Origin of the sequence: Vibrio sp. RM-69-4 (assembly GCF_024743775.1) — a bacterium.
In the GTDB taxonomy this organism is placed as follows: domain Bacteria; phylum Pseudomonadota; class Gammaproteobacteria; order Enterobacterales; family Vibrionaceae; genus Vibrio; species Vibrio anguillarum.
This window is the reverse complement of the sequence record NZ_JAMQXI010000036.1, coordinates 1-115,343: the sequence shown is the minus strand read 5'-3', so window position 1 is coordinate 115,343 and position 115,343 is coordinate 1. Positions and strand designations below refer to the sequence as shown.

General features: G+C 44.8%; 98 protein-coding genes, 1 tRNA gene, 1 other RNA gene, 3 pseudogenes and 1 riboswitch (1 of these 104 running past the window's edge). Of the genes and pseudogenes, 39 read left to right on the top strand and 64 right to left on the bottom strand.

The annotated features are described in order from the left end of the window. Nucleotides 1-926 carry the 3' portion of an S-(hydroxymethyl)glutathione dehydrogenase/class III alcohol dehydrogenase gene (locus tag NB504_RS04825; protein WP_013857421.1) on the top strand. It extends 208 nt beyond the left edge of the window, so only the last 926 of its 1,134 coding nucleotides appear in the window; its start codon lies off the left edge, out of view; its stop codon occupies nucleotides 924-926. Between the two features lie 51 nt (nucleotides 927-977). Further along, on the top strand, nucleotides 978-1,820 hold the full coding sequence (gene fghA, locus NB504_RS04820) for an S-formylglutathione hydrolase (RefSeq protein WP_258428401.1): 843 nt from the start codon (nucleotides 978-980) through the stop codon (nucleotides 1,818-1,820). 63 nt (nucleotides 1,821-1,883) lie between these two features. Here fghA and NB504_RS04815 read toward each other — a convergent pair whose 3' ends face one another. From NB504_RS04815 to NB504_RS04795, 5 genes are all read right to left on the bottom strand, one after another. Further along, complete coding sequence (locus NB504_RS04815) at nucleotides 1,884-3,443, bottom strand: AbgT family transporter (protein ID WP_017045592.1); 1,560 nt, start codon at nucleotides 3,441-3,443, stop codon at nucleotides 1,884-1,886. A 256-nt stretch (nucleotides 3,444-3,699) separates the two neighbouring features. Next, nucleotides 3,700-4,113: a prepilin-type N-terminal cleavage/methylation domain-containing protein gene (locus tag NB504_RS04810; RefSeq protein WP_017045593.1), complete on the bottom strand. Its 414-nt coding sequence runs from the start codon at nucleotides 4,111-4,113 to the stop codon at nucleotides 3,700-3,702. Continuing rightward, the gene (locus tag NB504_RS04805) at nucleotides 4,103-5,410 is read right to left on the bottom strand and encodes a hypothetical protein (RefSeq protein WP_013857426.1); all 1,308 of its coding nucleotides are present in this window, start codon (nucleotides 5,408-5,410) and stop codon (nucleotides 4,103-4,105) included. Before NB504_RS04805 ends, NB504_RS04810 begins: the two co-directional genes overlap by 11 nt. Continuing rightward, on the bottom strand, nucleotides 5,401-6,069 hold the full coding sequence (locus tag NB504_RS04800; protein WP_258428399.1) for a PilW family protein: 669 nt from the start codon (nucleotides 6,067-6,069) through the stop codon (nucleotides 5,401-5,403). The genes NB504_RS04805 and NB504_RS04800 overlap by 10 nt, the downstream gene beginning before the upstream one ends. Beyond that, nucleotides 6,047-6,547 (bottom strand): GspH/FimT family pseudopilin, encoded by a 501-nt coding sequence (locus NB504_RS04795; RefSeq protein ID WP_017043370.1) that lies wholly within the window; start codon nucleotides 6,545-6,547, stop codon nucleotides 6,047-6,049. The genes NB504_RS04800 and NB504_RS04795 overlap by 23 nt, the downstream gene beginning before the upstream one ends. Before the next feature lie 102 nt (nucleotides 6,548-6,649). Here NB504_RS04795 and NB504_RS04790 point away from each other — a divergent pair, with 102 nt between their 5' ends. Continuing rightward, nucleotides 6,650-7,081 (top strand): type IV pilin protein, encoded by a 432-nt coding sequence (locus tag NB504_RS04790; RefSeq protein ID WP_258428398.1) that lies wholly within the window; start codon nucleotides 6,650-6,652, stop codon nucleotides 7,079-7,081. A gap of 109 nt (nucleotides 7,082-7,190) precedes the next feature. On the opposite strand, the gene dnaJ is transcribed toward NB504_RS04790, so the two are convergent. From dnaJ to grpE, 3 genes are all read right to left on the bottom strand, one after another. Then, nucleotides 7,191-8,333, bottom strand: coding sequence for a molecular chaperone DnaJ (dnaJ, locus tag NB504_RS04785; protein ID WP_026027474.1), 1,143 nt, complete (start codon nucleotides 8,331-8,333; stop codon nucleotides 7,191-7,193). 286 nt (nucleotides 8,334-8,619) lie between these two features. Then, nucleotides 8,620-10,527 (bottom strand): molecular chaperone DnaK, encoded by a 1,908-nt coding sequence (dnaK, locus tag NB504_RS04780; protein ID WP_013857431.1) that lies wholly within the window; start codon nucleotides 10,525-10,527, stop codon nucleotides 8,620-8,622. 344 nt (nucleotides 10,528-10,871) lie between these two features. After that, nucleotides 10,872-11,489 carry a nucleotide exchange factor GrpE gene (grpE, locus tag NB504_RS04775; protein ID WP_258428397.1) on the bottom strand — a complete coding sequence of 206 codons (618 nt, stop codon included), beginning with the start codon at nucleotides 11,487-11,489 and terminating at the stop codon, nucleotides 10,872-10,874. A 142-nt stretch (nucleotides 11,490-11,631) separates the two neighbouring features. Between grpE and nadK the strand changes: the two genes are divergently transcribed. From nadK to bamE, 4 genes are all read left to right on the top strand, one after another. Then, nucleotides 11,632-12,516, top strand: coding sequence for an NAD(+) kinase (nadK, locus tag NB504_RS04770; RefSeq protein ID WP_013857433.1), 885 nt, complete (start codon nucleotides 11,632-11,634; stop codon nucleotides 12,514-12,516). Nucleotides 12,517-13,151: 635 nt separating this feature from the next. After that, nucleotides 13,152-14,570, top strand: coding sequence for a tryptophanase (tnaA, locus tag NB504_RS04765; protein WP_017043367.1), 1,419 nt, complete (start codon nucleotides 13,152-13,154; stop codon nucleotides 14,568-14,570). Nucleotides 14,571-14,899: 329 nt separating this feature from the next. Beyond that, on the top strand, nucleotides 14,900-16,564 hold the full coding sequence (gene recN / locus NB504_RS04760) for a DNA repair protein RecN (RefSeq protein ID WP_029388392.1): 1,665 nt from the start codon (nucleotides 14,900-14,902) through the stop codon (nucleotides 16,562-16,564). Nucleotides 16,565-16,708: 144 nt separating this feature from the next. After that, the gene (bamE, locus tag NB504_RS04755; RefSeq protein ID WP_026027472.1) at nucleotides 16,709-17,068 is read left to right on the top strand and encodes an outer membrane protein assembly factor BamE; all 360 of its coding nucleotides are present in this window, start codon (nucleotides 16,709-16,711) and stop codon (nucleotides 17,066-17,068) included. A 111-nt stretch (nucleotides 17,069-17,179) separates the two neighbouring features. On the opposite strand, the gene NB504_RS04750 is transcribed toward bamE, so the two are convergent. After that, nucleotides 17,180-17,482 carry an RnfH family protein gene (locus NB504_RS04750; RefSeq protein ID WP_010319507.1) on the bottom strand — a complete coding sequence of 101 codons (303 nt, stop codon included), beginning with the start codon at nucleotides 17,480-17,482 and terminating at the stop codon, nucleotides 17,180-17,182. Then, nucleotides 17,482-17,913, bottom strand: coding sequence for an SRPBCC family protein (locus tag NB504_RS04745; RefSeq protein ID WP_013857438.1), 432 nt, complete (start codon nucleotides 17,911-17,913; stop codon nucleotides 17,482-17,484). The genes NB504_RS04750 and NB504_RS04745 overlap by 1 nt, the downstream gene beginning before the upstream one ends. A gap of 116 nt (nucleotides 17,914-18,029) precedes the next feature. Between NB504_RS04745 and smpB the strand changes: the two genes are divergently transcribed. From smpB to NB504_RS04725, 4 genes are all read left to right on the top strand, one after another. Next, nucleotides 18,030-18,515, top strand: coding sequence for an SsrA-binding protein SmpB (gene smpB, locus NB504_RS04740; RefSeq protein ID WP_013857439.1), 486 nt, complete (start codon nucleotides 18,030-18,032; stop codon nucleotides 18,513-18,515). 67 nt (nucleotides 18,516-18,582) lie between these two features. Beyond that, nucleotides 18,583-18,949: a transfer-messenger RNA gene (gene ssrA, locus NB504_RS04735) on the top strand. Nucleotides 18,950-19,114: 165 nt separating this feature from the next. Then, nucleotides 19,115-20,359 (top strand): integrase domain-containing protein, encoded by a 1,245-nt coding sequence (locus NB504_RS04730; RefSeq protein ID WP_176313179.1) that lies wholly within the window; start codon nucleotides 19,115-19,117, stop codon nucleotides 20,357-20,359. Nucleotides 20,360-20,361: 2 nt separating this feature from the next. After that, a complete protein-coding gene (locus NB504_RS04725) occupies nucleotides 20,362-20,664 on the top strand; it encodes a hypothetical protein (RefSeq protein ID WP_176313180.1) in 303 nt (100 codons plus the stop codon). A 72-nt stretch (nucleotides 20,665-20,736) separates the two neighbouring features. On the opposite strand, the gene NB504_RS04720 is transcribed toward NB504_RS04725, so the two are convergent. From NB504_RS04720 to NB504_RS04685, 8 genes are all read right to left on the bottom strand, one after another. Then, entirely contained in the window at nucleotides 20,737-24,342 is a 3,606-nt protein-coding gene (locus NB504_RS04720; protein ID WP_258428395.1) for a DEAD/DEAH box helicase family protein, read from the bottom strand. 341 nt (nucleotides 24,343-24,683) lie between these two features. Next, on the bottom strand, nucleotides 24,684-27,860 hold the full coding sequence (locus tag NB504_RS04715) for a DNA methyltransferase (protein ID WP_258428394.1): 3,177 nt from the start codon (nucleotides 27,858-27,860) through the stop codon (nucleotides 24,684-24,686). Nucleotides 27,861-28,033: 173 nt separating this feature from the next. After that, nucleotides 28,034-30,925, bottom strand: a complete 2,892-nt coding sequence (locus NB504_RS04710) for an SNF2-related protein (protein WP_258428393.1) — start codon at nucleotides 30,923-30,925, stop codon at nucleotides 28,034-28,036. Then, the gene (locus NB504_RS04705) at nucleotides 30,918-31,091 is read right to left on the bottom strand and encodes a methylation-associated defense system helix-turn-helix domain-containing protein MAD1 (RefSeq protein WP_031777608.1); all 174 of its coding nucleotides are present in this window, start codon (nucleotides 31,089-31,091) and stop codon (nucleotides 30,918-30,920) included. Before NB504_RS04705 ends, NB504_RS04710 begins: the two co-directional genes overlap by 8 nt. 152 nt (nucleotides 31,092-31,243) lie before the next feature. Next, entirely contained in the window at nucleotides 31,244-32,128 is an 885-nt protein-coding gene (locus tag NB504_RS04700; RefSeq protein ID WP_258428391.1) for a Wadjet anti-phage system protein JetD domain-containing protein, read from the bottom strand. Continuing rightward, the gene (locus NB504_RS04695; protein WP_258428390.1) at nucleotides 32,125-34,917 is read right to left on the bottom strand and encodes a hypothetical protein; all 2,793 of its coding nucleotides are present in this window, start codon (nucleotides 34,915-34,917) and stop codon (nucleotides 32,125-32,127) included. Before NB504_RS04695 ends, NB504_RS04700 begins: the two co-directional genes overlap by 4 nt. Continuing rightward, nucleotides 34,911-35,480, bottom strand: coding sequence for a DUF4194 domain-containing protein (locus tag NB504_RS04690; RefSeq protein ID WP_258428389.1), 570 nt, complete (start codon nucleotides 35,478-35,480; stop codon nucleotides 34,911-34,913). The genes NB504_RS04695 and NB504_RS04690 overlap by 7 nt, the downstream gene beginning before the upstream one ends. After that, nucleotides 35,470-36,747, bottom strand: coding sequence for a hypothetical protein (locus tag NB504_RS04685; RefSeq protein ID WP_208891653.1), 1,278 nt, complete (start codon nucleotides 36,745-36,747; stop codon nucleotides 35,470-35,472). Before NB504_RS04685 ends, NB504_RS04690 begins: the two co-directional genes overlap by 11 nt. A gap of 143 nt (nucleotides 36,748-36,890) precedes the next feature. Here NB504_RS04685 and NB504_RS04680 point away from each other — a divergent pair. The 4 genes and pseudogenes from NB504_RS04680 to NB504_RS04665 form a co-directional block, all read left to right on the top strand. After that, nucleotides 36,891-37,286 (top strand): annotated as a pseudogene (locus tag NB504_RS04680) (WYL domain-containing protein); the annotation flags it as partial. Next, nucleotides 37,250-37,745, top strand: a pseudogene (locus NB504_RS04675) (hypothetical protein); the annotation flags it as partial. The pseudogenes NB504_RS04680 and NB504_RS04675, both read left to right, overlap by 37 nt. Beyond that, nucleotides 37,730-38,212, top strand: a complete 483-nt coding sequence (locus NB504_RS04670; protein WP_258428388.1) for a helix-turn-helix transcriptional regulator — start codon at nucleotides 37,730-37,732, stop codon at nucleotides 38,210-38,212. The pseudogene NB504_RS04675 and the gene NB504_RS04670, both read left to right, overlap by 16 nt. Before the next feature lie 114 nt (nucleotides 38,213-38,326). After that, nucleotides 38,327-38,449: pseudogene (locus tag NB504_RS04665) on the top strand (integrase); the annotation flags it as partial. A 16-nt stretch (nucleotides 38,450-38,465) separates the two neighbouring features. Here NB504_RS04665 and NB504_RS04660 read toward each other — a convergent pair. The 3 genes from NB504_RS04660 to NB504_RS04650 form a co-directional block, all read right to left on the bottom strand. Continuing rightward, nucleotides 38,466-39,023 carry a hypothetical protein gene (locus NB504_RS04660; protein WP_258428387.1) on the bottom strand — a complete coding sequence of 186 codons (558 nt, stop codon included), beginning with the start codon at nucleotides 39,021-39,023 and terminating at the stop codon, nucleotides 38,466-38,468. A gap of 288 nt (nucleotides 39,024-39,311) precedes the next feature. Further along, complete coding sequence (locus NB504_RS04655) at nucleotides 39,312-39,464, bottom strand: hypothetical protein (protein WP_013857464.1); 153 nt, start codon at nucleotides 39,462-39,464, stop codon at nucleotides 39,312-39,314. A 99-nt stretch (nucleotides 39,465-39,563) separates the two neighbouring features. Beyond that, complete coding sequence (locus tag NB504_RS04650) at nucleotides 39,564-39,959, bottom strand: ACT domain-containing protein (RefSeq protein WP_094124952.1); 396 nt, start codon at nucleotides 39,957-39,959, stop codon at nucleotides 39,564-39,566. Nucleotides 39,960-40,210: 251 nt separating this feature from the next. Between NB504_RS04650 and NB504_RS04645 the strand changes: the two genes are divergently transcribed. The 11 genes from NB504_RS04645 to NB504_RS04595 all read left to right on the top strand — a co-directional run bounded on the left by NB504_RS04645 (nucleotide 40,211) and on the right by NB504_RS04595 (nucleotide 51,556). Continuing rightward, nucleotides 40,211-40,798 (top strand): bifunctional 2-polyprenyl-6-hydroxyphenol methylase/3-demethylubiquinol 3-O-methyltransferase UbiG, encoded by a 588-nt coding sequence (locus NB504_RS04645; RefSeq protein ID WP_088728669.1) that lies wholly within the window; start codon nucleotides 40,211-40,213, stop codon nucleotides 40,796-40,798. After that, on the top strand, nucleotides 40,795-43,722 hold the full coding sequence (locus NB504_RS04640; protein ID WP_258428386.1) for a DEAD/DEAH box helicase family protein: 2,928 nt from the start codon (nucleotides 40,795-40,797) through the stop codon (nucleotides 43,720-43,722). Before NB504_RS04645 ends, NB504_RS04640 begins: the two co-directional genes overlap by 4 nt. 294 nt (nucleotides 43,723-44,016) lie before the next feature. Beyond that, a complete protein-coding gene (locus NB504_RS04635; RefSeq protein ID WP_228209387.1) occupies nucleotides 44,017-44,379 on the top strand; it encodes a transcriptional regulator in 363 nt (120 codons plus the stop codon). After that, entirely contained in the window at nucleotides 44,370-44,738 is a 369-nt protein-coding gene (locus NB504_RS04630) for an SFCGS family glycine-rich protein (protein ID WP_017042958.1), read from the top strand. The genes NB504_RS04635 and NB504_RS04630 overlap by 10 nt, the downstream gene beginning before the upstream one ends. Then, the gene (locus NB504_RS04625) at nucleotides 44,735-45,028 is read left to right on the top strand and encodes a DUF4312 family protein (RefSeq protein ID WP_017047947.1); all 294 of its coding nucleotides are present in this window, start codon (nucleotides 44,735-44,737) and stop codon (nucleotides 45,026-45,028) included. Before NB504_RS04630 ends, NB504_RS04625 begins: the two co-directional genes overlap by 4 nt. A gap of 24 nt (nucleotides 45,029-45,052) precedes the next feature. Further along, on the top strand, nucleotides 45,053-45,829 hold the full coding sequence (locus NB504_RS04620) for a DUF4311 domain-containing protein (protein WP_017045612.1): 777 nt from the start codon (nucleotides 45,053-45,055) through the stop codon (nucleotides 45,827-45,829). A gap of 10 nt (nucleotides 45,830-45,839) precedes the next feature. Next, a complete protein-coding gene (locus NB504_RS04615; protein ID WP_017045613.1) occupies nucleotides 45,840-46,487 on the top strand; it encodes a DUF4310 family protein in 648 nt (215 codons plus the stop codon). A gap of 45 nt (nucleotides 46,488-46,532) precedes the next feature. After that, complete coding sequence (locus tag NB504_RS04610; RefSeq protein WP_309303438.1) at nucleotides 46,533-47,696, top strand: amidohydrolase/deacetylase family metallohydrolase; 1,164 nt, start codon at nucleotides 46,533-46,535, stop codon at nucleotides 47,694-47,696. Further along, nucleotides 47,680-48,804: a DgaE family pyridoxal phosphate-dependent ammonia lyase gene (locus tag NB504_RS04605; protein WP_258428384.1), complete on the top strand. Its 1,125-nt coding sequence runs from the start codon at nucleotides 47,680-47,682 to the stop codon at nucleotides 48,802-48,804. The genes NB504_RS04610 and NB504_RS04605 overlap by 17 nt, the downstream gene beginning before the upstream one ends. Next, nucleotides 48,795-49,541, top strand: coding sequence for a 2-dehydro-3-deoxy-phosphogluconate aldolase (locus NB504_RS04600; RefSeq protein WP_170899422.1), 747 nt, complete (start codon nucleotides 48,795-48,797; stop codon nucleotides 49,539-49,541). The genes NB504_RS04605 and NB504_RS04600 overlap by 10 nt, the downstream gene beginning before the upstream one ends. Before the next feature lie 89 nt (nucleotides 49,542-49,630). Next, nucleotides 49,631-51,556, top strand: a complete 1,926-nt coding sequence (locus NB504_RS04595; RefSeq protein WP_258428383.1) for a transcription antiterminator — start codon at nucleotides 49,631-49,633, stop codon at nucleotides 51,554-51,556. Nucleotides 51,557-51,733: 177 nt separating this feature from the next. Here NB504_RS04595 and katG read toward each other — a convergent pair whose 3' ends face one another. Both katG and NB504_RS04585 read right to left on the bottom strand, forming a co-directional pair. Beyond that, complete coding sequence (katG, locus tag NB504_RS04590; RefSeq protein WP_017047941.1) at nucleotides 51,734-53,908, bottom strand: catalase/peroxidase HPI; 2,175 nt, start codon at nucleotides 53,906-53,908, stop codon at nucleotides 51,734-51,736. A 305-nt stretch (nucleotides 53,909-54,213) separates the two neighbouring features. Then, nucleotides 54,214-54,534: a DOPA 4,5-dioxygenase family protein gene (locus tag NB504_RS04585; RefSeq protein WP_064624564.1), complete on the bottom strand. Its 321-nt coding sequence runs from the start codon at nucleotides 54,532-54,534 to the stop codon at nucleotides 54,214-54,216. A 216-nt stretch (nucleotides 54,535-54,750) separates the two neighbouring features. Here NB504_RS04585 and NB504_RS04580 point away from each other — a divergent pair, with 216 nt between their 5' ends. From NB504_RS04580 to NB504_RS04570, 3 genes are all read left to right on the top strand, one after another. Then, nucleotides 54,751-55,356 (top strand): DedA family protein, encoded by a 606-nt coding sequence (locus NB504_RS04580; protein WP_170889406.1) that lies wholly within the window; start codon nucleotides 54,751-54,753, stop codon nucleotides 55,354-55,356. Nucleotides 55,357-55,534: 178 nt separating this feature from the next. Continuing rightward, entirely contained in the window at nucleotides 55,535-56,794 is a 1,260-nt protein-coding gene (locus NB504_RS04575; protein ID WP_258428382.1) for a D-amino acid dehydrogenase, read from the top strand. A 298-nt stretch (nucleotides 56,795-57,092) separates the two neighbouring features. Further along, nucleotides 57,093-58,637, top strand: coding sequence for a sodium:alanine symporter family protein (locus NB504_RS04570; protein ID WP_017043180.1), 1,545 nt, complete (start codon nucleotides 57,093-57,095; stop codon nucleotides 58,635-58,637). A 92-nt stretch (nucleotides 58,638-58,729) separates the two neighbouring features. On the opposite strand, the gene NB504_RS04565 is transcribed toward NB504_RS04570, so the two are convergent. The 5 genes from NB504_RS04565 to guaB all read right to left on the bottom strand — a co-directional run bounded on the left by NB504_RS04565 (nucleotide 58,730) and on the right by guaB (nucleotide 65,703). Beyond that, entirely contained in the window at nucleotides 58,730-59,338 is a 609-nt protein-coding gene (locus tag NB504_RS04565; protein WP_010320388.1) for an acetate uptake transporter, read from the bottom strand. 179 nt (nucleotides 59,339-59,517) lie between these two features. Further along, nucleotides 59,518-61,206 carry a chitinase gene (locus NB504_RS04560; RefSeq protein ID WP_258428381.1) on the bottom strand — a complete coding sequence of 563 codons (1,689 nt, stop codon included), beginning with the start codon at nucleotides 61,204-61,206 and terminating at the stop codon, nucleotides 59,518-59,520. A 280-nt stretch (nucleotides 61,207-61,486) separates the two neighbouring features. Further along, nucleotides 61,487-62,344 carry a bifunctional hydroxymethylpyrimidine kinase/phosphomethylpyrimidine kinase gene (thiD, locus tag NB504_RS04555; protein ID WP_258428380.1) on the bottom strand — a complete coding sequence of 286 codons (858 nt, stop codon included), beginning with the start codon at nucleotides 62,342-62,344 and terminating at the stop codon, nucleotides 61,487-61,489. Between the two features lie 100 nt (nucleotides 62,345-62,444). After that, a riboswitch (TPP riboswitch) is annotated at nucleotides 62,445-62,555 on the bottom strand. A gap of 49 nt (nucleotides 62,556-62,604) precedes the next feature. Then, nucleotides 62,605-64,158: a glutamine-hydrolyzing GMP synthase gene (guaA, locus tag NB504_RS04550; RefSeq protein ID WP_258428379.1), complete on the bottom strand. Its 1,554-nt coding sequence runs from the start codon at nucleotides 64,156-64,158 to the stop codon at nucleotides 62,605-62,607. 81 nt (nucleotides 64,159-64,239) lie between these two features. Continuing rightward, a complete protein-coding gene (gene guaB, locus NB504_RS04545; RefSeq protein WP_026028100.1) occupies nucleotides 64,240-65,703 on the bottom strand; it encodes an IMP dehydrogenase in 1,464 nt (487 codons plus the stop codon). A gap of 230 nt (nucleotides 65,704-65,933) precedes the next feature. Between guaB and xseA the strand changes: the two genes are divergently transcribed. Further along, a complete protein-coding gene (gene xseA / locus NB504_RS04540; RefSeq protein ID WP_258428377.1) occupies nucleotides 65,934-67,265 on the top strand; it encodes an exodeoxyribonuclease VII large subunit in 1,332 nt (443 codons plus the stop codon). Nucleotides 67,266-67,269: 4 nt separating this feature from the next. Here the strand turns inward: xseA and NB504_RS04535 are convergent, their stop codons facing one another. The 19 genes from NB504_RS04535 to trmJ all read right to left on the bottom strand — a co-directional run bounded on the left by NB504_RS04535 (nucleotide 67,270) and on the right by trmJ (nucleotide 85,032). Then, nucleotides 67,270-67,524, bottom strand: coding sequence for a zinc ribbon domain-containing protein (locus tag NB504_RS04535; RefSeq protein WP_017047933.1), 255 nt, complete (start codon nucleotides 67,522-67,524; stop codon nucleotides 67,270-67,272). Nucleotides 67,525-68,100: 576 nt separating this feature from the next. Further along, nucleotides 68,101-69,588 carry a ribosome biogenesis GTPase Der gene (gene der / locus NB504_RS04530; protein ID WP_258428376.1) on the bottom strand — a complete coding sequence of 496 codons (1,488 nt, stop codon included), beginning with the start codon at nucleotides 69,586-69,588 and terminating at the stop codon, nucleotides 68,101-68,103. 149 nt (nucleotides 69,589-69,737) lie between these two features. Beyond that, nucleotides 69,738-70,898, bottom strand: a complete 1,161-nt coding sequence (gene bamB, locus NB504_RS04525) for an outer membrane protein assembly factor BamB (RefSeq protein ID WP_064624552.1) — start codon at nucleotides 70,896-70,898, stop codon at nucleotides 69,738-69,740. A 12-nt stretch (nucleotides 70,899-70,910) separates the two neighbouring features. Then, nucleotides 70,911-71,525 (bottom strand): YfgM family protein, encoded by a 615-nt coding sequence (locus tag NB504_RS04520; RefSeq protein ID WP_013857490.1) that lies wholly within the window; start codon nucleotides 71,523-71,525, stop codon nucleotides 70,911-70,913. Nucleotides 71,526-71,563: 38 nt separating this feature from the next. Beyond that, nucleotides 71,564-72,832 carry a histidine--tRNA ligase gene (hisS, locus tag NB504_RS04515; RefSeq protein ID WP_017044251.1) on the bottom strand — a complete coding sequence of 423 codons (1,269 nt, stop codon included), beginning with the start codon at nucleotides 72,830-72,832 and terminating at the stop codon, nucleotides 71,564-71,566. Nucleotides 72,833-72,857: 25 nt separating this feature from the next. Then, nucleotides 72,858-73,982 carry a flavodoxin-dependent (E)-4-hydroxy-3-methylbut-2-enyl-diphosphate synthase gene (gene ispG, locus NB504_RS04510; RefSeq protein ID WP_010320399.1) on the bottom strand — a complete coding sequence of 375 codons (1,125 nt, stop codon included), beginning with the start codon at nucleotides 73,980-73,982 and terminating at the stop codon, nucleotides 72,858-72,860. Nucleotides 73,983-73,990: 8 nt separating this feature from the next. After that, a complete protein-coding gene (locus NB504_RS04505) occupies nucleotides 73,991-74,935 on the bottom strand; it encodes a RodZ domain-containing protein (protein WP_094128344.1) in 945 nt (314 codons plus the stop codon). Between the two features lie 303 nt (nucleotides 74,936-75,238). Beyond that, the gene (locus tag NB504_RS04500; RefSeq protein ID WP_026028096.1) at nucleotides 75,239-76,360 is read right to left on the bottom strand and encodes a bifunctional tRNA (adenosine(37)-C2)-methyltransferase TrmG/ribosomal RNA large subunit methyltransferase RlmN; all 1,122 of its coding nucleotides are present in this window, start codon (nucleotides 76,358-76,360) and stop codon (nucleotides 75,239-75,241) included. Nucleotides 76,361-76,569: 209 nt separating this feature from the next. Beyond that, entirely contained in the window at nucleotides 76,570-76,995 is a 426-nt protein-coding gene (gene ndk, locus NB504_RS04495) for a nucleoside-diphosphate kinase (RefSeq protein WP_013857494.1), read from the bottom strand. A gap of 72 nt (nucleotides 76,996-77,067) precedes the next feature. After that, nucleotides 77,068-78,363: an aminopeptidase PepB gene (gene pepB, locus NB504_RS04490; protein WP_026028095.1), complete on the bottom strand. Its 1,296-nt coding sequence runs from the start codon at nucleotides 78,361-78,363 to the stop codon at nucleotides 77,068-77,070. 184 nt (nucleotides 78,364-78,547) lie between these two features. Beyond that, the gene (gene iscX, locus NB504_RS04485; RefSeq protein WP_258428375.1) at nucleotides 78,548-78,742 is read right to left on the bottom strand and encodes a Fe-S cluster assembly protein IscX; all 195 of its coding nucleotides are present in this window, start codon (nucleotides 78,740-78,742) and stop codon (nucleotides 78,548-78,550) included. A gap of 50 nt (nucleotides 78,743-78,792) precedes the next feature. Next, nucleotides 78,793-79,131, bottom strand: a complete 339-nt coding sequence (gene fdx / locus NB504_RS04480; protein WP_010320405.1) for an ISC system 2Fe-2S type ferredoxin — start codon at nucleotides 79,129-79,131, stop codon at nucleotides 78,793-78,795. A gap of 11 nt (nucleotides 79,132-79,142) precedes the next feature. Beyond that, entirely contained in the window at nucleotides 79,143-80,996 is a 1,854-nt protein-coding gene (hscA, locus tag NB504_RS04475; RefSeq protein ID WP_199867582.1) for a Fe-S protein assembly chaperone HscA, read from the bottom strand. Nucleotides 80,997-81,017: 21 nt separating this feature from the next. After that, nucleotides 81,018-81,533 (bottom strand): co-chaperone HscB, encoded by a 516-nt coding sequence (gene hscB, locus NB504_RS04470; protein WP_094132407.1) that lies wholly within the window; start codon nucleotides 81,531-81,533, stop codon nucleotides 81,018-81,020. Nucleotides 81,534-81,599: 66 nt separating this feature from the next. Next, complete coding sequence (iscA, locus tag NB504_RS04465; protein ID WP_010320408.1) at nucleotides 81,600-81,923, bottom strand: iron-sulfur cluster assembly protein IscA; 324 nt, start codon at nucleotides 81,921-81,923, stop codon at nucleotides 81,600-81,602. A gap of 62 nt (nucleotides 81,924-81,985) precedes the next feature. Then, entirely contained in the window at nucleotides 81,986-82,369 is a 384-nt protein-coding gene (gene iscU, locus NB504_RS04460; RefSeq protein WP_010320409.1) for a Fe-S cluster assembly scaffold IscU, read from the bottom strand. A 56-nt stretch (nucleotides 82,370-82,425) separates the two neighbouring features. After that, nucleotides 82,426-83,640: an IscS subfamily cysteine desulfurase gene (locus NB504_RS04455; RefSeq protein WP_013857499.1), complete on the bottom strand. Its 1,215-nt coding sequence runs from the start codon at nucleotides 83,638-83,640 to the stop codon at nucleotides 82,426-82,428. 26 nt (nucleotides 83,641-83,666) lie between these two features. Beyond that, nucleotides 83,667-84,188: a Fe-S cluster assembly transcriptional regulator IscR gene (gene iscR / locus NB504_RS04450; protein WP_026027698.1), complete on the bottom strand. Its 522-nt coding sequence runs from the start codon at nucleotides 84,186-84,188 to the stop codon at nucleotides 83,667-83,669. Nucleotides 84,189-84,303: 115 nt separating this feature from the next. After that, nucleotides 84,304-85,032: a tRNA (cytosine(32)/uridine(32)-2'-O)-methyltransferase TrmJ gene (trmJ, locus tag NB504_RS04445; protein ID WP_258428374.1), complete on the bottom strand. Its 729-nt coding sequence runs from the start codon at nucleotides 85,030-85,032 to the stop codon at nucleotides 84,304-84,306. 177 nt (nucleotides 85,033-85,209) lie between these two features. Between trmJ and suhB the strand changes: the two genes are divergently transcribed. After that, nucleotides 85,210-86,013: an inositol-1-monophosphatase gene (gene suhB / locus NB504_RS04440; protein ID WP_013857502.1), complete on the top strand. Its 804-nt coding sequence runs from the start codon at nucleotides 85,210-85,212 to the stop codon at nucleotides 86,011-86,013. Nucleotides 86,014-86,190: 177 nt separating this feature from the next. Here the strand turns inward: suhB and secF are convergent, their stop codons facing one another. The 5 genes from secF to queA all read right to left on the bottom strand — a co-directional run bounded on the left by secF (nucleotide 86,191) and on the right by queA (nucleotide 91,780). Beyond that, entirely contained in the window at nucleotides 86,191-87,138 is a 948-nt protein-coding gene (secF, locus tag NB504_RS04435; protein ID WP_258428373.1) for a protein translocase subunit SecF, read from the bottom strand. Nucleotides 87,139-87,152: 14 nt separating this feature from the next. Beyond that, the gene (gene secD, locus NB504_RS04430) at nucleotides 87,153-89,009 is read right to left on the bottom strand and encodes a protein translocase subunit SecD (RefSeq protein WP_017047928.1); all 1,857 of its coding nucleotides are present in this window, start codon (nucleotides 89,007-89,009) and stop codon (nucleotides 87,153-87,155) included. 19 nt (nucleotides 89,010-89,028) lie between these two features. Beyond that, nucleotides 89,029-89,361 (bottom strand): preprotein translocase subunit YajC, encoded by a 333-nt coding sequence (gene yajC / locus NB504_RS04425; RefSeq protein ID WP_013857505.1) that lies wholly within the window; start codon nucleotides 89,359-89,361, stop codon nucleotides 89,029-89,031. A gap of 107 nt (nucleotides 89,362-89,468) precedes the next feature. Beyond that, on the bottom strand, nucleotides 89,469-90,599 hold the full coding sequence (gene tgt, locus NB504_RS04420; protein WP_026027700.1) for a tRNA guanosine(34) transglycosylase Tgt: 1,131 nt from the start codon (nucleotides 90,597-90,599) through the stop codon (nucleotides 89,469-89,471). A gap of 128 nt (nucleotides 90,600-90,727) precedes the next feature. Next, nucleotides 90,728-91,780: a tRNA preQ1(34) S-adenosylmethionine ribosyltransferase-isomerase QueA gene (gene queA / locus NB504_RS04415; RefSeq protein WP_026027701.1), complete on the bottom strand. Its 1,053-nt coding sequence runs from the start codon at nucleotides 91,778-91,780 to the stop codon at nucleotides 90,728-90,730. 228 nt (nucleotides 91,781-92,008) lie between these two features. On the opposite strand from queA, the gene NB504_RS04410 reads away from it, so the two are divergent. Next, nucleotides 92,009-92,455 carry a CBS domain-containing protein gene (locus NB504_RS04410; RefSeq protein ID WP_038171482.1) on the top strand — a complete coding sequence of 149 codons (447 nt, stop codon included), beginning with the start codon at nucleotides 92,009-92,011 and terminating at the stop codon, nucleotides 92,453-92,455. Nucleotides 92,456-92,548: 93 nt separating this feature from the next. Here the strand turns inward: NB504_RS04410 and aceA are convergent, their stop codons facing one another. The 3 genes from aceA to NB504_RS04395 all read right to left on the bottom strand — a co-directional run bounded on the left by aceA (nucleotide 92,549) and on the right by NB504_RS04395 (nucleotide 97,124). Beyond that, on the bottom strand, nucleotides 92,549-93,859 hold the full coding sequence (gene aceA, locus NB504_RS04405) for an isocitrate lyase (RefSeq protein WP_013857509.1): 1,311 nt from the start codon (nucleotides 93,857-93,859) through the stop codon (nucleotides 92,549-92,551). Between the two features lie 135 nt (nucleotides 93,860-93,994). Then, nucleotides 93,995-95,629, bottom strand: coding sequence for a malate synthase A (gene aceB / locus NB504_RS04400; RefSeq protein ID WP_026028092.1), 1,635 nt, complete (start codon nucleotides 95,627-95,629; stop codon nucleotides 93,995-93,997). A gap of 592 nt (nucleotides 95,630-96,221) precedes the next feature. Beyond that, nucleotides 96,222-97,124, bottom strand: a complete 903-nt coding sequence (locus tag NB504_RS04395) for a hydrogen peroxide-inducible genes activator (RefSeq protein ID WP_013857512.1) — start codon at nucleotides 97,122-97,124, stop codon at nucleotides 96,222-96,224. 196 nt (nucleotides 97,125-97,320) lie between these two features. On the opposite strand from NB504_RS04395, the gene NB504_RS04390 reads away from it, so the two are divergent. Together NB504_RS04390 and NB504_RS04385 are read left to right on the top strand one after the other, a co-directional pair. After that, nucleotides 97,321-97,932: a peroxiredoxin C gene (locus NB504_RS04390; RefSeq protein WP_010320425.1), complete on the top strand. Its 612-nt coding sequence runs from the start codon at nucleotides 97,321-97,323 to the stop codon at nucleotides 97,930-97,932. A gap of 157 nt (nucleotides 97,933-98,089) precedes the next feature. After that, the gene (locus NB504_RS04385) at nucleotides 98,090-98,926 is read left to right on the top strand and encodes a copper homeostasis protein CutC (protein ID WP_096036110.1); all 837 of its coding nucleotides are present in this window, start codon (nucleotides 98,090-98,092) and stop codon (nucleotides 98,924-98,926) included. 66 nt (nucleotides 98,927-98,992) lie between these two features. Here the strand turns inward: NB504_RS04385 and phoU are convergent, their stop codons facing one another. The 4 genes from phoU to NB504_RS04365 are packed head-to-tail and all read right to left on the bottom strand — an operon-like array spanning nucleotide 98,993 to nucleotide 104,436. Then, entirely contained in the window at nucleotides 98,993-99,691 is a 699-nt protein-coding gene (gene phoU / locus NB504_RS04380) for a phosphate signaling complex protein PhoU (protein WP_010320427.1), read from the bottom strand. Nucleotides 99,692-99,727: 36 nt separating this feature from the next. Then, complete coding sequence (gene pstB / locus NB504_RS04375; protein ID WP_010320428.1) at nucleotides 99,728-100,546, bottom strand: phosphate ABC transporter ATP-binding protein PstB; 819 nt, start codon at nucleotides 100,544-100,546, stop codon at nucleotides 99,728-99,730. Between the two features lie 2 nt (nucleotides 100,547-100,548). Next, complete coding sequence (pstA, locus tag NB504_RS04370) at nucleotides 100,549-102,195, bottom strand: phosphate ABC transporter permease PstA (RefSeq protein ID WP_258428372.1); 1,647 nt, start codon at nucleotides 102,193-102,195, stop codon at nucleotides 100,549-100,551. A gap of 39 nt (nucleotides 102,196-102,234) precedes the next feature. Continuing rightward, nucleotides 102,235-104,436: an ABC transporter permease subunit gene (locus tag NB504_RS04365; RefSeq protein WP_258428371.1), complete on the bottom strand. Its 2,202-nt coding sequence runs from the start codon at nucleotides 104,434-104,436 to the stop codon at nucleotides 102,235-102,237. A gap of 249 nt (nucleotides 104,437-104,685) precedes the next feature. Here NB504_RS04365 and ppk1 point away from each other — a divergent pair, with 249 nt between their 5' ends. Both ppk1 and ppx read left to right on the top strand, forming a co-directional pair. After that, nucleotides 104,686-106,785 (top strand): polyphosphate kinase 1, encoded by a 2,100-nt coding sequence (gene ppk1, locus NB504_RS04360; protein WP_013857518.1) that lies wholly within the window; start codon nucleotides 104,686-104,688, stop codon nucleotides 106,783-106,785. After that, nucleotides 106,766-108,271, top strand: coding sequence for an exopolyphosphatase (gene ppx / locus NB504_RS04355; RefSeq protein WP_258428370.1), 1,506 nt, complete (start codon nucleotides 106,766-106,768; stop codon nucleotides 108,269-108,271). Before ppk1 ends, ppx begins: the two co-directional genes overlap by 20 nt. Nucleotides 108,272-108,314: 43 nt before the next feature. Here the strand turns inward: ppx and NB504_RS04350 are convergent, their stop codons facing one another. The 3 genes from NB504_RS04350 to phoB are packed head-to-tail and all read right to left on the bottom strand — an operon-like array spanning nucleotide 108,315 to nucleotide 111,282. Further along, nucleotides 108,315-109,274 carry a PstS family phosphate ABC transporter substrate-binding protein gene (locus NB504_RS04350; RefSeq protein ID WP_115339563.1) on the bottom strand — a complete coding sequence of 320 codons (960 nt, stop codon included), beginning with the start codon at nucleotides 109,272-109,274 and terminating at the stop codon, nucleotides 108,315-108,317. Then, the gene (phoR, locus tag NB504_RS04345; RefSeq protein ID WP_013857521.1) at nucleotides 109,271-110,572 is read right to left on the bottom strand and encodes a phosphate regulon sensor histidine kinase PhoR; all 1,302 of its coding nucleotides are present in this window, start codon (nucleotides 110,570-110,572) and stop codon (nucleotides 109,271-109,273) included. Before phoR ends, NB504_RS04350 begins: the two co-directional genes overlap by 4 nt. Before the next feature lie 20 nt (nucleotides 110,573-110,592). Then, nucleotides 110,593-111,282: a phosphate regulon transcriptional regulator PhoB gene (gene phoB / locus NB504_RS04340; protein ID WP_013857522.1), complete on the bottom strand. Its 690-nt coding sequence runs from the start codon at nucleotides 111,280-111,282 to the stop codon at nucleotides 110,593-110,595. Between the two features lie 190 nt (nucleotides 111,283-111,472). Here phoB and rdgC point away from each other — a divergent pair, with 190 nt between their 5' ends. The 3 genes from rdgC (at nucleotide 111,473) to NB504_RS04325 (ending at nucleotide 114,207) form a co-directional block, all read left to right on the top strand. Further along, nucleotides 111,473-112,387 (top strand): recombination-associated protein RdgC, encoded by a 915-nt coding sequence (gene rdgC, locus NB504_RS04335; RefSeq protein ID WP_010320437.1) that lies wholly within the window; start codon nucleotides 111,473-111,475, stop codon nucleotides 112,385-112,387. 162 nt (nucleotides 112,388-112,549) lie between these two features. Then, a complete protein-coding gene (gene yegQ / locus NB504_RS04330) occupies nucleotides 112,550-113,950 on the top strand; it encodes a tRNA 5-hydroxyuridine modification protein YegQ (RefSeq protein ID WP_017042130.1) in 1,401 nt (466 codons plus the stop codon). Nucleotides 113,951-113,952: 2 nt separating this feature from the next. Beyond that, entirely contained in the window at nucleotides 113,953-114,207 is a 255-nt protein-coding gene (locus NB504_RS04325; protein WP_013857525.1) for a YfhL family 4Fe-4S dicluster ferredoxin, read from the top strand. A gap of 40 nt (nucleotides 114,208-114,247) precedes the next feature. Here the strand turns inward: NB504_RS04325 and nfsA are convergent, their stop codons facing one another. Further along, on the bottom strand, nucleotides 114,248-114,970 hold the full coding sequence (gene nfsA / locus NB504_RS04320; RefSeq protein ID WP_258428369.1) for an oxygen-insensitive NADPH nitroreductase: 723 nt from the start codon (nucleotides 114,968-114,970) through the stop codon (nucleotides 114,248-114,250). Nucleotides 114,971-115,217: 247 nt separating this feature from the next. Next, a tRNA-Trp gene (locus NB504_RS04315) sits at nucleotides 115,218-115,294 on the bottom strand. Nucleotides 115,295-115,343 lie beyond the last annotated feature (49 nt).

Sequence of the window (115,343 nt, the reverse complement as noted above, 5' to 3'; positions counted from 1 at the left end):
GCGGCGGTATCGTTGAGAGGATTGGTGAAGGGGTAACCAGCGTCGAGGTAGGAGATCATGTCATTCCCTTGTACACCGCAGAGTGTGGTGAATGCAAATTCTGTAAATCAGGTAAAACCAACCTGTGCCAAGCAGTACGTGAAACGCAAGGAAAAGGATTAATGCCGGATGGCACTACACGTTTCTATAAAGACGGCCAACCCATTTTCCATTATATGGGTTGCTCCACCTTTTCTGAGTATACCGTATTGCCAGAAATTTCCTTGGCTAAGGTCAATAAAGCGGCGCCATTAGAAGAGGTCTGCTTGCTCGGTTGTGGTGTCACAACGGGCATGGGCGCGGTGCTCAATACGGCCAAAGTTAAACAAGGTGATACTGTGGCCATCTTTGGCCTAGGCGGCATCGGGCTTTCCGCCATTATTGGCGCAAGAATGGCCGGTGCCAGCCGTATTATTGGCATTGATATCAATGAGAATAAGTTTGAGCTTGCTACTCAGCTTGGTGCAACGGACTGCCTGAACCCGAAAACTCTGACTAAGCCAATCCAAGAAGTGATTATTGAGATGACTGATGGCGGTGTTGATTTTTCTTTTGAGTGCATCGGTAACGTCAATGTAATGCGCCAAGCGTTAGAATGCTGCCATAAAGGCTGGGGAGAATCGGTCATTATTGGTGTGGCTGGCGCGGGCCAAGAAATATCAACTCGCCCTTTCCAATTAGTGACGGGCCGAGTATGGCGTGGTAGTGCATTTGGCGGCGTAAAAGGCCGCTCGGAACTGCCACACATTGTCGAGCGCTATCTGGCGGGCGAATTTGGTTTGCAAGAGTTTATTACCCATACCATGGGTTTAGAGGATATAAACCAAGCCTTTGATTTAATGCATAAAGGCGAAAGTATTCGTTCTGTGATTCATTTTGACCAATAAGCCTTAATAGTCAGCCCTTTTTTCTTAAAGGGCAGGGTGGGGAAACTTGCTATGCACATTGAAAACATTAGCCAAGCCAAAGTATTTGAAGGCTGGCATAAACAGTACACGCACTCATCACAAGTACTAGGGTGCAGTATGCGTTTTGCTATTTATCTTCCACCTCAAGCGGCCTACCAATCGGTTCCGGTGTTGTATTGGTTATCCGGCTTAACATGCAGCGATGAAAACTTCATGCAAAAAGCTGGCGCATTTCAAAGCGCGGCTAAGCTCGGTATCGCGATTGTTGCCGCCGATACCAGCCCAAGAGGTGAAGGTGTTCCTGACGACCCGCAAGGAGCGTATGATTTTGGCCTTGGCGCAGGATTTTACCTCAACGCAACTCAAGCGCCTTGGGATAAGCACTACCAAATGTACAGCTACATTGTGCAAGAACTTCCAGCCTTAATAGAGCAACATTTTCCCGTAAACCAACAGCGAGCGATTGCAGGACACAGTATGGGTGGCCATGGTGCGTTAACCATCGGATTGAAAAACCCTCAACGCTATCGCTCGATTTCAGCCTTTAGCCCGATAAGCAACCCAATACACTGCCCTTGGGGGCAAAAAGCATTTCGCCACTACCTTGGTAATAACCTGCAAGATTGGAAACAATACGATGCGGTTGAATTGCTCACCATTCACTCATCATCCTTACCCATTTTGGTTGACCAAGGAGAGGAAGACCCATTTTTACACGAACAGCTTAAACCTGAACGCTTACTCGCCGCTGCACAAGCGAGCAATAGCCCACTCTCGTTAAGAATGCATAAAGGTTATGATCACAGTTATTTTTTCATTCAAAGTTTCATTGATGATCACTTAACATTTCACGCGCAACATCTGTACAAATAAGATTGAAAAAGCCCGCGATAGACTCGCGGGCTTTTAATTCAGACTCGATAAATAACGTTAACGCTACAAGCTGTATGTGTAAGGCGCTTGCACCCCTAGCGGAATACCAAAAGCCCAGTAAGCAAGCAGGAACAGCGTCCAACCAATCAGCATCGCAATGGAGAAAGGCATCATCATTGAAGCCAAGGTGCCAATGCCCGTCGATTTTACATAACGTTGGCAATACACCACGACTAATGGGAAGAAGACCATCAGTGGAGAGATAATGTTAGAAACCGAATCGCCCACGCGGTAAGCCGCTTGCGATAGCTCGGGAGAAATCCCTACCGCCATCAGCATAGGTACCAGAATTGGACCAATCAATGCCCATTTTGCCGAGGCCGAACCCACCAGCAAATTAACGCTAGCCGTGAGTAAAATCATCCCCACAATCGTTGCTTGGCCGGGTAAGTCCATCGCTTTTAGGCCTTCGGCGCCATACAATGCCAACATAGTACCAATATTAGACTGACCAAACGCTGATAAGAACTGAGCACAGAAGAACGACATCACTATGTATGCGCCCATCGTAGCCATGGTGCCAGACATCGCTTTTATCACGTCATTACTGTTTTTAAAGGTGCCAGCCACTCGGCCATACACAATTCCCGGAATAATAAACAAGATAAAAATCAAAGGAACGATCGACTTCATCACTGGCGCAGAAAAGGCCGTTAGCTCACCATCAGGCGAACGCAGTGCTGAGTTTTCTGGGATCAAAGCCGCTACTAGTAATGCAATACCTACCACCATTGCCCAGCCAGCAAAACGAAATGCTCTCGATTCAGTTGCGCTGAATGTTCCTAGATCAGGCGCTATTTCCGCATCTTCATCGACAGGCATATTCGCTAGACGAGGTTCAATAATTTTCTCAGTCACATACCAACCAATCGCGACGATGATCACCGAAGATAAACCCGTGAAGAAAATGTTCGCCAGCGGATTCACTATGTATTGAGGATCCAAAATTTGTGCGGCGGTTTGTGTAAAACCAGCGAGCAAAGGATCAATACCAGAAGGGATAAAGTTCGCTGAAAAGCCACCAGAAACACCAGCAAATGCGGCTGCAATACCGGCCAGTGGATGACGCCCTGCCGCATGGAAAATAATCCCACCCAGAGGAATAACCAATACATAACCAGCATCAGCAGCCGTATGCGACACTATCGCCACCAAAATCAGCATCGGTGTTAGTAGTTTCGCTGGCGTGAAATTTAGCATTTTCTTAAGGCCTGTAGTGATAAACCCTGAAGAATCAGCCACTCCCACACCGAGCATGGCAACCAGCACGATACCTAGCGGCGCAAAGCTGGTGAATGTGGTCACCATATTGGCTAGAAAACTCGCGAGCGCTTTACCTGTCAGTAGGTTATTCACTTGCAATGCTTCACCCGTTCGAGGGTTGGTCAAATCAAATGTCACATTAGATAACAGTGCCGATGAAACCCAAACAATAATCAGTGCCCAGAAGAACAAAATCGCAGGGTCAGGAATTTTATTTCCTGCACGTTCAATAAAATTTAAAAAGCGATCCATACCGCTCGGCTTCGGAAATGGTGCTTGTTTTACGACTTGATTACTCATTCGTAACTCCATATGTGATGTTGCTGCTGTAGGCCTATATCAATTTATTTAGCCGACCTATTAATCGTCGGTTATTCTATAAAAAAGCCTCAACCAAAGCACAAGCTTCTACAGTTTTTTACAAAAACGGGGACATATTTTGCAAAAACAGCATTCCGCCACAACAATCCAAACACATTCTTATGCTCTTTTTTCCTACAAATCAGTAACCAATTTGCAAAATCAAATATTTCATTTTTATATAAGCATCGAGACGCTAATCAAACTCACTGAACTGCGAAATCATGGTTTTCAGCTCAACTGACTGCTTATTTCCCTGACGATCATGCCAATAGGACTCGATATAAATGGTTTTCAGTGAGCCCGATAAAGAGACCGTTGGTACTGACCAACTGAGTGTATAAAAGGGATGTGAGTGATCTTGTCCGTTGACAATATCACTATCAAAATTCGCTGGCGTGAGAGTAGAAATCGCGGCAGAAGCGCCACGGCTACGAAACCATTCCAACTTTTGTTCGGCCAAATGTAGTGCTTCGATACTATGAACGGCAAAATCCGCCTTTTGCTCAACCAACACTTGTAATTTGACCAAACCCAGTGCCCCAACACCAATTAGAACAAACGATATCATTACTTCTATTAGGCTAAATCCTTGCTGTTTAGAGATCATTCCATGAACCTTTTTGCCATCTAGGTGGAACCGAAAAGGAAAAGCTGTTTTCAATATCACTGTTATATTGCAAACGTAGCGAGTTATAAAATAGTGCTATCTGACCTTGGGTATCAAAGGCCATTCCTCCGGTAAATTGAAAAGATCCCGACTGTAAGTAGGTAGCGTGCTTTGGCGTCAAGGTGGTAGCGCTGCCGTACAATGTTTTTATCGGTGCATCAAAATTAGCATTGAGATCCGCGATGAGTTCAGTATCAAATCCATTCCAATTTGCCGTATCAGCGGCAAATCCACTGTTAAAATGAAAGAGCACCCCTTGAATGCTGCCACTCCCTCGAATCCCTAACACGCCATTATGCACCAGCAAAAAAAGGTAAGTCCCAGGATGAGCATTTTGTATGGTTGACATTGTATCAATCGATGCTTGGTTCAGTTGACAACTGCCATCAATCCATACTTGATTCGGCTGACCAAGAACCAAAGCACCTTTAAATTTCGAAACACAATCAACATCACCACTAGTCATTGTGTAACTCAAGAACTTAAATTCAGTATCGTCGCGTGCTTTTTCCCATTCTCCCCGTTCGTAACCAAAGAGATCTTTAAATGGGTTTAGCGTTTCATCTCGGTAAATATCATTTTTGACATCGACTGCTTCATAAAGACCGCTACTATTTTTCCAAATACCGCTTTGTGAACTACTGTTCGTTTTATGCGTCGGCGCGCAATCGGCACTATTGTCAAAAACAGCGCTTGGTTTTTGAATAGCACTCCCAACACCATTATTTGTCACTCCCGCCGTAGCAATAACATATTTAGCAACGGCGATAGCCGCGCATTCATATTTCCCATCACTATTTTTAGGTCCGGGATCTGGTGGAGAAATAAGTGTAGAGCCAAACACTATTAAGTCTGAAGTAGAACGAATGGCTCCTGGACTTCTCCCACGTTGAAACAGAATGTTCTTTTTCAACGTCGTCATTTGATACTGGGACATAAGTGTACTGGCGTTAGTAGGGTCTGCAGAGAGGTACGTTAACTCTAAATCGACACACAAGGTATTGAGGTTATTTGGAATTGAACTATTTTTATTGTTCACAATATGGCTATAACCACACTCAAGCCCCCCTTCTGCTCGCCAATGCTGTTGCCTCGCTTGCACCTCATTTTGTGCTCGTTTGATCTGAAAAAAGAGCGAACGGTAGGAGCCTAATGCCACCACTAAAGCGAGCACCAACAAAAGCGTGGTGATCAATAACGTTACAGCGCCTTGCTGAGCTTGCTTCATTACTGCCAATTCCTTTGTTTTATTGCCACTCCAAATGATGTTGATACACGGCTATCCCCCACCAACTCTGCTGCCATAGAGATCGTCATGTAGGCTGAGCTCACACCATTCGCCGCTAATGATGCTCGCTGGACTTGAAAATGAGTCACATTAATCTGGTTAGTATCAAAAATAGCAGAGCAACCAGCCGTCGCTTGGGAAACGGTTTTGGCCCCAGAAATCACAGACGTCGGCCTGTCACAGACACCCAACGCGCCAGAAGTCATGACAAACCCAACATTTCTGATCTGTTTCGTTGCCCCCGTATCATCAAGGTAGGCATACGCGAGCGTTGATTGGTCGGCCGAAACAAAAACGATATCATCGTTATCCAATAACGTGAGTGAGTTACCATGACCGCCATCATAACCTGCACGTTGAATATCTTGTTTGAGGTATTGCAGCGCGCCCGTCACTTGTTGCAGTAGCAGTAGCTCCTTGCCTCTTTCGGTCGCTACCTTCTGCCCAGTGATGAATACAGAGCCGATAATGGCTATCGCAATCAAGCCAAGCATGGATGCCACCATGAACTCAATTAACGTTGCCCCCATCTGCTTGGTTTCAGCGATATGAGCTTTATAGGTATGCTTTTTTGCTCTCGGTATGTTAGCTGCACTGCTTAAAACCAAAATAGTCTCCTCCATTACCACATAGGCGCATTCGTCCTGAAGGTCTATAGGTCGTGAATTTGAGTGCACCTTGGTGTGTTGAAAAATCAAGGCTCCCATTTACAGCTCGGCCATTAATGGCTTCAAAATGGATCTGATTTGACGGGTAATTCACCCCCAATTCAATATTGCGATAAGGTTGCCCCGATAGCGATGAAATCACTTGCCCCCCGGGATAGGTTCCTGAATTAGTCAGCACGATTTGCCATTCACCTTGGCTATTAACCGAACCCGACATGACAATATGCGCCCATAGCGGCTGCTTTCTCATTACTGCTTCCGAACGGGCGCTCATCATCAAGCCATTAATCTCACCCGCTAAACGTTGCATCTTTTGCGTATCACTGACTTGTTTGAAATTGGGAGCCGCTATCGTAAGTAAAATAGACAAAACGGAAACCGTGATAAGCAGCTCAAGTAAAGTAAACCCGCGAGCCATTTCCCAAATTCCTATGTAATTAAAATATGAAACAAAATTCACCTTGCGCGAATGCTATCACCTAATAAAAATAGCGGGTAAATCAACAAGGAACTCCACGTGATGATTCGAAATTCTAAATGCAACAACCACAACCGGCGGTCGTTCGGGATGACATTGATCGAATTATTGATTGCGGTTGTGATTATTGGCGTACTGTCTGCAATCGCTTATCCAAGTTATACCAAGCACGTTTTAAAAGGACACCGAACCACCGCTCTCGCCGATATGGGGAGAATTCAACTGGAACTGGAGCATCACTACGATAAGGGTTATGACTGGAGTGGGATCATTTCAGGGGGAAATTGCGTCATCTGTGAAAGCGATGCTGAACGCTATCAGTTTTCAGTCGCCAGCTCCGCAACCAGTAGCTACACCATCACCGCGACGGCGCAGAGCACCAGAGGCCAAGACCAGGATGAATGTCTAACCAGCGATAAGGCCATGACATTGAAATCAACCAACGAATCAGCCCCAAGCGCATGTTGGAAATAGAACACCACAAATGTTCAGTTTGTGAGGGGAGGACAAAGTCATCCTGTATCTGGAACGAATAAGGCCTGCATTGCAGGCCTTATTGGATAGATAATAATTCAACAGTGAATTAGCTGGTTAAATCATCGAAGAACTTTTTCACGCCATTAAAGAAACCTTCAGATTTAGGCTTATGCTTATTTGCCGCTTCACCACCGCAAGTTTCTTCAAATTCACGTAATAGTTCTTTTTGACGCGCGCTCAGTTTCACTGGTGTTTCAACCACGAGTTTGACAACCAAATCACCGATCGCTCCACCGCGTACGCCTTTCACACCTTTACCACGCATACGGAACATGCGCCCTGTTTGCGTCTCTTCTGGCACTTTCAAGTTTACACGACCATCGAGTGTTGGAACTTCAACTTCACCGCCAAGTGCAGCCATAGCAAAACTTACAGGGACTTCACAGTATAAGTTGTTACCATCGCGTTCAAAAATGTGGTGCTCTTTGACGTGAACTTGTACGTACAAATCCCCCGCTGGAGCGCCCATTTCTCCCGCTTCACCTTCGCCAGATAAACGAATGCGATCGCCCGTATCCACACCGGCTGGAATTTTAACATTAAGCGTTTTGGTTTTTTGCTTACGCCCCTGTCCATGACACACGTTACATGGGTCTTTAATGATCTTACCTTTACCATGGCAAGTCGGACAGGTTTGCTGTACAGCAAAAAATCCTTGGCGCATCTGTACTTGGCCGTGACCATGACAGGTTCCACACGTTTGCGCAGACGAGCCTTTCTTCGCGCCAGTACCTTCACAAGAATCACAATGGACCAGTGTTGGCACTTCAATCTCTTTTGAACAACCACGAACGGCCTCTTCTAAAGACAGTTCCATGTTGTAACGCAAGTCAGCACCACGTTGTGCACGCGCTTGACCACCGCCCCGACGACCACCACCGAAAATGTCACCAAAGACATCACCGAAGATATCGCCAAAATCAGCACTGCCGCCACCAAAGCCGCCACCGCCCATTCCGCCTTGTTCAAAAGCAGCATGACCGTACTGATCATAAGCCGCTTTCTTTTGCGAATCGGTTAAAATTTCATACGCTTCTTTTACTTCTTTAAACTTGTCCGAAGCGCTGTCATCCCCTTGGTTTCTATCAGGGTGAAACTTCATTGCTAGGCGCTTGTACGCCTTTTTAATATCGCGCTCAGAGGCATCTCGGCCTACGCCTAATACTTCGTAAAAATCACGTTTTGACATCTTCTTCGTCACCAATTTGTTACCGCAAACGACACGCTGCCGCTTGGTGTTTATATCGACCTAACTAATGGCTCTAGATTCTAGTGAATTCAAACTAAAAAGACACTGTTAGTTAGATGGACACCAATGAGTTTTCATTAATTACAGACATACGGGCGTAAGAGTTACCCCAAACGCCCGCATCATACCGTTGATTTCATTCTTCTCTTAGAGAAGTTAGGGTGGGTTAAACTCGCGAGCCACCCAACCCTAGCCCTCCCCGCTTAAAAGGAGGGAACTCAATCAATTACTTTTTGTCTTCTTTGACTTCTTCAAACTCAGCGTCAACGACATCGTCTTCTGCAGACTGTTGTTGGCCTTCACCCGCTTGTTGTGCTTGAGCTTTTTGCTGAGCGATCTCCATCAGTTTTTGAGCAGCAGCCATAAGCGCTTGAACTTTAGCGTCGATCGCTTCTTTGTCTTCACCTTTCTTCGCTTCTTCAAGCTCAGTAATGGCCGCTTCAATCTTCACTTTATCGTCAGCAGGAAGAGCATCACCCGCTTCTTCAATTTGCTTACGAGTACCGTGAATCATTTGGTCCGCTTGGTTACGTGCTGTCGCTAACTCTTCGAACTTTTTGTCCGCTTCTTTGTTTGCTTCAGCTTCTTGGACCATTTTCTCGATTTCAGCATCGCTCAAACCGCCAGACGCTTGGATAGTGATCTTCTGTTCTTTGCCTGTTTGTTTATCTTTCGCAGACACGTGCAAGATACCATCCGCATCCAAGTCAAACACAACTTCAATTTGTGGCATGCCACGTGGTGCAGCTTGAATACCTTCTAGGTTAAATTGACCTAGCGATTTGTTGTACATGGCTTGCTTACGCTCACCTTGTAGAACATGGATCGTTACTGCGTTTTGGTTGTCTTCAGCGGTAGAGAATACTTGATTCGCTTTAGTTGGAATCGTTGTGTTTTTCTCAACCAACTTAGTCATCACGCCACCCATTGTCTCGATACCGAGAGACAGAGGCGTTACGTCAAGTAGCAGTACGTCTTTTACTTCACCCGCAAGCACACCACCTTGAATGGCCGCACCAACAGCAACCGCTTCATCTGGGTTAACATCTTTACGCGCTTCTTTGCCAAAGAATTCAGCCACTTTCTTCTGAACCATAGGCATACGAGTCTGACCACCCACTAGGATAACGTCAGTGATGTCGCCGACAGACAAGTCTGCATCAGCCAGCGCCACTTTTAGTGGCTCAAGCGAACGCTGAACAAGGTCTTCCACTAGAGATTCTAGTTTCGCACGTGTCACTTTCACGTTCATGTGCTTAGGACCAGCAGCATCAGCGGTGATGTAAGGCAAGTTCACATCTGTTTGTTGCGCTGATGACAACTCAATCTTCGCTTTTTCTGCGGCTTCTTTTAGACGCTGCATCGCAAGTGGATCAGTTTTTAGGTTGATGCCTTGCTCTTTTTTAAACTCATCAACGAGATAGTTGATCATGCGGTTATCAAAGTCTTCACCACCAAGGTGTGTGTCACCGTTAGTTGCTAGAACTTCGAATGTTTTCTCGCCTTCAACTTCATCGATCTCGATGATTGAAATATCAAATGTACCACCACCAAGGTCGTATACCGCGATAACGCGATCGCCACCTTGTTTGTCCAAACCATAAGCAAGTGCAGCCGCTGTTGGTTCGTTGATGATACGTTTTACTTCAAGGCCTGCAATACGACCTGCATCTTTCGTTGCTTGACGTTGTGCATCGTTAAAGTATGCAGGAACCGTAATAACGGCACCAGTAACTGGCTCACCAAGAAAATCTTCAGCTGTTTTCTTCATTTTCTTCAGAACTTCAGCTGAAACTTGAGGAGCGGCCATTTTTTGGCCTCTTGCTTCAACCCAAGCATCGCCATTATCAGCCTTCACGATTTTGTAAGGCATGATTTCAATATCACGTTGAACTTCTTCGTCTTCAAAACGACGACCGATCAAACGCTTAATTGCAAATAGCGTATTGGTTGGGTTTGTTACCGCTTGACGTTTTGCAGGCTGACCTACTAGCGTCTCACCATCTGTATATGCAATTACCGATGCAGTTGTACGTTCACCTTCAGCGTTTTCAATAACGCGAGGTTTGTCGCCATCTAAAACAGCAACACAAGAGTTAGTAGTACCTAAGTCAATACCAATGATTTTACCCATCAGGCTATCTCCAAATAAATTCTATTTTTGTTTTATGCTACCCCCTATGTGGGGGAGGGAGAACAGGGTTTCAACCCTTACTCACAAACTAAACAAGGATGTTCGTTTCTCGTATGCCCAATAAATAAGGTCACTCAGCACCTTTTCAAGGGCAAAATTGAAAAAAGTTATGATATTTCGACTAAACAGCGTAAATAACGACTTTTTCAATCCCGAAACCACTTAATGAAGGTTTCTATCTCAGCATTAATCGATTTCGACATAAAAAAGAGAGGCGACGTACACCTCTCTTTGGCACTGAATAAATTAACGCCAATAAAGCATTTGGCTTATTTCGCAACTCTTTACTTTGATACCATGACCATCGCAGGGCGAATCACTCGGCCATTCAACTCATAGCCCTTTTGCATCACAAACATCACAGTGTTAGGTTCATGATCTGGGCTCTCTTGAATTGACATTGCTTGGTGCAATTCTGGGTTGAATGTTTCGCCTTCAGGATTAATCTCTTTCAGGCCAAACTTTTCAACTACGCCAATGAAAGTTTTGTGCGTCAGTTCCACACCTTCCACCAGCGGTTTCACTACTTCGTTCTCAGCGTCAGCAGCTTGAATCGTGCGCTCTAGGTTGTCTAACACTGGCAACAACTCTTCAGCAAAACGGCTCAACGCATATTTACGCGCTTTATCGATCTCTTGCTCTGAACGGCGGCGCATATTTTCAACTTCCGCTTTCGCTCTTAGCACCGAGTCTTTTTGCTCTTGAATTTTTGCTTCGCTCGACAGTAGCGCCGCTTCTAATTGCGCAATTTGGGACTCTTTCTCATCGACTTCAACTTGTTCGTTCCAATCGATATCCGCGTCAGTACCAACGACTTCAGCTTCTTGACCCACTACTTCTTGCTGTAGTTCTTCTTCTTTGATTTTGTTTTCTTCTTTGATTTTGTTTTCTTCGTTGTTCATGATATCTCCAGAATCCAACTATTTTGCGCTTAACCTCCACAGTTCAAAAAGTTAAGCACACAAAAATTCGCACAAAGGCATAACTTGCCCTTATTATGGGGATGAACAATCCTGATTCAAGCCTAATTAGTTTGGAAAATTTATGAAAAAACCATTTGAAGTGATCGCTATCATTGGAAAACCAAGAGATCAACAAGCCATTCAAACACATAAAGAGCTTTATCAATGGCTAACTTCAATGGGATATCCGGTCTTTATTGATGATCGTCTCAGCGAAATATTGGAAGGTGTACCTGCGGAACATTTCGCTAGCCTGCTTGAAATCGGCAAAAAAGCAGACCTTGCGGTTGTGGTTGGGGGCGATGGCAATATGCTCGGTGCCGCACGCGTATTATCACGCTTCGACATTTCCGTGATTGGGGTGAATCGTGGCAATTTAGGATTTTTGACCGATCTCAACCCAGAAGATTTTCAACCAAGGCTACTTGCTGTACTCAATGGCGAATATTTAGAAGAACAACGCTTCTTACTGGAAACAGAAATTCATCGTCACGGGCAAGTCAAAAGCCATAATGCAGCGCTTAATGAAGCCGTATTACACCCCGGCAAAATTGCACATATGATTGAATTTGAAGTCTATATAGATAATAGCTTCGCTTTTTCTCAACGCTCTGATGGCCTTATCGTTTCTACCCCAACGGGCTCTACCGCTTATTCACTTTCTGGCGGCGGGCCGATTTTATCCCCCAGTTTAAACGCCATTACACTGGTTCCCATGTTCCCGCATACCCTTTCAAGCCGCCCCTTAGTTGTGGATGGCAACCGCCAGATAAAACTGCTGGTTTCGCCTGATAATCGCGGAACACAGGAAGTTAGCTGCGATGGACAAGTATCCCTACCGGTTTCCCCCGGTGATGAAGTGCATATTTACCAAAGCCCAAATATTCTAAAGCTCATTCATCCTAAAGATTACAGCTACTATCACGTGCTAAGAAAGAAACTGGGTTGGTCGAGTAAATTGTTTTAAACCAACCTCTTCACCTTCTATTGACTGTCGACCTCGATTAATAATATCGAGGTCTTTTTTACAGGGAATCATTAATATTTAATGGGTTTTAAAATTTCTATTTATTTTCCATCATAAATTTACTTATCCTATAGCTGATTATTTGTGAGCCATGATTTATTCCATATTCAAGTTAAGGACTTCGATCACAATTATTATTTCTATCAATTTACTTACTAATCAACTTGGTTAAGAATCGTTCCATCAGTCAACCAGCTATAACTCACCACGGATTTAGATATGAGTAAAAATCTAAAAATTCAAGATAAGTTATGGTCAAGCTCCCTAGCTTGGTACACGCACGACTATCAAATCTCAATTTTACCATCTTTTGCACACGCCTAGCCTGCTTGGTTGTTTCTGCATTCTTTCGAATCCATTAAACAATCAGCATCAACACTAAATCTATTTATATCGCTTTTCGATACTTGCATTCATCTTTATTAATTTAAAGTTGTTGCTTGGTTATTCTCAAATAGATTTATTTCACTCGAATTTTATCGCTAATTATTTGGCGCGATATTTTTCACTCTAAATATATAAAGGGTGTTGACTAATATCGCCTGACGAAAATTAAATTATTCAAAGGTATTATCATGGAAAACTTTAAACACTTACCAGAACCCTTCCGCATTCGTGTTGTTGAACCAGTAAAACGTACAACACGTGAATATCGCGAAGAGGCCATCCTTAAAGCGGGTATGAACCCATTCCTTATCGATAGTGACGATGTATTTATTGACCTTCTCACTGACAGCGGCACAGGCTCTATTACTCAAAGAATGCAAGCAGCAATGCTCATGGGTGACGAAGCTTACAGTGGCAGCCGCAGCTACTATGCGCTGGCGAATGCGGTGAAAGATATCTTCGGTTATGAGTTAACTATCCCAACTCACCAAGGCCGTGGTGCAGAGCAAATCTATATTCCTGTTCTAATTAAAAAGCGTGAGCAAGAAAAAGGCCTCGATCGTTCAAAAATGGTGGCGCTGTCTAACTACTTCTTCGACACCACTCAAGGTCACACTCAGGTTAACTGCTGTGTGGCGAAAAACGTCTATACCGAAGATGCGTTCGATACATCTGTCAATGCAGATTTCAAAGGTAACTTTGATATCGCGAAACTGGAAATGGCGATTGAAGAAGCAGGGCCTGCGAACGTACCTTACATTGTCAGCACGATTACTTGTAACTCTGCCGGTGGTCAGCCTGTCTCTATCGCTAACTTAAAAGCGGTATACGAGATTGCTCAACGCTACGATATTCCTGTCATCATGGACTCTGCGCGTTTTGCTGAGAATGCTTACTTTATTCAGCAACGCGAACCGGGTTATCAAAATTGGACTATCGAAGAAATCACTCGTGAAACCTATAAATACGCAGATGGTTTAGCCATGTCTGCTAAAAAAGATGCAATGGTTCAAATGGGTGGTCTGCTGTGTTTCAAAGATGAATCGATGATGGACACTTACACGGAATGCCGCACGCTTTGTGTGATTCAAGAAGGTTTCCCTACTTATGGTGGTCTTGAAGGTGGTGCAATGGAGCGTCTTGCTGTCGGTCTATACGATGGCATGCGTCAAGACTGGCTAGAGTACCGTATCGGCCAGGTTCAGTACCTTGTTGATGGCCTAGAAGCCATTGGGGTTGTGTGTCAGCAGGCTGGCGGCCACGCAGCATTCGTTGATGCAGGCAAACTATTACCTCATATCCCTTCGCATCAATTCCCAGCTCATGCTTTGGCCTGTGAACTCTACAAAGTCGCAGGTATCCGCGCGGTGGAAATCGGTTCGTTACTATTAGGCCGTGATCCTGCAACGGGTAAACAACACCCTTGTCCTGCTGAGTTGTTACGCCTAACCATTCCTCGTGCTACTTACACTCAAACGCATATGGACTTCGTTATCGAAGCATTTGGGAAAGTAAAAGAGAATGCCCACAACGTGAAGGGACTCGATTTCACCTACGAGCCACAGGTGCTACGCCACTTCACAGCCCGTCTAAAGGAAGTTGAATAATCGCTAACTAAAGCGCGCCTAATTGGCGCGCTATTTCCTTCTAAATCGAGCAAAACAAAATCTATAAATTTAGCGGGATTTTTTGTGAACCTCGTCAAACTATTTAATGAGCATTTAATAATCAATTCAAAACTAATTAACCCCATCGAATGAAGTAAAATTCACTAGAAAGCCAGAGCTATCAAGCAACATAAATCACTTCCTGTCGCATGCACTAAACTCAGCGCAGTTTACAATACTCATAGTTTTCTGACAGGCATCTTTACTGTATAAAAAAACAGTTTATACTGTTCACTTATACAGTGTTATTTGATTATATAGGTACAGAAATGCTGGCTCATTTAAGTGTGAATAATTTTGCTATTGTTAAATCATTGCAGTTAGAGCTTTCCAAAGGAATGACTACCATTACTGGCGAAACCGGTGCGGGTAAATCCATTGCAATTGACGCGCTCAGTTTATGTCTTGGTGGCCGTGCGGAAGCAGGAATGGTCAGGCAGGGTGAAGAAAAAACCGAAGTCAGCGCCGCCTTTATTTTGGACAATAACCTCAACGCCACGCGCTGGTTGGAAGACAATGACTTGCTCGACCAAAAAGAGTGTATTTTACGCCGAATCATCACCAAAGATGGCCGCTCTCGTGCCTTCATCAATGGCAGCCCTGTGCCTCTTTCACAACTCAAAGCTCTAGGTCAATTACTGATCAACATCCACGGTCAACACGCCCATCATCAACTGATGAAAAGTGAGTATCAAATGAGCATGCTGGACCAATACGCAGGTCACGTGAATCTTGTCAAAGAGACACGCTTAGCCTACCAAATGTGGCGTCAAGCAGATAACCAGCTCAATCAACTCAAAGAAAATAGTCAACAAAACCAAGCTCAAGTTCAACTGCTGGAATATCAAATCAAAGAACTCAATGAATTGGCGATTGGTGAAGAAGAGTTCACCGAACTCGAACAAGAGCACAGACGTTTAGCCAACAGTGGCGAGCTTGCTACCACTTGCCAGCAAGCCATTGAACTTATTTATGAGGGGCAAGAAGTCAATGCGCTAAGTTTGCTGCAGTCAGCCAACCACGCCTTGCTTGAACTGGCCGAGTTAGATGAAAAACTTGCCACCTTACCCAACATGGTGGCTGAAGCCATCATCCAACTCGAAGAAGCCAACAGTGAATTGCGAAACTATCTGGACAGTATCGATGTCGATCCTGAACGTATGGCTTATGTAGAAGAACGTTACTCTAAAGTGATGTCCATATCGCGCAAGCACTACATCGCTCCTGAAACGCTTTACCACCACCACCAAGATCTGCTCAAACAAATAGCGCAACTTGACTGCTCTGAAGATAAATTACAAGAACTGGAAAGTAACGTTGCCAAACAGTATCAGCAGTTTGCAACCTGTGCCGACAAACTGCATAAGTCTCGTAGCCGTTACGCGAAAGAGCTGGATAAATTAATCACCAATAGCATGCACGAACTGAGCATGGAAAAAGCCAAGTTCTGCATCGAAGTTAATCATGAAACAACGCATCCATCACCACTGGGTTTTGACACCGTAACCTTCTTAGTCTCGACCAACCCAGGTCAACCGCTGCAGCCTATCGCTAAAGTCGCGTCAGGCGGAGAACTGTCACGGATATCTCTAGCAATCCAAGTGATCACCGCTCAAAAAGTAGACACTCCTAGCCTTATTTTTGATGAGGTCGATGTCGGTATCAGTGGGCCAACTGCTGCGGTGGTCGGAAAAATGTTAAGGACATTAGGCGAATCAACTCAAGTACTGTGTGTGACTCACTTACCACAAGTGGCAGGTTGCGGGCACCAACAACTGTTTGTCAGCAAGCAAGCCAAAGCAGGAAAGACAGAAACACAAATGAAACGGTTAGACAATGAACAACGCGTCGCTGAACTTGCTCGCCTTTTAGGGGGTAGCCAAATCACCGAATCTACCCTTGCTAATGCGAAAGAACTGCTGATCGCCGCCTAAGCTGACATTTTTCTTTTTAGGTTTGCAACCAAACTCAAAATTTGCAGTCTCAACTAGCTCGTAGCTCAGTCTATTTTTTACTTCTGCTGCGAGCTTGTTTATTATCAGTCCAGTTTTACGACCTATTGGCAAAGAATTTTGAATATGCAGTTAAAAAAGTGGTTAATCGCAGTCCCTTTAGCAATGACAATGCTGACTGGATGCTCTTTATTAGAAAAACTCGTTTATCGTATTGATATTAACCAAGGCAACTACGTTGAACAGCAAGCCGTCGATCAACTCAAGTTCGGTATGAGCAAAGAACAGGTTAGGTTTGTCATGGGGTCGCCGATGCTTATTGAAAACGGTTATCCCGATACTTGGTATTACATTTATCACCACACGGAAGGCCACAAAGAATCGATACAGAAAAACCTGATTGCGACATTTAATACCGCAGGTGCTTTGATGGAAATCAGTGGCGACTACCCTCCTAGCGAACGGTTTTTTGAAGGCGTAAACTGAACGAAAACACGTTCAAACAAATGATACCCAAAGTGCACCTCACAATGAGTGACACTAACGGACAGGGCTCATAACGAGCCCTTTATCTTGCACCCAATACCGCAGCAACGTTTACTGTTGCGCTTTTGCCTGCTCGGCTCTCTTGCGACGGATCTCTTTAGGATCGGCCAATAACGGACGATAAATTTCAATGCGATCACGGTCTCTGACCGTCGAATCTAGCTTAACGTTACGACTAAAAATCCCGACCTTATTTTTTGATAAATCAATCTCTGGGTAGAGCTCAAGCACACCGGACTGTTGAATTATCGTTTCGACGGTTGAGTTTTTGTCTACCACCAAATTCAGTACTCTTTGCTCATGAGGCAATGCATATACTACCTCAACATGGATCATCTCAGATTCAATACTCATTACTGATACACCTGTTTCGCTCGTTTGGTAAATGCGTTAACCATATTACTAGTCAATTCATTGAATATCTTGCCAAAAGCCAATTCCACCATTTTGCTCGAAAATTCAAACTCCAGTTTAAGTTCAACCTTGCAGGCCTGTTCATCAAGTGCAGTAAAATACCAACCGCCTTTTAAAGCCTTAAAAGGACCATCGACCAAATTCATCAAAATAGCTTCACTGGCCACCAACACATTCGACGTTGTGAACGTCTTACTTATCCCTGCCTTTGAAACATCCACCGAAGCCACCATCGACAAATCGGAAGATTCAATAACGCGAGAACCAGAACAACCTGGCAAAAATTCAGGATAACGAGCAACGTCATTCACGAGATTAAACATTTGTTCTGCACTAAAAGACACTAAAGCAGAACGACTGACTTGCTTCATATTCTCTCCTCATCACCACCGAAAGAGTCTGGTGTGTAACAATTTTACTTTTATTCTTATCCTACGCAAATAAAAGGATTTCCTAAGCTCAAACCAAACCGTATAATGCCGCCACTATGGTAAAGAAAAAATCAAACTCAAAAGCAGGTAGCAATACCATTGCTGTAAATAAAAAAGCTCGCCACGAATACTTTATCGAAGATGAAGTAGAAGCTGGCATGGAGCTCCAAGGCTGGGAAGTCAAATCTCTTCGTCAAGGCAAAGCGAATATCGCAGAAAGCTACGTTTTCATGCGAGACGGAGAAGCCTTTGTTTCCGGAATGACAATAACGCCACTGCAGCAAGCATCCACTCACGTGGTTGCCAACCCAACTCGCGTGCGCAAGCTGTTAATCAGCCGCCGTGAACTGGACAACCTTTATGGACGCATCAACCGTGAAGGCATGACACTTATCGCACTATCACTGTATTGGTCTCGCTCTTGGGTGAAAATCAAAATTGGTGTAGCGAAAGGTAAAAAACTGCATGACAAACGTGATGATTTAAAAGAAAAAGATTGGGCAAGAGAGAAAGCACGCGTAATGAAGAGCTCATTGCGTTAATCTTGACCACTTAGACGCAGAAAGCTAGACAGACAAAGGTTTTCTGGTAGTATGCGTCAACACACTTGGGGCTGATTCTGGATTCGACGGGAATTTTGCAGTCTGAGGTGCATGCCGTGGGGCGGTTTGCCACGTTAAAAGCCGCAAAAAAATAGTCGCAAACGACGAAAACTACGCACTAGCAGCTTAATAACCTGCCAAGAGCCTTTCTGCCCTAGCTTCCGCTCGTAAGACGGGGAACAACAGAGAGTCAAAACCAAACAAGCTCGTGCCGCGTCTCCAGCCTGAGAGACAAAGCATTAAAACTAATTCAGGATAGCCATTAGATAGCGTGTCGGTTCGCAGTTTGATGGTGAAATTAAAGATCGAATAAGCATGTAGTACCAATGATGAATGATTTTCGGACGCGGGTTCAAATCCCGCCAGCTCCACCAAATCATAGTTTAAAGACGTCCTAGGGCGTCTTTTTTCTTGCGCGCAATAAAGCAAAATCAACAACTTAGCATCCAACGACGTCCAATGCGATTTCATAGTAGCTTTGATTTTTAGGTACACTACAAGGTACACTGATTTTATCGTGTTAATCTGGTGTACCCATCATGGCAAAAAACACAGTAAAGCTGACAGATAAAGAGATCAAAGCCTCCAAACCTAGAGAGAAAGAATATAATCTTTTCGATGGTGATGGCTTGCGACTTAGAATCAAACCTAACGGTTCAAAGCAGTGGATCTTCAACTACTATCGCCCCACAAACGGTAAACGAGCTAACTTAAGCTTTGGGATGTACCCAGACATCTCCCTTTTACAAGCAAGAAAAAGCTTACTTTCTGCCAAAGAGCTGATCGCACAAGGCATCGATCCACAAGACGATCGAAAACGCCAACAACAAGTTCATAAAGAGATCCATGAGCACACCTTTGAGAACGTCACGAAAGATTGGTTTGCCATCAAACAGCATGATGTCACTCCCGATTACGCGATCGATATCTGGCGTTCATTGGAACTGCATATCTTCCCGCACATCGCCAATAAACCGATAAAAGCGATCACGGCTCCGGAAATCATCGAGCTACTCAAACCGATTGAAGCCAAAGGTAGCTTAGAAACCGTCAAACGCCTATCTCAGCGTTTGAATGATGTGATGAACTTTGCCACTAACTGCGGCCTTATCCTAGCAAACCCACTTACTGGTATTCGTGCCGCTTTCAAAAAGCCTAAAAAAGAGAATATGGCCGCATTAGCACCACATGAATTGCCAGAGCTAATGGGGGCAATAGCTAATGCAAGTATTAAACGCACAACTCGTTGCTTATTAGAATGGCAATTACACACCATGACGCGCCCTTCTGAAGCCGCTGGCGCTAGATGGGATGAAATTGAATGGGAAGAGAAAGTCTGGACCATTCCAGCCGAGAGAATGAAAAAAAGAAGAGAGCACCGCATACCGCTCACAGAGCAGATGCTAGCGCTATTGGAAGTGATGAAGCCGATAAGTGGTCATCGCAATTTTGTTTTTCCGTCGGATAGAGACCCGAAAAAGCCCTGCAACAGCCAAACGGCTAACATGGCATTAAAACGTATGGGTTTTGCTGGAAGGCTAGTTAGCCACGGTTTGCGCTCACTGGCAAGTACTACACTCAACGAGCAAGGCTTTGATCCTGACTTAGTTGAAGCGGCATTGGCTCACGTGGACGATAACCAGGTCCGCAGTGCCTATAACCGCACTGACTACTTTGAGCGCAGAAAGCCAATGATGTGCTGGTGGAGCGGGCATATAGAAGAGGCTGCCAAAGGCAGCCTCTCTGTAACAGGAAATAAGCAACTAAAAATAATAGGTCAATAATCATGAAGTTACTCAACACTTACGACACCAAAGATGAAGGCGAAGCAGCACTTGCCAAAATCGATGAGCCCAAACGCCTTGCCAGTGAGCGTGACAGTACAGAGACAATATACAACTTATTTGGCATACCAAGTTGGGGAAACTTCTACAAGCTGGGCATGTTTAACCTCGTAGAGCTCAAAGTCATTGTTCAGCAAAAGCAAAACGGCCAGCCCTATGATGAAAAAAAGCACCGTGAGATTCTCACGATGCTTGAGTATGCAGCGAAGAGCTTTGATTTAGAAGTCCCTAAGCATTGGCTATAACTGCCTGCAAGTTCGATACAAAGGAATCTATTAACAGAGACCTTTGTATCGTTACAGGAAGGAACATAGTCACTAGAAAGGACTTATTGAGAATCGTTCGTTTAGCTCCCAAGTACCTTCTTCGTTCGAGACTTTCTTTACAACATCATGTTGTTGTAAATTACATAGGATCGATTGGACGCTTTCTTCATCCAATCTAGTGCGACCGTATGTTCTGCACAGCTTCTCAATCTCATCTAATAACTCGCGTGCATTACGCTTCATTTGTTTTGGAAAGCCTAGCAGAACCAGAGCATCATCAGATGAAAGTTTGATTTCCTTGGTTAAAACCGTTTCTAATGCTCTAACAATTGCGCCTAGACAGAGGACCTCCGAAAGAATACCAATAGAGAAATCACCGTCAACTGATACTACATTCTTCAGTATCTTCATAAATCCTGGTAGTTTTTGATAGCTTGCCCCACCACTTCCATCAGAACCATTTACCGTCAAACACTGTATAAACTGCACCGAGTCATGCATAACGTGAAGCGACTTAGAACGAGTTGATGTCGACCTCTCAGCCCATTTGACCTTGGCTAGCAGCAAGTTCGCTAACTGTTCTTCTGACATGTCATCAACAGATATATGACTGAATGCAAGCATCCTCAAAAACATTTTTTCAAGATACGTGTTGTCATCCATGAACAGGATGTTTCTCTCTTCCAAAAGATCTTGCTGCTCACTCACGTTTAAGAGGTCACGATGTTCCGTAGAAGATACAACGAACGCGCTGAGAGACAGACTTTCATCGTTAAGTTTGCGTTCCAACGTTTTGATCTCTTTATAGAGACCAAACTTAGCGTCATCTAAATTCAGGTTTCGAATACCTTTGGGATCAATAAGGCTAAGCCATTGCTTACCCGTTTTATCATCCACTAGCCATAATAGAAAATCAGGATAAAAATTCCCCGCAGTCGCAAAACCTAATCCTTTTGATTTTGTATCAGCGTTACGTAGAAGATATAAGCTCTTATCACCGATGATTTCCTGGCCTCTTGGTGTTTCAATAAACGCCTCTAAATCTTGAATGAAAGTAATTTCACTTGGCGCATCAAATGCCATAGGTCGCATTTTTAAGGGCAAGTCAGCATTTTTTTCAATCGAGAGAAGTGGATAGTACAAATGCTTGTCAAAAGTCACAGCTACCATTCCTGGAGCATTCCATTCTTTAGCTTTGCCAATATCCCCTTTAGCAACGATTTCCTGCAATTGCTCTAGTCGCTGGGCATAATCTAAGCCGTCATCCGATTCTTCAATTTCAAAATGATACATTTTGATCATGCCTGGGTCGTCTTCCTGCACTTGCGTTACCTGATAGAACTGACCTTCGTAAGCATTTTTCAACGCGTTATAAAATCGCTCTGTATAGTCAAGCAACAGGCGCAACATAATATCTTCTTGCTTCTTAACATCAGAAAATTGCTTGATGTCTAGCTCTGATTTCGGAATAAGCAGTGTGTACCACTTGTTTGAAAAACCACTATTCCCTAAACAAAAATCCATTAACCGTTGCTTATCAAGACGAAGATTCGACCAGCCTCGCTGCAATTTATAATCCTGAACTGCAAGGTATAAGCGCTCAAAGTCGAATGCAGAAATTACTTTATAATCGAGTTTACCTTCAAATCGAACATTGACGGGCGTGTTGTCGCCTTTTCTATTTGTATCAATGGATTCAAGCTTTGGATACAGGTCTAACTTCACATGAGGAAGTTTAATTTTCCCTTCGAACTCAGCAGGAACTTGATATAACTCAGGAAAATGAACACGCTTAAAGCCGTGCTTCTGATTATCTTTATACCCATCTTTCAATTTTAGCGTTTTCAACTTGGTTGCCGGTAAGTTAGGACGCGTTTCAAAATTCAGCTCTAATATTTCATCACTAGGAGTAATCCCCTCGTCTTCGAGATACTGCTTGAACGTCGCCATGTAATCGGCACGGACACCAAAAATATTTAAGGTTTCTAGCTTTTCTAAATGAATCCCTTTTGGCCGTTGCCCCGGCGTGCTGCGTTTTAGCGAGTAGTCACGACCTTTTAAGCGTACACCACGGCCAAACAGCTGAATGATCTGCGAACCTTCTCCCCGACCCATATTCAATAAGCCCATAGTTGATACACGCCAACTACTCCAGCCTTCGGTAAACTTACGAGAACCAATCAAGATATGCAGTTTCGAGTCTTTGTCATTCAGAGTGTGAAACAAGGTTTTAGCAAAATCATCACGTTGATAATCGAAGCTCTCATCCGCTTCACACATGGCATAGAGCGATGGTGAATCACCAATGTTAATCAAACCAAATGGCGCAGCTTCGCCAACTTGAAGAGCAAGCTCGCCTTTGCTACCAATTAGATTCAAAACCCTGAGGCGCTGACCTGAATGAGTTGTGTTGAATAACTTGGCAAGAATATCAGCGTAGATATCTTCAGGGCCATTCATCAAAGCTATAAAACGCTTCTCAAAAATATTTCTGTCTTTGGTATCGAGAATCCTCGCTTTGTTATCCACCAGATCTTTTATCCAAGCTTTAGCTTGTGCTTCATTGTTCAAAAACCAAGCTAGAAAGCGCAACACGGCATGAATATCAGAATCTTCACCGCCAACAGTGTTACCCACAAACACCCACAATGGCTTTTCTATACTAAACTCAGCAAGCTTATCTTTGTGCTTATTGAACAAATATTGCTGCTGGTAAAAACTAAGCAAACACGCGGTGAAGTACTCATAACGCCGCTTATCTTGCTTATCCTGCTCTGGGTTAAAGTTTAAGATTAACGACTCTTTCCCATAACCATCCTCGTAGAAAAATTTGTACGAGTAATCAAATAGCACTGATTTGCCATACACTTCGCGTGTTGCTTGAATGCGAGCGTCACGCTGTTCCTCAGTATCTAATTCCAATTGTGCCAACTGCTCTTCAGTCAACTTACCCAAAGCTGTCGTTTCAAACAGCATTTTGGCTTTTTTCTTTTTAATATCGTTTTCAACTGCTTCTACAGTATTTCCAGATGAGACAGATTGACCAAACGTAGCTGAGTACTCGAACGCAAAGCCATCGCGGGTCAACTTGTCACGGCGGCGCATCCAAGCACCAGCAGCAGTACCTGTACCTTTATGGCCTTCGTCAATTAGCACAAGGTTTTTACCTTCAAAAGCTTCAACCGCTACCGTTTTGTCGCCCATGTCATCTGCAAGTTTATTGATATCAATAACTTCAATCGTGCCTCTGAACGGTGTTGGTTTAGATTTATCAAACAACTGAATATGAGAAAAACCTGAATCATACAGTTCATTCATATGCTGCTGTGACAAGCGCTCATCCGGTGTCAACAGAATGATCTTGTCAGGGTAATGGCTGGTATTACCATTTTGAAAATAGTGCAAATACTGCAAAATATTGACGTGTAATAACAACGTCTTACCTGAACCCGTCGCATTCCAAAATGCCAGCTTGTTCAAATCATCCAAAATATACTGTCTAAACTGATTAACCCTGTCTTTTGCTGTTGTACCGTTTTCTACATTGTAAGCTTCAAGCTCACGATTCAGCCCATTCAGTAGCTCTTGTTTTCGGTTGAAGTGCCAGTCGAGATAAATCTCTGTAAACAAGAGAGACAAGTACTGGAAATACTTCATATTCAGTACCGTATCTTCTTTACGGTTACGGTGCTGCGTGATCTGTTGCCAATGCTTAACAATGTTCAAGTCGTAGCGACGCAGCTCATCAAGGTCGATTAAATCGACCTCAAAGAGATAGTTACTCAACTCATGGAAGAACAAGCTTTGTCCATCCTCATGAATGCCTTCAAAACGGTCTTCGCCTAAACGTAGTTTTAAACCTTGCAAAGTCCCATCTTTGAAAAAGCGAAACATAAAACGGTTAAGCACCAGTTGTTTATGGAAGCTTAATTTACTGCTGCTTTGCTTTTTTACTGCTTTGCCAGTAGACGCAGCTTTTTGTGGAGAACGGGCCATGCTTAAATCTCCTCAGCAAACATCAGGCTCAGGAATTCCGGCTCAATTTGACGGAGTTTCAAGCTACGCAGCACTTCACCGCCATCGCCGTCAACAGTATATGCCGTTGGCAAATTGTGGTCGCCGTTAATGTAAATCACATCAAAGGTCTGCTCTTTCGCATACAGATCAAAGCGGTTAGCGTAATCATTGAGTTTTTCATAACCAATTTTGTCGCAATCTCGCCACAAAATAAGGGTACGTTCACCACTTGGTAAAGTCCCTTCAACACGAACAAACCCACGCTCGATATTCGATTCAATCGACTTAATATGTAAGCCAATTAAATAGTTAAAGGTTTCGACTAGATCGACATTCCTCTCTTCATAAGCCCCTGCCGAATCAACAGCAATTTTCATTCTGTATTCAAATGGCTTTACAAAATGATCGGTTGAAAGAAGAGAGTCTTTTGTCTCTACATTAAGCATATAATTCAGCAAGTAATCATCATTCAACGCAGAATTACTAGCAAATAGGTCAAGCTTTGGCTTTTTCAGCTCCAGATTATTTAATATATCCTCATAGCTTTCTAGCCGTTGGAATTTAAGGCAAAGTGAAAGACCATCATAAGTCTCAGGCTTGCCATTACGCCACTTAGAAGCAAATACGGTTTTCTTAATACGAGGCAAAATTGTGGAATCAATATAAGTATTGGTTTCCATCAAAACAAATTTACGACCAAGCTCATCAGTCCGATTACACTCAATAACTGCGCCAGCTGTACTTCCTGAACCGCCAAAAATATCGAGCACCCAGCTTTTTTCACTGGTTGCTTGACGCACAAACTTACCAACAAAGTTAGTGTGTTTTGGCGCTAGAAACACACCTTTTTTACCGAAAAGATTGGTGGTTTCCTTCTCACCGTCGGAATAATCAACAATAATACTCTTTGCTACATTTGTTTCCACTTCATGCAAAAAGCGCTTTTGCTGTGGTACTTTATTTTCATTAGCACCACAAGCTATACGATGATCATTCATTAATGATTCCCAGGAATTGCGCTTGGGATATTTTGGATCGATGTGCTGAGTCCCCTTCCAACCACGGGAAGGCATTGCAACTGGCTTGCCCGTGGTTGGATGATTAGGTCGATAATAACGATAGTTAGGATGCTCAGGGTCTTTTGTTGTACCAGACTGCTTTTGATCTGCCTCCATGATAGTCCAATCACTTTCACGAAAAACCCAAATTTTAGCACCAACAACTTTAGCTTGCCCTTCTTCAACAAAGCGGCCTTCTTGATCACGATATTCCGCGAATTTATACTGATAAACGCCGTTCCATGGATCGTTTCTTTTTTCTTCGGAATAGTTTAAACCTTCAGCCTCGATTCTTTTTTTAAATGACTGTTTATTATCTTTGTAAAGTGCTCGTAGCTTTACTTCTATGTCGTTGACAGATGGATAATCAGGGTTTAACTCAGCAACTAAAAGCATAACTTGTTCAAATCCAGGCTTCGGCTCGCGAAACAATGAGTAATCTTCTTCAGCGGCCCTAAGATCCTTGGTAAAAACTTCAATATATTCATGGTTGGTAGAGAATGTTTTGGCTCGACCATCATTAGTGTTTTGGATCCAAATTAGCTCTTCGACTTTATTTTCTTTACCAAAAGCTTCATTCATTGCTCCAATGAGAGAATCTCTTTCATTTTTATCAATACTCACATAGCAAGCAGAAGCAGGAGCCATTGTTCGCTGAACAAGCGCCAATCGATCATTCATCATCGTCGCCCATGATGAATGGCGATAGTTATTTTTATACGGAATTGCGCTGACGTCAGTGTTATATGGTGGATCAAGATAGACGCATTTAACTTTGTCAGCAAATTTACTCTGAATCAATCTCAACCCATGATAATTATCAGTATGCAATAGAACTCCGTTGCATTTTTCATCAATATCATCAAAAGACCGCAATATTTCATCTTTGAATGAAGAGTCAAAATTAGCGGTATCAATAACCAGAAACTTGTATTTGCGCAAAAAATCTATCGTTAGGTTTTGGCTATAACCTTCAAAATCCTGAATGGCATAAAGCTTTTGCCATTCATAGACTTGTTTTTGATTTTTTATAATTGCATCGTAAAATGACTCTGGGATAAGGTCTAAAGTAAGGCAATAATTTGATTCAACAATGAACTTCCTCTTATTCCACAGTTTTTTCTGGAAATTCTCTATTTGGGCCAAGAAGGTAACTAACTCTTGGGCAACCGCTCGCAAACATTGAATCATTCGCAATTGCTTTTCGATATTCGCAAACACTTCCGCATTTTGAACATTATCCAGATTCATTACTTCATTCTTGATGTAAAAATCCAGCTCATTGGTTAAGAATCCGCCGAGATCTTTATGAATAAAGTAATCTGCCGTATTACGCTGAGTGTAGGTAGTAAGGTGGCGTTCAAGCTCTGTGCGGTTTGGGTTACTCTCGGTTGGCGCTCGTTTGGCAAGATCCGCCCAATACTGTTGTACTTGGCTATCTGATAAAATAGTAGCGATCGCGGTTTGTACTAAGGCATCTTGCTTGGTGCCTTTTTTCATCGCTTTATATTCGAAATGAATCACTAATTCTTCAGTTTCAACTGATTCACCGTTAATAATTTCTGTCGATTTTACAACTTCAACAGGTTGATAAGACAGTTCAAACTCTTCTCCATCCTCGTCCAATTTGGTGCGAGTATGGGGTTCAATGAGAACAAAGCGACGGTCAGCATCGTTATCTTTGCGATTATCCTTGGCGGTATCTGCCGACAGCAGTTTGAAGCTTACCTTACGACCATCAACGAGTTTGAAAGCATAGTTGGCAAAGTTCTCGCCGCTTTTAATGTAATACTGGTCCTTATTGGCCCAATGCAGCATGACTTCTTCACCAGCATAGGGGATAGCATAAGTATCACCTTTGTAGCGGCGCTTACTGATAAAGTCACCGTTATCGTAATAACGAGAAAAAAAGGTCAGCAGATGTGAGAAAACGGCATTTTCATGCTCGCTAGCACCTGTTGCAGTTTCAGCTATTTGCTTTTTCAACGCCTGAACTTTTGGGCTTTGATCTGGCTCAAACCCCGCTTCCGTTGTCGCTTTTATTACAGCTTGAAGTTGCTGCTCAAGATCAGCTTTATTCGCATTTCCTGCATCAGCCAATGCAGTTTGTATTTTTGATTTAAGCTTATTGTCTAGGTAGTCATTTATCTCGTCAGCACGCGAATTGAGGATACGCTAAATGCCAAAGTCCAACTCTGGACGGTCAATCTGAAAAATCTCTTTTAGCTTTTTAACTAGCTCGTTGTACTTGCTCATAGTCTTCTCTTATAAAATTAAATTACTTGCCAACGAATTGTGAACAACTCTGTCACTTCAGTTCTTTGCTTCATGCGCTCTTCTAAAGCAGCGATTAGTTCATCACGCTTATCAGCAATTTCGTCTTCAATATCAAATATCTCCATTCGCTGGCGTTTTTGTAGTCGTTCCAGTTGCTTGAGCTTCTCTTGATTTTGCTTTTGCTCTTCAACTGTTAGAGCGTGCCTAGACTCTCTCTTTACTGACTTAATTTGTGCCTTCGTATCTCGCAGCGCTTCCTCTGCTGCGAACACTTTGTCTTCAGCCCACTTCTCTAATTTGTCTCTTTCAACTTCAAACAATGCATTATTTTCGTCCATAACTTCAGCCAGCTTGGCGTCAATTTGCCGTTTTTTCAGTTCAATAAGCTCAGAAGGTAGGGTATTTTTCTCGTTGCCGTTCTCACTTCGGCCTACAATCGCCCCTAAATTAAACAGCCTTTTACAAGCATCATTATCAATAAGTTGACCACTGTCTGTTTTAGCTGTAAAAAGCAAAAACTCTTGCCTGTTGAATGCATCAACTCCAAGAACACTCAACGTTAACCACCCTGACTGACCCTTTAACTTTTTAGCAACGGATATCTTTGTTGCATGATTGGTGTAGTCGAACGACAGCAGTGCTCGTTTAGTTTCTATCGATTTAGCATTATCAATTACATATTCACCAAGTGGATGATTAATGCGGTAAGCATGGCGATGTTGATCTTGAACTTGCAACTCGCTGTTCTCACTACCTGCTTTTCTCAGTAATTGATAGTGACCTACTGGCAGCTGCTTGACTGATTTCTGTAGCGTAAATCGATAATTTTCGTGGTCAAAACTGGCGCAATCTTTTAATTGTTGATGCGTTACAGCCCAAAACCACCGTCCCACTTTGTCTAGGCGCTCTCTCGCTTCGTCAAGTTTGATCTTTAGAATATCGTGGATATCTTCATCAAAGTGCTCAAGTAACTTTTCTTGGGTCCTTTGCATTTTGACGCTAATTTCCTCTTCAAGCTCTTTTTGTAGCAACGAGAATGCAGCCTCAATTTCATCAGACGAGCGACATGAGTCATAGATAGATTGAATTCTTTTTTCAAAGTCTACACCGCTCTCGATACTGCCTAATACGCTATCTGATGCACCAAACACACCATCAAATAGATTAAACTTTTCTGTTAGCAGTTCGAGTACTCGCTGATCTGCCTGGTTTCGTTGATTGAGGAAGTTAACGACAACGACATCAAACTTTTGACCATATCGGTGACAACGGCCAATCCGCTGTTCTACACGCTGCGGGTTCCAAGGCAAATCGTAATTGATTAACAGAGAGCAAAACTGAAGGTTAACACCTTCAGCCGCCGCCTCTGTCGCAATCATAATTTCTGCATGTTCTTTAAAATGGTCTATTAGCGCAGAACGTTTATCAATTTGCGCAGATCCTGTAACACGTGATGACCCTTGATACTGCTCTTTCCACTGTTGGTAAATTTTGTTCGCTTGCGGCGTGTTGTTGGTGCCACTAAAAGTAACGACTTTATCGGCATAACCATTGTTTTCGAGAAATTCAGCTAAGTACTGCTGGGTACGCATTGACTCGGTGAAGATGATGACTTTTTTGGCAGCGCCCATTTCAGCGAGTTGTACAAATCCTTTTTCTAAACCAACAAGTAGCTCTTTTGATTTGGTATCAACCCCGATTTGCTCTGCTTTTTTGATCAAGATTTCCAGTTCTGAGATTTCAGCATGAAGAGCAGAAAAATCTATTGGTTTTTTCTCTTGCGCTTCAGATGTACTATCAAGTTCATCAACAAAATCATCCTCCAAATCGTCGTCTGTAATGATTTGTTGGACGATGTCGATTGCACTGTCATCTTCCCCGTCACTCGCTAACTTTTCCAATCGATACTTAAGGATCTGCAAGTTGTTAAGCACTGCCTTTGTACTTGAAGACAAAAGTTTTCTCAGGATCAATCCTGTCAGATGTCGATGTCTCTTCGGTAGTGCATAACTGTCTTCTCGTTCAAGCAATAATTGCACGCGTTCGTACAAATCTTGCTCTTGTTCACTAGGGTAAAAAGGTATCGTTATAGCCTTTCGCTCAGTGTACTTAATGTATTCAAGCACGTTTTTACGCAGCGTTCGCTTTACAAACCCAGACAAACGTTCTTTCAACTCCAAAGGGTCGCTATCCGCCTGCATAAATTGTTTTCGGAATGCTTTTTGATCGCCAAAAGCATGCTCGTCAATTAATGTAGACATGCCATAAAGTTCCATTAAAGAATTTTGTAATGGCGTGGCAGTCAGTAACAGTTTCTTACGGCCATCTAAAGCACGTTTAAGAGCTTGACCCATTTTATTACTTTCACGATGTGCATTCCTTAGCTTGTGGGCTTCATCAATCACGACCAAATCCCACATTTCAGCAACAAGTTTATCTTCTAATCTAGCCGCATAATGGTAAGACATGATGACGATTTGCTTGTTATTGAGCGGGTTATAGATACCTTCCCTTTGCAGCTGGTTAAATGTTTTTGCATCAATAACTTGAGATGGCAGATTGAATTTTTCTAACAATTCACAGGCCCACTGGCGTCTCAATGACGCAGGGCAGATGATTAACAATTTCCGTTTACGTTCAGCCCAGTATTGACAAAGGACTAATCCAGCTTCAATTGTTTTACCCAAACCTACTTCATCAGCAAGTACAACACCTTTGCTGAGCGGATTTTCAATGACAAAAAGTGCGGCTTCAATCTGGTGTGGGTTCAGGTCAACGCTGGCGTCAAATAGCGACTGCGACAATCTATCAACACCGTTGTTAGCATGAAGAATGGAAAGCTCATGAGCGAAGTATTTCGCGTGATATGGCGTGATATTGTTAAGCATGCTTTTGGCTCTCTATCCATTTTTCTAAGTCGTCTTTTTTGAAGCGCCAAGAACCACCGACTTTAAAGCCTGGCAACTTGCCTTCACTCGCAAGTCGATACGCCGTTTTCTCTGCAAGCTTCAAGTAAGCAGCCACTTCCTTAAGCGTTAATATTTGGTCATCCATTGCTGAGCGTTTTCTCTAAGCTTTAATACATAAATTGAATTATGGGAGAATATGGGAAAATTGAGGAACGGGCAATGTTCTAGATAGAGTTATGAGATTATGCGCTTAATCTCTGGTCAAAAGTGCTGAACTTGTTGGTATTACTGACAGAGTTAAGGCTCATCATTCAGCCAAACTGCCTCTTGTTCTAAGGCCAACCCCTGCCTCTTCATTGCTTGTATAAGTGCTTTTAACTCATTTTCCTGTTCGAGCCATTGGCCAGCATTACGCTCAAAGGACTCAAACTCTCGTGCAGTATCAATCCAGAGTTTATTTTGGCCATAGCGAGTTAATAAGGTGCGCCAATTTTGCATCAGCCAAAAAGTGGCTCTTTCTCCGAGCCGCTCTTTTAAGCGACGGTAATTGTTCAACCCTACTCCATCATAATCAGCAAATAAATAGATTAATGGAGACCGCTTCGGAGCTGCCAGCCAATCGATCAACTTATTGTGCAGTTGGCCGCGATACCAAATCACGCTGGTGGGCTCCGAAGTGGGCAGCCAGTCGAGCCTATCAAACAGCTCTTGGTTCTCCACGAGCCAGATAGTATGTTCGCTGTACAGTTCATGATTTTTGTCGCCGCCGATTTCTAGCGCAGCAACGCCAAATTCTTCGCTCGCACGTTGTAACTGTTCTGTTGGTCTATCTCTGTCATGCCAATTCGGCTGACCTCGGGTCTTAATGAATACATGAGTGACATCGTGGGTGATTCTTCCCTGTTTACTGCTTCGAGTGCTGGCGATATTCGCGGCTCTTGGCGGAATCGATATTGGTAAGTCTTGATGTGGCGACAATTGCTGTAAAGTCACGGTAACGACGGCTAGATCTTCAATGCGGTAAGCAACGCCTCTGCCGCTAGGCATCATTCGCACGCTGTGAGTCTTTCGGCAAAATTCGTCGAGTTGTCGCTTCTGCGCAGTCGTCATTGTGCTCGCTGCAATCGAGTCTGGATGTGCGTTCATGAGCCGTTTTAAGGCGGCAATCAATGGCTGACTCATTGTGATGTCTCCGCTATTGGCTGAGTCACAATACGACTTTCGATGGGCGACAATAGCTGCCAGCTATTACGGCTAATGACGTTTTTACCATTCACTTGGTGAATCGGCACACAGTAACGAGCGGTGGTTAACGGTGCCGGCGAGGCAAAAATTAACGCGAAGCCAAATTGCTCGGCTATCTCGATTAAGTTGGCTTGGTTCTTGGTATCCAATGCTAACGCCTCGTCCAAATAACAGACCGCTTTCATTTGGTGGCGTTTGTCTTGCATTAGGTGCAGCATGGCAAGGCCGGTGACTAACTTCGCCATCAATACCGTGCCGTTAGACGCTGCGCTATCAATATCTTCAAAAGACTCTTGCTGCTGGCCCTGCTTTGCCACGACAAACTCAAGCCTAAATAAGTCTGCGACTCTTAGTCCTTGGCGAGCATTGCCCTCTTCAATTAACGTATTTTTCGCCCGTTCTAGATCTGCATCATCTAAAATGCTCGCTTGATCGAACAAATCGAAACTTTGCCCCAAATCTGTCTGCTCTGCTTGCTGTATCAACACATTCATCGCATTCACAAGCAAGCTTTCCTCGACGGGTTCGATTTTGAAGGTTTTCAAATCAGAAAGCTGTCTGTGACTGATTAGCCGATTGAACTCTTTCATTTTACTTTGTAAAGCGAGAAGCCCACCGCGCAACTCCCTTAGACTCGCCGTCACGTTAACCACCGCAGAACGCGCTTTTCTCTCTAACGCTTGCTTTTCGTCGTCTAAACAATGGCTAAACTGAATAATGCCTTTTAACTCTTCGTCTTGAGTGGGTGCCATTTGAAACTTTGTGAGCCCTTTCTGAGCCAACTCATTTTTCATTTGGCGTAGCTCTTTAGAAAGGTTATCCAGTTCCCGGCAATCATTGATGAACTGTTCAAGACGAATGGGGAGATACTCCAAACTCCAGTCTTCGGTTGCTATCCATGGGGTATGAGGCTGTTCCGATAGCGCCGTAAACAGGGATTGATCATCCATTCTTTGCTCTTTGAGCGCCTCAACACGGTTATTATCTGAAGTTAACTTACTGAGCTTTTCCGAAGTCTTGTTGATTTGTTCTGTCAGCGCTTGATAGCGGTCTTTAGCACTTGCTAAAGCATTATTAATCGCTGTGATCTCTTGCTCGATCTTGGCTTTTTCTTCTCTACGTTGAGACTGACTAGCAGTGAGTTGATCAAGTTGCTGATAATCGATGAGCGCCTTTTCACACTCTTGCACGGCTCGGTGTAACTCGTTCTTTTTCTTTTCCGCCAAATCCCTTTGCTGACTGGCCTCTAGCAGTTCTGTGAGGCTATTTATCTGCAGGTTGATACTATCTAGCTCTTCCACCAGCTCTTGTTCGGTCTTTTGAACATGTTGAGGAATGAGCTCATCAAGGGATAAGGTTAAACCAGAAAGAGTGAGCGTCGGGACCATTTCACCACTCAGCACTTCTCGAAGCTGATTGATATCGAATGAATAATGCAAAGGTGAACGCTGCATCACTTGCTGACTCAGTACTTTGTTCAGTTTTTCTAGCTCATGCGCTTTGAGCAATTTGGAGAGATGAAGATACAAGTTATCGTCTAGGGTTTGCCGTTGAGTTTCCAACCTTTGACGCTTTTCTGTCCGTTCTTTTAACTGTTTGGCTAAATCTGATGAAGAAGAGCGTTGCGATTGAATACATAGCGCTGCCTGTTCTTCATAACTTTGTTTTGCTCGGTTGAGCTGGATCTCTAAGTAAGCTTGATTCGGAATCAACGCAAAGCGAGCTTGAAGCTCTTGGTGCTGCTCTTCGGTACGTTTTAGATCAGTGAGCTTGGTGTTTAACCCACTGCGTGTTTCAGCACGAGCAATATCTTGGTTATGTAACTCATTTTGTTCTTCTTCAAGCTGATGCTTCTGTGCTGATAATTTTTCTCTCGTTGTTTGAACGTGTCCGTGCCAATCTTGCAATAATTGGTTCACTTTGGGTTGTGCCGACGCAATTTTGCCTCTTAACGACAATGTACGTTGAAACTTATGCTCCAGCCCTTCGATGGTCGCAAGATTATTCACCGCCGCTAGATACTGCTCCCGCTCTAAGTTGATATCCTGAAATGCCTTCTCCCATTCTTGCTTAAAATCGATACTCGCGTTGGGCAGCTCGCGGCTAAAAATCTTGAGCAGGTACTCTTTTACATCACTGGAATTGAGCTTATCCAATCTGAGCGTTTTGGTGAGCACTTGCTGGAAAGAACGTGCATCGCTTACGTGTTCAAGTTTGAATACCGTAAAGTCGATGTCATCGGTCTTCTTACTCTTTGCACCACCGTAAATCAAATGACGAAAATCTCTTTCATTGTATTGATAGACTCTGTGCTGGTGGCTGGCTAGATGGTTGACCAGTTTGGGTTGGGTAACAATATGGCCATCCGCCAAACGGTAATCACCTAGGTTTAATTCGCCTTTGTAGGCAAAGTATTCATAATCGTGGCCTACGCCTTTGCCAACACAACCGAAAACAACCGTTCCGGTTTGAGGAAGTATGACTTCAAGCAAGATATATGCGCTGTTGTTTGGGAAATAGAAACGACGTGCTTTTTCGACGCTATGAGAGCCAAAGTCCATTCTTCTTTGGTCAATGATCAGTAGAAACTGGAGGGCGTTGATTAAACTGGTTTTACCGTGATTATTTGGTGCGATTAACGACACAGAATCATCCAGTGGGAGTTCTGCTCGCTGATATCCAGCACTGCCAATTAACGCGAGACGTTGAAAGCCGTAATTTAGCATGATTCACCCTCCTCATTCGTGACTCCATCGCTGACAGAGGCTTGATCGGTAATCGCCTCAAAGTGGTCTAAGTAACGATATACCGAAGGTAATAAGCGCCAGTGGTTGTTTTCTTGAATCGCAAAGCCTTTTCGCACCGCATTTTCGAGGATTTTTACTAATGCACCTTGATCTAACTCTTCTGCATCCAACAATCCTTGATGCTTTTCATAGACCTCATTTAGCACTTTATTGTCAATGGCCCACTGGTAAAACTGGCTCAAAGAACGACCAGTATCCGCTTGGTAGTCAAAAATCACCATCAGCAAAAGCGCCAGCTGTCGCGATTGCTTATTGATGTTTTGAGTCCCCTCATCGTCATGAAACCAAGCAAAACCACGCCCATCGATACGTAGCTCAAACCCTAGGTTAGAAAATAGATGTCGATACTGTTCCGATTGCTGTTCGAGTTCATACCACAGAGCTGCATCTGTCGAACGGTTCAGGTGTCGACCTGAATTGAATAAGTTGAACAGTTCTGTGAGATGTGTCAGCTCGGTTAAGTCGAGTTTACTATTTTGCATTATCCATATCCTTTGCACTTGTTGAGCGAGTCAAGGTCGTTAGTTGATGAGGATGATAAGTGACAGAGACGGTGCTGAGCGCTGTAGTACAAGGATTTGTACCCAAAAGGCTTTGCCATTGTGGTTCTCGCACCAGTTCATGATAGAGACGGAGTAATTCTGTATCAGGTAAATAGCGATAGTGTGTACTTAACCAAGTCATGAGATTCTCGACCGGCAATGCTTCTGCAAGTTGTTCACGCAATCGCTGTTCATCGATCCAATTCACTAAGAGGCTATCAGAGAGCTCTTCTTCGTCCGGAAAAGGAATAGAATTAGGTTCAAAACTCAAAAATTCAGCCATCAGTTCACGCACTTCGTTCCCAATCTGAATTTTACTGGTACGACTGGTTTTCCATAATGGTAAGCCGACTGCATTTAGCCCTCGCACTAGCCCCTTCTTACGAACTTGGCTTATTTGCTTGCTAATCACAGCAGAAAGCTGGTTATGTAGCCTCGCTTCCTCTCTCAGCGGTAACAAGGTATCTGCACATTGCTGAGCGATGATCCGCCCTTGGTATCGAAGATCTTTGACTTGATAAGCAATCTGACGCATTGCTAACCTTTGTTGATACAAAGAACCACGAATAGCCAGAGTATCAACGGCTTTGTCTAGTGCTTCTTCTGCTTTTTCCAACAATGGATAGAAACTGCCCCCAAGACCGCTATCCATCATTTCATTCATGGGTTCAACGTATTGGTCATACACTTCTAATACTTCACGATAGCGGCGTTCAATTGGCACACTGGTGTCTGCTGACTTAGCCGCTTCAGCAATGTCAAAAATGGCTTGCTTGTCTTGTGTTAATTGTTGGGCAATCTTTCTCGTCAACTCTGACAATTGGTTAGCGCCTGAACGCAGTAAATCATTATCGGTGTCTTCAAGTCCCTTTAATACTTGACCAGTGGCGTTTTTGATTGCTTCAACACGGGCTTTAAGTACCGCAGACAAACCAAGCTCGTGCTCCTGGGTCAAGCCACGTACAAAATCCACCACCAACGTGTTGATCTGATAATCACTACTTCTGCTGATAGGCTGCAAGATGTCCGCGTTGATAAGACTAGTCAGCACGGTGTTAGTATCTGCATCTTTGTTTTTATACTGGTTTATCACTTGTTCGAGGATGCGAAGTTCAAACGCGGGGAACTCTCGTGAAAGCCGGGTTAACTGCTCAACCACTTCCCAGTGACGGTGTAATTGAAAAACAAGACTTTTAGGGGAAACCATCTCTCTACCTTATCCACAAAGTTCTAGACTTTGATTCACCAAGACTATGCATAGATTGAAACTAAACTCATAATGTCTACTTAATGGCGACAGGTAAATACTGAATACATAAACATATCGAATAACTAGACAGGAATCTAACAATGAGTGCATGGCCAATTCGATGGGATCTGCTGTTTCGATACCGAATGATTGAGATTATTGCGTTATGGGAAGGTCGCTTAACCACCAATCATCTGATCCAGAGCTTTGGTATCGGGCGTCAACAAGCTTCCAAAGACATCAATACTTATCTTGCGGAGATTGCACCTGGCAACTTAGTTTACGATAAGTACCTCAAAGGCTATAAACCCAGTGATAGCTTTAGCCCTAAACTCACCTCCGGCCATGCCGATGAATACTTGCATATTCTTTCGCGTAGTGAGGATATGACGGTCACTTTTAATGAGCTCGATATGGGCTTTGAACATTCCACTATGGTTCGCCCAGTAACACGCAACATTTCGTCACAAGTATTACGTCCTTTGGTGCAAGCAGTAGACGGTACTGGGTTAAATACCTAGATATTGAAGACCTTAGTTCAGATGAACAAGACTATGTTTTGCTCAAGTTTGGCACGATGTCGCCTATTGGCAACTTAAGAATAAAAGACTCTCTTCCAGAACGCTACGAAGTCGCAGACAACCTCTACTTCTCTGTTGATGATGTTAAAAATAGAGCAGGTGATTTCCTCGACTATGCACAGCAAAGAGGGGCAACCACTACAGAAAGCCCCACTAGAGGTTGGAGGAACTTACGACTTCGTCGGAATAGCGGACACCTTATCTGATCTCGTGCCAAAGGAAGTGTTATTACAAGAGCTAAAGGTAACTGCAAGTAAATGCGTAAGCCTAAAGCAGAGAATCGCTTTACGAGGAGTACCAGAACAAATCTTGGAGATGCCAGCCGTTGGCTTTAATCATATATCAGAAAAGCTCACTAAATGGGGGCTGCTATGAATAAGCCAAGCAATAAGGAGTCAGTACAAGATACGGTGGCTCGCCTAAGAGCAAGCCGAAATCAACAGCAGACCAAGACTGGGAAGAATGCCACTCATTCGATCAAAGAGCGAACACAACTCGATACGCCAACGAGATCGAAAGCCTCAAAAAACGCCAAAGCAGTCAGTGCAGCGGAACGCAAAACCGAAGCGAACAAAATCATCAAGCAACTATTACTTGGTGAGCTTACACAAGGTCAAGCGTTGAAAAATTTACGCATTAATATACTGGGACTCAAACAGGATGTGTTCGCAAGACTTGTCGATGTTTCAAGAAAAACACTCTCAGATATAGATAATGATCGGGGCAGCTACAATACAGAGATTCTCAACAAGGTATTCAAACCATTTGGCTTAAAAGTCGGACTGCTCCCCTCTTCTCCCGATGCGTTAAAATCGCTATTGATAGATGGTGAGGATGGGTAAAATTCTCAGTATCAGCGCTATTCCTTTAGATTGAATTGCTATAACAAGCTAGTATTTTTTAATGATTTAGGAATACATGGACGCGGGTTCAGTTCCTTTTGAAGTAGGAAATTGATGATTTTGCCAGGTGGCTCTAAACAATCGCAACTCAATGACTATCGCTCAATAAATAGAAAGCGCGCCAATCTCAACTTAGGACGCCACCCTGATGTTTCTCTTGTACAAATGCGGAGGTCAGTTTACACACCCGCAGTTATGCATTCGTTTGTTGCTGATGGGCAGCGACTGCCGTGAGTTTATCGGCGCGGAAAAGCTTGTAAGCCATAATGCCAATAACCAACGCTTTGATGATCATCATTTGTGGGTTACCGAAATAGGCGGCCATACCAACAAACCCCGATAAGAACATGAGCAAACGGAACCTTTTCAGGTCAGTCATATACAGCGCCAACAAAATTAACGCGAGATCGCCAAACTGCAAGGCTTCGGCAAGTGTGGGGTTATTGATAAAGCTGCTTACGGCCACATAAGCAATATAAAGAATGCCGCTCGCCATCAAAGCCGCAGCAGAATTGATCACCATTTTGCTGGTGTTAGTAAAATCTTTCACATATCGATAGGCGTTAATGGCACCAACCGACAGGTTAAGGATCACTTTAGGCCACCAACCCATCAAAATTGCCCAAGCAATGTCATTCGCAGCCGAAGCAAAAGCAGCATAGCGTGTAAACTTCATCGAATTAAAAACGGTAAGTGATATATAGAATGCGACAGATGTCCATCCTAATACTTCGCGTAATATATCAAGCAAAATACGGTCTCTTTTTACATAGAATCATCATCCACAACAATGAAACTATCTGCTACTAATAAGGCCAGTAGTGGTTTATAAACCCACCACCTAGCCGTTGGGCGCAGGATAATATCACGGCATTCGGTATAAATCCTAGAAAAGACTCTTATCAATACACGCTTATTCTCGAAAATATGTTTCTCAATTTTGGAAACAAAAATGCAAACTCAACAAACGCATCACCACTCCCCTTTTGACACATTCAATCATCCCTGAATGAAAATTAACTGACGTACGCTAACTCATTCAGCGAGGAGAACGAACCGCAACCACTTTCGTCTCAATCAACTGGTAGCGAATCCCTGCTTGGTCAAACGACTGGCGCAGCGCCGTTAAATTCCGGTGATAGGTCACTTGCCGACCAGATGCCGTCTTCACTTTCATTACCATATTACTCATACACTTATCCTCTACACTTAACCGATTGGTTGCATCAAACTATGCTATTTTGAATATTTATAACCAAACAACTTGGAGTTGCAGGTAGCAAGGAAATCGTTATTGTGCGAACTCTTTGAGTGCTGCCATCGCCTTTTCTGCCTTCTCTTTTTGCACAAAAATATGGTCATGATAATAGCCCGCAATCACATTAGCGCTGATGCCATACGAAGCTAGCTTAGTTGCAAAAGCGGCCGTTAAACCCACCGCCTCTAAACTTGAATGAACCGTCAGCGTAATTAAGCTGAATACCGATTCAAAATCGAGCTGCGCCGCAACGGCTTTTTGCTGCTCAACGACCAAGGTCAGCCCTTCACGCTCTTGAAATGTCGCCACGGGTTCTAAATGCAAATAATCGGCTAATGCCCCTTGCACAGTACAAAACACATAACTTCCGCCCACCAACTCGGGTGACATGGATTGCAGTAAAACCTCTAAATCAGTAATCGCTGTCATATTTTTCTTTCTCATTCAAATTGAAGCCGAAGTGCAGAGTAAAGCCCTCTGTGGAATAAGTGAAATTAATAATATTAATGGTTAATTAGTCATTCTTATTGAATAGAACATCACTTGAGTTCTATGGCGACTTTAGGCTAACTGTCTGCGCACGGAAAACTTAAAACAACTCAGTTGATCACACTTGTACTGCAATCAATTGAGCCTTTGGTATTAGATAGTTAGAATAGCGTTCACTTTGAGGAGCGATTATGTCTATCGAGTTCTACAACCAAAATGCCCAACTGTTTTTTGCATCAACCAAAGAAGTAGATACCCATTCGCTGATGGAACACTTTACGCCCCATATTCCAAAAGGGGGCATCATCCTTGATGCTGGTTGTGGTTCTGGCAGAGATGCAAAAAGTTTCATTGAGCAGGGTTATAAAGTGGTGGCATTTGACGCCAGTGAAGAATTAGCAAGCTTAGCATCTCAACTGCTTCAAATTCCGGTCACCGTTTCAACCTTTGCTGATTTTCAAAGTGATCAATCTTTTGATGGTATTTGGGCTTGCGCATCGTTACTGCATGTTGGTGAATTGGATCTTCCAGATACCTTTACTCATTTAGCTTCTCAGCTAAAACCATTAGCCCCTTTATATTGTTCTTTTAAATATGGAACAGGGGAAGTGGAACGTGATGGCCGTCGATTTACCAACGGTGATGAACAACGTTTAGCACAGTGGATCGCTCATGCCCCATTGAATGTGGCAAAAATCTGGATAACCAATGATTTAAGAACGGATCGCCAAAACGAACAGTGGTTGAATGCTATTTTAATAAAAAGTGAAGAGCGATGAGCGCTCATAGAAACAAGGGTCTGACCACTTTATATAGCGGCCCAAAACTGAGTGCGGGAGGGAAACAAGACCCGCTACTTCCTAAGTTAATCCAAGCCATTAACCACGCTAGTGAAATAGAGATCTCGGTTTCTTTCGTTCAACCTTCCGGATTAGATTTACTATTTGACCCTATTCTTGACGCTCTAAAAAGTGGAGCCTCACTCAAATTACTGACTTCGGACTATCTAGCAATAACCCACCCAGTCGCATTACGACGCCTTATGATATTGGCGGAGCGTGGAGCGCAATGCCGTATTTTTACTTGTGAAAGTCAACATAGCTTTCATATGAAATCCTACATTTTTGTTAAAACAGAACAAGGGGCCATCAGTGAAGGGTGTGCTTGGGTCGGTTCAAATAACATCAGTAAAACAGCATTACTACAGAGCTATGAGTGGGCTTTACGCCACGATTTTGAGCAACCAGCCACTTCACCCGCAGCGCAAGAATTTGAATATATTCGTGAGCAGTTTTCAGCTATTTTTTCTCATGAACAGAGTATGAATCTCTCCCATCACTGGATAGACGACTACTTACTGCGCTACAAAAAACTGTCAACGCAACGTTCATTAACACTGTTGGATGGAGCCGATGAAGCACCGGAGATACCTACCCCAAACTCAATGCAAGTGTTGGCTTTATCAGCGCTAGACCAGAGCCGTGAGCAAGGCTATGTACGTGGCTTGGTTGTCTTAGCGACTGGAATGGGAAAAACATGGTTAGCCGCTTTTGATGCTCAACAGATGCAAGCAAAACGCGTCTTGTTTGTTGCCCATCGAGAAGAGATTCTGACTCAAGCTGAAAGCACATTTAGTAAATTAATACCTAACGCTAAAACTGGCTTATACAACGGAGCTGAAAAAACAGAGAAAGCTGATTATCTTTTTGCTTCAGTCGCCACCTTAGGTAAAAAAGCGCAGTTAGCGCGCTTCAAAGCCGATGATTTTGACTATATTGTTGTCGATGAATTTCATCACGCGAGTGCACGTAGTTACCGAGATTTACTCGCTTATTTCCAACCAGCGTTTCTTTTAGGCTTAACCGCAACACCCGAGCGCTCTGATCAAGCCGATATATTATCGCTTTGCGACAACAATTTAGTGTTTGAGCGTAACTTGGTGCATGGCATTGATGAGAAAATTTTAGTGCCATTTCATTACTACGGTATTTACGATCAATTCGTCGATTATCAAGAAATCCCTTGGCGCAATGGTAAATTTGACCCCACAGCTTTGGACAGTGCATTTGCAACCAAGCAGCGTGCCGAACATATTTATCAACATTGGTTTGGCAGAAAACAACAGCGCACATTAGCTTTCTGTATTTCTAAACGTCATGCCGATTACATGGCGAAATACTTTTCCAAACAAGGCATTCGCGCTATCGCCGTCTATAGTGACTCTCGAATACGTCGAAACGACGCCCTAAAACAGTTGAATGAAGGAAGTATCGACATTCTTTTTTCTGTCGACCTGTTCAATGAAGGAACCGATCTACCAGCGATTGATACCATTTTGATGATTCGTCCCACCGAATCAAAAATACTCTTTTTACAGCAATTAGGCCGCGGTTTGCGCCAATCTCCGAGTACAGGTAAACAGCAATTAATGGTGTTAGATTTTATCGGTAATCACTCTTCATTTTTAAATCGGCCCGCAACCCTACTCAATGTGGGTTCACTGAAAGAAATAGTAAAAACGACCAACCAAACCACTTCGTTAGCGGCCGGTTGCTATGTCAACTTTGATCCACAACTGCTGCAATTTTGGCAAACCTTAGCAAAACAGATACGTTCAACGGCGGCTGAAGATTACCAAGATCTCAAGCATCAACTCGCACACCGACCAAGTGCCGTCGAATTTTTCCACCATGGCTATGATCTCAGTAAAGTACGCCGCTCGGTGAAAAGTTGGTTTAGGTTCGTGGCAGACCAAGAAAGTGACTTAGCACTGACTCAACGACTGACGAAATATGACGATTTTTTGCTCAAAGCAGTCGAAATCACAGCGATGAGCAAATGCTTTAAAGCCGTTTTACTTGAAGCACTATTAGAGCTTGATGGTTTGAGAAAGCCCCCAACATTGAATGAGCTAGCGATTCAAAGTCATAAAGTGCTATCACGTAGACCTGATTTAATGCGACGAGATCTCACCGAACAAGCCAAGCAATTTAGCGCAACAGGATCCGAATGGCTAAATTACTGGAATCGAAACCCAGTCAAAGCGTTTACAAGCCCAGACTCTTCTGGCCATGCATGGTTTAAGGTGGATAATCATCGCTTTGTACCCACTTTTGCTGTAGACAATGCCGATTTGCCACAGCTTCATGATTTTATTCAAGAACTTGTCGATTTGCGCTTTGCCGAATACATACAGCGAGTCAGTAAGCAAGAAGTACACTCAAACTCGAAGCCAATCCAAACTTCGGCCAAGATCCTTCCGTTGCCAAACCAAGCAAGCGAAAAAGGTACCTATTTGCCCCTCTACCCCGATCTAAAAATTGCTTGCGGTCATTTCAAGCAAGGTACTCATGATACGCAAGAGCAATATTTAGTCGCCGCTGGTTACGGTAAGCTTGATCCAACAAGACATTTCATTGCCCCCGCTTCAGGTAACTCAATGAATGGAGGTAAAAACCCGATTCAAGATGGTGATTTACTACTACTTGAATGGGTCACACCAAAGAGCGCAGGTTCAATTTCTAATCTGGTCATGGCGATTGAAACTCAAGATGAAACGGGTGATAACCACTACTTGCTACGCGTAGTACGCAAAATAGGACCAAACCATTATCAGCTTGAGGCACAAAACGCTGACTACGCTCCCATGCTCGCAACCGACAGCATGCGTACTTTTGCTCGGCTCAAAGCTATCCTCCGTTAATATTGCGTGCTTCCTGACGCTCGATTGGGAAAATAAACATAAAACCAAAATAACCACCAGTTATTTTGTGACAGGCAGCAAATAAAGAGACGATAAATTTGCGCTTAAAATAGCGATTCAAATCACCTTTTCAGCGCATTTACTCCCATAAATCTTCTTCACACATCACATAAAACCGCGCGAATGTTACTAGCCACGGTTTATTTCCATTTGGAAGTGGAAATAGGGCTTATCCACCCTTGATCCCTTTTACGCTATTTTCTTCTCCAAGCTAAACATTTGGAGAATCCCACGGTGCAAAACTCTCAACCCATTAGCATGGATGATGCACAGATTATAGAGCTTGGTTTGTCGCTCACCGAACGAGCCATTGCCTTGCTTAATTCACACGCTATCTACCCCGATTCGCTACAGAAAAAAATGCTCGAAACACACATCAAAGCGATGGTTTGGCGCTCGTTTAGTGGCGAATCGTTGCCTGAGCTCGATATGGAGATGTTTGATGAAATCTCTCCCATTTGTTTCACCTTGGCCGAGCAAGTGTGTCGTTGGATGGAGAACCTCGCTTATGAAGAAGCGCATCTGCTTTCGGTCCATTTTGAAGTAGCTAAAGAAAACGAATTAAACCCAACAGCAGGAGAAACAACATGTCAGTAATCAAAGTCGTTATTGGTGATCGCATGGGCAAAGGTCAAAAAGTAGGAGCTGGTGCTCAAGCGGCAGGCGCTGAAGTGACCGTTATTCCCGGCATGGCCGCAGACATGAAGTTAGGTGATGTCATGCATCAGCAGCAAGCCGATTTAGGGATCTCTTTTTGCGGCAGCGGCGGCGCAGGTGCTATCACAGCGCAAACAAAATATGGCTATCAATGCCGTTATGGAATGCGCTCTGTTGAGGAAGGGATAACCGCGATCAATGAAGGCTGTGTGGTTTTGGGTTTCGGCTTTATGGATAAAGAAGAGCTGGGCGAAAAACTGGTGAAGGCGTTTGTGGCTAAGCATGGCGTCAAAGCATGAAAGAGCAGTTAACCACTAAGGTAACCGTGAGTGGCAAGGGCGAAACAAAGCAGCAGGCTTTTGCCGCGGCTTTAAGCCAAGTACAACCCACGTTACTTAAGAATAACGCAAAAGTGCTCCTCCGGATTGAGCCGTTAGACGTCAACGTTTTGCAAGCAGAAGAGAAAGTAACGCGAGAGAAATTCCTTTTCTTCTTTCTTGCAAGAGATCGACGCCAATACAGCGTCAAGCTAGAGGTTACGGTCAGCCTGACCCACATCGATGTGGAACAGGTCGATTTCAAACGTTAACAGGTCACTATAAGGATCCCTGACATGTTTCTTATCATTCTCTTTAAGTCCATCATCATTGGTGGCTTAGTCGGTATCGGCGTTGGAGTAGGCGCGGCAAGGATGTTCCATGCTCCAACTATCCAAGGTATGGGTGCATTTCGTACTCTGGGAGAGTTGAACTCATGTGAAGGCGACCCTGCCTCTCACTTCTCTTTTGGGCTTGGATTCTTCTTTAATGCTTGGGCCTCAACGGTTGCGGCAGGGGCATTCACTCAAGATGTTGACCACCGCATCATCCCGAACTGGGGCGCGGCGGCGCTGATGATAAAAAACCGCGACCTTGCCACTACCTTGCATGATCCAAAACGAATGGGCATTGCTTGCGCCATTATCGGTGCGATTGTGGTTGCGTTTCTTAACTCAACGGCGGCGGCCGTTCCTGCGGCGCTGCAAGTCACGGCGGTAAAGGTATTAGTACCAGCGGCAAACTTACTGGTGAATACCGTCATGCCGGTTATTTTCTGGCTAGCGGCAATTGAAGCGGGTAAGAAATCGGGCTTTTGGGCCACTATCTTTGGTGGTTTAGCGCAAATGATCATGGGCAACGCCGTTCCTGGTTTGGTGCTGGGTATTTTGATTGGTAAAGGTGTTGAAGAGAGTGGTTGGAACAAAGTAACCCAGATCATGATGGCGGCAATTATTGCACTGTTTGCGTTAAGTGCTTTCTTCCGCGGGTTCGACATGAAATTTATCGAAGCTTTCCATATGCAAGTTCCTTTGTGGCTTGAAAACATCCATCTCATGATCAGTGGCAAATAAGGAGTTGACCATGGACGAAAAAATGAAACACAACTTTTGGTATGCCGACTGGTCTTTCCCGATTTTCGTGGGCTTGCTTTCAGCCGGGGTTTTTGCCGGAACGCACATGTACTACTTATACGGTGTCGGTGCTTTTAACGAAGTGGCGTTTGTTTCCATGCTGCGAGCAGGGATGGATACAGGCGCGTACGGTGCGGTGGCCGCTTTTGGTGCAAGCTTTCTGTTTGCACGCATCATTGAAGGTTCGCTCGTGGGCATTTTGGATATCGGTGGCGCAGTGCAAACCGGTGTGGGTTTAGGGATTCCAGCTTTATTACTGGGTGCTGGCATTGTTTATCCTCTTGAAAATTTTACCGCTTCGTTAATCACAGGCATGCTCGCTGGCTTGGCGATTGGTGGCTTAATTGTGCTGGCACGTAAATTCACCATTAACCAAAGCGATTCAACCTACGGGGCTGATGTGATGATGGGAGCAGGCAATAGCTCCGGCCGTTTTCTTGGACCATTGATCATTTTATCTGCGATGGCCGCTTCTATTCCAATTGGAATCGGCTCTCTAGGTGGCGCATTGATTTTCTATGTGTGGGGTAAACCGATTACGGGTGGTGCCATTCTCGGAGCGATGGCGTTAGGAGCTCTTTTTCCTATCGCACTGTAAAACAAGCTGGGGTTTAAATTCTACTGAGAATCGCTCTTCGCGCCGATGAGCGAAGAGCGTGAGATGCAAATTATGTATGACATCCTGATCAAAAATGCCCAACAAGCGGGTGGGTGTAGTATCGATATCGCCCTTCAGGGCAACAAAATAGCGGCGGTGGGCGATCTTACTGGTTCATTGGCAAAACAGACCGTCGATTTAGATCATGACGTTTTTGTGAGTGCTGGTTGGATTGACGGCCACACTCACTGCTATCCGAACTCGCCTATTTATAACGACCACCCCGATAACGTTGGGGTGTCCGGTGGCGTGACGACTGTCATTGATGCGGGCAGCACAGGCACAAACGATGTGGATGATTTTGCGCAGCTTGCAGCGCAATGCACAACCCATGTGCGCGCACTACTTAACATCTCGAAAATTGGCTTGTTGCGCCAAAATGAACTGGCCGATGCTAATGACATTGATCTGGATAGCGCAAAGCAAGCACTGCTTCGTCATCCCGAATTTATTGTCGGCTTAAAAGCACGCATGAGCGGTACTGTTGTCGGCCACAATGGCTTAATGCCACTTCATGCAGCCAAAGCATTACAACAGCAATGCGGCTGCGTTCCATTGATGGTGCACGTCGGTAATGCGCCGCCAGATTTGGATGAGATTGTCGCTCTGCTGGGCAAAGGCGATATTCTCACTCACTGCTTTAATGGCAAGCCTAACCGCATTCTTGATTGTCATGGGGAAATAAAAAGCAGCGTTCAGCAGGCCAGAGCTCGAGGCATGAAACTTGATATCGGCCACGGCAGTGCCAGTTTCAGTTTTGAGGTGGCTGAGCAGGCCATCGCACAAGGGATTTTGCCCGATACGATCAGTTCTGACATTTACTGTAAGAACCGGCTCAATGGCCCGGTTTACGGTCTTGCCCACCTGATGTCGATGTTTTTTACGCTCGGATTATCCCATGAGCAGATCATTGAGCGCGTGACGAGTCAAGCAGCGCAAGCACTTCGCCTAGCGAAAAAGGGGCACTTAATTGCAGGCTATGATGCCGATTTAACGCTCTACACCATCAATAAAGCATCGGTTAACTACACCGATACTCATCACCAACATCGAACTGGACAACAGAGATTTACGCCTCTTGCTGCCATTATTGACGGCAAGCTTGTATTGACTGAACAAGGACAACAGCATTATGTCTTCCATTCTTGAAAAATATCACTTGAAACAAGTGATCAACGCATCTGGCCGTATGACAGCTCTTGGTGTTTCTACTCCGCAACCCGAAGTGGAACAGACTGTCTGTTTTGGGATGAACAACTACTTTGAAATGAGCGATTTGGTGAACAAAACTGGCCAATATATTGCTCGTTTGCTGCAAGTTGAAAATGCAGTCGTGGTCTCATGCGCTTCAGCGGGAATTGCACAGAGTGTCGCGGCAGTCATTGTGCGTGGTAACCCTTATCTGCTTGAGCATCTGCATGCAAAAACGCACTCGATCGCAACGGATATTGTGATCCCCAAAGGGCATAACGTCAATTATGGTGCCCCGGTTGGCAGCATGGTAAATCTTGGCGGCGGTAACCTGATTGAGGCCGGTTGGGCTAATGAATGCAGCGCAGAACAATTAGCCGCGGCAATCACCCCCAATACCGCCGCCATTCTCTACATTAAATCGCACCATTGTGTGCAAAAAAGCATGTTAACCGTGCCACAAGCGGCCAAAGTGGCTCAAGACCACCAGCTTCCGCTGATTGTTGATGCAGCAGCAGAAGAGGATCTACAACTCTATTATCAGCAAGGGGCTGATCTGGTGATCTACAGTGGTGCGAAAGCGATTGAAGGCCCAACCAGCGGTTTAGTGATTGGGAAACATCAATATGTGGAATGGGTTAAGCAGCAATCTGCAGGGATTGGCCGTGCTATGAAAGTCGGTAAAGAAGGCATTTTAGGCCTAACGCATGCCATTGAGTTGTACTTAAGCCGCCAACAAGAAACCGGCCAACAAATGGTGGATAAAATGACGCCATTTATCGAGGCGTTAAACCGTATTGAAGGGATAAGCGCACGCGTGGTTTGGGACAGTGCAGGCCGAGATATCGCACGTGCAGAAGTGAGTTTTGATGCCAAACAATTTGGTATCAGCGCTAATGAAGCCGTTACACGCCTCCAAAATGGTAACCCAGCGATTTACTGCCGCGCTTACAAATCCAATGAGGGTTCGGTGGAATTTGATGTCCGCAGTGTTTCATCTCATCAACTTAAACTTATTCTTAGCGCCATGAACCAACTTAATCAGGAGTCATTAGAATGTCTTTAAGCCCTAATTTTTACGCTGACCGCGTATGTCTCAATGTGCTGGCGGGCTCTCATCATAATGCGATTGAAGTCTACCAAGCCGCACAAGGCCATGTGTTGGTTGGTATGCTCTCGAAAGATTACCCAGATACCGCAAGCGCTGCAGCTGATATGAAGGCGTGCGCTGAAAAAATCGAGAATGCTTTATCGATTGGCCTTGGCGCAGGGGATCCGAAACAATCGGATATGGTGACGGCTTTAGCCGGAATACTGCAGCCTCAGCATGTCAATCAAGTCTTTACTGGTGTCGGGGCTACGCGTCAAGCGCTAGGTCAACATCACACTATCGTGAATGGTTTGATTTCACCATCAGGCACTGTTGGCTTGGTTAAAATCTCAACTGGCCCGAAAAGTTCCGGCATGGAAGAAGCGGTTGTTCCCGTTGATACGGCGATTGCCATGTTGCAAGATATGGGCTGCAGCTCGGTCAAATTCTTCCCAATGCAGGGGCTAAAATGCAAAGCTGAGTACCAAGAAGTTGCCAACGCCTGTGCTCGTCACCACTTTTGGTTAGAGCCTACTGGTGGTATTGATTTGGACAACTTTGAAGAGATTTTACGCATCGCTCTCGATGCGGGTGTCGAAAAAGTCATTCCACACATTTATAGCTCAATCATCGATGAGAAAACCGGACAGACTCGCCCCGAGGATGTGAAAACCCTGCTGGCCATGACTCAAAAACAACTGGCACATTCATAACACCGACGCCGGAGCATGTGCTCCGGCATAACAAAGCGTTGGCTATCTATTGCCTTTTAGTGCATTTTACCTTTTAGATAGCGCTGTTCATGCTGGAATGGGAATCGATGATGTACAAGCTACCGCACCCTCGCCTAATTCATTTGTTGGATGCTGTATCCGCCTCGCCTTTGACTCAGGACGAACTTGCGCAACGGCTTAATGTTTCGACACGCACCATACGCACCGATGTCGCGCTGCTCAATAATGTGATGGTCAACCATGGCGCGCATCTTCTCCACCAGCGCGGTTCCGGTTACCAACTCAATATTTACAACCCGTCAACTTTCGAGCATTTTTTGTCGAGGGTGCAAAATGCAGAAACGATTCCAAGGACCAGTAAAGAGCGCATCATTCAGATTCAAGTGCTGCTATTGACGGCAGAACAAGGCGTAAAAATTGACGAATTGGCCGAGACATGGAATCTAAGCCGCACCGTTATTCAAAATGATATGGCCGATGTGCGCAGCCAACTCGCCACGTTTGGTTTATCGATTGAAAGTAAACCTCGTTTGGGCATGCTGATCCAAGGCCCAGAAATGGCGATTCGCTCCCGTTTAACCCAACTTATCTACATCGAACAAAAAGAGACAAAACAAGCTCTGGGCTTTATTAGTACGATTTTCCCTGAAAAATCTCAGCAAATTTTTGCAGCGCGCTTTCGTGAAGTGTTGACCAACCATACACTCTATATCAATGATATTGGGTTGCGTTGGTTAACCCTTTATGCCGCCGTCACACTGCACAGGCTCGCGTGTGGCAAAGAGCTTACCGAATTTTCTAAAAACGATGTTCATGAAACGACGCTACCGATTGCCAAAGCGTTATTTTCTGCGCTACCGATGCTGTTACCCGCCAATAACCATGAAATTACCGCCTTGGCGATTCACATTCAAGCGAGAATTGCGACGAATCAAGCACTCCTTAGCCAAGGTGTACAGCATAAAGCCGATGCTCTAGTCACTCATATCTTTGATTATATCTATCAAAATTACCCTTACGATGTGCGTGACGATGCGCTATTACGCCGCGATCTCCACAACCACGTCTGCCATATGATCATTCGTGTCAAACATCATGTCGCCACAATTAACCCATTGGCCGAACATATCAAACAGCACTACCCACTCGCTTACAGCATTACCTTATCGGCCATCGCAGACTGGATCAGAGAGACGGGTTACTGCATGACGCAGCACGAAATAGGCTATCTTGTAATTCACATTGGTGTGGGGCTTGAACGTAATTACCATTTAGGTCACCGTACACCCAAAGCGCTCCTGTATTGCGACGCCGGTAATGCCGCGACACTTGGGCTAGAAGCGATCATCCGCCGCCAGTATCCGCAATTGGATATGAAAACGGTTTATTCCCCTGAACAGTTGATCACCGCTGATGCCACGCAAGCCGACCTCATTATTACCACCATGCCCTTAGCCAATAGAGAGATTCAGAGCTTTGTGGTTGACCCCTTCCCTACCCAACATCAATTGGAAGAACTGGGCAAACAAGTGTTGGTTGATCGCACGCACTCTTATCTTTTGGATAAGTATTTTTCCAAGGCTCAATTTCTCTACCTTGATGACGTCATTGAGCAATCACTCCTCTTTGAGCAGGTTTGCTCGCATCTTGAATCAACTGAGTTGGTAGAGGAAGGATACCGAGCTTCACTGCAAGAGCGAGAGAGTTTGGTTTCAACCATGATGGGTGAATACATTGCTCTACCTCACTCGATTGAACTCTTTGCTAAACGTTCGATGGTTTACACCGTCGCTGCACCGCGTGGAATTGAGTGGGGCAATGGTGAAAAAGCCTATCTGATCTTTTTCCTCGCCTTAAGTAAATGTGACTATGAAGAGGCGATGGGGCTGTATGATCTTTTCCAAGTGCTGATTAATAAAAAATTAGGCAAAAGTCTGTCGCAATGCGAAACCTTCAAGCACTTCAAAACACTGGCGCACTTGGAATTACAATAAAATATATCGCTGTGTGATCCTTCCTAGATGCCCTCTATTTTTTAGATACCATCTATTTTTAGGTTCCGTCTGTTTTTAGAGACAAGTCTTTTAGAAAAAGCCATTTAGAGAAAACCGAGGCACGACAAGGCCCTCGCTAAGAGGGCCTTAATATCAAGATTACGGAGTGAAGAGGGTTTACAACACGTCGAAGCGATCGGCGTTCATGACTTTGGTCCAAGCAGCGACAAAGTCTTTGACGAACTTCTCTTTGTTATCGTCCTGCGCGTAAATTTCAGCGTATGAGCGCAAAATGGAGTTTGAGCCAAACACCAAATCAACACGAGTCGCTGTCCATTTTGTTTTACCGCTCTTACGCTCAACCATATCGTAAGAGTTACGGCCTGTTGGCTTCCAAGTGTAATTCATGTCGGTGAGGTTAACGAAGAAATCGTTAGTCAACGCCCCAACACGGTCTGTCAATACACCATGTTGACTGCCGCCATAGTTTGTACCGAGCACTCGCAATCCACCAATCAATACGGTCATTTCTGGGGCGGTCAGGCGCAATAGTTGCGCTTTATCTAACAGCATCTCTTCTGGGTTAACCACGTAATGTTTCTTTTGCCAGTTACGGAAACCATCCGCCAGTGGCTCAAGCACATCAAACGATTCCACATCCGTTTGTTCAAGCGTTGCATCACCACGTCCGGTAGTAAAAGGCACAGTAATATTAACGCCTGCCGCTTTGGCCGCTTGTTCAACACCGACGTTACCCGCCAAAACAATGGTATCGGCGATGCTAATACCCGCATCAGCAGCAATTTTATCCAGAACAGCCAACACTTTGCTGAGTCTTTCTGGCTCATTACCTTGCCAATCTTTTTGAGGAGCCAAGCGAATGCGCGCACCGTTAGCGCCACCACGTTTATCGGAACCACGGAAAGTACGAGCACTATCCCATGCGGTGCTGACCATCTCACTGATGCTTAAGCCGCTGGCCGCTATTTTTGCTTTTACTGCATCCACATCATAATCTTTACGACCTGCGGGGATGGGATCTTGCCAAATGAGATCTTCTGCCGGAACATCAGGGCCAAAGTAACGCGCTTTAGGCCCCATATCACGGTGAGTAAGCTTAAACCAAGCACGAGCAAACACTTCAGAGAAATACGCTGGGTCTTTGTAGAAACGCTCTGAGATCTTGCGATATTCAGGATCCATCTTCAGCGCCATATCGGCATCGGTCATCATGGGGTTATAACGAATGCTTGGGTCTTCCACATCAACCGGTTTATCTTCCTCTTTGATGTTGATTGGCTCCCACTGCCACGCGCCAGCAGGGCTCTTCGTCAGTTGCCATTCGTAGGTAAACAACAGGTGGAAGAAGCCGTTATCCCACTGGGTTGGGTGCGTAGTCCATGCACCTTCAATACCACTGGTGACGGTATTACGGCCAATGCCGCGACTGGCATGGTTATTCCAACCCAAGCCTTGTTCATGCAAGTCCGCCCCTTCAGGATCTGGCCCTAAGTTCGCAGCGCTACCATTACCATGCGCTTTACCCACCGTATGCCCACCCGCTGTCAGCGCAACGGTTTCTTCATCATTCATTGCCATGCGCTCAAAAGTGACGCGCATGTCATGTGCGGTTTTAAGCGGGTCTGGATTACCGTCAACGCCTTCAGGGTTTACATAAATCAGGCCCATCATCACGGCAGCAAGCGGGTTTTCTAGATCGCGCTGACCGGAATAGCGGCTATTTTCTCCGCCACTTGGCGCTAGCCACTCTTTTTCTGAGCCCCAATAAGTGTCTTTTTCTGGGTGCCAAATATCTTCACGACCAAAAGCGAAACCAAAGGTTTTAAGCCCCATGGATTCATAAGCCATATTACCCGCCAAGATCATCAGATCCGCCCAACTGATTTTGTTGCCGTATTTTTGTTTGATTGGCCACAATAAGCGACGAGCTTTATCTAAATTGGCGTTATCAGGCCACGAGTTAAGCGGAGCAAAACGCTGGTTGCCAGAGCCCGCGCCACCGCGACCATCTGCAATTCGGTAAGTCCCAGCGGAGTGCCATGCCATGCGGATCATCAAACCGCCGTAATGCCCCCAGTCGGCAGGCCACCACTCTTGGCTATCGGTCATTAGTGCTTTGAGATCTTTTTTCAAGGCATCAACATCCAATGTTTTTAGCGCATCGCGGTAATTAAAATCCGCACCCATTGGGTTGGTTTTCACGTCGTGCTGGTGAAGAATGTCAAGATTCAGTGCTTTTGGCCACCAATCCATATTGGATAGTTCAGCAGAAGTTACTCCGCCGTGCATGACAGGGCATTTACCGCCCGAATTCATACCTTTATTCTCCATTGCGTTCTCCTTGCTTCGCATTAACTGCGGCTATTTAAGTGTGCTTGATTTATTCTAAAAACACTCAGCACGGTCGATATTGGCTGAACATTCACTGTATTAAATTCAAATGCAACAAAACTTAGAACAACATCATGTATATACAATAACAACGAGAGGTGATGAGCCTGCGGTCACGACTTGTTCGAAAAACCTTTTTCTTCAAAACCTTGCCACGATTATTGTTTCTGCTGCGTTCTGTACAGACTAGACAAGATGAGCATTAAACACTAATTCACTGTGGCTATTAATTTGATAGGCATCCTCTAACGCAATACGGCTAAGTTCACCCCTAAAGTCTCTCCTAACCACAGAACTTGCCCCTGAGAATGGTCATACCTATCGTCTCCAGAAACCGGATGGATCAACACGCTAAGACCTTCCCGATGTTCATCTAGCCACTCAATAAATCCGTGGCTATTGTCAGCAAGGTGTACTTCAAACATCGGCTTTAAGTGCGGGCCAACAAGCCTTGGTACTAAGCCAAACATGGCTTGTACATCATGTCGTTGTTGGGCAATTTTTTGTTGTACGCGTTGTGCTTTCGCTTGCTCTGCGAGATCAAAATAAACATGGGCATGAAACATAAAATAACTCCTCTTGATTTTTAAGCAGTGTACTACGCCAAAAGAGCATAGAAACCACAACAAATTTGCTGATGATTTTCAGCTAATTTGAAGGTACTAACCACAACGTATTCTATTTTAAGAGCCAAGAAATGGGCATTATCACACGATGACGTTGATTCAAACGAAGAACCAGCGTATTAAATAACCTCAAACTTTCGATGGTGGATACCCGCTTTGCAACCTATCAATCAACTGCTCCTCTCAATGCAGCCGTTATTGGAACAGTACGGCTACCTAGCACTGATCATCAGCATCTTTTTCGAAGGGATTGGCATTCCGATGCCCGGCCAATCGCTCATGATTGCCGCGTCCATTTTGTCATCCAATGGCGTAATGAATTTCTCTCTTGTTATGATTGTATCGTGGCTAAGCTGCTTTATTGGTAATAGTTGCGGCTATCTGCTCGGCTATTATTTTGAGGGTTGGTTGGATAAAAAAGGCTATATTTCAGGGGCTAAATTTCAAAAACTGCAAAGCGCTATTCAAAAATACGGCCCGATTTGCTTAATCATCAGTCGCTTTGTTGAGGGGATGAAACAATTCATGCCATTAGCCTGCGGAGTGGCGAAAATGCCCATCAGAGTATTTTTACTGGGTAACGTGCTTGCCACCACAGTTTGGGTCGCGGTCTTTGGTTTACTCACCCATTTTGCGTTTGTACATCTTCACCAAATCAGCCACTTTTATTCTGCTTACCGCTATTGGATCTGGGCAATGGCCGCTATCACTTTTATCGTTATGATTTATGCAGTATTGAAACATAGACACACTCAGCGCTGATAGCGACCTGTCTCTGACTTCATTTACCACCCCTTCTGTCATCACCACATAAAAATAAGTGTAGGGGCTAGTGATTGTGTTTCCACTCAATTTGAGGTTTGATGTTGCCATTATGTGAACATTTACACCAACTCTGAATGTGCTCAGAGAACACACTAGGGTGATTTAAGGAGACAACATGGACGTGATCGTCTTAGGCAGCGGCGTCATCGGGCTAACCAGCGCATGGTATTTATCACAAGCGGGCCACCGAGTAACGGTGGTGGATCGCCAATCACAAGGTGCAAAAGAGACCAGTTTTGCTAACGCAGGGCAAATATCTTACGGCTACTCTTCCCCTTGGGCTGCACCCGGCATCCCACAAAAAGCATTAAAGTGGCTGTTTGAAGAGCATGCACCGTTGAAAATAAAACCGTCTATCGACCCACAGCTGTTGGCGTGGATGGGTAAAATGTTATTGAACTGCCAACAGGATCGTTACAACATCAATAAAGCCCGAATGCTGGCGATTGCCAATTACAGCCGCGTTTGTTTGGCTGACCTGAATCAGCAACATAACCTGCAATATCAAGGCCGTCGGCTTGGAACGTTGCAAGTATTTCGCAGCGAAAAACAGCTACAAGCGATACAAAAGGACATCAAACTACTCGAGCAAAGTGGGATTCGTTATCAGCTTCTTGATGTCGATGGGTGCATTAAGCAAGAGCCGGGGCTTGCTCTTGTACGCGATAAATTGCGAGGTGGTTTGTACCTCCCCGACGATGAAACCGGGGACTGCTATCTGTTTTGCCAACAATTAACAGAGCTCGCGAAAAGCCGTGGGGTGCAATTTCTGTTTGATACACAAATCAAAACATTAACCACTGAAGGCAAAAAGATCACCGCTATCCAAACCGATAAAGGTGAGCTGAAAGCAGACAAATATGTCGTCGCACTCGGCAGTTACTCTACCGCTTTACTGGCGACATTGGGTATCTCCATTCCTGTTTATCCAGTGAAAGGGTACTCACTAACGCTGCCGATTGTCGACGCCGAATTGTCCCCACGTTCAACGGTAATGGACGAAACATATAAAGTCGCCATCACTCGTTTTGAGGATCGAATTCGTGTCGCGGGCACGGCAGAGTTAGCCGGGTTTGATCCTGCCTTGCCTGATGCGCGCAAAGCAACCATTGCAAAAGTCGTGACCGATCTCTTTCCTCAAGGCGGTGATTTAGCACAAGCTGAATTCTGGACAGGCTTTAGACCAATGACGCCTGACGGGACCCCGATTATAGGCTCTACTCCATTTGAAAACCTCTACACCAATACCGGACATGGAACCTTAGGGTGGACGATGGCTTGCGGATCTGGACAGCTTCTTGCCGACATTGTCAGTGAGCAAACTTGTGCTTTACCAATTCATGAGTTGAATCTCTCTCGCTACCTCATCAACTAGTCACAATAGAAAATGCTTATTATTATCTAAACCTTAGTGGAAAGTTATTATGCATAATGATTCATCCGAGAGGATTTAATTTCCAACCTTTCGGGTGACCAACCCATATGCGCTGAAATTTTAGCCAATTCTAATTAACCCACCTATTATTTAACATTTCATTAGCATTTTGTGTTCCTCATCACGCTAACGATTATTCACAGACAAATAAATTAACATCTAAGTTACAAAAAGATTAATATGTTGCCCACAAAGCAAACACAACACTCACCAAAACTACTAAAACAGGGAAATGCATATGCAGTCATTTGTTGATTTTCTGAATGGAATAATCTGGAGCCCGGCGCTAATTTATTTATGCCTTGGTGCGGGTTTATTCTACTCAATTGTGACCCGATTCGTTCAGGTCCGTCACTTTTTTGAAATGTGGCGACTTCTTCTTTCCGGAAAAAGCTCAACCAAAGGGATATCCTCTTTCCAAGCTTTGGCCGTTTCACTTTCGGGACGCGTCGGTACGGGTAATATTGCAGGCGTAGCCGCAGCAATTGGTTTTGGTGGCCCTGGTGCTATTTTCTGGATGTGGGTAGTGGCCTTTTTTGGTGCCGCGACTGCTTATGCTGAATCAACTCTGGCACAGATTTATAAAGAAGAAGATGAAGGTGAATTCCGTGGTGGCCCCGCTTATTACATCGAAAAAGCGATGGGACAAAAATGGTATGCATGGATCTTCGCCATTTCCACCATCTTTGCCTGTGGTGTGCTTTTACCTGGCGTGCAATCCAACAGCATTGGTAATGCCGTAGAAGCGGCTTTTGGGGCTGGCCCAATCATTGAAACCACTATCGGTAGCTTCACTTTTGCTAAGATTTTTACTGGTACCGTAGTGTCAATTATTTTAGCTTTCATCATCTTTGGTGGTGTTAAGCGTATCGCTAACTTCACACAGGTCGTGGTGCCATTTATGGCTTTAGCCTATGTCATTACTGCGTTTGTTATCATCCTGCTTAACATCAGTGAAGTACCACGTATTTTTGCCATGATCATTGGTGATGCGTTCACACCAATGGCAGGTATTGGTGCTGCGATTGGTTGGGGGGTAAAACGAGGTGTTTACTCAAACGAAGCAGGCCAAGGTACTGGACCGCACGCTGCGGCTGCCGCGAGTGTTGATCACCCAGCGCAGCAAGGTTTAGTGCAAGCATTTTCTATCTACATTGATACTCTGCTGGTCTGTTCCGCAACCGCGTTCATGATTCTGATCACTGGTGCTTATAACGTACACGGCGGCGCAGAAGGTGCATTTTTAGTACAGAACATCGCGGCGGATATTAGTGCCAATGGCCCAGTATTTACCCAAATGGCGATTGAGAGCGCACTACCGGGCGTGGGTAAACCTTTTGTTGCGTTTGCTCTGTTCTTCTTCGCCTTTACCACGATTTTGGCATACTACTATATTGCTGAAACGAATATTGCTTACATTCGCCGCACCTTTAAAGTCGATGGCCTGATGTTCCTTCTTAAAGTAGTGATCATCGCAACGGTATTCTACGGCACAGTGAGAACCGCGAACCTTGCTTGGGCAATGGGTGATGTGGGCGTGGGTTTGATGGCGTGGCTAAACATAGTCGGGATTTTGATCATCTTCTTTATGGCTAAACCAGCTATTGCAGCACTCAAAGATTATGAAGAGCAACAAAAACAAGGTGTCGATGAGTATCTTTTCAACCCAGTAAAACTCGGCATTAAGAATGCGACATATTGGGAAGGAAAATATAAACGCAAAACGGGACAAGAACCAACCGTAGAAGAAAGCTCCGTGGGTGTTGAACAACCATCATCCTAACGGATTAGCTAAACTCATCAGCAAAAAGCATTCAAGGTAAACGCAAAAAGGGTTAGCAAACGCTAACCCTTTTTCTTTTTCATCAACCCGTATTAGGCTGCGATTTCTTGTGTCGTCAACTTTTCGACAACAGCGTTTTGCGCTTTCTTTTCACCAATCGGTAAAATAACACGGCCATATTCATTATTCAAAACTTGAGCCATTGCAAAATAAATCGCACTTGCGCCACAGAAGATGCCTTCAAAGCCAGCAATCGTGCCGATAAGTTCGCTACCAGTGAAATCACGCGCAGCTAGTAAAGCAAATAGAATGGTCAGTGAGCCGAATACCACTTGTTTAGCACGTGGGTAGCACAATGAACCGATAAACATGAAACCAGTGAAAATGCCCCACAACGCTAAGTACCAACCCATAAAGTGAGCAGGGCTTGCTGGTAGTCCCATATATGGCATGACAATCAGACCAACCAATGTGAGCCAAAATAGACCGTAAGAGGTAAACGCTGTGGTGCCAAAAGTGTCACCACGTTTGAAACACATGATACCCACGATGACTTGACTTAAACCACCGTAGAAAATACCCATCGCCAAAATCATAGAGTCGATAGGGAAAAAGCCTGCGTTATGGATATTAAGCAGGATAGTCGTCATGCCAAAACCCATTAGGCCTAGCGGCGCTGGATTGGCCAATTTAGTAGACATTCGCGAGTACCTTAAAAAATGTTGATAAAAATTACGCGCGGATTTTAGTGGAGTAGCACACAAAATGGAAAGAACGTTAACGGAAACTAAGATTGTAAATTTAGCCACTTGATTGTTCAAAAATAGAACAGCACGACCTAAATCGATCGTGCTGATATTTTTCTACCGAACATCACTCTCTATTGACAGTTTATTTCATCCCAAAACCAGTTACTTTGCGTGGGTGATTCCCATACTCCGGGGTTATTTTTAGCCATAAAACACTTTCCATTATGCGTAATTTTATCGCCATTTTTTGCAACAGTAACCCCTGCAACCCAGCTTGAAAAATCACTGCTTGGTGGCGTAGGCTCTGGCGTGACGGGCGGTTCAGGCTCGGTGACGACTGGCGGTGGCTCAACAGGGTCAGGTGTTGTGGGCGCGGTTGGTTCACCTGTAATAAGCTTCCAAGGATCACCTTGAGTGGGTTCATTACCTTGTGACCACCACTTAGCTTCATAAGTAGCGCCTTTATAGCTCACCTTATCGCCCGTGTTATATACCTTTGTCGCTTCCCAGCCGACGATGCCATCCACTGGCGGCTCTGGTGGCGTACCGGGATCAATCGCATCCACAACACGCACTTGGGGCCAGCTAGAATGTGAACCATAAAAGTTAGTCACACATTTTTCGTAATCACCAGCAACAAGGGCTGAATACGCGGTTTGGAAACCAACCAGTTCACATTCAAACGAGTAGCCACCTGGACGATCAGAGTAATATTTCCAATTACCATCCCAGTTGGTATACAGCACATCCGTCGCACCGTTCAAATTTAAGCTACCGTAAGGCGTTTGCTGCCAACAGGTATTCTTTTCATCAGACTCAATCGGTATTTGATAATGATCGGCTAGCCCTTCCCAGTAGCGAATGCGATTAACTGGTTGGCCTTTATCTTTGTTCTGTCCACCGCACTCAATGCCGCCATTAATAACGTTAATTGTGGTGCCAAAACCATAACCAATACCAGCATCGCTTTCACGTTGCGAAGGTGTCCATGTACGGTCAATTACGTGCAACATTGCCGGCTTCGGTGCTTGAGGAGTTAAGAAGAACCAAATCGCTGAGGCTAAATTCAACCAAGAATCCGCTACTAATCCGGGGTTATTGAGCAGTACTTTGGCATCACCATCAAACATCACTTCAGAAAAAGCGCCATAGTTGAAATGGTAAGAGAGCTGCTTCGCGCCTCGACCAAAATAACCTTGCCCAGCGGCGCACGGCCAACGAGCATTTTGCCAATCATTTTGGCCACAACCGGTTGTGTAGCCACTTTGCCCTTCAGACCAACCCATTTCACGCACATGAACTAATGCTTGCTGCCACTCTTCAAGCCTATTCGGGTTATCAGATACGTTGTCTTTCGCAATGTGGCCACCCGTTTCTTGTGAGAAATGGGCAAAAGCCGTCACAATGGATTTTTTACAAATTGCGTCTGAATCTCGACCATCCGTATATTCACCACAAAATGCGGGGAATTTGCCAATTGCCCGTAAGAAGCGTGTGTAGGTGTATTCGGGAGCCGCCATTTGAGTTAAGAAATCCCACTCGTACTGTGGAAAGACTCGTTCAACACGCTTAACGTTTTCAGGGTTAGAACTTAAACCCGGTACTATTGCTTCAACAATTGCATTCGAACGCGTTTCTAGTGCTTTCGACCAGATGGCATACATAGGATCCGCTGTTTTGGCTTTTTCTGCCGCTTGTAGCTCTACTTTAGAGACAATATAACCCGCGGAATTTTCAGGGTCAGGTAAGATATTTAACGCGTAACTGTTTGCGGCTAAGACACTGCTAATCAGCACGGCTAAATGCTTTGTTTTCAACATATCAATCCCTTATTTTTTGCTTAGTGGGTACGGTGAAAATAGTATGGATAGCCGAGCCATTGTTGACAGTGAAACTTATTAATTAAATGTCAAAATGCGAGTGGTTTCATCATGATGTAAACCAATTATCGTACGGCGACATCGCCCTTTGAAGGCAAGTCGATAAATATGAAAAAGCCTCAAAAAAGCTTGAGGCTTTTAGAGTTCAATCTATTTTTCATCAGGTTAAGTGAACAACCAATGCCTCAAATTTCTCAAGCATCATCGCACCGGCAATGGCTTAGCGCACATGAGCGTGGCCAGTAAAAAAGTGATGAACTGGGCCGCGACCTTGGCCAACATCCAGTTCATCGGCATAGCCAATGGCTTGCGATATGTACTGCTTAGCCAAATACACGGATTTGTGCAGGTTATTTCCTTGAGCAAGATAAGAAGCGATCGCAGAAGAGAGAGTGCAACCCGTCCCATGGGTATTTTGGGTTGGAAAACGCTTCGCACTGAGTAATTCTGACGAAGATTGCATGATCAAAAGATCGTTGCTGTTTTCATCTTGTTCTAAATGCCCACCTTTTAGCAACACCGCCTTTGCACCCAACGCTCGTAAATCAGCCACCATGTCGTTCATTTCTGCTTCAGATTGAGGAACTGGCTTGCCAGTAAGTACTGCTCCCTCAAATAAATTGGGGGTAATAATGTCAGCCAAAGGGATCAACATTTCTTTTAATGTAGTGATTGCCGATTGCTCAAGTAATAAATCACCACTGGTCGCCACCATCACGGGGTCTATCACAAGGCTCTTGGGTTGGTATTGCTGCATTTTTTTGGCAACGATCTTGATGATACTGGCATCGGCTAGCATGCCAATTTTAACGGCCACGATCTTCAAGTCGCTAAAGACGGCATCTAACTGGCTTTCGATATGATCAAGTGGAATGGGGAAAATGGCGGAGACGCCTTGAGTATTTTGTGAAGTAATGGCGGTAATAACGGAACACGCGAAACTGCCAGTTGCCGATATCGCTTTGATGTCGGCTTGAATGCCAGCCCCTCCACCGCTATCAGACCCTGCGATGGTGAGTACAACAGGTATGTTTAATAGCGTCGTTTCTTGTGTGTGTTTCTGTATTGGTTGTGCCATGGTCGCTCCTATGACAAGACATACAGGAACTGACTTTGACCGTGGTTTGGAAAGTTCGGTAATCGAATTTACAAAGGTTAGCCGTTGTTATTCGGCTCGTGACAAAGTGCTCATAGTTCCCTACGTCAGTATTAACTGAATCAGGTTCGACGGGTCTCGAATTTCGATCTCAGCCGATGCAGAATCTGCATCGGCTCCCCGACTATTTCGCAGCAATCATAACAGGGCACTCACCGAAGGAGTACGCTTTTTTAGAGGAATTATTCCCACTCAATGGTGGCTGGTGGCTTACCTGAAATATCGTAAACCACACGAGAAATACCATTCACTTCATTGATGATACGGTTAGAAACCTTACCCAAGAACTCATAAGGCAGGTGCGCCCAATGTGCTGTCATAAAGTCAATGGTTTCCACTGCGCGTAGCGATACAACCCAATCGTATTTACGCCCATCACCCATAACGCCTACCGAACGAACAGGTAAGAAAACCGTGAAAGCTTGTGACACTTTGTTATACAGATCAGCGGCATGCAGCTCTTCAATGAAAATAGCATCGGCGCGGCGCAGCAAATCACAGTACTCTTTCTTCACTTCGCCCAACACGCGTACGCCAAGGCCTGGACCAGGGAACGGATGGCGGTAAAGCATGTTGTAAGGCAGACCAAGCTCTAGGCCAATCTTGCGTACTTCATCTTTGAAAAGCTCACGCAGTGGTTCAACCAATCCCATTTCCATATCATCAGGCAAACCGCCAACGTTATGGTGAGATTTAATAACGTGCGCTTTACCTGTTTTAGAGGCAGCCGATTCAATCACATCTGGGTAAATCGTGCCTTGCGCAAGCCATTTCGCATTTTTCAATTTCTTTGATTCTTCATCGAAGATATCAACAAACACATGGCCGATGATTTTGCGTTTCGCTTCCGGATCAGACTCACCTTGCAGTGCGTTGAGGAAACGCTCTTCTGCATTAACATGAATGATGTTTAAACCAAACTTGTTGCCAAACATATCCATTACTTGCTGAGCTTCATTCAGACGCAATAGGCCGTTATCAACGAATACGCAGGTTAATTTATCGCCAATCGCTCGGTGAGCCAGCATCGCCACAACTGACGAATCTACACCACCCGATAGGCCAAGGATCACCTCATCGTCGCCGACTTGCTCTTTAATACGAGCAACCGCATCTTCGATGATAGACTCAGCCGTCCATAGACGCTCACAACCACAAACGTTGAGAACGAAATTCTCAAGCATTTTTAGACCGTTTTTGGTGTGCGTGACTTCTGGGTGAAATTGCACGCCATAATATTTTTTCTCTTCATTCGCCATTGCCGCATAAGGACAAGTTTCCGTTTGCGCTGTTTTGACAAAATCAGTCGGAATTTGCACCACTTTATCACCGTGGCTCATCCAAACGTCTTGCGTTAGCTCAAGGTCGCTAAACAGGGCCGATTCACCCATTAGCTGTACAGCTGCATAACCAAATTCACGTTCCTCAGAACTGGCCACTTTTCCGCCCAACTGTTCAGCCATGGTTTGCATGCCATAACAAACACCAAATACAGGTACGCCAGAATCAAACACATATTGTGGCGCACGCGGAGAGTTGGCTTCAGTCACGCTTTCAGGGCCACCAGAAAGAATAATGCCATCTGGGTTGAATTCACGGATGTCTGCTTCTTCAACATCCCAGCTCCACAGCTCACAATAAACACCGATTTCGCGAACACGGCGGGCAACCAGTTGTGTGTACTGAGAGCCGAAATCTAAGATCAGAATACGTTGGTCATGGATATCTTTAGTCATTTAAGGTCAATCTCAATCATTAATGTAGTGGATGGGGAACATCGCGCTCCCCATAAGCTTCAAGCTATTCGTGGTTAGTCATTAACCCAAGCGGTAGTTTGGCGCTTCTTTGGTAATTTGAACATCATGCACGTGTGACTCTTTCATACCTGCACCAGAGATACGAACAAACTCGGCTTTAGTGCGCAGATCTTCGATAGTGGCCGAGCCAGTTAAGCCCATGCTTGAGCGTAAACCACCCATTTGTTGATGAACGATCTCTTTTAGACGGCCTCGATAAGCGATACGACCTTCGATCCCTTCAGGTACAAGCTTGTCAGCCGCATTGTCAGATTGGAAATAACGATCAGAAGAACCTTGAGACATTGCACCCAGAGAACCCATACCGCGATAAGCTTTATATGAACGACCTTGGAACAAAATAACTTCACCCGGAGCTTCTTCAGTACCAGCAAACATGGAGCCGACCATCACGCAAGATGCACCAGCAGCAATCGCTTTACAAATATCGCCAGAAAAACGAATACCGCCATCAGCAATCACAGGAATACCGTATTGATCAGCCACTTCAGCTGCATCAGAAATCGCCGTAATTTGAGGAACACCAACACCCGTTACAATACGCGTTGTACAGATTGAACCCGGGCCAATACCGACTTTGACCGCGCTTACGCCCGCGTCAATTAGAGCTTTCGCACCGGCACCCGTTGCAACATTGCCGCCGATAATATCGAGATCAGGATAAGCGGCGCGCGTTTCACGAATACGGTTAAGTACACCTTCTGAATGGCCATGAGAAGAGTCAATCAGTAGAACATCCACTCCTGCTTCCACTAATGCTTTTACGCGCTCTTCATTGCCAGCACCGGCACCAACAGCCGCACCAACACGTAAACGCCCTTGTTCATCTTTACAAGCATTCGGTTTGCGTTCTGCTTTATGGAAATCTTTCGCGGTGATCATACCAGTCAGTTTGAATTCATCATTCACTACCAAGACTTTTTCAACACGCGCTTTGTGCATGCGCTCTTGTACATCCTGACGAGATGCGCCCTCTTTAACTGTGGCTAAGCGATCTTTTGGTGTCATGACTGCTTCAACTTTTTTTGTTAAATCAGTAACAAAGCGAATATCGCGGCCGGTGATGATACCGACAAGCTCATTGTGATCGCTCACCACAGGGAAACCGGCAAAACCATGTTTCTCTGTCAAAGCAATCACATCTTGAATGGTTGCGTCAGGGCGAACTGTTACTGGCGCTGTGACTACACCCGCTTCAAAAATTTTGACAAGACGGACTTGTTCAGCCTGCTCTTCAATGGGCATATTTTTGTGGATAAAACCAATACCACCCTCTTGGGCAAGAGCGATCGCAAGGCGAGCCTCTGTCACTGTATCCATAGAAGCTGAGATCATCGGAATGTTCAGTGCGATATTTTTGGTCAGCTGAGTATGGAGATCGGCTGTGTTTGGGAGAACGGTGGAGTGTGCTGGTACGAGAAGAACATCATCGAATGTCAGCGCTTCTTTGGCAATTCTTAGCATTTGCAATATCTCACAATTAAGAGGAGTGAATAAAAGGTAAATCCAAGTTGTCTCAATTTGCCCTAATACACAATGAACAGGATAAATCGATTTGGATTTGATATTGCGGTCGGATTATACGCCCGAGGTAATCGCTTGACCACTCATTTTTTCATTTTTAATTTGCATTCCAACCCTTGATATGTATTATATTGCCGCTAATTTCCATACCCTCGTCTAGGGGATTAGCCTTGCCTTCTTTGACCAACGAAAACATCTACACTGTCTCCCGTCTCAATGCTGAAGTACGCCTGTTACTTGAAAATGAAATGGGCATTGTGTGGCTCGTTGGTGAAATATCGAACTTCTCCGCTCCGGTTTCTGGCCATTGGTATCTCTCACTCAAAGATTCTCGCGCGCAGGTAAAATGTGCGATGTTCAAAGGCAATAATCGCTTTGTGACCTTCAAACCTAAAAATGGCCAGCAGGTACTTGTTAAAGCGCGTCTTTCTCTTTATGAACCTAGAGGTGACTACCAAGTCATTATCGAGAGTATGCAACCCGAAGGGGATGGTCGTCTCCAGCAAGAGTTTGAAAAGCTGAAGATGCAGTTGGCCGCGGAAGGGCTGTTTGCACAATCCAATAAGCGCCCCTTGCCGGAAAATCCTCAATGCGTCGGAGTTATTACTTCAAAAACTGGCGCAGCCCTGTTTGATATTCTTGATGTGCTCAAGCGGCGCGATCCAAACTTGCCCGTCATCATTTATCCTACACTGGTTCAAGGCGAACAAGCGGCCATTCAAATTGCTCAAGCAATTGGTAGAGCAAATGCGAGGCAAGAGTGTGACGTATTGATTGTGGGTCGCGGTGGCGGTTCTTTAGAGGACTTATGGTGTTTTAACCACGAGATCGTAGCGCGCACAATTGCCGCTAGTCAGATCCCAATTATCAGTGCCGTCGGGCATGAAATCGATGTGACGATTGCTGATTTTGTGGCTGACGTACGTGCCCCAACCCCCTCCGCTGCTGCAGAATTAGTCAGCCGAGACAACAGTAATAAGCGACAAGCTTTCGCCTCATACCAGCACAAGCTACAAAGTGCGATGCGCTATTACACCAGTCAACAAGCGCATCATTTACGCGCTTTGGTTCACGCGCTAGAGAAACAGCACCCCACTTATCGCTTGCAGCGTCAAAGCCAGCAACTTGATGACACAGAAATGCGCCTACAGCGGGCGATACAGCGCTATATTTCGACTCAGCGCGAGCACATTAGCCAGCAATACCATCAACTGCAGTTGCATTCTCCCGTACAAACCTTAGCGAAGCAGCAGCATCGACTAGCCAAAAGCGAGCAACGATTACTGGACGTAATGGAGAAAAAACTCCTGCGCACGGCACACCGTTTAACGCTAGCCGCAGAGAAGCTTGACGCAGTAAGCCCATTAGCGACACTAAAACGAGGCTATTCGATCACGCGAGATAACTCAGGCAAAGTGATTCACCGCGCTCGTGATCTAAAAACCGGCGATCAATTGATCACGCGAGTGGCGGATGGCGAAGTTTTCTCTACCGTTAATTAATCACTTAATCTTGTGCTTGAAACTCAAATCGAATCTTAGATTTTGATTTGAGCTCATTGCATGAATTACAGAAAAAATTTGCCGCGCCACACGCCTGCAATTTCTCCAGCTCCGAATCACACTCAGGGCAAAAACCAATTTTGTTAAAGTGATGTTTGCACTGAGCACAATGGTAACGCCCATCCCACGCCAGTGGATTTTGGCAACAAGGGCAAAGATTTTCCTGCATATTGATCCCATCTCTCTTTGTGTCTTTCACATAGTGTGATTTTGGTAGATGTTTTATATCGTTCGTTTTAATAGATAGCTCGTTTGCGTAGATAGATCGTGCATGTGATAGCCGACACTTCATCAAACGGCACGTATGGTCTCGGATTATCGAGAGTTCAGCTTTGATCTCTATCACAATACCTTTAGGCTCACCAACCACCTCATACACATTAGGCTATGATCGATAAAAGATCTCTGCCTGATCATTTGCTTTATCTGCTCCGTTCAGCGATCTACTCTCAAAAGAACATTTATATAACCACACACCGAAAGCATAAGTTACATATTCTGCATATGGATTTATAACGATATAAAGTTCCATTTAATAACTAAAAAATCAAATAAATCAGGACATGTAAAAATGATCTTTTGGCGAAATGTTCTACTCATTTTGTTTGATACTTATACAAAGCAGCAACGTTGCCATGCTCTGTTTTTCACTCAATCATTTTGGCACTGCACTTCATTTCCAGACCGCCACGTTAGTGAGGCTCTATCGCCAATGATAAATTTTAGGCAAAAAAATACCCAAGTCTAAGCTTGGGTATTTCAGTTATGAGGAAGGCTACTTGCTGCGTCCTTTCATCATCGTCATTAAGCGTTTACGTTTACGCTCTTGAGATAAGGTCAGCTTATTCACTTTTCCTTCAAATGGGTTATCACTGCTTTGGAACTGGATACGAATAGGCGTACCCATGATTTCTAAAGACTTACGGTAATAGTTCATCAAATAACGTTTGTAAGAATCTGGCAGCTCATTCACCAAGTTACCGTGTACAACGATAATCGGCGGGTTATAACCACCTGCGTGAGCGTATTTAAGTTTTACGCGGCGGCTACGAACCATAGGCGGTTGGTGATCATCGGTTGCCATTTTAAGAATACGAGTCAATACCGATGTACCAACACGTGTTGTCGCCGATTTATACGCTTCTTGAACCGATTCAAATAGATGACCAACACCTGTACCATGCAGTGCAGAGATAAAGTGGATACGAGCAAAATCGACAAAACCTAAGCGGCGATCGAGCTCTTTCTTGACACGTTCTTTGACGTCGTTATCGAGCCCATCCCACTTATTGACTGCAAGCACTATCGAACGTCCGGAGTTTAGTGCAAAACCTAACAGGCTAAGATCTTGATCTGAGATATTCTCACGAGCGTCAATGACTAACAGAACAACGTTTGCATCTTCAACCGCTTTTAAGGTTTTGACGACCGAGAATTTTTCAACCGTTTCGTTAATGCGAGTACGACGACGCACGCCAGCAGTATCAATCAATACATACTCGCGCTCATCACGCATCATCGGGATGTAGATGGAGTCTCGCGTCGTTCCGGGCATGTCGTAAACCACAACACGCTCTTCACCGAGAATGCGGTTGGTGAGTGTCGATTTACCGACATTCGGACGGCCAATGATCGCCAGTTTTATCGGCTGATCTTGCAGACGTTTGTATTCAGCTTCGGCTTCTTCTTCGGTGTAATCTAACTTTTCTTCTTCAGCATCTTCAAAGTCGGTTAGATCTTCGATTTCGCCTTCAGCCTGCTCGAGCATTTCTTCAGCAAGTGGATTCAAAGCTCGGTCGATAAGGATCCCAACACCACGGCCATGAGCGGCAGCAATTTGGTACATTTGATCGACGCCCAATTGCCAAAACTCAGCACTTGCAGCATCAGCGTCAATGCCATCCACTTTATTCACGACTAAAATAGCGCGCTTTTCAATCTTACGCAGATGTTGGGCGATCACTTCATCAGCCGCCGTTAAACCAGCGCGACCATCAACCATAAATAGCACAACATCAGCTTCATCAATCGCGGCCAATGACTGTTGAGCCATTTTCGTTTCTACACCCTCTTCACTACCATCAATACCGCCGGTATCGATAACAATGAAGTCGTGCTCACCCAATTTAGCTTGGCCATATTTACGGTCACGCGTTAAACCGGGGAAATCCGCCACCAACGCATCGCGAGTGCGAGTTAATCGGTTAAACAACGTAGATTTACCGACATTGGGACGCCCAACAAGAGCAACAACAGGAACCATACTAACCTCTACAATATTTTCTCTTATGTAGTTATAGGTAAACACTTGCTAGCAAGCATTAAATTTTTACCTATAACCACATCTATTTATTCAATAAAACGGCCCCTAACTGTTACCAGCCAGGAGCCGAATGTGAATTATATCACGATTTATTTTTTAATCGTCAGTTTCTTTACATTGCCATTACGGGTCATGCTGACATAACCATCATCGACAGCGAGAGGACTCACCGCAAAACCGCTCTTATCAACCAACTGTTGGGCAACGAATTCACCACTGCTGCGATCAATCCAATGTAGATACCCTTCACTGTCACCTAGCACAAGGTAGCCATTGATAATCGCTGGCGCAGTTAGCAAACGGTGTTCAAGCTGTTTGTTGCTCCAAAGTTCGGTACCGCTTCTTGTATCCACAGCCACCACATGATCTTTGTCTGTCACCACAAATAATCGGCCACCATCGCTAGCCATGTCTGTTGCTGAAGAGTAATTCCGCTTCCAAGCTGGTTTGCCCGAACGCAGATCAATGGCGATCAACTGGCCATTAAAACCAACCGCATACAGCATACCGCCAATCACGATAGGTGAGGCATCAACATCGACTAGACGGTCAATTTCAGTAGCACCTTTAGGCATGCCAATCGGTTGTTGCCAAATCAACTGACCACGCTCAACGATAGCGGCAGCAAGACGGCCACCTGAGGTTCCCCAAAAAACACCGCCCGATACCGCAACAGGTTTGCTGTCGCCTCTCAACGTTAAATTAGGAACTTCAGTACTGATGGTCCATTTTTGCTCACCCGTCGCTTGGTCTAAACTCACCAAAGTACCACGACTGGTATTAACAATGATCATGTTCGCATCTGCAGCCGGAGCTGCTAGCACTTCACCATCGACTTTAACTTGCCATACAAGCTCACCCGTAGCTTCATCAAGCGCAGTGACTAAACCGTTTTCACTACCAATGTAAATTTGGCTATAGGCCGCCGCTATACCGCCGGATAAACGCATGGTGCCATCTTGTTCAAGATCGGTTTTCCACAGCTCTTTACCCGTTTTAGGGTTCAAGGCTTTTACCAAACCATCACGGCTAGCAATAAATACTTTGTCGTAAGCGTATTCTGGAGATAACTTTGAGAAGTAATGCCCTACGCCATCACCAATCGATGTGCTCCACTGAGTTGTAGGCGTAAATTCACTGGTTACCATTGGCACAGGAGCCATGATAATGGTGTCTTCTTCACTAGCACACCCTGCAAGTGCTCCAAGCACAACGGCAGAAACGAGCACTTTGTTGAACAACTTTTTCATCAACTTGTGCCCTTATTTGGCAAGATCGTCCAGTTTCATCTGTAGCGTTTGGCTTGCATCGTCAGCTTGTTGTGCTTCCGTGTATGCCGCATAAGCCGCGTCCGTGTCGCCTTTACGCAGTGAGATATCACCACGCAGTTCCGCAATGCGTCCCGCCCACCCTTTCTCTGTGATGGTCGTAAGATCAGCTAAGGCGGCATCAAACTGGCCTTGTTCCGCTTTAATACGGGCCACGCGATAGGTCGCTAACGGTAGAATAGCATCATCTTTGGTGTTTGCTTTTGCCCATTCAAGCTGCGCTAAAGCTTCATCAATTTGACCCGCTTCTACTTGAACTTTTGCAAGTTGTAGTGCGGCTAAGACGGCATATTCTGTACCTTTATTACTATCAATAAAGCTCTCAACAACCATCTCTGCTTCTGCGCCTTTTGCAGCTAACTGAGTTACCGCTTTGCTATAACTTTCAGAAGCGGCTTCTTGCGCAGCAATAACGCTATCTTGGTAGTAACGCCAACCAAACAAGCCACCAAGGCCAATTACAGCACCAAAGATCACGGCTTTACCGTTCTCTTTCCACCAATCTTTTATCGCTTCAACTTGTTGTTCTTCAGTATCGTAGAGTTCCACTTCCTGTCCTCTTTAATAGATGTCTCAAATGCGCTTGCTTACACAAGATGCGTCAGTTTGCTCGCGACTTCAGTTTGAGAAATCGTAATTTGTTCACCACCGATAAGATCTTTGAGAACTACTGTACTTTCTGCGACTTCATCTTCGCCTAATACCAAAGCCACCGCAGCGCCCACTTTATCAGCACGTTTAAATTGTTTTTTGAAGTTACCACCACCAAAATGGTTCATAACACGCAGCCCCGGAACCTGTTCACGCAACTGCTCAGCAAGTTTCATTGCTGCCATCATAGTGCCTTCACCCGCACTGACCATGTACACATCGACACTGCGACGCACGTCGGTCAGTTCCAGTGTTTCCATCATCAGCACTAAGCGCTCTAACCCCATGGCAAAACCCACTGCTGGTGTCGCTTTGCCACCCAGTTGTTCTACCAAGCCATCATAACGTCCACCGCCACAAACCGTACCCTGAGCACCTAAGCTTTCAGTGATCCACTCAAATACGGTGCGGTTGTAGTAGTCTAGGCCGCGCACCAAGCGCTCGTTAACTTGGTATTCGATACCCGCAGCGGTAAGAAGTTCACATAAGCCGGCAAAATGTTGCTTGGATTCCTCATCTAGATACTCAGACAATTTGGGTGCGTCACCTAAAATCGCTTGAATATCTGGATTTTTAGTATCGAGTACACGCAGTGGGTTGGTGTACATGCGACGTTTGGCATCTTCATCCAACACCTCTTGATGCTGCTCTAAATAGTCAATCAAGGCGGTGCGGTAATTGGCTCGCGCTTCAAGAGAACCAATTGAGTTCAGTTCCAAACGAACATGTTTGTCGATACCCAATTCACGCCACAAACGCGCGGTCATCATAATCAGCTCGGCATCAACATCAGGACCATCCAGGCCAAACACTTCAACCCCACATTGGTGGAATTGACGGTAGCGCCCTTTTTGCGGACGTTCATGACGGAACATCGGCCCCATGTACCACAAACGTTGCTCTTGGTTGTAGAGCAAACCATTTTCGATACCAGAACGGACACAACCTGCAGTACCCTCTGGGCGAAGCGATAAACTGTCACCATTGCGATCTTCAAAAGAATACATCTCTTTTTCAACCACATCGGTCACTTCACCGATCGCACGGCTAAATAGATGTGTCATCTCAACGATAGGCATACGTACTTCATTGTAGCCATATGCACTAATCACGTTTTTCACTGTGCCTTCCACTTTTTGCCAAAGTGGAGACTGAGTTGGGAGGCAGTCGTTCATGCCTCGAATTGCTTGAATTGTTTTTGCCACAATACTTACCGTAAGGTCGTTGAGATTAATTTTGTTCGATTTGAGTCACGTTGATTCGGTTCTTCTCATCGAGAATAGAGGCCTTCGCGCGAATTTTCGCTTCGAGTTGGCTGACCAGATCATCGTTATCAAAACGCTCTTTCTGGCGGACGCCGTCTTCGTAGAATGCACTTTTCTTGTTGCTGCCAGCCAAACCAAGATGAGAAGCTTCAGCTTCACCTGGGCCATTAACCACGCAACCGATGATCGAGACATCCATAGGTGTCAAAATATCTTCCAAACGTTGCTCTAACGCATTGACTGTGGCGATCACATCAAACTCTTGACGTGAACAGCTGGGACAAGCGATGAAGTTAATGCCTCGCGAGCGAATACGCAGCGATTTAAGAATATCAAAGCCGACTTTGATCTCTTCGATCGGATCCGCAGCCAGTGAAATACGCAGCGTGTCGCCAATGCCTTCGGCAAGCAGCATACCTAAGCCAACTGCCGATTTAACTGCACCGGCTCTTGCGCCTCCTGCTTCCGTAATACCAAGATGCAGAGGTTGGGCAATCTGTTTAGCCAGTAAACGGTAGGAATCAACGGCGAGAAAAACATCCGATGCTTTAACGCTGACTTTGAATTGATCAAAGTTGAGTCTTTCAAGAATATCGACATGACGCATCGCTGACTCGACTAAAGCGGCCGGTGTTGGCTCACCATATTTCATTTGGATCTCTTTTTCGAGCGACCCACCATTCACGCCAATCCGAATGGGTATGTTCTTGTCACGTGCGCAATCGACCACGGCGCGAATACGTTCTTCGTTGCCAATGTTACCAGGGTTGATACGCAAGCAATCAACGCCATATTCGGCGACTTTCAACGCAATGCGGTAATCAAAATGGATGTCAGCCACCAGCGGGATGGATACTTGCTGCTTGATCAACTTGAACGCTTCTGCCGCGTCCATTGTCGGTACAGAAACCCGTACAATATCAGCCCCGACTTTTTCTAACGCTTTAATTTGAGCGACCGTTGCCGCAACATCGGTAGTGCGCGTGTTGGTCATAGATTGAACAGCAATAGGAGCACCATCACCGATGGGCACATTACCGACATAAATACGCGTCGATGAACGACGCTTAATTGGAGATTCGTGTTGCATAGTATTTTCTAAGGTAAGGTGAATCGAGCGACTTTACCGGAAGTATACCCAGAAAGGTCTACAGGTTCACTTGCAAATGTCATTGAAACGCTTTCAGGCGCGCCAAGAATGATTTGAAACGGAGCTTCACCTTGCAAGGTTACGGTTTGCCCTGATTTTTTAATCCCAGTGGAAAGGGTTTTGCCTGCTGCATCTTTCACCTGAATCCAACAATCTGCGCTGAATGTGAGCGTTAGAGGAGCGTATGGATTCGTTGCATCCTGCGGTGGCGTCTTATCCAATACAGGATCATCGCTCGCACTCAGGTCGGCTTCGGCTGTATCATCTTCAGGTGAAGGGATAAGTTCTGCAGCCTGAGTGTTGATTTCTACAGGGATATCCACCGCTTCTGCTTCTACTTGAGATTCGTCAACCGTAGGTACTAATTCAGGAACGGTCGTGAAATCCTCATCTCGCAAACGCTCAACCGATGTCGACGTGATTGATGGTGAACTCTCAACCACAACATTCTCTTGTTCTTGGTTTTGCCACCACCATAATGAGGAAATACCAATAATGATGGCAAAAATACCCCATGTCAGCGTCATAATACGGCTATCGTGTTTCTCTCGCTTGGTTTTCTTCGAAAAACTTTGCATCGGTTGTTCAGCGACAACCGTAGGATAGCAATCATCAAAGGAAGCTAAAATAACTGACTCTTTGATCCCGACGGCCTTCGCATAGGAACGTAAATAACCGCGAGTAAACGTCGCCACTTGGTCCGAGGCGAAGTTATTCTCTTCTAAACTCTGAATGATAGAGAGACGTAACCGCAACCTATCGGCAACTTGCTTTTGCGTTAATCCCAACGCTTCACGCTTTGCCTTTAATAAAGTGCCGGGTTGCACCGTGTCTGTTTTTACATCTGCAATAATCTGTTCTTGTTCAGTAGTCATCCGTTTTGTACATCTCATTATGTTATGGCTCGAATGGCACCGTCATCACTTTTATTGTTATTAGTTCGTAGTAATAAAAAATGGTGCATTCCAACACGGTGAAAAATTTGCATTCATTGATGCAGGCGACAGTTCAAATTTAACATTACGTCAGTTAGCAATTCTAATGGATATTTGACGTTAAACAACATGGCTTTAGGAAAGAAATTACAGCTAGGTCAATATTTTTCATAAAATTGACGTCAAAATCGCGGAAAATTATTTCAAATGGTAAAAATGCACAAAGCCAGAGGAATCTCTGGCTTTGCTTTATCATCCGATTTAGACCGATTTGACAGGAATGACATCGCCACCCATTTGTTTCATTTTGGTCCGTTTGGTTCTATCAATCACATCACCCACTAGCTGCCCACAAGCGGCATCAATATCATCACCACGAGTTTTACGCACCGTCACTGTGTGTTCATACTGCATCAGTGTTTTTTGAAAACGGTCAATACGTGAATTACTCGGTTTTTTATAAGGTGAACCGGGATAAGGGTTAAATGGGATCAGGTTAATTTTGCACGGCGTGCCTTTCATCAACTTAGCCAATTCGTGCGCGTGGTCCATATCGTCATTGACATGATCCAGCAACACATATTCCACCGTAACCTTGCCACGGTTTGCATTTGAAGTGGCGATATAACGACGCACTGAGGCTAAGAAATCTTGAATATCCCAGCGATCATTGATCGGCATAATTTCGCTGCGTAATTTGTCATTGGGTGCATGCAATGAAATCGCTAATGCAACATCGATTTGCCCTGTCATTTGATCAAGACCAGAAACCACGCCCGAAGTGGACACGGTGACACGACGTTTTGACAAGCCAAAACCTAAATCATCCAGCATGATCTCTAACGCTGGGATCAAGTTTTTCATGTTGAGCAAAGGCTCGCCCATCCCCATCATTACTACGTTAGTAATCGGACGACGACCCGTCTCTTTCTCAAGGCCAATTTCTCTCGCTGCGCGCCAAACTTGCCCGATAATTTCAGACACTTTGAGGTTACGGTTAAAACCTTGCTGAGCCGTTGAACAGAATTTGCATTCCAGAGCACAGCCAACTTGGGAAGAGACGCACAAAGTCGCTCGGTCTTCCTCTGGGATGTAAACCGTCTCAACATCTTGATCTCCTACACGCATCGCCCACTTAATCGTACCATCAGATGAATGTTGTGCTTGTGAAACGATCGGCGCGCGAATTTCACAGCGTTGTTGCAGTTGCTCACGCAGTTTCTTGTTGATATTGGTCATTTGTTCGAAGTCATCACAACCAAAATGGTAGATCCACTTCATGACCTGATCAGCGCGGAACGCTTTTTCACTGAGCTCTTCAGCAAAAAATTTACGCAGACCTTGGCGATCAAAATCAAGCAGATTGACTTTTTCAATAGTCATGTGGCCTCTCAACGACGGAAACAATAAATAAGGGCGCGAATTGTACAGCCTTTATGCAGTAACAACAAGGGTTGTACAACCCTTCAATTACTAAGTCATTCAATGCTTGGCGGATTGTTTTTACTCTACAGCTCCCAACCATACGAGTATAAAAAAGCCTCACAACGTGAGGCCTTAATCGAAATAATTTGGGATAAAAAACGCCAAGATTAACGAGAGAAAATCTCTGATTCTGGGAAGAAAAAAGCGATTTCACGTGCCGCCGATTCAGGACTATCACTGCCATGAACTGAGTTATGGCGCATGCTTAATGCGTAATCAGCACGAATGGTTCCACATGCCGCTTCTTCTGGGTTAGTTTTACCCATTAATTCGCGGTAACGAGCAATAGCATCTTCACCTTCAAGCACTTGAGCCATGATAGGCCCTGAGGTCATAAATTCTTTTAGTGCTGGAAAAAACGCTTTGCCTTCATGCTCAGCATAAAAGCCGCTCGCTTGCTCTTCGTTCAAATGTACCATTTTCGCAGCGATAATACGCAAACCTGATTTTTCGATACGGTGATAGATTTCACCAATCAAGTTACGTTCTACCGCATCGGGTTTAATGATAGAAAATGTTCTTTCTAGAGCCATAAGGTTATCCTTTTTCTTTTGTTTTTTTAGTTATAGTGAACCGCCCAAAACAGAGAGTTGAGCGGTTTTTCATTATTGAGCTTGGTCGGTCAAAATGCGTGCTAATGTACGCACCCCCATCGCCGTTGCACCTGCGGCCCATTTATCGCTTGCTGATTTGCGGTAAGTACCAGCGCAATCAAAGTGCAGCCACCCTTTTTTGTAATCTTCAACAAAGTAAGAGAGGAAGGCCGCTGCGGTACTTGCTCCCGGAGAATAGTCACCTGAGCTGATGTTAGAGAGATCCGCAAAGCTTGAAGGTAACATAGAGCGATGAAACTCAGCCAAAGGCAGAGGCCATAAGCCTTCTTTCTCTTGGTGAGCTGCCACCAATGCCTGCTGGGATAAGCTCTCATCAAAGCTGAGTAGTGCATGGTAATCATTGCCGAGTGCATTTTTGGCGGCACCCGTTAATGTCGCGCAATCAATAATAAGCTGCGGTTTTTGCTCGTTGGCATAAATCAAGCCATCGGCCAACACTAGGCGGCCTTCTGCATCGGTATTCATTATTTCAACTGTGGTGCCATTTTTATAAGTGATGATATCACCCAGTTTCAAGGCGCGTCCGGAAACCATATTTTCTGCACAACACAAAATGAGTTTCACACGTTTATTAAAACCACGCATGATAGCCAAACCAAGGCCACCGGTGATCGTTGCAGCGCCCCCCATATCCGCTTTCATCGCCGACATAAAGTTGGACGTTTTTAAACTGTAACCACCAGAATCAAAAGTAATGCCTTTGCCAATTAAGCAAGCAAAAACAGGAGCACTCTCTTTTCCTGTCGGATTGTAATCGAGTTGCAGCATAGCTGATGTGCGCTCGGAGCCGCGACCAACCGCATAAATACCTTCCCAACCTTCGGTGAGTAGATCTTTATCTTTGACAATGCGGTAGCTGACATGCTCAGGGGCTAGCGATTTGATGAACTCAGCCGCCATGGTCGCTAACTGACGCGGCGCGACTTCTTCAGCGCTTTTATTGATGATATCACGCGTCCATTCCGTCGCTTTAATACGATATTCTAACTCGGCTTGATCTGACTCACTCAGTGGTTGCCATTCTAGTGTGTTGAGTTTTTTCGCTTCACGATAACCTTGGTAGAAAGCCCAAATATTTTCTAAGTGCCAACCGTCACCTTGTAGGCTGATAGCTCTGATAGCTTGCCCATCAAGCTTACGTGCCGCGCGCTGAACCGCGCTGAGTTCATGCTCACTCTCAATAGCATGAATTGTGGCACCATTTTCTGAAAACGAAACAATCGCCTTTTCTCCCCACTGAGGCTGGGCAGCTTGTTGGCTGATAAATACGGACATCTTTGTAGACATGGTTTCTCCTTGCCTGAATATGGCCTCACCTGTGCCATTACGATTAAATAACCAAGGGATGTTAGCATTTTGTAGGGTCAAAATGTCAACTTGATAAAAAAACGGACCATTCGGTCCGCTCTTTTTAGTTAAAATTGTTAACTCTGTGATGTTTTACTGAATAACCATCATGTTAGCAATAGTCTTAGTCGATCTCTTCCATCCAACATAGAATAATCGCTTCGAGAATTTTTTCGTTGGAACAGTTTGGCTCATCATCAAACTCTTCCAGTTCCATCACCCACTGGTGTAGATCTGTAAAACGTACATTTTTAGGATCTACGTCTGGGTATTGCTCACAAAGCTCGATCGCAATATCACGAGAATCGGTCCATTTCATTTTGCTTTCCTTTTACAAACAGTGAACGGGCGTTAATACGCTCAATAGAATTAATGATCTTCAGAAGCCAGATTGAGTGTGTACTTTGGAATTTCAACCACTAAATCTTCGTTAGCGACTCTAGCTTGGCAGCCAAGGCGAGATTCAGGTTCAAGACCCCATGCTTTATCAAGCATGTCATCTTCCAACTCATCACTCTCATCAAGTGAGTCAAACCCTTCGCGAACGATAATATGGCAAGTCGTGCATGCGCAGGATTTTTCACACGCATGTTCAATAGCGATACCATTTTTCAGCGCCACATCCAGTACGGTTTCTCCTGCTTGCGCTTCCAGAACGGCACCTTCAGGACAAAGCTCTTGGTGAGGTAACACAATAATCTTAGGCATAATTTTTCTCTTTAAATATCATCTACCGATTGACCAGCAAGTGCACTGCGAATGGATTTATCCATACGGCGTGAAGCAAAATCTTGGCTGGCTTTGTCTGTCTCTTTAATTCCTTGCTCGATGGCATCGGCGCTATCACCATTACGCAGCACAATTAAATCTTCTATTGCATTCAGAAGGATCTGCTTTTCTGACTCAGATAACAATTCATCACCATCGGCCTGTAAGGCAGAGATCAAACCTTCGATTACACGATCGGCTTCTACACGTTGCTCTGCCAGAGCGCGAGTCTGCATATCTTGTTTGGCAAACGTCATCGAATCTCGCAGCATATTTGCTACTTCATTATCACTCAGTCCATACGAGGGCTTAACTTGAATTTCCGCCTGAACTCCCGTACTTTTTTCCATCGCTGTCACAGAGAGTAAGCCATCTGCATCAACTTGATAAGTTACGCGGATATGCGCGGCACCCGCTGTCATTGGTGGAATACCTTTTAGTGAAAAACGAGCCAATGAGCGGCAATCGTCTACCATCTCACGTTCGCCCTGCACCGTATGGATGCTCATGGCTGTTTGACCATCTTTGAAGGTGGTGAATTCTTGAGCTTTCGCAACAGGAATGGTGGTGTTACGTGGGATGATTTTTTCCACTAAGCCACCCATGGTTTCAATACCCAGCGACAGGGGAATTACATCCAGCAGTAACATTTCTGAATCGGGTTTATTACCCACCAAAATGTCGGCTTGAATTGCTGCACCAATCGCGACAACTTCATCAGGGTTGATGCTAGTTAGTGGTGTGCGACCAAAAAATTCACCAACTAAATCTCGAACCAGTGGCGTACGAGTTGAACCGCCGACCATCACCACTTCCAACACTTCATCTGCAGTAATCTCGGCATCTTTGAGTGCTCGACGACACGATAGTAAGGTTCTTTTTACTAGTGGCGTGATGAGTTGGTTAAACTCATCGCGAGTTAAACGCCCTTGCCAACCCAGTACAGAAACCTCGACACTATCAGTATCAGATAAGGCGATTTTCGCTTCGGTGGCCGCATCAAGCAATGCTCGTTGCTGCTCAGCACTGAGCGGTTCAGCCAAGCTGATTTGGCTCAAAAAATGGTCAGCAATCAAATGGTCAAAATCATCACCACCGAGCGCGGAATCGCCACCGGTCGCGAGTACCTCAAACACGCCTTTCGACAGACGTAAGATAGAGATATCAAACGTACCGCCACCTAAATCATAAACCGCAATCACACCTTCTTGCGCTGAGTCTAAGCCATAGGCAATCGCTGCAGCGGTAGGTTCATTGAGTAAACGCAGTACGTGCAAGCCGGCAAGTTGAGCGGCATCTTTGGTGCCCACGCGTTGCGCATCATCAAAATAAGCAGGTACGGTAATCACCACGCCCGCTAATTCACCACCTAACGACGCTTCGGCACGCTGAGCAAGAGATTGAAGAATATCGGCGGAAACTTGAATCGGGTTCTTATCACCTTGCGCCGTTTGCAAAATAGGCAAACCGTTGTCACTGGCTTTGAAGCGATAAGGCAATGTGGGATAACGCGCCTGAATGTCAGCCAGTGAACGGCCGATCAAACGCTTCACAGAAATGATGGTATTGGCAGGATCAACTTGCGCGTGTGCTCTGGCATCAAAGCCTACGCAACGCTCTTGAGCCGAATAGTGGACCACCGAAGGGAGGATCGAGCGTCCTTGTTCATCAGCAAGCGTCGTCGCATTACCGCTTCGAACCGATGCGACTAATGAGTTGGTTGTCCCCAAGTCGATACCCGCTGCGAGTTTATGCTGATGCGGCGCAGAGCTTTGACCGGGTTCTGCAATTTGAAGTAATGCCATGGGTTGGTCCTTATTATCGAACTAGCCGAGTAACTGTTCTTCGACTCTTTCTATTTCATTTTTGAGCTTGGCAATAAATTTAAGCTTGCGAACCGTATCAGCCGCAAGGCTCCATTGAGCATGGTTAAGTTGTTGCTCAACCAAGATAAGATGCTGTTTATACATCTTGCTAACTCTGTTTTCAAAATCGAATAACGCACTTTCAACATCAGACTGTGAGGCGATGGCTTCAAGCTCTTCTCGCAGCTCCATTTGCTCCATTAAAAACAGCGGATCTTGCATGGTTTGGTGTTCTGCGCGTAACTCTATGCCTTGTTCAAGCAACAAGTATTCTGCGCGACTGATCGGCGATTTTAATGTTTGATAAGCATCATTGATTTGTGAGGCGTTTTGCACAGCAAGCAGGCGATCTCGCTCAGACGCAGTGGCAAAGTTGTCGGGATGAAACCGTTTTTGCAGCGCACGAAACTGAGAAGAAAGAAGGCTACCATCCAGTGCAAACTGACTTGGTAGCCCAAATAATTCAAAATAGTTCATTAACACATTGCTCCTAGTGCTCGACACTAGGCTCAAGTGAGCCTAGTCACGCCGAAAGCCAATCCCTTACACGTTGAAGCTTTCACCACAACCACATTCGCTTTTTGCATTCGGGTTGTTGAACTCAAAACCTTCGTTTAGCCCTTCTTTGACATAGTCAAGCTGTGTGCCATCAAGGTAGACGAGGCTTTTCGAATCGATAATCACTTTGACACCATGATCTTCAAACACTTCGTCTTCTTCGTTAACGTCATCAACGAATTCAAGCACGTAAGCCATACCCGAGCAGCCTGTTGTTTTCACTCCAAGACGTAAACCTACGCCTTTGCCTCGGTTATCTAGGAATGCTCGAACGCGATGCGCTGCTGTTTCAGTTAAGGTAATGGCCATACTACAACCTTAGATTCTTAGTTTGAACTTATGGGAGTGAACCATCATTCACTCCCTTAATATTATTGTTGGTGTTTCTTTTTATAATCGGCAACGGCAGCTTTGATCGCATCTTCCGCCAAAATCGAACAGTGAACTTTCACTGGTGGAAGCTCTAGCTCTTCCGCGATTTCAGAGTTCTTAATAGCTGCCGCTTCGTCAATGCTCTTGCCTTTGACCCATTCAGTAACCAGTGAGCTCGAAGCAATCGCGCTACCACAACCGTAGGTTTTAAATTTTGCATCTTCAATGATGCCTTCTGGCGTCACTTTAATTTGTAGCTTCATTACGTCGCCACAAGCTGGAGCGCCAACCATACCACTACCAATGGTTGGATCTTCTTTATCAAAAGAGCCAACATTACGTGGGTTTTCATAGTGATCAATTACTTTTTCGCTGTATGCCATGATAGTTACCTCTAATCCTCTATTTCCTTGGGAATAAACCAGTGCCTTTTAAAGGACTAGTGATGTGCCCATTCAACGGTGTTTAAATCCACACCCTCTTGATACATATCCCATAGAGGAGACATGTCACGTAATTTGCTTACGGCTACGCGGATTTGTTCAACGGCGTAGTCCACTTCTTCTTCGGTCGTAAAACGGCCAAATGAGAAACGAATCGAGCTGTGCGCCATTTCATCGTTCAAACCAAGCGCACGCAGTACATATGACGGCTCTAAGCTGGCCGACGTACAAGCACTACCTGATGATACTGCTAAGTCTTTCAAAGACATCAGCAGCGATTCGCCTTCAACAAAGGCAAAACTAATATTCAGGTTGTGCGGAACACGCTGATCTAAATCGCCATTCACACTCACGGCTTCCATGTCTTGTACACCAGCGAGTAGACGATCACGCAATGCTTTTGCGTGGTCAAAATCTTTTTGCATGTCTTGCTTAGCAATGCGGAATGCTTCACCCATACCTACGATTTGGTGCGTTGGTAATGTGCCTGAACGGAAACCACGTTCATGGCCGCCACCGTGCATTTGTGCTTCAAGACGGATACGAGGTTTACGGCGAACATATAATGCGCCAATCCCTTTAGGTCCATACGCTTTATGCGCAGAAAGGGAGATAAGATCCACTTTCATTTCTTGCACATCAAGGGGAATTTTACCGGCAGATTGCGCTGCATCTACGTGAAAAATTATCTTGCGTTCACGGCAAAGCTCACCGATCGCCATGATGTCCTGAATTACGCCAATTTCGTTATTCACGTGCATGATCGACACCAAAATTGTGTCATCACGCATTGCCGCTTCTAATTTTTTTAGATCAATCAAGCCATTCGATTCTGGCTCAAGATAGGTCACTTCATAACCTTCACGCTCAAGCTGACGACATGGATCAAGCACCGCTTTATGCTCGGTTTTACAGGTAATGATATGCTTACCTTGCTTGGCATAGAAATGCGCCACACCTTTGATCGCGAGGTTGTCTGACTCTGTCGCACCGGATGTGAATACGATTTCGCGAGGATCAGCATTAAGCAGTTCAGCAATTTGCTCACGCGCAGTGTCTACGGCTTCTTCTGCCTGCCAGCCATAACGGTGCGATCGCGATGCTGGATTACCAAAAACACCATCCATCGTCATGTACTGAACCATCTTTTCAGCCACGCGAGGGTCAACTGGACAGGTAGCTGAATAGTCAAAATAAATAGGCAGTTTCATTTTCTACTCCAATGTAAACATTGCCGCTATGAGCGGGCATTAAGACCTACGGGCACCGAGCCGATAATCACGGTATTGGTATTTTTATTGGTTAACCCGTGGTTCACCGTCAGGCCCAAGCCTTGGCGGTCAGAAATTTCTAGTACTTCATTATCAATCATTAACTCGCCAAGAGTAATGTTGTTCAGAAAGTCACTAATGCGAGAGCTAAGATCTCGCCATAACGTATGTGTTAAGCAGCGAGTGCCACCTTGGCAGTCGGCTCTTCCATTACATTTTGTTGCATCAACTGATTCATCAACAGCGGCAATCACAGTACCAATCGAAATTGAGCAGGCATCTGCACCTAAGCGGTATCCACCACCTGGACCACGTACACTAGCAACTAGCCCCGCTTTACGCAGTTTAGAAAACAGCTGCTCAAGGTAAGAGAGCGAAATGCCTTGCCGTTCGGAAATATCCGCCAGTGGCACTGGGGTTTGTTGCGAATGCAGAGCCACATCTAACATGGCTGTAACCGCATATCTTCCTTTAGATGTAAGTCTCATATCACCGTATCCACATTGATTATGTGGTTGGAATTTTTCCATACCTGACTAAATAGGTCAAGTATTTATTTGACTAATTTAGTCAGGTATTTAACCCTATTATTAATCTGGATAATTATTGATTGCTGCGATGCTTCTCAATTGAGGTCAACACACCACGTAATATATTGATTTCTTGAAACTCTGGACGCGAACGAGAAAATAGCCGACGGAGTTTATTCATGATCTGTCCCGGCTGTTCCTTTGAAATAAACTGTGTCTGTATCATGACCTTTTCAAGATGCTGATAGAACATTTCTAATTCGTGATGCAGAGGATACGCTTCTTCTGGCTGGGCTTGATAACCTTTTTTTTCATTATTTAGATAGGCAACACGCACCTCATAACTCAATGTTTGTACGGCCATAGCAAGGTTTAACGAACTGTATTCAGGATTAGCCGGAATGCATACATGAAAATGGCATTTTTGCAGTTCATCGTTGGTCAGCCCGGTTTTTTCTCGGCCAAACACTAAAGCAACCGGGTATTGCTGCCCCTCTTGCGCCAATTTTTCCCCACATTCACGCGGTTCAAGCATTGGCCATTCTAAAGTTCGTGAGCGTGCACTTGACCCAACCACCAGGCCACAATCTGCGACAGCCTGCTCTAGCGTATCCACGACCTCCGCATTTAAAGCAATGTCGCTTGCTCCAGCAGCTAGAGCGATCGCTTGGGCGTCTACCTCGCATTGAGGCGAAACCAAAATCATTTTACTTAGGCCCATGACCTTCATCGCTCGGGCAGCAGAACCAATATTTCCTGAATGAGATGTCCCTACTAAAATGATTTTTACATTGTCTAGCATTACGTTGTACGCCACTCTATTTTAAACGACAGAATACTAACATAAACCTGACTAAAATGGTCAGGTCCTTTAGCTACACATGAACAACCGAGCAAAAAATAGCCACTTCCTTTTTAATAAAACTTTGTTATACTGCTGCCCGCTTTTTCGTTCTTTAACATCCGTTGGGAAAACTGTATGCATCCAATGCTAAACATTGCTATTCGCGCTGCGCGAAAAGCTGGTAACCATATTGCTAAATCACTAGAAAATACTGAGAAAATCGAAACAACTCAGAAAGGGACTAATGACTTTGTTACTAACGTAGACAAAGAAGCAGAAACTATGATCATCGATACAATCAAAAGTTCTTACCCAGAACACAGTATCGTTGCTGAAGAAAACGGGCTTATCGACGGTAAAGATAAGGACGTTCAATGGATCATCGACCCACTGGATGGCACAACAAACTTCGTCAAAGGTTTACCCCACTTCGCCGTTTCCATCGCGGTTCGCATTAAAGGCAAAACAGAAGTTGCTTGTGTTTATGACCCAATGCGCAATGAGCTGTTTACCGCTCAACGTGGTGCTGGTGCGCAATTAAACAACTCACGCCTTCGTGTTAAACAGTTAAAAGATCTTCAAGGCACTATTCTCGCTACTGGTTTCCCATACAAACAAAAGCAACATGCCGAATCTTTCATGAAAATCATGTCTGCACTGTTTGTTGAATGTGCTGATTTCCGTCGTACTGGTTCTCCTGCGCTTGATTTATGTTACCTAGCTTCAAACCGTGTCGATGGTTACTTTGAACTGGGTTTAAGACCTTGGAATTTAGCCGCTGGCGAGCTGATCGCTCGTGAAGCAGGCGTTATTCTTACCGATTTCTCTGGCGGTACTGAATACATGAAATCGGGCAATATTGTAGGTTCAAGTGCCCGTGGTGTTAAAGCGATTCTGAAACACATTCGTGATAACGGTAACAGCGCTATTCTTAAATAGGTTGCACTAAATACCATCAACACCGTCAAAATTGATTCAAGCCTCGTATAGCAATATACGAGGCTTTTTTAGTTTCGCTTTATACTTTGCTACTTAGAGTGACCGCGGTGTGGGATGGGGTAGAAAAAAGCCGCAGAATATTCTGCGGCTTTGGCTATTTAAGAAACTTTCAGGCTGCTAAGGAAGTTCGTCGAACTCCGCACCCTCTTTTTCCACTTGAGGTGGAAGTAGGTGCTCACGGGTAATTCCTAATTTCAGTGCCAACGCTGACGCAACGTAGATAGATGAATAAGTACCCACGGTGATACCGAGCAGTAAAGCGGTGGCAAAACCATGTATGTTCGCCCCACCTTGCACAAAGAGTGCGATCACCACCAGCAAGGTGGTTCCCGATGTAATCAAAGTCCGGCTCAAGGTTTGGGTAATTGAGCTGTTCATGATCTCGGCTGAATCACCTTTACGCAATTTACGGAAGTTTTCACGGATGCGGTCAAATACCACAATCGTATCGTTGAGCGAGTAACCGACAACGGTCAGCAAAGCGGCAACAATCGTTAAATCAACCTCAATTTGCATGATAGAGAAGATGCCAAGCGTGATGATCACATCGTGTGCCAGTGACATCACCGCGCCCGCAGCGAGCCGCCATTCAAAACGAACGGAGACATAAAGCAAAATACAGATGAGCGAAGCCAAAATAGCTAAGCCTCCGGCTTCAGCTAATTCATCGCCCACATTCGGGCCAACGAACTCAATGCGGCGCATCTCGACACTTTTTCCTGTCCCCTCTTTAATAGCAGAAAGAATTTGGTTGCCTAACGTCTCGCCAACCATGTCAGATCGTGGACGAAGACGGACCATCACTTCGCGCGCGGAACCGAAATTCTGCACCGTCGCATCGCCAAACCCTTTCGCTTCCAAAGCACTGCGGATATCTTCAAGATTAGCTGGGTGTTCAAACCCAACTTCAATCAAAGTACCGCCGGTGAAGTCCAGTCCCCAGTTCAACCACTTGGTTGATAAAGTGAAAATAGACGCACCAATCATTAAAAGAGAGAATAAAAACGCAAATTTAGACCAACGCATAAAGTCGATCGTTTTATCTGCTTTTAGAATCTGAAACATAGTAATTCCTAGCCTTAGATCGACAATTTTTTAATGCGTTTACCACCATATAACAGGTTCACAATACAGCGAGTCCCGATAATAGCGGTAAACATTGAGGTTAAAATACCGATAGAAAGTGTGACGGCAAACCCTTTGATGGCTCCAGTACCCACAGCAAATAGAATGATTGCCGTGATCAACGTAGTGATGTTGGCATCAGCAATGGTACTGAACGCGTTAGCATAGCCTTGGTGGATAGCTTGTTGTGGGTTTCGTCCATCACGGAGCTCTTCACGAATACGCTCGAAGATCAGAACGTTAGCATCCACGGCCATACCAACCGTCAATACGATACCCGCAATACCCGGCAAGGTCATTGTCGCCCCTGGGATCATCGACATCACACCAATAATGAGCACAAGGTTCGCCATCAATGCAATATTGGCAATCAAGCCAAAACCACGGTAGTAAAGCAGCGTAAAGAGCATCACCGCAACCATACCCCAGATGCAGGCTTGAATGCCCATATCGATATTTTGCTGCCCCATTGATGGACCAATGGTACGCTCTTCAACAATAGAGATTGGCGCAATTAACGCACCTGCACGCAGTAAAAGTGCAAGGTTTTGAGCTTCTGCAGCAGAATCAATTCCCGTGATGCGGAAGTTACGCCCAAGAGCCGACTGAATCGTTGCTTGGTTGATCACTTCTTCATGCTTATCCAGAATCACTTTGCCATCAGGTGTCCGACGGCCGCTGTCTTTGTACTCTGCAAATACCGTTGCCATAAGCTTGCCAATGTTCTTTTTAGAGAACGCCGACATCTTATTTCCGCCTTCGCTATCTAACGAAATGTTCACTTGCGGGCGACCATATTCATCCATGCTAGAGCTGGCATCCGTGATACTTTGACCACCTAGAATCACGCGTTTTTTCAAGACAACCGGGCGACCATTACGATCAGATTTGATTTCACTCCCAGCAGGAGCACGACCAGAAGCCGCGGCGGCTAAATCAGCCTTGTCATCAACTTCACGAAACTCAAGAGTCGCGGTTGCGCCAAGAATCTCTTTAGCACGAGCAGTATCTTGAACCCCCGGTAACTCAACCACAATGCGGCTGGCACCTTGACGCTGCACTAAGGGTTCAGCGACCCCTAATTCGTTAACACGGTTACGCAAAATCGTGATGTTCTGCTCAACGGCATAATTTCGAACTTCCTGCAAACGCTGCTCAGTAAATTGAGCAATCAGCGCAAAGCGACCGTCAGCCTTAGACGTAGTAAAAGTCATATCAGGATGTTTCGACGTTAATGCTTGCTGTGCTTGCTCTAATTGCTCATCGTCACGCAAAGTGACTTCCACTCGGTCGTTGCCCACTGAGCGAATGGCGCGGTAGCGAATTTTTTCATCACGCAGTTCGCTGCGAAACGCTTCTTCTTGCTGGCCAATCAATTTTTCCATTGCGGCATCCATATCCACTTCCATTAAGAAGTGAACACCACCACGCAGATCAAGGCCAAGCTTCATCGGTGCCGCGCCAATCGATTCCAACCAAGAAGGCGTTGAAGGAGCAAGGTTAAGTGCAACAATTGTATCTTTGCCTAACGCTTCACTCACCACATCACGCGCACTGATTTGAGTATCGGTATCGTTAAATCGAACAAGAATTGATCCATTCTCTAGAGCAATGGATTTATGAGAAAGGCTCTCTTTATCAAGAGCTTTGGTGACAGCATCCAGCGTTGACATATCAACAGAGGCGCCACGCGCCCCTGTAATTTGAATTGCCGGATCTTCACCGTAAATATTTGGAAGTGCATATAAAGCAGAGAGAGTGATGGCGAACACCACTAACAAATACTTCCATAACGGATAACGGTTTAGCACAGCAAGGATCCTTTAGCTGTTATAAAGACTTAAGCGTACCTTTTGGTAGCACCGCTGTAATGAAATCTTTTTTGATCACAATTTCATTGTTCACATTCAGTTCGATAGAGATGTAATCGCTGTCTTCTGCGATTTTAGTGATTTTACCCACTAAACCGCCACTGGTTAACACTTCATCACCTTTAGTCATGGCGGCCATCAAACTTTTATGCTCTTTAACACGTTTGGCTTGTGGGCGGTAAATCATGAAGTAGAAAATAACCGCAAACATACCAAGCATGATCAGCATTTCATAACCGCCACCTTGTGATGCACCTTCACCTGCTGCGTGTGCTACAGAAATTAAACTCATTGAAAACGTCCTCTAAAATATTGTTGTGTAATGTAATTCTAATTGGGCTGCGTTGGCTTAATTTCAAGTTTATCACTTCACAAATCAAGCAAAACGCAGCAAAACCGTTATTGGCCCATTGGTGGAACTTCACGATTGCGACGAGCATAAAACTCCTCAACAAACGCGTCGAAGCGATCTTCTTCAATCGCTAAACGAATGCTTGCCATCAGGCGTTGGTAATAACGTAAGTTATGAATAGTATTTAAACGCGCACCCAGAATTTCGTTACAACGATCCAGATGGTGTAAATACGACTTCGAATAATTTTTGCAAGTGTAACAGTCACAATGCGGATCCAGCGCAGTTGTATCGGTTTTATGTACTGCATTACGGATCTTGATCACACCACCCGTCACAAATAGATGGCCATTACGTGCATTTCGCGTTGGCATCACACAGTCAAACATATCGATACCGCGACGTACCCCTTCTACTAAGTCTTCAGGTTTACCGACACCCATCAGGTAGCGTGGTTTGTCTTCTGGCAATTGTGGACAGGTGTGCTCAAGTACACGGTGCATGTCTTCTTTAGGTTCACCCACCGCTAAGCCACCAACCGCGTAGCCATCAAATCCGATCTCGGTTAAGCCTTTCACGGAAACATCACGCAAATCTTCGTAAACACTGCCTTGCACGATACCAAATAGCGAGTTGGTGTTCTCTAATTTGTCGAAATGGTCACGTGAACGCTGCGCCCAACGTAAAGACATCTCCATTGATTTTTTCGCTTCGTCGTGCGTCGCAGGGTACGGCGTACACTCATCGAAAATCATCACAATGTCAGAGCCCAGATCTTTTTGAATTTCCATCGACTTTTCTGCGTCCATGAAAATCTTGTCACCATTGACTGGGTTACGAAAATGCACCCCTTCTTCTGTGATTTTGCGAATATCACCCAAGCTAAACACTTGGAAACCACCTGAATCAGTGAGGATCGGGCCTTGCCAGTTCATAAAATCATGCAAGTCGCCGTGCATTTTCATCACTTCTTGGCCAGGGCGCAGCCACAGGTGAAAAGTATTACCGAGCAAAATTTCTGCGCCCGTCTCTTTTACTTCTTCCGGTGTCATGCCTTTTACTGTGCCGTAAGTACCTACAGGCATGAATGCCGGTGTTTGCACAGTGCCACGTTCAAAGGTTAATTGCCCACGGCGAGCATTTCCGTTTTTCTTTTTAAGTTCGTATGTTAACTTCACGAAGCCTCCAATGTCAGAGAAACAGTCTGACGTATCATGATTAGGTGCAAGCACCCCTCTAGAGCGGTCGCCAATTCCTAGCGAAAAACGAAGCGGAGCTTCTTCTCCTAGCGTAATGCTAGCACTCGTTAATTGGTGTTCTTGGTGATAAACATCGCATCACCATAACTAAAGAAACGATATTGATGTTTCACGGCATGCGCGTACGCGGCCATAGTATGCTCATAACCTGCAAAAGCGCTGACGAGCATAATCAGTGTCGACTCTGGCAAGTGGAAGTTAGTGATTAAGCAATCCACCAACTGATACTCATAACCAGGGAAGATGAAAATTTCAGTGTCACCGAAAAAAGGAACCAGCTCAGTGCCCTTTTTAAGCGCATCTTGCGCGGCACTTTCCAGTGAGCGCACCGACGTAGTTCCAACAGCGATCACTCGACCACCACGCGCTTTCGTCGCGTTGACGGCATCGACTACCTCTTGTGGCACTTCAACATATTCTGCATGCATATGGTGATCGTGAATATTGTCGACTCGTACTGGCTGGAAGGTTCCAGCGCCAACATGCAAGGTTACATAAGCAAATTCGACACCTTTCGCTTTGATTTGCTCAAGCAGAGCCTCATCGAAATGCAAACCGGCGGTCGGTGCAGCGACAGCTCCCGGTTTTTGGTTGTATACGGTTTGATAACGCTCTTTATCAGCATCTTCATCAGGGCGGTCAATGTAAGGCGGCAACGGCATATGGCCAATCTCGTTTAAGATCTCCAGTACCGTCTTTGACGCTGTAAAACGAATCTCGAACAGCGCGTCATGGCGAGCCACCATGTGTGCATGATATTCGTCATGCTCTCCTAAATACAACTCACTGCCCGGTTTTGGCGGCTTAGATGAGCGAACATGAGCTAAAATCGTCTGTTCATCCAACATTCGTTCGACCAATACTTCCAGTTTGCCGCCTGAAGCTTTGCGCCCAAACATGCGAGCCGGGATGACACGTGTATTGTTAAAAACCAATAAATCGCCGGGCTGAACTCGGTCAAGAACGTCTTTAAATGAGCCATCCGCCAGTTCACCGCTGTTACCGTCTAATTGCAGTAAGCGACTCGCCGTACGTTCAGCCGTTGGGTAACGAGCAATCAGCTCATCGGGAAGTTCAAAGTGAAAGTCTGAAACTTGCATAGTTCTTATCTTGTTCGTTTTGAGTGGATGACGTAATTTTTTTAAGCGCCGTAGTATATACGTAAACACCTTCGCTCGTCAGACCCAGATCTAAATTTAATGTAATTAAACATGAAAATGGCACCCAATCTTTACGCATCAATCAAAGTAAAAATAGCGGGAGCTCTCAGATATTTTGCGCAGAAAAAACTATAGTTGAATCAGTTCAATAATAAAAAGGAGCTCGTTATGATCAAAATTGAAGACATGATGACTCGCAACCCCCATACCCTGTTGCGTACACACACGTTAGCCGATGCTAAGCACACTATGGAAGCGTTGGATATTCGCCATATCCCTATCGTCGATCCACACAAAAAACTACTCGGTATCATTACTCATCGAGATATTCTTGCCGCGCAAGAGTCGAGCTTAAAAAACATCCCTGAAGATCAATCATATACACTGACAACACCGTTATATGAGGTGATGCATACTGAAATTATGACGGTTGACCCGCGAGCGGGGTTAAAAGAGAGTGCTATCTACATGCAAAAACATAAAGTAGGCTGCTTACCCGTTGTAGATAAAGGCCAACTAGTGGGCATTATTACTGACACGGACTTTATTGGGGTAGCCGTTACCTTACTTGAGCTACAAGAAGAGAGTGAACCGGACGAAGTCGATATTGAATAACGCTCACTCCCTAATATAAGTGCCTCACATAAAAAAGAGCGGCTTACGCCGCTCAAAGGTGTTACACAGATAATGATTGGGAAGTACCGCTAATTAAAATTGGTCTTCTTCAGTAGAGCCCGTTAACGCGGTTACGGAAGAACTGCCACCTTGGATGGTATTGGTCATCCGGTCAAAGTAACCCGTTCCCACCTCTTGTTGGTGTGCAACAAAGGTATAACCTCTTGATGCTGCTTCAAACTCTGGACGCTGAACTTTCTCAACGTAATGACGCATACCTTCGCCTTGCGCGTAAGCATGTGCTAACTCAAACATGTTGTACCACATGTTATGAATGCCCGCTAAGGTGATGAATTGATATTTGTACCCCATGTCCGACAACTCTTGCTGGAAACGAGCAATGGTGTCTGCATCCAAGTTTTTCTCCCAGTTGAAAGAGGGAGAACAGTTATAAGCCAGCAGTTGATCTGGGTATTGCGCTAGAATTGCTTCGGCAAATTGGCGGGCTTCATCCAAATCAGGCTTAGCGGTTTCACACCACACGAGATCAGCATACGGCGCGTAAGCGAGGCCGCGTGAAATCGCTTGCTCAATCCCAGCATTCACGCGATAGAAACCCTCTTGAGTACGCTCACCTTGGATAAAATCACGATCGTATGCGTCGCAATCCGAGGTCAGTAGATCCGCCGCGTTTGCATCAGTACGAGCAATGACCAAAGTGGTTGTCCCTGATACGTCAGCGGCCAAACGTGCCGCAATCAATTTTTGAACCGCTTCTTGAGTCGGAACCAGAACCTTGCCGCCCATGTGTCCGCATTTTTTTACTGACGCCAACTGATCTTCAAAGTGCACACCGGCCGCCCCTGCTTCAATCATCGACTTCATCAACTCGTAAGCATTTAGCACGCCACCAAAACCGGCTTCAGCATCAGCAACAATCGGTAAGAAGTAATCAATACCACCTTCATCTTCCGGTGATTTTCCGGCCGCCCACTGAATTTGATCGGCACGACGAAACGAGTTGTTGATGCGCTTGACCACCGATGGAACAGAATCGACTGGATAGAGCGATTGGTCTGGGTACATGGTGGAAGCGGTGTTGTTGTCTGCCGCTACTTGCCAGCCGGAGAGATAAATCGCCTCAATTCCCGCTTTGGCTTGTTGTACCGCTTGACCACCTGTCAATGCACCCAAACAGTTCACATAACCTTTTTTGGCACTGCCGTTAACCAGTGACCACAATTTATCAGCGCCACGTTGGGCCAAAGTGTTGGCTGGAGTGATTGAACCACGCAGGTCAACCACTTCAGCAGCAGTATAAGTACGCTTTACATTTTTCCAGCGTGGGTTGGTTGCCCAATCTTTTTCTAGAGCTTCGATTTGTTGGCGGCGAGTTAATGTCATGGTCTATCCCTCTTATTTTGATGCGCAAGCGCACTGTCATCCTTTTCTCAGCAGTACGACCTATTCTGCTTTTGAAAACAGCTTCACGTTATTGGTTGTTAGTTATTGGTTATTAGATATTGGTTTTAAATCTCATCAATCTAGGTAGTCATAACCCGGAACGGTGAGAAAATGAGTCAGCTCATCGCTGGTAGTTAAGCGAGCCATCAATTGTGCCGCTTCGCTAAATCGTCCTTGTGCAAATCGCTGCGTGCCGATTTCCTGTTTCACGACTTCAATTTCTTGCGCAAGATACTGCTCAAAAAGCGCTTTGGTAACAATCTGACCATTATCCAAGGCTTTTCCATGCTTGATCCATTGCCATATTGACGCTCGAGAAATCTCTGCGGTCGCCGCATCTTCCATCAAACCATAAATGGGGACACAGCCATTGCCGGAGATCCATGCTTCGATGTACTGAAGTGCAACTCGAATATTATGACGCATGCCCTGCTCGGTACGTTCCCCTTCACATGGGGTCAACAGCTCATTGGCATGAATCGGCGCATCAGACAGACGCGTAACATCTAATTGGTTACAACGCTCGCCCAGTACTTGGTCAAAGACCGCTTTTGCCGTATCCGCTAAACCGGGATGGGCAACCCAAGTACCGTCATGACCATTATTGGCTTCGAGTAATTTATCGTGATGAATTTTATCGAGAACCAACTGATTTTCTTGGGGATCTTTAGCTGGAATGAAAGCGGCCATACCGCCCATCGCAAATGCGCCACGCTTATGACAGGTGTAGATCAGCAAGCGTGAATAGGCGTTAAGAAACGGCTTTTCCATTGTGACAACTTGGCGATCTGGTAGCACCCGATCCGGATAATTTTTCAATGTCTTGATATAACTGAAAATGTAATCCCAGCGGCCACAATTTAAGCCGACAATGTGTTCTTTAAGCGAGAACAATATTTCGTCCATCTCGAACACGGCGGGTAAGGTTTCAATCAATACGGTGGCTTTAATGGTGCCAGTTTCTAACCCAAAATACTCTTCGGTAAAATGGAAAACGTCACTCCACCACTTTGCTTCTTGATAGGCCTGAAGTTTTGGAAGATAAAAATAAGGGCCACTGCCTTTTTTAAGCAATGATTTATAGTTGTTGTAAAAGTAGAGTGCAAAATCAAACAGCGAACCCGGAATACTTTGCCCTGCATATTTAACATGCTTTTCTTTAAGGTGCAGACCGCGTACCCGACAAATGAGCACCGCTGGGTTATCTTTAAGCTGGTAGCACTTACCATTGTCAGGATTGGTATAGCTAATGGTTCCTTCAATGGCATCACGCAAATTGACTTGCCCATCCAGCACTTTATCCCATGCTGGTGACATCGAATCCTCAAAATCCGCCATGAACACTTTGACGTTAGCATTCAATGCATTGATCACCATTTTTCGATCGGTTGGCCCCGTAATCTCCACTCGACGATCTTGTAAATCGTGTGGGATACCGAGAATTTTCCAGCTTCCTTCGCGAATATCTTGCGTATCCTTGAGAAAATCCGGCAGTTCTCCGTTATCAATACGTGTTTGTCGCTCTTCTCGTGCATCCAGCAGCGAATCAACACGGCTTGCAAATTTAGCACACAGAGTGGACAAGAAGATTTGGGCTTCTGAAGGGAAAATAGCTTGGTGATGTGGGCCAACGGCACCAACAACCTCAAGCTTGGCTTCGTGGTGTTCTTTGCTGAGTGCTAACTCTGTTTCTGGGGTCTGTGCAAACATAACGCTCTTCCTTAAAACCATTCCAACTACATTTGTAATTTAAAAACCACAAATTCAAATGCTCATTTTTTGCTATCCACTGACTTATCTCTACCGACACTTTCTCTCAGTCAATCCAATATTTCAAGCCTAACCAAGCTAGACATAAGTCTTACAAAACCTTATTAAACCTTACATCAACTCATCATTCAGCAAAAGAGACAAAGTTAATGAAAGGTTAAAAACAAAGTTTTATCCCGTTTCAAACCTATGTTTGATTTCCTTGTTAAATATGAAAGTTATTACGTTATTTTGTTACACAACTCAAAAAGGCAGATTTTAGTTTTAAACAGACGTTCGAAATGATGTGAGACGCAGTAAGGCTTGAATTTACGACTAACCGAGCGAGACAGATGGCTTCTTTTTAAACGCAAGAGAAAATAGGATGTGTAAAATTGTGGCTGTAAAGATTTTTGATTTTATGAAAACTTCATCAAGAATTGTTTGTAAAATTTTACAAGTTTAAAAACACTAACAGAATAAAAAACTGAAAAAAGCCACATTAAAAGTGACTTTTTGATTTTTTAGGCAAAGGAAAGAGTAAGACTAATCGCTAAAGTAAACCAGAAACCACATCCGCTAACTGCTTAAAAGTGTGAGTTCGCGATGAACTTGGCCGCCAGACTAAACCAATCTCTCGATACGCTTGCTGGCCAGGAGGCTCGATGACCACTAAATTTTGGTTTTCAACTAAGCCATGATTGATTGCCATTTGTGGAATGAAAGTCGTCCCTAAACCATTGGCGACCATCTGCACTAAGGTATGTAAACTGGTTGCGGTAAATGGATTAATTTTCTCTTTGGCGGTCAACTTGCAAGCAGACACAGCATGATCCGTTAAACAGTGCACATTTTCGAGCAAAAACACCGATTCATCAGGCAGGTCAGCATACTTGATTGGCACACGGATGCTATCCATTTGATGACGGCTGATCACCATTTTGAATGGATCAATCCCCACGACTCGGCTCTCCATTTTGCCGATATCGACAGGCAAAGCCAAAATCAACACATCAAGCTCTCCATGACGCAGTGCAGCCAAAAGGTTCGTCGTCGTATCTTCTCGTAATAATAAGTTCAACTTCGGAAAGCGGACATTCACTTCTTGCACTAAATCACACAGTAAAAATGGAGCAATGGTTGGAATACAACCCAGCTTAAGCTGACCTTGCATCTCATCGCCTTGGCAAACCTTGCCGAGTTCCACTAAATCTTGTCCTTTGGCAAGTAACTCTCTTCCTTGGCTAACAACCAGCTCTCCCGCTTGAGTAAACACTAACGGAGCTTTCTTATCCTTTTCATAAAGCGGGCAACCTATTAATTCCTCTAAATTTTGGATCCCTTTACTTAGGGTAGATTGACTAACAAAACAACGTTCAGCGGCATCACTAAAGTGCCGTGTTTCGTAGAGTGTTACTAAATAGTGCAACTGCTTCAAACTGGGCCATTTATTCATCGTTCTACTACTATCTTATTTGAGTGCCGTTTCTGATTCCGTCATTAGAGCTCATCGCTTTTTTCGATGAGACTAATCTATTTATTTCGCTTTTTACTATCCTACAATCTGTACTATAGTTTGTCTCGTTCAAAAACGGACTGGACCAGTGCTCATCACTGGTTTGGAACTAAACCTTATTCTTAGGAGCAAAAAAATGGTACTAGTTGGTCGTAAAGCCCCTGATTTTACTGCAGCAGCTGTTCTTGGTAACGGTGAAATCGTTGATAGCTTCAACTTCGCAGAATTTACTAAAGGTAAGAAAGCGGTTGTTTTCTTCTACCCACTAGACTTCACTTTCGTTTGCCCATCAGAGCTTATCGCTTTTGACAAACGCTTCGAAGATTTCCAAGCGAAAGGCGTTGAAGTAATCGGTGTATCTATCGATTCTCAATTCTCTCACAACGCATGGCGTAATACCGCTATCGAAAACGGTGGCATTGGCCAAGTAAAATACCCGCTAATCGCTGACGTGAAGCACGAAATCTGTAAAGCGTACGATGTTGAGCACCCAGAAGCAGGCGTTGCTTTCCGTGGTTCTTTCCTCATCGACGAAGATGGTCTTGTACGTCACCAAGTTGTGAACGACCTACCACTAGGCCGTAACATCGACGAAATGCTACGTATGGTTGATGCGCTTAACTTCCACCAAAAGAACGGTGAAGTGTGCCCAGCACAGTGGGAAGAAGGCAAAGCCGGTATGGATGCATCTCCAAAAGGTGTTGCAGCATTCCTAGCTGAGCACTCAGACGACCTAGGCAAGAAATAATTCTCCTTAGCCCGCGCTCAACTCGGGTCAATGGTTGGACATATAATAAAGCGTAAAACGCATCGCCAATCAGTTAAGAAGTAAAGTCCTTATCCAAGCCCAAAGCTAACGCTTTGGGCTTTTTCGTTGTCGTTCATTTAGCGAAAATGAGGCAGCATTGGTTGGTAAACTTTACCCCTATTTCTCACCTCAATCACACAGACGTCACTACTCTAACTTGCTAACATTAACCAAATTTTTCCAGCAGGATTTTACTATGAATATTCAAGTTGAAGTGTGTATTGATAATATTGAATCGCTACACAACGCCATTAAAGGCGGGGCTACTCGCATTGAATTGTGTTCGTCGCTCGCATTGGGTGGACTGACGCCCAGCTTTGGTTTAATGAAAAAGGCCGCACAAATATCGAGCGTTCCTGTTTACGCGATGATTCGTCCGCGTCAAGGCGACTTTCTTTATGATCAGGATGATCTCGATTCGATGTTGATCGATATCGAGATGGCAAAACAGGCGGGACTAGACGGCATCGTCTTTGGTATTTTGAATCCGAATCGCACCATCAACCTTGAAGCAAGCTTACTGATGATGCAAGCCGCGCAAGGGTTGGGTACCACTTTCCACCGTGCGATTGATCAATGCCACAGCTATGAACAAGCGATTGAAGACATTGCAAAATTAGGGTGTGAGCGTGTACTTACTTCAGGGTTAGCGCCAGATGCCTATGCAGGACGAGCCGTAATTGCACACATGGTGAAACTGGCGAATGGTCGATTCTCTATTATGGCTGGGGCTGGCTTAAACGCATCAAACGTGACTGACATTATCCGTGAAACGGGCATCACAGAAGTGCATTTGTCCGGCAAAACCACGCGTGCAAGTAGCATGGATATGATCGCCAATGCGGTGAAAATGGGCCAAGAGTCTGTCGATGACACCCTCATCCCAATTACCGATCCGGCTAAAATCCAAGAGGTATTGCGCCAGCTTTCTTAACTTCGGCGACCGTTATGCCTTGATGTAAGGTGAATAACTTTCCTTCACCTTACTTTACCCAAAAGGCTATTTGAGGATGTCATCAATCGATTGTTTACCTAAGTGGCGCACATCCTTACCTTTGACAAAATAGATGATGTATTCGCAGATATTCTGGCAGCGATCGCCCACGCGTTCGATGGCTCGTGCAGACCACATGACTTGTAATATATGTGGGATATTTTTAGGGTCTTCCATCATATAGGTCATCAGTTGGCGGATCACGGCTTCATATTCGGCATCCAGCTTATCATCCAAGCGGTACACTTCAGCAGCCGATTCAAGATCCATCCGCGCAAAAGCGTCCAACACTTGGTGCAACATTGCAATGGCTTGCCGGCATAAGGGTTCAAGAGAAACTCGAAATTTGCTCTCTTTAGGTGAAGGGCTTTCGATAGTGACGTAGGCAATTTTGGTGGCAACATCACCAATTCGTTCAAGGTCGGTAATGGTTTTGATGATCGCCATGATCAAGCGCAGATCCTTGGCTGTCGGTTGTCGCTTAGCGATAATACGCGTGCAAGCCTCATCAATAGAAACTTCCATCGCATTCACTTTGTGATCATCCCGAACGACTTTTCTGGCCAGATCGGCATCATCTTTATGCAATGCTTGCATCGCAAAAGAGAGTTGTTGCTCTACCAGCCCGCCCATCGTCAATACATGAGTGCGAATCGATTCAAGTTCAACATTGAACTGTCCTGAAATGTGGCGACCTAGATGCATCATCGTTCCTTTTGAATATCGCTATTGACGAAAGTATTAACCATATCGACCAGTAATATAGTCTTCCGTCTGTTTTTTCAATGGGGAGGTGAAAATAGAGTCAGTATCCGCATACTCAATCAATTTTCCCATATGGATAAAAGCCGTATGATCGCTCACTCTTGCCGCTTGTTGCATGTTATGCGTCACAATCACCACTGTGTATTTGGTTTTGAGATCGTTAATCAACTCTTCGATGGTCAAAGTAGAAATAGGATCTAACGCGGACGTTGGCTCATCAAGCAACAGCACCTCTGGCTCAATAGCAATCGCTCTGGCGATCACTAAGCGTTGCTGCTGCCCACCCGAAAGGCCAAATGCATTTTCATGTAGGCGATGCTTCACTTCATCCCATAACGCAGCGGCTCTTAAAGCTCGCTCAACGGAGTCATCTAAAGTACGGCTATTTTTAATTCCTTGTAGACGAAGCCCATACACCACGTTTTCATAAATGGATTTCGGAAATGGGTTGGGTCGTTGGAATACCATCCCCACTCGGCGGCGCAACGTGGCAACATCCACATCTGGGTGATAGACGTTTCTACCATGAAGTTTGACTTCACCTTCAACTCGACACCCTTCGACCAGATCGTTCATCCGGTTAATACAGCGCAGTAAGGTTGATTTACCACAACCGGAAGGGCCGATAAACGCCGTTACTTGTCCTTTGGGAATACGCATTGAGATATGGCTCAGCGCACAAGTCTGTTTATAGAACAGATTCAGATCTTCAATCGCAATCGCCGTTTGTTGATCGCTCAGATTATTAACATCTAACGGGGCGTGATAACCCAAAGTTTGATTGATGGAAAACATAATTAATCTTGCCCTAACGTTCGATATTTCTCACGCAAGTTATTGCGGATACTGATGGCCGTTAAATTCAGTGCCACAATAACTGTCACCAATAAAAATGAAGTGGCGTACACCAGTGGCCTAGCCGCTTCGATGTTGGTCGTTTGGAAACCAACATCGTAAATATGAAAACCTAAGTGCATGAATTTTCGATCAAGATGTACAAAGGGAAACTCGCCATCCACAGGCAAACTTGACGCTAGTTTGACCACACCCACCAGCATCAAAGGGGCAACCTCACCCGCGGCTCGCGCAATGGCGAGAATAAGCCCAGTAATAATCGCAGGGCTTGCCATCGGTAATACTATGCGCCAAATCGTCTCAAAATGGGTCGCGCCCAATGCTAACGAGCCATGGCGTACTGCGCTGGGAATCCGTGTTAACCCTTCTTCCGTCGTTACAATCACTACGGGTAGAGTTAACACCGCTAATGTGAGCGCCGACCACAGTAAGCCAGGCGTACCAAAAGTGGGAGCAGGTAACCTTTCGCTATAGAGTAGCGTATCAATCGATGAACCTATGGTGTAAACAAAAAAACCAAGACCAAACACCCCATAAACAATCGATGGCACACCAGCAAGGTTGATAACCGCAACACGAATGATACGAGTAAACAGATTCTCTTTTGCGTATTCGTGCAGATAAATAGCCGCCACAACACCAAGTGGCATGACAATAACCGACATCAACAACACCAACAGCACGGTACCAAAGATGGCTGGAAATACGCCACCTTCAGAGTTCGATTCGCGGGGATCTTCTGATAGGAAGAGCCACACCTGCTTTCCCCACTGGACCAATTTTTGCGCCAAAGTCATATCATTGGGATACCAAATATCGAGAATTTGGCTAAGTGGAATCGCCACTCGTTGTCCACTCATCTCTTCAACAATCAACGACGGCCCATTCATTTGCTGGCGCAGCGCATCTAACTTTTGTTCGGCAATAGCTAATTGGCTATCCAAATCCTGCTTTTTATGAAAATAGTGATCTAAATAGGTTCGTTCTAGCTTTCCATTGAGTTCTTTACGACGCTTCTCTAAACGTAATTTTTCGGCGGCAAAGCCAATGACTCGGATCTCTTGGTCAATCACATCGTCAATTTGCTCTCTCAATAACGCGACATCCTGCATTCCTGCAGCGAGCATGGTCTGAACATCCGAACTCTCGCTTCCATCGGTTTGCACATAAGCAATCGGCTTGCCATAAAACTGTCCGTTACTCTTACGTTCTATTACCGCCCACCCGCTAGGCATTTGTTTATCCGACAGTTTAACATCCAGTATCGAAACAAAGTCCGCATGATTTCGTTCTCGGTTAGCGACTTTAATACTGAGCCGCTTCACTTCCCCAGCATCCAGTATGGCTTTGGGCCATGTAATATCTAACGCTCTTAAGTGTGTTAATGGCACATTTTCCTCAGAGTAAAGCTGACCAACCAGTGCTTGCCCCTCTTGAGTTTGCCATTGATAAAGTGGCGTCGGCCAAAAATAGGTTAATCCTTTCCAACCAATAAACAGGAGCAAGCCCAATACCGAAATCAGGCTGATGCTGACAGCACCGCCTGTTAACCATATCCAAGGTGAACCTGATTGAAACCACTTAAACATTTATGATGATTTTTCCCAATTGATTACAAAGCACCTTGATTACAAAGCGCGATATTTGGCACGCAACCTTTGTCTGACCCATTCAGCAATCGAGTTGACAAAAAAGGTGAACATCAGTAGCAATAGTGCCGCTAAAAAAAGCAATCGATAATGGGAGTTCCCTACTTCCGACTCTGGTAACTCAACCGCAATCGTTGCCGATAAGGTGCGCATCCCTTCTAAAATATTCCAATCTAAAATGGGTGTATTACCCGTCGCCATAAGAACGATCATTGTTTCTCCGACGGCTCGCCCCAACCCCATCATGATCGCCGAGAATATGCCAGGACTTGCCGTTAACAACACGACTTTGGTTAATGTCTGCCAAGGTGTTGCGCCTAATGCTAATGACCCATCAGAAAGATGTTTAGGTACGGAAAAGATCGCATCTTCCGCAATAGTGAAAATGGTTGGAATGACGGCAAAGCCCATCGCAAAACCAACCACCAGCGCATTACGCTGATCAAAAGCGATGCCGTTTTGCGCGAGATAAATCTGAATATCGCCATCAAATAGCCAAACTTCAATTTGGCTGCTATACGAAAAGATAACCACTGCACTAACGACTAATACGGGGATTAGTATCAATGCGTGCCACCCATTTGAAAAATTTCGCACCCATGCTCTCGGTAACAGGTGCCAACCTAGCCCAACGAGTAACATCACAATGGGTAAAAATAGCAGCAGCGCTCCGACCGCCGCGAGATGGCTTTCAATTAATGGTGCAAACCACAACCCCGCTAAAAAACCAATAATGACGGTTGGTAACGCTTCCATCAATTCAATCGACGGCTTCACCACTCGGCGCATTCTCGGTGACATAAAATAAGCCGTGTAAATCGCGCCAAACACCGCAATCGGTATTGCAAATAACATTGCGTATGCTGCGGCCTTAAGAGTGCCAAAGGCTATCGGTACTAGGCTAAACTTAGGCTCAAATTCATCGTTCGCTGACGTCGATTGCCACACATATTGAGGCTCTGGATAACTTTCGTACCACACTTTTTGCCACAATGATGAGAGTGATATTTCAGGATAATCATTATCCACTTTTGCCACGCTGATCTTCTGCTCGCTTAACGTAGCGAGATAAAGCTCATTATTGGACATGGCGGCCAATTGAGGGGCTTTGTTGTACATCCTCTCAAACAACACCAGTTTTTCACTGGTCGTATAGTGACTTTGGATTGTGCCATTAGGGTAGAAACTGTAAAAACCTTTGCGATAAGTATCCGGCAGTAACAGCGTCACCTGCGGCGCTAATTTAAACTTACGAATCTGAGTCAGTTGACGTTCTTCATTTTGCAGCACATCAAACCATTGTGACACTAAGCCGTTACGGTGAGTCACCAGTAGCGAATAAGCACCGGACAATAAGTTGATTTGTGTCACGGCTCGATCGGAATTACCTTGGCTTAAATCAACCACTTCTCGCACGAAATAACCTTGACGACTCTTAGCGGCAACAACCAATTCGGACCCAGAGCGAAGATAAAGCGTTTTACCATCTGGCGTAAAAAGCAATTGGTCCAAAGAAGGAAATGAGCCTTGAAACACAAAGCGCTGAATTGGCTCAACGTTATCACTCGTTAAGGTTTGTACTATCACCTCATCATTATCGAGATAAGAAGCAAAGAAAAGTGCCTCATCAGTAACGGCGAAGGCAAACTGGCGTAACGTTTGCGTTTTATGAGTCAGCCGAAATGTAGAAGGTAAACTGACGCGCTCAAGATAAGGAGAAAACTGGCGACCTTCCACGCTATGCAGATAACTGAATTTAGGGCGAGCAATAAAGACCTCTCCCGCCGCATTGCTAGCGGCAAACCACCCATCCAGCGGGGGAGCTTGGCTAAAAAGATCAACGCGAATAGGGAGACTATCCGACCACAATGCGTGTTCCGTTTTGCCGTCCAAGGGCCAAAAGTTCATGCTGCCGTCAAGGTCAACAACAAAGGCATTCTCGCCGTATTCATCTATGGCCAAAAATTGAGGATTGGAAGTAGTTATACTCACTTGCGCCACGTTCCTTTCAATTTTTGCGCTACCAAAAAGAGGGAAAACAACCATCGCAAGATAGACAAAAATCAGCACTAAAGCGCCAAGTACACTCACGCCACCAAAACTCACTGCAAGGCGAACCAAACGGTCTTTTATCAACCGTTTTCTGTCACGTTCCTTCAATGAAAATTCACTTGGTGCCATTGCTCTCTCTACCCTTTTTCCTGTCTGCGTATAATATGTAATTTTCGTGACAAGTATATTACAACTCGCAATAAACGACTGAAAATAAAACAACTATACTCAACCTGCCTGCTTGAAATAAAAATGTCACATAAAAGGCATAGTTTGCATAATCATCAATACCCGAATTGATTGCTGTGCAGAATCGCACAATCAGCACACAGAGGGTGAGTCAGTAAAAAACGTCAATTGAGTTAAAAGGTAACATGAATGAGTACGGACAAGTTGTATATCGACAAGGAATTGAGCTGGCTTTCGTTTAATGAACGCGTATTGCAAGAAGCCGCAGATAAAACCGTGCCTTTAATCGAGAGAATACGGTTTTTAGGTATTTTTTCTAACAATCTGGATGAGTTCTATAAAGTTCGCTTTTCCGATGTAAAACGGCAAATTTTGATCAACCGAGAACGTGGTGGTAACGATACTACCAAGCATTTGCTGACACGAATGCAAAGTAAGGCGTTCAAACTCAACCAAGATTTCGACAATCTCTATAATGAGCTTATTTTAGAAATGGCACGTCGCCGTATCTTCTTGGTTAATGAAACGCAGTTGGATGAGACTCAGAAAAAATGGATCACTAAGTATTTCCATAAAGAAGTGCGCCCGCATATTACACCGCTGCTCATGACTGACGACATTGATGTCATGCAATTTTTGAAAGATGAATACGCCTATATTGCCGTTGATCTCAAACACAATGACCGCAGCCAATATGCGCTGATTGAAATCCCGACAGACCACCTACCGCGCTTTGTCATGGTGCCGGAGCAAAAGGGCAAACGCCGCAAAACCATCATCTTATTGGACAACATCATTCGCCACTGCCTCGATGAGATTTTCCGCGGATTTTTTGACTATGAAGAGCTCACGGGTTACGCGATGAAAATGACACGTGATGCGGAATATGACTTGCGACGGGAAGTCGAATACAGTTTGTTAGAACAGATGTCAGAAGGGTTGAATCAACGCTTAAGTGCTATGCCCGTACGCTTTGTTTATGAACGAGAAATGCCGACAAAAATGCTTAAATTTTTGTGCGAAAAACTCAAAATATCGCACTATGATAGCCTTCTTCCTGGTGGTCGTTACCATAACTTTAAAGATTTTATTGGGTTCCCAAACGTGGGGCGTGACTATTTAGAAAACAAGCCGCTACCACCCATGCAATGTGCTGACTTTGAAGGTTTTGCCAATGCATTTGATGCGATTCGCGCTCAGGATATTCTACTTCACTACCCTTACCACTCATTTGAACACATTACCGAGTTGGTAAGACAAGCCTCGTTTGATCCCAAAGTGATCAGCATCAAAATTAATATTTATCGTGTTGCCAAAGATTCTCGCCTAATGAACTCGCTCGTCGATGCAGTACACAATGGCAAACGAGTGGTGGTAGTGGTTGAGTTACAAGCACGGTTTGATGAAGAAGCCAACATTGAATGGTCACGTATTTTAACCGAAGCGGGGGTCCAAGTAATTTTCGGTGCTCCCGGATTAAAAATTCACTCTAAATTGCTGCTCATTAGCCGCAAAGAACAGGACAACATCGTTCGCTACGCACACATAGGCACGGGCAACTTCCATGAAAAAACCGCCCGTATCTATACGGACTTTTCACTCCTGACCGCCGACAATGAAATTGCTACCGAAGTACGAAACGTGTTTGGCTATATTGAAAACCCTTACCGCCCAGTTAAATTTAGCCATCTCATTGTGTCGCCAAGAAACTCTCGTATTCAGCTTTATCGATTAATCGACAGTGAAATCGCCAATGTGAAACTTGGTAAAAAAGCCGCAATCACTTTAAAGTTAAATAACTTAGTGGATAAAGGGTTGATCAATAAACTGTATGGTGCGAGTAGCGCGGGCGTACAAATTAAGATGATCGTCCGGGGCATGTGTTCACTGGTTCCGGGAATTGAGGGCGTGAGTGACAATATCAAAATCATCAGCATCGTTGATCGCTTTTTGGAACACCCTCGTGTCATTATTACGCACAATGATGGCAACCCGCTGGTGTATATCTCCTCTGCCGACTGGATGACGCGCAATATCGATCATCGTATCGAAGTAACGACACCAATTCGTGACCCACGTTTGAAACAGCGTATGATTGACATTATGAATTTACAATTTACCGATACAGTGAAAGCGCGCTGGATAGACAAAGAGATGAGCAATAATTATGTAGAACGTGGTAACCGTAAAAAAGTGCGTTCACAATTTGCCATCTACGACTATCTTAAGAATGTAGAAAGACAGACCAGAAAGAGCAAAGAACCCTTACATGACAATCAACCCAACTAATACTATTCGCGATATTGCAGCCATCGATTTAGGCTCTAACAGCTTTCATATGGTGGTGGCCAAAGTCGTCGATCAAGATCTGCAACTGGTGAGCCGCCATAAGCAACGTGTACGCTTGGCGGCTGGGTTAGATGAACAAAAAAATTTGGATGCCGATGCCATAGAGCGAGGACTTGAATGCTTAGCGATGTTTGCCGAGCGGTTGCAAGGTTTCGAACCTGAAAACGTGCGTATCGCGGCCACGCATACACTGCGTCAAGCCAATAATGCTCATACATTCTTGCAACGAGCCAAACAGGTACTGCCTTTCCCTATTGAAATCATTCCCGGAGCTGAGGAAGCACGCTTAATTTATTTAGGCGTGGCACATACTCAACCTCAAGCAGCGTCTATGTTGGTGGTGGATATCGGTGGCGGCAGTACCGAGATGGTGATTGGCCAAGGGTTTAATCCAGACCTAATCAACAGCAAGCAAATGGGATGCGTCAGCTATACCGACCGTTACTTCGCTGATGGTAGGCTTTCAAGCAGAAACTTCGCTCATGCGATATTAGCCGCCGAGCAAAAAATCGAATCTATTGCGGCGAAATATCGCAAAAAAGGGTGGGAAGTCGCCTTCGGCTCGTCAGGAACCATCAAAGCCATTCACGAAGTACTGATAGGTTTGGGCTTTGATGATGGCATCATCACGCTTGAGCGAGTCAATAAACTCATTGAAAAACTCTGTGAATGGCAAAGTATTGATGAGATCGAACTCAGCGCATTGACTGACGATAGAAAACCCGTTTTTGCTGCGGGAGTTGCCATTTTAAGCGCGGTTTTAAAATCGCTGCGTGTGAAAGAGATGCATTTTTCTGATGGTGCATTACGAGAAGGTTTGCTTTATGAGATGGAAGATCGGTTCAAATATTCCGATATCCGTTTACGCACCACTGAAAACCTCGCGATGAAGCATCTAGTCGACTTAGAGCATGCCGCTAAAGTCAAAGGCCATGCAAAAGAGTTTCTACAGAATGTGACCCCAGAGCTAGGATTGAAAAAAGGCAGCGAACTGTTTGATCTTTTGGAATGGGGAGCGTTATTGCATGAGGTGGGATTGAGCATCAACTTACAAGGCTTTCACCGACACTCTGCTTATATCTTGCGTCACACCAACATGCCCGGTTTTAACAGCGAGCAACAGCAAGTGCTGTCGACCTTAGCGCGCTTTCAACGCAAATCCCTCAAGCTGCAAGAAATGAATGATTTCACCTTGTTTAAGAAAAAGCACATTATTGGCCTCATCCGCGTGTTGCGTTTAGCGATTGTTGTCAATAGCCAACGTAATGATGATCCTCTTCCTGAGCTGACACTCAGCGCAAAAGATGATGAGTGGAAACTAGAATGTGAAGACGCCAATTGGTTAGAAAATAATAAATTATTACATGCGGATCTGATGTGCGAACAACAGTATTGGCGAAGTGTCGGTTGGCAGCTCAATGTTTAAATTGAATTGGGTTTGATTAAAAAAATAGCGAGCGAACCGCTCGTTATTTTATGCCCACTTTGGCTAGTTCTTGTTGAGCAAACTCGGCACTGACAGGCACATAACCATCTTTCCCAACGATCGCTTGTCCTTGCTTAGAAAAAATGAAACGGATAAATTCGCGCTGCATGGGTGGCAGATCCTGATTAGGATGTTTATTCACATACACATACAAATAGCGAGATAACGGATAAGCACCTGATAGAATATTTTCATAACTTGCGGCAATAAACTGATCGCCTTGTTTGGCTATCGGAATCAATTTCACACCAGAAACCTGATAACCAACACCAGAATAACCGATAGTATTGATCGATGAGGCAACCGATTGTACAACCGATGCCGATCCCGGCTGCTCGTTTACTCCCTTTTTGAAATCGCCACCACACAGTGCGTTTTGTTTGAAATAGCCATAAGTTCCCGACACCGAATTTCGGCCAAACAGTTGAATTCCCCGCTTGGCCCAATCCTCATCAACGCCCAATTGCGCCCAAGTATTGGTCGGTTGTGTAGCACCGCAGCGCAACGTGGATGAGAAAATACTATCTAATTGAGTAAAATTAAGCCCTTTGATTGAATTATCTCGATGTACAAAAATACCAATGGCATCTATCGCAACCCGCAATGCCGTCGGCTTATAACCGTGTGCGCGTTCAAATGCTTCAATCTCACGACCACGCATCGGTCGACTCATTGGGCCAAATTGCGCCGTTCCTTCAGTTAAAGCAGGAGGCGCAGTGGAAGAACCTGAGGCTTGTACTTGAGCATTGATATTTGGGTAGATCGTATTAAACTCTTCAACCCAGAGCGTCGTCATTCCTGCCAGAGTGTCTGACCCCACAGAAAGTAAACTACCTGCAACACCGTTAGTTTTTGAGTAATCCACGAGCGGCTGAGCGATCACGGCGTTCGTGGTAACCAGCAAGTAAAAATAGAGAAAGGCTGTAAATATGCGATGTATCATGACAGCACAACCAAACGTTTAGGCAAAATAAAAGAGAATTTGCTGCCAACACCCACTTCACTGTGAATCTGCAAATGCGTGTCATGATGTGACAATGCATGCTTAACAATCGCGAGCCCAAGCCCACTTCCTCCAGTATCTCGCGAACGAGCTTTATCGACACGATAAAAACGTTCCGTTAAACGATGTAAATGCTGTGGCTCAATCCCTTCCCCTTTATCCACCACGTCTAAACAAGCACCTTGCGCGTTTTGATACCAACGCACATTAATTTCCGCTCCCGGAGGCGTATATTTGACGGCGTTATAAACAAGGTTTGATATAGCACTGCGCAGTTGATCTTCATCGGCCAATACTTTAAGTCGCTTATCGACATCAAAATGCAGTCGGTGATGATGATCGCCACTTAAACTGATCGCTTCTTTTTCAAGTACTTCCAACATAGCCGGAACATCAACCACTTCATCCAGCTCATGCATAGGCGCCGCTTCAATTTTTGACAACGTCAGCAGTTGATTGACTAAACTGTTCATACGGTTTAACTGCTCAGTCATCACTCCATGTGCCTTAGGCCACATCGGCCCTACCAGCATGTCAGGGTCTTCTGTCATCTCAAGATACCCTTGCAACACCGTCATCGGCGTTCTCAGTTCATGAGAAACGTTAGCAAAGAAATTTCGACGCATGCCTTCTAACTGTTTCAACTGAGTGACATCACGCACAACCATCAAATGCTCACCTTCTGTGTAAGGCACAATACGCAGCTCTAACATGCGCTCAACATTAAGTGGAGAGCGCATTTCAAGTGGTTCTGTGAAATCATCTTTTTGCAGATATTTGATAAAATCAGGGGCACGCAATAAATTTGAGATAGGTTGACCTGCATCATCTGGCCAGCGAAAACCGAGCAGATGCTGTGCAAGTCGGTTACACCAAACAATGTTCCCTTCGTCACGGAACACCACCACCGCATCGGGTAGCGACTCAGCCCCGTTACGAAAGCGGCGGATCAAATTGGTCAGTTCTTTGCGTTTTTTACGTTGGCGTTGCTGTAAACGGTAAATTCCATTAAACAGGTATTCCCAGTTTCCAGTCCCGGAAGGCGGCGTTAAACGTTTTTCATCCCACAACCAAGCCGACAAACGCATTTGGTTATGCAAATGCCAAATCAGTTGCAACGCCGTAGCCGCTAGAAGCAGCCAAGCCATATGGCCAAAGATCCAGCCAACGATAATCCAAGGAGAGTAAAAAAAAGCCAGCTCCCAAGCCAGCCTTTTCCACGTTAAACGTTCAACCATTTCGTACCTTAATTAATCCTTTATGTTCTGGATGAAAAGCGATAACCGGCACCACGTACTGTTTGAATTAATTTATCGTGGCCAGCCTCTTCTAACGCTTTTCTCAGACGGCGTATATGAACATCGACAGTGCGGTCTTCAACATAAACGTTGGTACCCCACACATTGTTCAATAACTGCTCACGGCTATAGACGCGTTCTTGGTGCGTCATAAAGAAGTGTAGCATTTTGAATTCCGTCGGCCCCATCTCTAAGGCATTATCATTAGCCGTTACTCGATGAGAGACAGGATCTAACTTCAATCCTTGCACGTCGATCACATCTTCCAGTGCTGTCGGTGTGACGCGCCGGATAACCGCTTTCAAACGAGCAACCAACTCTTTAGGCGAAAAAGGTTTGGTTATGTAATCATCCGCACCCACTTCAAGGCCGCGAACTTTATCTTCTTCTTCACCACGGGCGGTTAACATCACAACAGGAATGTTGCGTGTTAATTCTTCACGCTTCATATGCTTAATAAAGTTGATACCACTCCCGCCGGGCAACATCCAATCTAATAACACAAGATCGGGAAAGGGTTCAGCCAGTTTACTCACCGCCGTGTCGTAATCTTCCGCTTCAACAGCTTGATAACCTTTTTGCTCAAGCACGAAACACAACATTTCGCGAATGGGTGCTTCGTCTTCAACAACCAGAATCCTTCTAGACATTTGAATAACCTTTCTATGTAATCAACGCTATGCATTATGGGAAACAATTATGACACTTTTGTGACCTTTGCAAACAATTTTTCATATAAGTTTCTTATCAAGTTCATGATTATATTTTGAAATTGATTTAAGACTTTAGCTTTCAAATCCCCTATCATGTTGCGTCTTCTAATTAAGTAAGAGAAAGAATATGTGGTTTAAAAACTGTATGGTTTATCGTGTTAATCGCGATGTAGAATTCAACGCCGATCAGCTCGAAAAACAACTGGCCGAATTTCGTTTTACGCCATGCGGCAGCCAAGATAAGCAAAAATTTGGTTGGGTTAACGCAATGGGTAAACACGGCGACATGATGACCCACGTTTCTGAAGACCGTATTCTGATCTGCGCGAAAAAAGAAGAAAAGATGTTACCTGCTTCGGTCATTAAAGATTCTTTGAATGCCAAAGTTGAAGCGATGGAAGTGGAAGAAGGGCGACCTCTCAAGAAAAAGGAGAAGGAAAGCCTCAAGGAAGATATTGTCATCGATCTCCTACCTAGAGCATTTAGCCGCAGCAATCTCACCTTTGTACTTATTCTACCCAAACAAGGCTTCATTCTAGTCGATGCCGCAAGCTACAAAAAAGCTGAGGACGTTTTGGCGCTGCTACGCAAAACCATGGGTAGCCTACCCGTAGTACCTGCGATCCCAGAACAAGCGGTAGAAACAACACTTACTCAGTGGGTTAAAAGTGGCGAACTACCACCAGGGTTTAGCTTGTTGGATGAAGCTGAATTAAAGTCGTTATTAGAAGATGGCGCAGTGATCCGCTGTAAGAAACAAGAACTGACAAGCGATGAGATCTTAAGCCATATTGAAGCCAATAAAGTCGTCACTAAACTGGCATTGAACTGGCAAGATCGCCTGAGCTTTATTCTGGCTGAAGATTGTAGCATTAAGCGTTTGGCATTTAGCGATGAGCTCAAAGAACAAAATGAAGATATTCCACGAGAAGAGCAAGCGGCTCGCTTTGATGCCGATTTCTCATTAATGTGTGGTGAAATGTCGGCATTTTTGCCTAACTTATTTGACGTTCTCGGCGGCCTTCCTCACCCGAACGCTTAACAAAAGCATCATGCAAAAGCCCAATACCCTTAAAAGTGTTGGGCTTTTTTGTATCGCTTACGATCCCTACTATGCATAAGGTTATTTTTAACGTAAAATTTGCGCCCCTCCAATACCATCAGGTGGTATTGGCCTGACTTGAGATCAGATTAGAGAAAAACAATGAGCACACATACCCCTTTTGTCCCCGAGCTACTATCACCGGCGGGCAGTCTAAAAAACATGCGTTATGCGTTTGCTTACGGTGCAGATGCCGTTTATGCCGGCCAACCTCGTTATAGCCTTCGTGTACGCAACAACGAATTTAACCATGAAAACCTGCAAATCGGTATCGATGAAGCACATGCTTTGGGTAAAAAATTGTACGTGGTTTGTAATATTCAACCCCACAACTCAAAACTTAAGACATTCATCCGAGATCTAAAGCCTGTGGTTGAAATGGGACCTGATGCGCTTATTATGTCTGACCCTGGGCTTATCATGATGGTTCGTGAAGCATTTCCTGAAATGCCTATTCACCTTTCAGTTCAAGCCAATGCTGTTAACTGGGCAACAGTTAAGTTCTGGGCATCCCAAGGCGTTGAACGAGTGATTCTATCACGCGAACTTTCGTTGGAAGAAATTGAAGAAATTCGTGAGCAATGTCCAACGACCGAACTCGAAATTTTTGTTCATGGCGCATTATGCATGGCTTATTCAGGTCGCTGTCTATTGTCTGGCTACATTAATAAACGTGATCCAAACCAAGGAACATGCACTAATGCATGTCGTTGGGAATACAAAGTTGAATCAGCCAAAGAAGATGAAACAGGTCAAATTGTCGAGAAATTTGATCCAGCAGCAGTTCAAACTATCAAGGTACAAGAAGAGCGCCCTGATAATACACTTGGTTTAGGCAAACCGATTGATGATGTGGTTTTGCTTTCAGAAAGCCATCGTCCAGAAGAGAAGATGGCCGCTTTTGAAGACGAACATGGCACCTACATTATGAACTCAAAAGATCTACGAGCCGTACAGCATGTAGAACGATTGACGAAAATGGGCGTGCATTCATTAAAAATAGAAGGCCGTACTAAATCTTTCTATTATTGCGCTCGTACAGCTCAAGTGTACCGCAAAGCAATTGATGACGCAGTTTCAGGTAAACCATTTGATGAAAGCCTGATGGGCACTTTAGAAAGCCTTGCACACCGTGGCTATACCGAAGGTTTCTTGCGACGCCATACACACGATACTTATCAAAACTACGACTATGGCTATTCAGTCTCAGATTCACAGCAATTTGTTGGCGAATTTACGGGTAAACGTCGTGGTGAAATGGCTGAAGTTGAAGTTAAAAACAAGTTTATCTTAGGTGATAGTTTAGAGCTGATGACCCCAAAAGGGAATGTTGTCTTCAGACTTGAAGCAATGGAAAACCGCAAAGGTGAAACTGTTGATGACGCAAAAGGAAACGGTCACTTTGTTTATATCCCGGTTCCTGAAGAGTTGGATTTAAACTTTGCTCTGTTAATGCGTAACTTGAATGCTGGCCAAGATACTCGTAACCCCGTAGGCAAGTAGTTATGGCATTATTGATCACCAGTAAATGCATTAACTGTGATATGTGTGATCCGGAATGTCCAAATGGCGCGATCTCTATGGGCAACCGGATCTATGAAATTGATCCTAATCTATGTACTGAATGCAAAGGACATTACGACAAGCCCACCTGTCAATCCGTATGTCCGATAACAAACTGCATCATTACCGATCCAGAACACATAGAAACTGAACATCAACTACTTGAAAAATTCGTCGTTATTCAAGGTTTAGCCTAATCATTGTAAAAGAGCCCAATCGTTAAGATTGGGCTCTTTTTTATCGGTGTGCTAAGCCTTTACTGTTGAGATAGTTCAACATATGAGGTCGAGATTCTTGTGCTAATTTAGCCGTTACCTCTGTAGACCAAGCCGCTTGCTTGATATTGGAAGAGCGCGTCTGATAATAAGCCCTCATCGTCTCATCATATTGCTCTATTTCAGCATAACTCAAAGCATGGTAGGTATTCTCATGAACAATTACCTCAGGAGATAAACGAGGTTTTAGTTGTGGATTCTGAGCCGGATACCCCAAGCACATACCAAATAACACTGCGCAATATGGAGGAAGCCCTAATAACTCATCCACTTCTTTAGGTGAATTTCTTAAGCCGCCAATATAAACACCACCCAACCCCATCGATTCTGCCGCCAATAAACAGTTTTGTGCCATGATCCCAGCGTCTACAGCGCCAATCAAAGTGAGTTCAATCAGCTCTGGTTTTACCTCAGGATTAATGGCGTAATGACGTTGGTAGTCAATGCAGAACACTAAAAACTCAGCAGCGCTTGCAACATAAGCTTGATTGCCCGCCAGTATAGCCAACTGCTTGCGTTTATCTTTATCCGTCACACGAATGATTGAATTAACCTGTAATAGGCTCGATGATGATGCCGCAATACCAGCAGAAATAATTGTGCTCAGCTGATCTGGAGTTATCTTCTGATCGGTAAAAGATCGGATAGAACGATGTGCAAGAATAGTTTCAATGACTGGATTCATCTTATATTTTTCCCTACGAGGATATTGCCACTATCTTAGCAAGCATTACCTACTGACGCCGTAAAAATGCAAACTTAAAATTAGCACAGAAAAGATCGTTTTAATGCAGTATGGGGGCGATACTTTTATTGAAGTTATTGAAGTTATTGAAGTTATTGAAGTTATTGAAGAACGGGAATGTTCTAAAAAATACTAAGGAGATGAAAAATAGCAAAAAGCCTCAGCATTTCTGCGGAGGCTTGATAGATGGCAGGGGTGGAGAGATTCGAACTCCCAACACGCGGATTTGGAATCCGCTGCTCTGCCAGTTGGAGCTACACCCCTAAATAATTTATGCTTCTCATTGAAGAAAACCTCAACATAACTGCTGAGG

Coding starts and splice junctions, on each gene's coding strand:
- dnaJ (WP_026027474.1), bottom strand. CDS start 8,333: ATGTCAAAACGTGATTTTTACGAAGTATTAGGCGTAGGCCGAGATGCC.
- NB504_RS04595 (WP_258428383.1), top strand. CDS start 49,631: ATGCTGGAATGGGAATCGATGATGTACAAGCTACCGCACCCTCGCCTA.
- pstB (WP_010320428.1), bottom strand. CDS start 100,546: ATGTTTTCCATCAATCAAACTTTGGGTTATCACGCCCCGTTAGATGTT.
- phoB (WP_013857522.1), bottom strand. CDS start 111,282: ATGTCTAGAAGGATTCTGGTTGTTGAAGACGAAGCACCCATTCGCGAA.
- NB504_RS04730 (WP_176313179.1), top strand. CDS start 19,115: ATGGCAAAAAACACAGTAAAGCTGACAGATAAAGAGATCAAAGCCTCC.
- guaB (WP_026028100.1), bottom strand. CDS start 65,703: ATGCTAAGAATTGCCAAAGAAGCGCTGACATTCGATGATGTTCTTCTC.
- ppk1 (WP_013857518.1), top strand. CDS start 104,686: ATGAGTACGGACAAGTTGTATATCGACAAGGAATTGAGCTGGCTTTCG.
- NB504_RS04720 (WP_258428395.1), bottom strand. CDS start 24,342: ATGAAGTATTTCCAGTACTTGTCTCTCTTGTTTACAGAGATTTATCTC.
- tnaA (WP_017043367.1), top strand. CDS start 13,152: ATGGAAAACTTTAAACACTTACCAGAACCCTTCCGCATTCGTGTTGTT.
- NB504_RS04410 (WP_038171482.1), top strand. CDS start 92,009: ATGATCAAAATTGAAGACATGATGACTCGCAACCCCCATACCCTGTTG.
- rdgC (WP_010320437.1), top strand. CDS start 111,473: ATGTGGTTTAAAAACTGTATGGTTTATCGTGTTAATCGCGATGTAGAA.
- NB504_RS04645 (WP_088728669.1), top strand. CDS start 40,211: ATGTCTATCGAGTTCTACAACCAAAATGCCCAACTGTTTTTTGCATCA.
- hscB (WP_094132407.1), bottom strand. CDS start 81,533: ATGAACTATTTTGAATTATTTGGGCTACCAAGTCAGTTTGCACTGGAT.
- NB504_RS04655 (WP_013857464.1), bottom strand. CDS start 39,464: ATGAGTAATATGGTAATGAAAGTGAAGACGGCATCTGGTCGGCAAGTG.
- der (WP_258428376.1), bottom strand. CDS start 69,588: ATGGTTCCTGTTGTTGCTCTTGTTGGGCGTCCCAATGTCGGTAAATCT.
- NB504_RS04710 (WP_258428393.1), bottom strand. CDS start 30,925: ATGCTTAACAATATCACGCCATATCACGCGAAATACTTCGCTCATGAG.
- pstA (WP_258428372.1), bottom strand. CDS start 102,195: ATGTTTAAGTGGTTTCAATCAGGTTCACCTTGGATATGGTTAACAGGC.
- NB504_RS04565 (WP_010320388.1), bottom strand. CDS start 59,338: ATGTCTACTAAATTGGCCAATCCAGCGCCGCTAGGCCTAATGGGTTTT.
- NB504_RS04325 (WP_013857525.1), top strand. CDS start 113,953: ATGGCATTATTGATCACCAGTAAATGCATTAACTGTGATATGTGTGAT.
- NB504_RS04455 (WP_013857499.1), bottom strand. CDS start 83,640: ATGAAACTGCCTATTTATTTTGACTATTCAGCTACCTGTCCAGTTGAC.
- iscU (WP_010320409.1), bottom strand. CDS start 82,369: ATGGCATACAGCGAAAAAGTAATTGATCACTATGAAAACCCACGTAAT.
- katG (WP_017047941.1), bottom strand. CDS start 53,908: ATGGAGAATAAAGGTATGAATTCGGGCGGTAAATGCCCTGTCATGCAC.
- hscA (WP_199867582.1), bottom strand. CDS start 80,996: ATGGCATTACTTCAAATTGCAGAACCCGGTCAAAGCTCTGCGCCGCAT.
- NB504_RS04685 (WP_208891653.1), bottom strand. CDS start 36,747: ATGGTTTCCCCTAAAAGTCTTGTTTTTCAATTACACCGTCACTGGGAA.
- nfsA (WP_258428369.1), bottom strand. CDS start 114,970: ATGAATCCAGTCATTGAAACTATTCTTGCACATCGTTCTATCCGATCT.
- thiD (WP_258428380.1), bottom strand. CDS start 62,344: ATGGCACAACCAATACAGAAACACACACAAGAAACGACGCTATTAAAC.
- bamE (WP_026027472.1), top strand. CDS start 16,709: ATGCAGTTAAAAAAGTGGTTAATCGCAGTCCCTTTAGCAATGACAATG.
- NB504_RS04695 (WP_258428390.1), bottom strand. CDS start 34,917: ATGCTAAATTACGGCTTTCAACGTCTCGCGTTAATTGGCAGTGCTGGA.
- NB504_RS04795 (WP_017043370.1), bottom strand. CDS start 6,547: ATGGCTCGCGGGTTTACTTTACTTGAGCTGCTTATCACGGTTTCCGTT.
- phoU (WP_010320427.1), bottom strand. CDS start 99,691: ATGCATCTAGGTCGCCACATTTCAGGACAGTTCAATGTTGAACTTGAA.
- NB504_RS04395 (WP_013857512.1), bottom strand. CDS start 97,124: ATGAATAAATGGCCCAGTTTGAAGCAGTTGCACTATTTAGTAACACTC.
- suhB (WP_013857502.1), top strand. CDS start 85,210: ATGCATCCAATGCTAAACATTGCTATTCGCGCTGCGCGAAAAGCTGGT.
- NB504_RS04750 (WP_010319507.1), bottom strand. CDS start 17,482: ATGAGTATTGAATCTGAGATGATCCATGTTGAGGTAGTATATGCATTG.
- NB504_RS04575 (WP_258428382.1), top strand. CDS start 55,535: ATGGACGTGATCGTCTTAGGCAGCGGCGTCATCGGGCTAACCAGCGCA.
- iscR (WP_026027698.1), bottom strand. CDS start 84,188: ATGAGACTTACATCTAAAGGAAGATATGCGGTTACAGCCATGTTAGAT.
- iscA (WP_010320408.1), bottom strand. CDS start 81,923: ATGGCCATTACCTTAACTGAAACAGCAGCGCATCGCGTTCGAGCATTC.
- ispG (WP_010320399.1), bottom strand. CDS start 73,982: ATGCAACACGAATCTCCAATTAAGCGTCGTTCATCGACGCGTATTTAT.
- guaA (WP_258428379.1), bottom strand. CDS start 64,158: ATGACTAAAGATATCCATGACCAACGTATTCTGATCTTAGATTTCGGC.
- NB504_RS04705 (WP_031777608.1), bottom strand. CDS start 31,091: ATGGATGACCAAATATTAACGCTTAAGGAAGTGGCTGCTTACTTGAAG.
- NB504_RS04610 (WP_309303438.1), top strand. CDS start 46,533: ATGAGCGAAGAGCGTGAGATGCAAATTATGTATGACATCCTGATCAAA.
- NB504_RS04790 (WP_258428398.1), top strand. CDS start 6,650: ATGATTCGAAATTCTAAATGCAACAACCACAACCGGCGGTCGTTCGGG.
- NB504_RS04690 (WP_258428389.1), bottom strand. CDS start 35,480: ATGCAAAATAGTAAACTCGACTTAACCGAGCTGACACATCTCACAGAA.
- dnaK (WP_013857431.1), bottom strand. CDS start 10,527: ATGGGTAAAATCATTGGTATTGACTTAGGTACTACTAACTCTTGTGTT.
- NB504_RS04625 (WP_017047947.1), top strand. CDS start 44,735: ATGAAAGAGCAGTTAACCACTAAGGTAACCGTGAGTGGCAAGGGCGAA.
- NB504_RS04650 (WP_094124952.1), bottom strand. CDS start 39,959: ATGACAGCGATTACTGATTTAGAGGTTTTACTGCAATCCATGTCACCC.
- NB504_RS04745 (WP_013857438.1), bottom strand. CDS start 17,913: ATGAAGCAAGTCAGTCGTTCTGCTTTAGTGTCTTTTAGTGCAGAACAA.
- fghA (WP_258428401.1), top strand. CDS start 978: ATGCACATTGAAAACATTAGCCAAGCCAAAGTATTTGAAGGCTGGCAT.
- ndk (WP_013857494.1), bottom strand. CDS start 76,995: ATGGCTCTAGAAAGAACATTTTCTATCATTAAACCCGATGCGGTAGAA.
- iscX (WP_258428375.1), bottom strand. CDS start 78,742: ATGAAATGGACCGATTCTCGTGATATTGCGATCGAGCTTTGTGAGCAA.
- NB504_RS04615 (WP_017045613.1), top strand. CDS start 45,840: ATGGACGAAAAAATGAAACACAACTTTTGGTATGCCGACTGGTCTTTC.
- NB504_RS04600 (WP_170899422.1), top strand. CDS start 48,795: ATGTCTTTAAGCCCTAATTTTTACGCTGACCGCGTATGTCTCAATGTG.
- aceA (WP_013857509.1), bottom strand. CDS start 93,859: ATGACATTAACTCGCCGCCAACAAATCGAAGCTCTAGAAAAAGATTGG.
- NB504_RS04725 (WP_176313180.1), top strand. CDS start 20,362: ATGAAGTTACTCAACACTTACGACACCAAAGATGAAGGCGAAGCAGCA.
- aceB (WP_026028092.1), bottom strand. CDS start 95,629: ATGTTTGCACAGACCCCAGAAACAGAGTTAGCACTCAGCAAAGAACAC.
- NB504_RS04620 (WP_017045612.1), top strand. CDS start 45,053: ATGTTTCTTATCATTCTCTTTAAGTCCATCATCATTGGTGGCTTAGTC.
- recN (WP_029388392.1), top strand. CDS start 14,900: ATGCTGGCTCATTTAAGTGTGAATAATTTTGCTATTGTTAAATCATTG.
- NB504_RS04570 (WP_017043180.1), top strand. CDS start 57,093: ATGCAGTCATTTGTTGATTTTCTGAATGGAATAATCTGGAGCCCGGCG.
- fdx (WP_010320405.1), bottom strand. CDS start 79,131: ATGCCTAAGATTATTGTGTTACCTCACCAAGAGCTTTGTCCTGAAGGT.
- grpE (WP_258428397.1), bottom strand. CDS start 11,489: ATGAACAACGAAGAAAACAAAATCAAAGAAGAAAACAAAATCAAAGAA.
- NB504_RS04815 (WP_017045592.1), bottom strand. CDS start 3,443: ATGAGTAATCAAGTCGTAAAACAAGCACCATTTCCGAAGCCGAGCGGT.
- NB504_RS04500 (WP_026028096.1), bottom strand. CDS start 76,360: ATGACTATTGAAAAAGTCAATCTGCTTGATTTTGATCGCCAAGGTCTG.
- NB504_RS04640 (WP_258428386.1), top strand. CDS start 40,795: ATGAGCGCTCATAGAAACAAGGGTCTGACCACTTTATATAGCGGCCCA.
- trmJ (WP_258428374.1), bottom strand. CDS start 85,032: ATGCTAGACAATGTAAAAATCATTTTAGTAGGGACATCTCATTCAGGA.
- ppx (WP_258428370.1), top strand. CDS start 106,766: ATGACAATCAACCCAACTAATACTATTCGCGATATTGCAGCCATCGAT.
- smpB (WP_013857439.1), top strand. CDS start 18,030: ATGGTAAAGAAAAAATCAAACTCAAAAGCAGGTAGCAATACCATTGCT.
- yajC (WP_013857505.1), bottom strand. CDS start 89,361: ATGAGTTTAATTTCTGTAGCACACGCAGCAGGTGAAGGTGCATCACAA.
- NB504_RS04350 (WP_115339563.1), bottom strand. CDS start 109,274: ATGATACATCGCATATTTACAGCCTTTCTCTATTTTTACTTGCTGGTT.
- NB504_RS04560 (WP_258428381.1), bottom strand. CDS start 61,206: ATGTTGAAAACAAAGCATTTAGCCGTGCTGATTAGCAGTGTCTTAGCC.
- NB504_RS04585 (WP_064624564.1), bottom strand. CDS start 54,534: ATGTTTCATGCCCATGTTTATTTTGATCTCGCAGAGCAAGCGAAAGCA.
- nadK (WP_013857433.1), top strand. CDS start 11,632: ATGAAAAAACCATTTGAAGTGATCGCTATCATTGGAAAACCAAGAGAT.
- yegQ (WP_017042130.1), top strand. CDS start 112,550: ATGAGCACACATACCCCTTTTGTCCCCGAGCTACTATCACCGGCGGGC.
- queA (WP_026027701.1), bottom strand. CDS start 91,780: ATGCAAGTTTCAGACTTTCACTTTGAACTTCCCGATGAGCTGATTGCT.
- bamB (WP_064624552.1), bottom strand. CDS start 70,898: ATGAAAAAGTTGTTCAACAAAGTGCTCGTTTCTGCCGTTGTGCTTGGA.
- NB504_RS04670 (WP_258428388.1), top strand. CDS start 37,730: ATGGGGGCTGCTATGAATAAGCCAAGCAATAAGGAGTCAGTACAAGAT.
- secF (WP_258428373.1), bottom strand. CDS start 87,138: ATGTTTCAGATTCTAAAAGCAGATAAAACGATCGACTTTATGCGTTGG.
- phoR (WP_013857521.1), bottom strand. CDS start 110,572: ATGGTTGAACGTTTAACGTGGAAAAGGCTGGCTTGGGAGCTGGCTTTT.
- NB504_RS04505 (WP_094128344.1), bottom strand. CDS start 74,935: ATGAGATGTACAAAACGGATGACTACTGAACAAGAACAGATTATTGCA.
- pepB (WP_026028095.1), bottom strand. CDS start 78,363: ATGTCTACAAAGATGTCCGTATTTATCAGCCAACAAGCTGCCCAGCCT.
- NB504_RS04365 (WP_258428371.1), bottom strand. CDS start 104,436: ATGGCACCAAGTGAATTTTCATTGAAGGAACGTGACAGAAAACGGTTG.
- NB504_RS04390 (WP_010320425.1), top strand. CDS start 97,321: ATGGTACTAGTTGGTCGTAAAGCCCCTGATTTTACTGCAGCAGCTGTT.
- NB504_RS04700 (WP_258428391.1), bottom strand. CDS start 32,128: ATGAGTCAGCCATTGATTGCCGCCTTAAAACGGCTCATGAACGCACAT.
- NB504_RS04810 (WP_017045593.1), bottom strand. CDS start 4,113: ATGATCTCTAAACAGCAAGGATTTAGCCTAATAGAAGTAATGATATCG.
- NB504_RS04630 (WP_017042958.1), top strand. CDS start 44,370: ATGTCAGTAATCAAAGTCGTTATTGGTGATCGCATGGGCAAAGGTCAA.
- NB504_RS04605 (WP_258428384.1), top strand. CDS start 47,680: ATGTCTTCCATTCTTGAAAAATATCACTTGAAACAAGTGATCAACGCA.